The following is a 115,343-nucleotide window of genomic DNA, read 5'->3' on the forward strand; positions in this document are numbered from 1 at the left end:
GCCGCCGGTGACGCCGTCCGCGACGGCAAGGTCGAGATCCACCCGAAGGAGCTGGAGCGCCGCTACTTCGACTGGGTCGACAACATGTACGACTGGTGCATCTCGCGCCAGCTCTGGTGGGGCCACCGGATCCCGGTCTGGTACGGCCCGAACGGCGAGGTCGTCTGCGTCGGACCGGACGAGCAGCCGCCCACCGGCGAGGGCTGGGAGCAGGACCCGGACGTCCTGGACACCTGGTTCTCCTCCGGCCTGTGGCCGTTCTCCACCCTCGGCTGGCCGGAGAAGACCGCCGACCTGGAGAAGTTCTACCCGACCGACGTCCTGGTGACCGGCCACGACATCATCTTCTTCTGGGTCGCCCGGATGATGATGTTCGGCCTGTACGCGATGGACGGCGAGATCCCGTTCAAGACGGTCGCGCTGACCGGCCTGGTCCGCGACGAGTTCGGCAAGAAGATGTCGAAGTCGTCCGGCACCGCCGTCGACCCGCTGGACTGGATGGACGCCTACGGCGCCGACGCCGTCCGCTTCACGCTGGCCCGCGGTGCCAACCCCGGCGCCGACGTGCCGATCGGCGAGGACTGGGTCAAGGGCTCCCGGAACTTCTGCAACAAGATCTGGAACGCCACCCGCTTCGCGCTGATGAACGGCGCCACCGTCCAGGGCCCGCTCCCCGCGACGGAGGAGCTCACCGCGGCGGACCGCTGGATCCTGTCCCGGCTGAACGCCACCGTGGCCGAAGTGGACGCGCTGTACGAGGACTTCGAGTTCGCGAAGGTCTCGGACACGCTGTTCCACTTCGCCTGGGACGAGGTCTTCGACTGGTACGTCGAGCTGTCCAAGACCACCCTCAACAAGGGCGGCGCGCAGGCCGACCACGCCCGCCGTGTCCTCGGCGAGGTGCTGGACGTGACGCTGCGTCTGCTGCACCCGATCGTCCCGTTCGTCACCGACGCGCTGTGGACGGCGCTGACCGGCGCCGAGTCGGTCGTCGTCGCCGAGTGGCCGAAGGACTCCGGCTACCGCGACACCGACGCCGAGTCGGAGATCGCGCAGCTGCAGCAACTGGTCACCGAGGTCCGCCGGTTCCGCAACGACCAGGGCCTGCGCGACACCCAGAAGGTCCCGGCGCAGCTGGAGCTGGCCGGGCACCGGCTGGAGGTGCACGAGGCGGCGATCCGCTCGCTGCTGCGGCTGACGGCGCCGGAGGAGGGCTTCCACGCCACCGCCTCGCTGCCGGTGGCCGGCACCACCGTCTCGCTCGACCTGTCCGGCACCATCGACGTGGCGGCCGAACGCAAGCGCTTGCAGAAGGACTTGGCGGCGGCCGAGAAGGAGAAGGCGCAGACCACCGGCAAGCTCGGCAACGAGGCCTTCCTGGCCAAGGCGCCGGACGACGTGGTCGCCAAGATCCGGCTCCGGCTGGAGACCGCCGAGGCCGACATCGCCCGGATCACTGCCCAGCTCGCGGCGCTGCCGCAGGGCTGACCGCGCGTCAGGAAGGGCCGCTGCTCCCGCACTGCGGGGGCGGCGGCCCTTCGCCTTTCCCGAGTTGGGGCCGGCGGTCTGTCAATTCCCTTGGCCGCGCGTCGCGGTAACGGTTTCGCTGCGGCTATTCGTCCTGTATTCCCGGCAATTGACGCACTGCGCCAAAGGGAATACATCGGGTTGCCGCCCCCCGCGCGTTCAGCGAACTTCGCACATCGAATGTGTACGGTGGGGCGGAAGTTCCCATTCGGGCGGGGCATCGAACGGAGGGCATACGCATGGTGGCGACCAGGGAGTTGGCCGACGAACTTCCGATGGCGGAGGTGGAGGCGGCCAAGGCCCGGGCGGCAACCCTCCTGTTGGCATTCCAGCACGGAAACCAGCTCGCCTTCGACACCGAACTCGACCTGCTGCTCGCCGAGAACGCCGAGCGCGAGGCGACCACCCTGCTGGTGTGGATCGCCGCCGAGGCGGTCCGCAAGGCGTACGCGCCCGAGGTCGCCGACCGGGTGCTGCGCGGCCTGGCCCGGCGCGCCCCGTACGGCACTTGCGAGGTCGCGGTGGACGAGGAGACGGCCGGCGCGGCGCTGCTGCTGGAGGCCGTCGCCGACGGGGACGTCGCCGCGGTCCGCGCCCTGGTGGCCGGTACGCCCGACACCACCTACCTGCTGGGCGGCCTGCTCCAGGCGGTGGCGATGATGCTGCCGCTGCTGCCGGACGGCGAGGCCGAGGAGATCGCCACCGAACTGCGCCGCCGGCACGCCGCGCGACTGCCCACACCCCGCGTCACCACTTGACGGATCGTCACTGCCGGGCCCGGCGGGGAACTTCCCCCGCCGGGCCCGCTGCCGTGCTGCCGCTACGGCATGGCGTGCAGGTGGGAGCCGACGGTGCCGGCGATGCCGCCGCCCGCGAGGGCGTCCCAGTTGGTGGACCAGGTCATCGCGCCGCCGATGCCCGGCCAGGTCTTCGCGGGTTTGAAGGAACCGCAGTTGGTTCCCGCGGCCAGGCAGTCCAGCGCCGCGTTCACGGTCGCCGGGCTGGTGTAGCCGCCACCCGCCGCGCTGGTGGAGGCGGGCACCCCGAGGCCGACCTGGCTCGGGTCGAGGCCGCCCTGCAGCTGGATGCAGGCCAGGCCGGTGAGGAAGTTCTCGGTGCCCTGCGAATACACGCCGCCGTCGCAGCCGAGCATCGCACCGGAGTTGTAGTACTGCATGTTGACGATGGTCAGGACGTCCTTGGTGGCCAGCGCCAGCTTGAAGTACTCGGTGCCGGTGGACTGCATGTCGATGGTCTGCGGAGCCATGGTGAGCACGAACCCGGACCCGACCTTTGCCGCCAGGGTGTGCAACGCCTGTGCCATGTAGGTGGAGTTGACCCCGTTCTCCAGGTCGATGTCGATCCCGTCGAAGCCGTACGTCTGGATCAGGCTGTACGCGGAGTTGGCGAAGTTGGCCGCCGCGGCCGAACTCGCCACCGAGACAGTGCCGTTCTGCCCGCCGACCGAGATGATGACCTTCTTGCCGGCCGCGCGCTTGGCCGCGATGTCGGCCTTGAACTGGGCGTCGGTGTAGCCGTTCAGCTTCGAGGACAGCGTCGGGTCCAGGGTGAAACTGATCGCGCCCTGGGTGCTGGTGGCGTCCGCGAAGGCCACCGCGATGATGTCGTACGCCGCGGGGACGTCACTGATCCGTTGCGGGGTCGCGCCGTTGTAGAAGTTCTGCCAGTAGCCGGTCAGCTTGTGCTTCTGCCCGGGCGGCGGCGGAGTGGTGGAGGAACTGCTGGGTGAGGGCGACGCAGAGGCGGACGTCGACGGGGACGGCGACACCGAGGTCGGACCGGAGCTGGACGGGCTGGGCGAGCCGGTGCCCGGGCCGACCATCGAGACCTTGTCCACCAGGTACGGCGGCTGGCCGTACCACCCGTGGAACCACACCTGCACCGAGGTGGTGCCGGCCCCCGTGGTGAAGGTGCTGCTGAGCGTGTTCCACCCGGTGTTGGAGCTCCAGGTGGACGGGTCGGTGCCGCCGGTGCCGGTGGCGCCCAGGAACACGTACGAGCCCTGGACCACCGCGGACAGGGTGTACGTCGAGTTGGGCAGCACGGTGACCTGCTGGCTGCAGTTGGCGTAGTCCGACCCGGCCGGGGTGCCCTGCAGGTCCCAGCCGGTGGCGGAGTTGTTCACCGCGGTGACGGTGGGGCCGCAGGCCCACGGAGTGATGTGGTCGCCGGCCGAGAAGTCGCCGTTCCGGATCACGTCCACGTCGGCGGCGGTGGCCGTCCCGGTACCGGTCAGCACCATGCCGACCAGGGCCAGTACGGCCGCCAGCAAGCCGGCGAGCAGGGCCCGTGCGCCGCGCGGGTGTCGATGTGGTGCACGCATGCCATCTCCATGTGGGGGAGTGTCGATGGGGGTGCGGTGCGGGGGAGCCAAGGAGCTGGACGAGCGACTCACACGGTGGAGTAGACCAATTCCGGTGTCAAGAGGTCCGGAGCCGGTCCGCGGGCCACCGGGGTGGCCGTCGGGGGCGGACGTCGGGAGTCCTTAGACTGGCGGGGTGAGCGACAAGGCCGAGCCCAACCCCTACACCGTCCGTCCCGCCGACGCCGGCGGCACCGACTCCGATCTGCGCGCCGTCGAGGCCGAACTGGCCACCCGCTGGCCGGAGAACAAGCTGGAGCCCTCGCTCGACCGGATCGAGGCGCTGATGGACATCCTCGGCCAGCCGCAGCGCTCCTACCCGTCCATCCACATCACCGGCACCAACGGCAAGACCTCCACCGCCCGGATGGTCGAGCAGCTGCTGGGCGTCTTCGAACTGCGCACCGGCCGCTACACCTCGCCGCACGTGGAGTCCGTCACCGAGCGGATCAGCCTGGACGGGGCGCCGATCAGCCCGGAGAAGTTCGTCGAGACCTACCGCGACATCGAGCCCTACGTGCAGATGGTGGACGCGGCGCAACCGGTCGCGATGTCCTTCTTCGAGGTGCTGACCGGCATGGCGTACGCGGCCTTCGCGGACGCCCCGGTGGACGTCGCGGTCGTCGAGGTCGGCATGGGCGGCTCCTGGGACGCCACCAACGTGATCGACGCCCAGGTGGCGGTGATCACCCCGATCGGCCTGGACCACACCGACAAGCTCGGCGACACCACCGGCAAGATCGCGGTGGAGAAGTCCGGGATCATCAAGCCGGGCGCGCTCGCCGTGGTCGCCCAGCAGAAGCTGGACGCCGCCGAGACGATCCTGCGCCGGGCCGTCGAGGTGGACGCCACCGTGGCCCGCGAGGGCATGGAGTTCGGCGTGCTGCGCCGCGAGGTCGCCGTCGGCGGCCAGCTGGTCACCCTGCGCGGCCTCGGCGGTCACGAGTACCAGGACGTGTTCATCCCGCTGCACGGCGACCACCAGGCGCAGAACGCCGCGCTGGCGCTCGCCGCGGTGGAGGCGTTCTTCGGCATCGGCCAGGGCGGCGCCGAGCACCTGGACGAGGAGAAGGTCCGGCAGGCGCTGTTCGGCGTCTCCTCGCCGGGCCGGCTGGAGGTCGTCAGGCGCAGCCCCACCGTGATCCTGGACGCCGCGCACAACCCGCACGGTGCGCAGGCCGCCGCCGCCGCGATCGGCGAGGCGTTCGGCTTCACCAAGCTGGTCGGCGTCATCGCCACCAGCGGCGACAAGGACGTCACCGGCCTGCTGGAGGTCTTCGAGCCGATCCTCGCCGAGGTCGTCATCACCCAGAACTCCACCCACCGCGCGATGCCCGTCGACCGTCTCGCGGCCCTCGCCGTCGAGGTGTTCGGCGAGGACCGGGTGCAGGTCGAGCCCCGGCTGGACGACGCCATCGACGCCGCGGTCACCCTCGCCGAGGAGGAGGACCTCGGCGGCGCCGGCGTCCTGGTCACCGGCTCCGTCATCACGGTGGGCGAGGCGCGCCTGCTGTTCGGAAGGAAGTAGCGGTCGATGCGCACCCTGTGCTCCTCCACCCTGATCGGCGAGGCGCTGCTGATCATGTTCGCCGGCCTGGTCGCGATGAAGCTGACCGACGTCGGCACCGGCACCATCTGGGCGGTCAGCGGCGTCGCCATCCTGCTGTGCGTGCTGCTGTGCGGCGCGATCACCCGGCCCGGCGCGGTCTGGGTCGGCTGGGCGCTGCAACTCGGCGTGCTGGCCAGCGGCTTGGTGCTGCCGACGATGTTCGCCTTCGGTGTGGTGTTCGGCGGCCTGTGGTGGTGCTCGGTGCACTACGGCCGCAAGATCGACGAGCTCAAGGCGCAGCGCGCGGCGGCCGCCGGGGCGGCCGCCTGACCGGGCTGGTCGCGGGGGCGGCCACCCGGCCGGGGTAATGTCAGGTGCACACACCGCACGACCCACACCCGAGGAGCCGCCCCGTGTCCCAGCGCACTCTCGTCCTGCTCAAGCCCGACGCCGTGAAGCGCGGCCTGGCCGGCGAGATCATCAGCCGGATCGAGCGCAAGGCCGGCTGGCGCTTCGCCGCGATGGAGCTCCGCACCTTCGACCGCGGCACCCTGGAGCAGCACTACGCCGAGCACGTCGGCCGCCCGTTCTACGAGCCGCTGCTGGAGTTCATGACCTCCGGCCCGTCGATCGCGCTGATCGTCGAGGGCGAGAACGTGATCCCGGGCATCCGTGCGCTGGCCGGTGCCACCGACCCGCTGCAGGCGGGCGCGGGCACCATCCGCGGCGACTACGCGACGATCACCCGCGAGAACCTGATCCACGCCTCGGACTCCCCGGAGTCGGCCGAGCGGGAGATCAAGATCTTCTTCCCGTCCCACGTCTGAGGACTGTGGAGGGCCGTGCGGCCCCGGTGCCCCTGCCTCGGCAGGGGCACTTCGCCCAACTGGGCGTTAATCCTCAAATCACGGAACCCCAGCTTCCGACACGGCGTCCCAATGCCAGGAGAAGCCGATCCGTCCCCGGAGAATGGGCGGGACTCCGTGCCCGCCGTTCGCACCGTCCGGCGTGATTACCATGGACCCCAACTCACGGGCTCGGAGCGGCTGCTCAGCCGCCGTCAGCCCTGCGGGCCCCGGCGGCCGGCTCTCCCCCCGCCCTTGATCCACATTCGGGAAGGCACTCGACATCCCATGGCGAACAACCTGTCGTTCCTCGGCCGGGACCTGGCGATCGACCTCGGCACCGCGAACACACTGGTGTACGTCCGGGGCAAGGGCATCGTGCTGAACGAGCCGTCGGTGGTCGCGGTGAACACCAACACCGGAGGAATCCTCGCGGTGGGTGCCGAGGCCAAGCAGATGATCGGTCGCACCCCTGGCAACATCGTGGCGATCCGCCCGCTGAAGGACGGCGTGATCGCCGACTTCGAGATCACCGAGCGGATGCTGCGGTACTTCATCCTGAAGATCCACCGCCGCCGCTACCTGGCCCGCCCGCGGGTCGTGGTGTGCGTCCCCTCCGGCATCACCGGTGTCGAGCGCCGTGCCGTGGTCGAGGCCAGCATGCTGGCCGGCGCCCGCCAGGTGCACATCATCGAGGAGCCGATGGCCGCCGCGATCGGCTCCGGCCTGCCGGTGCACGAACCGACCGGCAACATGGTCGTCGACATCGGCGGCGGCACCACCGAGGTCGCGGTGATCTCGCTCGGCGGCATCGTCACCGCCCAGTCGCTGCGGGTGGCCGGTGACGAGCTGGACAACGCGATCGTCCAGCACATCAAGAAGGAGTACAGCCTGCTGCTCGGCGAGCGCAGTGCCGAGCAGATCAAGATGTCGATCGGCTCCGCGTTCGGCCTGGAGGGCGAGAAGGACGAGCACGCCGAGATCCGCGGCCGCGACCTGGTCTCCGGCCTGCCGAAGACCGTGGTGATCTCCGCCGCCGAGGTCCGCACCGCCATCGACGAGCCGGTGAACTCGATCATCGACTCGGTGAAGACCACCCTCGACCAGTGCCCGCCGGAGCTGGCCGGCGACGTGATGGACCGCGGCATCGTGCTCACCGGCGGCGGCGCCCTGCTGCGCGGCCTGGACGAGCGGCTGCGCCGGGAGACCGGCATGCCGGTGCACATCGCCGAGAACCCGCTCGACTCGGTGGCCCTGGGGGCGGGCAAGTGCGTCGAGGAGTTCGAGGCACTGCAGCAGGTACTCGACGCCCAGCCGCGTCGCTAGACAACTTTCCAACTGAACAACAGACAGAGCTGATGGGCCAGCAGATGGACACTCAGCACGAAGGGGCGGCACCAGCACCGTGAGGGACACCCGACAGAGTCGACTACTGCTGGTCCTGCTGGTCGCGCTCGCATTCGCCCTGATCACCGTCGACATCAAGGGCGGCCAGGACTCGCCGCTCGGCGCCCCGCGCCGGGCGGCCGCGTCCGTGCTCGGCCCGGTCGAGAACGCCGCGGCCGGCGCCGTCGACCCGGTCGCCGGGTACATCCGCGCGATCCGCGACGCCAGCACCCACCAGCAGCGCCTGGACCAGATCACCCGGGAGAACACCGAGCTTCGCCAGAAGCTGGCCTCCTCGGACGCCGCGTCCGGCCGCACCAAGCAGCTGGACGACATGCTGCGCACCGCCGGCACCGGCGGCTACACCATCAAGGCCGCGCAGGTGATCGCGGTCGGCGCCGCCCAGGGCTTCTCCTGGACCATCACCATCGACGCCGGCAGCGACGACGGCCTGACCCGCGACATGACCGTCATCGACGGCCAGGGCCTGGTCGGCCGGATCACCACCGTCGCCCCGACCACCGCGACCGTGCTGCTCGCCTCCGACCCCGGCTTCACCGCCGGCGTCCGGCTGGAGGGCAACAACGAGATCGGCTTCGCGGCCGGCCAGGGCGCCTCGCCGATGAAGATCGAGCTGCTGAACGGCCGCGCCCAGGTGAAGGCCGGCGACCGGCTGGTCACCTTCGGCTCGCAGAGCGGACGCCCGTTCGTCCCCGGCGTGCCGGTCGGCACCGTCAAGGAGGTGCAGGCCACCCCGGGTCAGCTCACCAAGACCATCCTGGTCGAGCCGTACGTGCAGTTCACCCGCCTCGACCTGATCGGCGTGGTGGTCGTGCCGCCGCGCACCGATCCGCGGGACGCCGTGCTGCCGCCGGTCCCCGCCCCCTCCGCCGGCGCCGCGGGCAACCCACAGGCGCCGATCGCCGCCGCACAGCCCACCACCGGGGGGAACTGATGTTTCGTCCGTCTCGGATCCTGCTGTCCGCCGTCCTGCTGGTGTTCGCCCTGGTGGTCCAGGTCAGCATCCTCGGCCGGCTCCAACTGCCCGGTGCCACCCCGGACCTGCTGATGCTCGTGGTGGTCGGCCTGGGCCTGGTGTACGGCCCGACCGGCGGCTGCCTGGCGGGCTTCTTCGCCGGCCTGCTGGCCGACCTCGCCCCGCCGTCCGACCACGCCGTCGGCCGGTACGCGCTGGTGCTCTGCCTGGTCGGCTACGGCGCCGGGCTGCTCCGCCCGGAGAACGGCCGGCAGCGCTCCGCGCTCAGCGCGATCGGCGTGGTGGCGGTCGCCGCGGTGGTCTCCACCCTGCTGTACGCCACCGTCGGCGCCCTGGTCGGCGACACCGCGGCCCGGCACGTCGGCCTGACCGGGCTGGTGTTCAGCGCCCTGCTGTACGACGTGCTGCTGGCCCCGTTCACGGTGCCGCTGGTGATGCTGCTGGCCCGCCGGTTCGACGGCGACCGGGTGGTCAACGAGACGGTGCGCGGCGCGGACGGCGGCTCCGGCCTCGGCGCGCTGGCCCGCTACAAGACCACTCGCGACCCCTCGTCCACCGCCTCCTACAAGAAGAAGCGCGCGCTCGGCCTCGCCAAGCGCCCCTGAGCCGGGACGGAGTCCGCGCACGTGACGAACATTCCTGATACCGGCCGTACCCGGCGGGTGACGATCCGGCTGGTGGTGCTGCAGATCCTGGTGCTGTCGCTGCTGGCCACCCTCGGCGGTCGGCTGTGGTACCTGCAGATCCGCAACGGCAAGGAGTTCACCGCCAAGGCCCAGGGCAACCACATCCGCGAGGTGGTGGAGCCCGCCGTCCGCGGTGAGGTCCTGGACGCCGCCGGGCGGATCCTGGCCGGCAACGAGACCAAGCTGGTGGTGTCGGTGTCCCGCACCGCGCTGATGCAGCAGAAGGACCACGGCAAGGCGGTGCTTTCCCGGCTCGCCGACGTCCTCGGCGTGCCCGCCGACGACGTCAAGAACAAGGTCCGGCTGTGCGACGCGAAGACCCCGCAGCCGTGCTGGAACGGCTCCCCGTACCAGCCGATCCCGGTCACCCAGCAGGCCACCACGCAGCAGGCGATGCAGATAATGGAACGCCGCGAGGACTTCCCCGGCGTCACCGCCCAGCCCACCGCACTGCGCCGCTACACCGGCGCGGAGGGTGCCAGCGCCGCCCAGATCCTCGGCTACCTGTCGCCGGTCACCGACGACGAGGTCACCAAGACCGCCGACAAGTCCGGCCGTGAACGCCGCCTGCCGTCCGACCAGATCGGCCGGGCCGGCCTGGAGTCGGTCTACGACGACGACCTGCGCGGCACCACCGGCGTCGACCGGCTGGAGGTCGACAACCTCGGCCGGGTGATCGGCAGCGCCGGCACCACCCCCGCCCAGCCCGGCAACAACCTGATCACCTCGATCGACGCCCGGGTGCAGAAGGTGGTCGAGGACCAGCTCAACCAGGCCATGGTCGAGGCCCGCAAGGTGTACGACAAGGAGACCAGCAAGAACTACCTCGCCGACTCCGGCGCGGCCGTGGTGATGGACGTCCACACCGGCCGGATCGTCGCGATGGCCAGCGCCCCCACCTACGACCCCAACCTGTGGGTCGGCGGCATCTCCGCCAAGGACTACGAGGCGCTGAACAGCAAGGACTCCAACTACCCGTTGATCAACCGGGCCATACAGGGTCAGTCCGCACCCGGCTCGACGTTCAAGGTGATCTCCACCACCGCCGCCGTGCAGGCCGGATACGACCTCAACGGGCACTACCCGTGCCCGAAGTCGCTGACCATCGGCGGCCGCGAGTTCAAGAACTTCGAGTCCGAGCAGTTCGGCGACATCTCGCTGGAGAAGGCGCTCGAAGTCTCCTGCGACACCGTGTTCTACGGCCTCGCCTACGACCAGTGGATGAAGGACGGCGGCCTCAAGCCCAAGAAGGACGCCCCGGACTGGTTCTTCAAGACCGCCCACGAGTTCGGCCTCGGCGCCAAGACCGGCATCGACCTGCCGGGCGAGGTGGCAGGCCGGGTCCCCGACCGGCAGTGGAAGCAGTCCTACTACGACGCGATGAAGCAGTCCTGGTGCGACCAGGCGGCCAAGGGCGGCCACGAGTACGCCGACGAGATCGCCCGCGAGAACTGCGCCGACGGCAACCAGATGCGCGCCGGTGACATGGTCAACTTCGCCATCGGCCAGGGCGACACCCTGGTCACCCCGCTGCAGATGGCCCGGATCTACTCGGCGCTCGCCAACGGCGGCACCCTGTACCGGCCCAGCATCGGCAAGGCGATCGTCAGCCCCGACGGCACCCTGGTGCGCGACATCGCCCCGCACGAGGACGGCAAGATCCCCGCGCAGGGACAGCTGCTCCAGTACATCGACCAGGCCACCGCCGGCGTCGTCACCGCCGGTACCGCCGCCTGGAAGTTCACCGGCGCCGGCTGGCCGCAGGGCAAGATCGAACTGCACGCCAAGACCGGCACCGCCGAGGTCGCCGGCAAGCAGACCACCTCCTGGCTGACCACCTACAGCAAGGACTACGCGGTGGTCATGACGATCAGCCAGGGCGGCACCGGCTCCGGCGGCTCCGGCGACTCGGTCCGTCGGATCTACCAGGCGCTGTACGGCGTCGACGACAAGGGCAACATCGACAACGCCAAGGCGCTGCTGCCGCAGCCGCAGGCCGCACTGCCCAAGTTCAACCCGGACGGCACCGCGATCATCCAGGCCTCGTACAGCTACGAGGGCGACCGGACCTTCCTGGACCCGGCCCGTCCGGCCCAGGCCGACCCCGCCACCGCGGTGGCGCTCGCCGCGCTGGAACCCAACCGGGCCGGCAGCAACGGAAGGGGCCGGTCATGACCTCCTACGGCTCGTACCGCACCGTGCGGCTCGCCCCGCGGCGCTCCTCGCTGTCCCGGGCGCTGGCCAAGGACTCCCCGCTGCGCCGGCTCGACTGGATCATGATCCTGGCGGCGCTGGGGCTGTCCCTGATGGGCTCGCTGCTGGTCTGGTCCGCCACCCGCGGCCGCGACTCGCTGACCCACGGCGACCCGCAGTACTTCCTGTACCGGCACCTGACCAACCTGGTGATCGGCATCGGCCTGAGCGTCGCGGTGATCGCGCTGGGCACCCGGCGGCTGCGCACCGCGGTGCCGTTCTTCTACCTGGCCGTGGTGCTGATGCTGTTCGCGGTGCTCAGCCCGCTCGGCTCGACGATCAACGGCGCGCACTCCTGGATCCAGCTCGGCGGCGGCTTCTCCGTCCAGCCCGCCGAGTTCGCGAAACTGGCGATCGTGCTGGGCATGGCCGTGGTGCTGTCCGCCCGGGTGGACGCCGGCGAGCGCGAGTTCCCGCCCACCCGCAGCGTGCTGCAGTCGCTGGCGGTCGCCGGCTTCCCGATGTGCGTGGTCATGCTGATGCCCGACCTCGGCTCGGTGATGGTCATGGTGGTCACCATGCTGGGCGTGCTGATGGCCTCCGGCGCCGCCAACCGCTGGGTGATCGGCCTGCTGGCCGGCGGCACCGCCGGCGCGCTCGCGGTGTGGAAGCTCGGCATCCTCAGCCAGTACCAGATCGACCGCTTCGCGGCGTTCGCCAACCCGGCGCTCGACCCGTCCGGCGTCGGTTACAACACCGCCCAGGCCCGGATCGCCATCGGCTCCGGCGGCCTTTTCGGCATGGGCCTCTTCCACGGCACCCAGACCACCGGCCAGTTCGTGCCCGAGCAGCAGACCGACTTCGTGTTCAGCGTGGCCGGCGAGGAACTCGGCTTCATCGGCGCCCTGGTGATGATCGGTCTGCTCGGCGTCATCCTGTGGCGGGCCTGCCGGATAGCGCGTCAGGCCACCGACCTGTTCGGCACGATCCTGGCGGCCGGCGCGGTCACCTGGTTCGCCTTCCAGGCCTTCGAGAACATCGGCATGAACCTCGGCATCATGCCGGTCGCGGGCATTCCGCTGCCGTTCGTCTCCTACGGCGGCTCGTCGATGTTCGCGGTGTGGATCGCGATCGGGCTGCTGCAGTCGGTGCGCTCGCAGCGGCCGATAGCGATCTGACCGCTCCACGCGTGGAAACAGTGACCCTCGGGGCTCGGCTACCCTGAAGGGTCACTGCTTTTTCTGCCGTAAAGGTCCTTGCGCATGACTGTCGAATCGGTCTTCCCACGCCTGGAGGCCCTCCTCCCGCACGTCCAGAAGCCGATCCAGTACGTCGGTGGCGAGCTCAACTCGACCGTCAAGGACTGGGACGCCTGCGATGTCCGCTGGGCACTGATGTACCCCGACGCCTACGAGGTCGGCCTGCCCAACCAGGGCACCATGATCCTCTACGAGGTGCTGAACGAGCGCGAGGGCGTCCTCGCCGAGCGCAGCTACAGCGTCTGGCCCGACCTCGAAGCCCTGATGCGCGAGCACGGCGTCCCCCAGTTCACGGTGGACGCGCACCGCCCGATCAAGGCCTTCGACGTCTTCGGTCTGTCGTTCTCCACCGAGCTCGGCTACACCAACATGCTGACCGCGCTCGACCTGGCGGGCATCCCGCTGAACGCCGCGGACCGCACCATGGACGACCCGGTCGTGCTGGCCGGCGGCCACGCCGCGTTCAACCCCGAGCCGATCGCCGACTTCATCGACGCCGCCGTCATCGGCGACGGCGAGCAGGCCGTCCTCGACATCACCGACATCGTCCGCGCCTGGAAGGCCGAGGGCCGCCCCGGCGGCCGCGACGAGCTGCTGCTGCGCCTCGCCAAGACCGGCGGCGTGTACATCCCGCGGTTCTACGACGTCGAGTACCTGCCGGACGGCCGGATCGGCCGCGTCGTCCCCAACCGCCCCGGCGTGCCGTGGCGGGTCTCCAAGCACACCGTCATGGACCTCGACGAGTGGCCCTACCCCAAGCAGCCGCTCGTCCCGCTCGCCGAGACCGTGCACGAGCGGATGTCCGTGGAGATCTTCCGCGGCTGCACCCGCGGCTGTCGTTTCTGCCAGGCCGGCATGATCACGCGCCCCGTGCGGGAGCGAAGCATCACCGGCATCGGCGAGATGGTCGAGCGCGGCCTGAAGGCCACCGGCTTCGAAGAGGTCGGCCTGCTCTCGCTCTCCTCCGCCGACCACTCCGAGATCGCCGACGTCACCAAGGGCCTCGCCGACCGGTACGCCGAGGACAAGGTCGGCCTCTCGCTGCCGTCCACCCGGGTCGACGCCTTCAACATCGACCTCGCCAACGAGCTCTCCCGCAACGGCCGCCGCTCCGGCCTCACCTTCGCCCCCGAAGGCGGCTCCGAGCGGATCCGCAAGGTCATCAACAAGATGGTGTCCGAGGAGGACCTCATCAACACGGTGGCCACCGCGTACGGCAACGGCTGGCGCCAGGTGAAGCTGTACTTCATGTGCGGCCTGCCCACCGAGACCGACGAGGACGTCCTCCAGATCGGCGCGATGGCGAAGAACGTCATCGCCAAGGGCCGCGAGGTCACCGGCACCAACGACATCCGCTGCACCGTCTCCATCGGCGGCTTCGTCCCCAAGCCGCACACCCCCTTCCAGTGGGCCCCGCAGCTGTCCGCCGAAGCCACCGACGAGCGGCTCACCAAGCTCCGCGACTCCATCCGCGGCGACCGCAAGTTCGGCAAGAACATCGGCTTCCGCTACCACGACGGCAAGCCCGGCATCGTCGAAGGCCTGCTCTCCCGCGGTGACCGCCGCATCGGCGCCGTCATCCGCGCCGTCTACGAGGACGGCGGCCGCTTCGACGGCTGGCGTGAGCACTTCTCGTACGACCGCTGGATGGCCTCCGCCGAAAAGGGCCTGGCCGGCACCGGCGTCGACGTCGACTGGTACACCACCCGCGAGCGCACCTACGAGGAAGTCCTCCCCTGGGACCACCTCGACAGCGGCCTCGACAAGGACTGGCTCTGGGAGGACTGGCAGGACGCCCTCGAAGAGGTCGAGGTCGAGGACTGCCGCTGGACCCCGTGCTTCGACTGCGGCGTCTGCCCCCAGATGGACACCCACATCCAGGTCGGCCCCACCGGCAAGAAGCTCCTGCCCCTGACTGTCGTCAACAACTGACCCTGCCGGAGCGGAAGTTCGCCCCCGTCGCACATGCTGCGGCGGGGGCTTCGGCGTAGCTGCCCGGTACGTGGGGCAGCGGTCCGAGAGGTACGCCGGGCGTCGGCGGGTCGAGGTACCGCGTACCCTTGGAACGACAGAGTCCGGCCGGAGCCGCAAGCGGTGCGAGGCCGGACGGGGACACACTGACAGAAGGACTGAGCTCCCTGGCACGCCGCACGCCCGACGGTCCGCCGCCCGCGCCGACGGTGCAGCGCATCCGTCTGCGCTACACCAAGCGCGGCCGTCTGCGCTTCACCAGCCACCGGGACTTCCAGCGGGCGTTCGAGCGCGCGCTCCGCCGCTCGGCCGTCCCGATGGCCTACTCCGCGGGCTTCACCCCGCACCCCAAGGTTTCCTACGCGAATGCCGCCCCCACCGGTACCGCCAGCGAGGCCGAGTACCTGGAGATCGGCCTTGCCGCGCCCCGCGACCCGGAGGCGCTGCGCCGGCAGCTCGACGAGTCGATGCCGTCCGGTCTGGACATCATCGACGCCGTCGAGGTGCGCACCAGCAACTTCGTCGAGCGGCTCGAGGCTTCCGAGTGGCTGCTGCGCCTGCCCGGCGTGGAGCCCACCGAGGCCGAGCGCGCCGCCGCCGCTTTCCTGGCCGCCGAGGCGGTCGAGGTGCAGCGGATGACCAAGAACGGCCTGCGCACTTTCGATGCGCGCGCCGCCGTCGCCGCCATCGAGCTGCTCCCGGAGGGCTCCGCGCAGGTCGGGATCGGTGACGACACACTCACCGAGGGTGCGGGCGATGTTCGTACGGGTGCTCCCTGTGCGATACTGCGCCTGGTAGTACGACACGCCACACCCGCCGTACGACCCGACGACGTATTGTCCGGCCTCCGTTCGACGGCCGACCTCGCGCCGCCGGTCCCCGCAGAGGTGACCAGGCTGGCGCAGGGGCCGCTCGACGAGCAGACCGGCACGGTGACCGACCCGCTGGCGCTCGACCGCGCCGCGGCCGAGGTCGGCCGGTAGGCCGCCCCGCCGCGCGCATCCGCCGTCCGCCGAGTGGGCGGGAGCGCAGGCACGGAGCTCATCTCCGGGCCTGCGGCTCCCCGGCCTCCGCGGCTCCCCAGGGGAGCGAGCGTCGTTGCGCGAAGGCCCGGCCGTCCCCGGCCCGGCCCTTGAAAACTGAGAAGACTGGTCAGACCAGAAGACTTTTCGACTCCCCGCGCCCTGCGGGGGTCGAGCGAGACTACGAGCCCCTGTGCGGCCTCGCGTCCGAACGACGGCACCGTGGGAGCCGGAACCGCCCGAAAGGTGCGGCCGGCTGGTGAATGCGGTGGCACGTCGTGCCCGGATGCGGAGCCCGGGGGCCTGACGGGAGACACACCCGCATGCTCGAAAACACCGAACCGCAGTCCGCTGCGGCCGACCACACCGACGACGGCGCCTCCGCCGCCCCGCCGCGTCGCCGTCGCCGGGCGGTCTCCCGCCCGGCCGGCTCCCCGCAGGGCGCCGCCGGCGAGAGCGCCGAGACCGTCGTCGCGGCCGCCCCGGCGAGCGCCGAGGAGCCGCCGGCCGCCGAGAAGCCCGCCCGGGCCCGGCGTACCCGCAAGCGTGCCGAGGCCCCGGCCACCACGCCGGAGACCACCCCCGCCGCCGAGCCGGTCGCCGAGGAGCCCGCCGCCGCCGAGCCGGCCGCGGAGGAGAAGCCCGTTCGCGCCCGCCGGGCGCGCAAGCGCGTCTCCGCGCCGGCCCAGAGCCCCGTGGCGGCCGAGGAGCCCGCCGCCGAGGAGCCGGTGGCCGAGCCGGCCGTCGAGGAGAAGCCGGTCCGCGCCCGCCGGGCGCGCAAGCGCGTCTCCGCGCCGGCCCAGAGCCCCGTGGTCGCCGAGGAGCCGGTCGTCGAGGTCGAGGAGGAGCCCGCGGCCGAGCCGGTCGCCGAGGAGCCCGTCGCCGAGCCGGTCGTCGAGACCTCGGCCGAGCCGCCGCGCGCCCGCCGCCGTGCCGTCCGCCCCTCCACCGCGATCTTCCAGGCGCCGGTCTTCCAGGAGCCCGCGTCCGCCCCCGCTGCCGCGCCTGCCGCCAAGGCCGCGCCCGCCGCCAAGGCCGAGCAGGCCCCGGCCGCCGCGCCGCAGGACGAGGCCGAGACCGACGACGAGTTCGAGTACAGCGGCGTCGGCCGTCGCCGCCGGGTGCGCACCCAGGTGCGCGTCCAGCAGTCCGCGAAGGGTGCCAGGGCCGCCAAGGCGGCGCAGCCCGCGAAGGCCGCCCAGCCCGCCAAGGCCGCGGAGCCGGTGAAGGCCGCCCAGCCGGTGAAGGTCGAGGCCCCGGCCGAGGTCGAGGCGCCCGCCGCCGGGCCGGAGCAGGAGTCGGAGTGGGAGGACGACCGTCCGTCCCGCCGCCGCCGTCGGGGCGGCCGTCGTCGCCGTCGCGGTGACGCCGAGGATGCGGGCGAGCCGACCGAGACCGTCGAGACCGAGGTCGAGGACACCCACGAGGAGCCCGAGGCCCAGGAAGGCCACGACGAGGACGAGGACGAGGACGACCTGGCCGCCGGCCTGTCCTCCTCGCGCCGCCGCCGTCGCCGTCGCCGCCGCAGCGGTGAGGGCGGTGCCGACGCGGGGGAGACCACCGAGGACGGCGTGCGCACCGTGGTGAAGGTCCGCGAGCCGCGCCGCCGCTCCACCGAGCCCGCGTTCGACCCGGACGAGGTGCAGTCCATCAAGGGCTCCACCCGCCTGGAGGCCAAGAAGCAGCGCCGCCGCGAGGGCCGCGAGCTGGGCCGCCGCCGGGTGCCGATCATCACCGAGGCCGAGTTCCTGGCCCGCCGCGAGTCCGTCGAGCGGGTCATGGTGGTGCGTCAGACCGGCACCCGCACCCAGATCGGCGTGCTCGAGGACGGCGTGCTGGTCGAGCACTACGTCAACAAGGAGCAGGCCACCAGCTACGTCGGCAACGTGTACCTGGGCAAGGTGCAGAACGTGCTGCCGTCGATGGAGGCCGCGTTCGTCGACATCGGCAAGGGCCGCAACGCCGTGCTGTACGCCGGCGAGGTCAACTTCGGTGCGCTGGGCGGCCACAGCGGCCCGCGCCGGATCGAGTCGGTGCTGAAGTCCGGCCAGTCCGTGCTGGTCCAGGTCTCCAAGGACCCGATCGGCCACAAGGGCGCCCGTCTGACCAGCCAGATCTCGCTGCCCGGCCGCTACCTGGTGTACGTGCCCGAGGGCTCGATGACCGGTATCTCCCGCAAGCTGCCGGAGAACGAGCGGGCCCGCCTCAAGCAGATCCTCAAGAAGATCGTCCCGGACGACGCGGGCGTGATCGTCCGCACCGCCGCCGAGGGCGCCTCCGAGGAGGAGCTGACCCGCGACGTCCAGCGCCTGCAGACGCAGTGGGAGGAGATCCAGAAGAAGGCCGCCTCCGGCAACGCCCCGGCGCTGCTCTACGGCGAGCCCGACATGACGGTGCGCGTGGTCCGCGACATCTTCAACGAGGACTTCACCAAGGTCATCGTCAGCGGTGCGGACGCCTGGAGCACCATCCACGACTACGTCTCCAACGTGGCCCCCGACCTCACCGAGCGCCTGCAGAAGTGGACCTCGGACGTCGACGTGTTCGCCACGTACCGGATCGACGAGCAGCTGATGAAGGCGCTGGACCGCAAGGTCTGGCTGCCCTCCGGCGGCTCGCTGGTGATCGACCGGACCGAGGCGATGGTCGTCGTCGACGTCAACACCGGCAAGTTCGTCGGCCAGGGCGGCAACCTCGAGGAGACCGTCACCCGCAACAACATCGAGGCGGCCGAGGAGATCGTCCGCCAGCTGCGGCTGCGCGACCTCGGCGGCATCATCGTGATCGACTTCATCGACATGGTGCTGGAGTCCAACCGCGACCTGGTGCTGCGCCGCCTGCTGGAGTGCCTGGGCCGCGACCGCACCAAGCACCAGGTGGCCGAGGTCACCTCGCTCGGCCTGGTCCAGATGACCCGCAAGCGGGTCGGCCAGGGCCTGCTGGAGTCCTTCTCCGAGCCCTGCGTGCACTGCAACGGCCGCGGCGTGATCGTGCACATGGACCAGCCGCACAGCCACGGCGGCGGCGCGGCCGCGACGGCCACCGCCACCACCGGCGCGGGCGAGGGCGGCGGCAAGCGCCGTCGCCGGGGCCGCGGCGGGGCCGGGGCGGAGACCATCGAGACGGTCGAGAGCGTCGAGCCGGTGGAGGCCGCCGCGGCGGTCGAGGCCGTCGAGGAGCTGGAGCCGATCGAGGCACCGGTCGAGGCCGAGGTCGTGGAGACCGTCGTGGCCGAGGAGCCGGTCGTCGAGGAGCCGGCCGTCGAGGAGAAGGCGAGCCTGGTGGAGATCCCGCCGACCGCTCCGCCGGCGGGCCGTACCCGCCGCCGCGCGGTGCGCAAGGCCACCGCTCCGGCCGGGGCGTCCGGCGAGGCCGAGATCGTGGTGCTGCAGGCCCGCGCCGAGGCCGCGATGGAGGCCGCGCTGAGCGCCGCGGAGAAGTCCGCCGTCGAGGAGCCGGTCACCGAGACCGCTGCCGAGGTGACGGCCGAGGCCGTCGCCGCGGTGGAGCCCGAGGCCGAGGTCGCCGTGGCGGTCGAGACCGAGGAGCCGGCGCCGAAGAAGCGGGCCGCCCGCAAGACGGCCGCCAAGACGACCGCGGCGAAGAAGACCACCACGGCCAAGAAGACCGCGGCGAAGAAGACCACCGCCACGGCCGCCAAGAAGACCACCGCCCGCAAGACCGCCACCAAGCGGACCAGCGCGGCGGCCAAGAAGGCCGCGGCCGCCGAAGGTGACGGCGCCGCAGAGTGAGCCCCGGGGCCGGGACCGCCACCACTTCGGTGGCGGTCCCGGCCTCGCGCACGGCCCGGTTTGTCTTCGGCTGGACCGGTCCGTATTCTTGACCCTCGGCGTGTTGACGCCATGCTCCTGAGCACTTCACCTCCCGGGCGAGAGCCGGTTCCGGCTCTTTTCCGGGGGAGGCAGCCTGTGTCCATACCCAGGCCGCTGGCATCGGGAGTTCCGACCGAGTTAGGAAAGTAGGTACCGCATGTACGCGATCGTTCGCGCAGGCGGCCGCCAGCACAAGGTCGCCGTGGGCGACGTGCTGGAGATCGACCGTATTGACGCCAAGCCGGGTGACTCGGTCGAGCTCTCGACCATCCTCGTCGTCGATGGTGAGTCCGTCACCTCCGACCCGTGGGTGCTCGGTGGCGTGAAGGCGCACGCCGAGGTCGTCGACCAGACCAAGGGCGACAAGATCGTCATCCTGCGCTACAAGAACAAGACCGGCTACCGCCGTCGTCAGGGCCACCGCCAGAAGCACACCGCGGTGCGCATCACCAGCATCGACTCGGTCAGCAAGTAATCACACTTACTGCGGTCTTCCTAGAAAGGGGATAGCCAGATGGCACACAAGAAGGGTGCGAGTTCCACTCGCAACGGTCGTGACTCGAACGCCCAGCGCCTCGGCGTGAAGCGCTTCGGCGGTCAGGTCGTCTCCGCCGGCGAGATCATCGTCCGCCAGCGTGGCACCCACTTCCACCCGGGCGCCAACGTCGGCCGTGGCGGCGACGACACCCTGTTCGCGCTGACCGCCGGTGCCGTCCAGTTCGGCAACCGTCGCGGCCGCAAGGTCGTCAACATCGTGGCCGTCGAGGCCTGAGTCTGCACAGACTCGCTGTGAAGGGTGGGCCGGGACTATCCGGGCCCACCCTTTGCGCTTTACCTCAGGAACACCTTTTTCTTTCGCACAGGAGGCACTCATGACCACCTTCGTGGACCGCGTCGAACTGCACGTCGCCGCGGGTAACGGAGGCCACGGCTGCGCCTCCGTGCACCGCGAGAAGTTCAAGCCGCTCGGCGGCCCCGACGGGGGCAACGGCGGCGAGGGCGGCTCGGTGACCCTGGTGGTGGACTCGCAGGTCACCACCCTGCTCGAGTACCACCACTCGCCCAAGCGCAAGGCCACCAACGGCAAGCCCGGCGCGGGCGGCCACCGCACCGGCGCCGAGGGCCAGGGCCTGGTCCTGCCCGTCCCGGACGGCACCGTCGTCCTCGACCGCCAGGGCAACGTGCTGGCCGACCTGGTCGGTCACGGCACCACCTTCGTCGCCGCCCAGGGCGGCCGCGGCGGCCTCGGCAACGCCGCGCTGGCCTCCGCCCGCCGCAAGGCCCCCGGCTTCGCGCTGCTCGGCGAGCCCGGCGAGGCCCGCGACATCGTGATGGAGCTCAAGTCCGTCGCCGACGTCGCGCTGGTCGGCTACCCGAGCGCCGGCAAGTCCTCGCTGATCTCGGTGCTCTCCGCGGCCAAGCCGAAGATCGCCGACTACCCGTTCACCACCCTCGTCCCCAACCTCGGTGTGGTGACCGCCGGCGAGACCGTCTACACGATCGCCGACGTGCCCGGCCTGATCCCCGGCGCCAGCCAGGGCAAGGGCCTCGGCCTGGAGTTCCTGCGGCACGTCGAGCGCTGCGAGGTGCTCGTCCACGTCCTCGACTGCGCCACCCTGGAGCCGGGCCGCGACCCGCTCACCGACCTCGAGACCATCGAGGACGAACTCGCCCAGTACGGCGGCCTCGAGGACCGGCCGCGGCTGGTCGCCCTCAACAAGATCGACGTCCCGGACGGCCAGGACATCGCCGACCTCACCCGCGCCTCGCTCGAGGAGCGCGGCTACCGGGTCTTCGAGGTCTCCGCGCTCGCCCACAAGGGCCTGCGCGAACTCTCCTACGCGCTGGCCGAGATCGTCTCCGCCGCGCGCGCCGCCAAGCCGGTCCAGGAGAACACCCGGATCGTCATCCGCCCGACCGCCGTGGACGACGCCGGCTTCACCATCGAGGAAGAGGACGGCGCGTTCCGCATCCGCGGCGTCAAGCCCGAACGCTGGGTCCGCCAGACCGACTTCGCCAACGACGAGGCCGTCGGCTACCTCGCCGACCGGCTCGCCCGCCTCGGCGTCGAGCAGCAGCTCTGGAAGGTCGGCGCCAAGGAGGGCGACACCGTCATCATCGGCCCCGACGAGAACGCCGTGGTCTTCGACTGGGAGCCCACCATGGCCGCCGGCGCGGAGATGCTCGGCCGCCGCGGCGAGGACCACCGCTTCGAGACCCAGCGGCCGGCGGTCGACCGCCGCCGCGAAAAGGCGCGCGGGCGGGACTCGGCGGAGCAGGAGTACCTCGACTTCGAGGCGCTCAGCTCCGGCCGGGAGCAGCTGGAGCAGTAAAGAGCGGCTGTCAGCGAGGTCGCGATCAACGGCAAGTGATTGCCGGGGTCGCGACCTTGCTGCTTGGTGCCTTCCGCCGCGCGCGGTTCTCCCCCAGCCCTAGCGGGCCGGGAGGTACCCCCACGCGCCCCTGGTGGTGCGGTTTCCGTCTCACGCCTTGCGCCGATTTCGTACCGTGTCTGCCGAATGGCTACATTGCGGGCGTACAGGACGTCGTGTCGGAAGGGTCGGACTGATGGTGGATCAGTTGCTCCGCGAGGAGGTCGTCTCGGCGCGGCGGATCGTGGTGAAGGTCGGATCGTCGTCGCTGACCACCGCTGCCGGCGGGCTGGACGCGGACCGGGTGGATGCCCTGGTGGACGCGTTGGCGAAGTCGCGGACGGGCAAGGACGCGCCGGAGATCGTGCTGGTCTCGTCGGGTGCGATCGCCGCCGGTCTGGCGCCGCTCGGGCTGGAGAAGCGGCCGAAGGACCTGGCCCGGCAGCAGGCGGCGGCCAGTGTGGGGCAGGGCCTGCTGGTGGCCCGTTACACGGCGTCGTTCGCGCGGTACGGGGTGCGGGTCGGGCAGGTGCTGCTGACCGCGGAGGACGCCAGCCGGCGGGCGCACTACCGCAACGCGTTCCGGACGCTGGAGCAGTTGCTGACGATGGGCGCGATGCCGATCGTCAACGAGAACGACACGGTGGCCACCGCCGAGATCAAGTTCGGCGACAACGACCGGCTGGCGGCGCTGGTGGCGCACCTGGTGCGGGCAGATCTGCTGGTGCTGCTGTCCGACGTGGACGGCCTGTACGACGGCGACCCGTCGAAGCCCGGCAGCAGCCGGCTCGACGTGGTGCGCGGCCCGGCGGACCTGGCCGGGGTGGAGGTCGGCAGCGCCGGCAAGGCGGGCGTCGGCACCGGCGGCATGGTGACGAAGGTGGAGGCGGCCCGGATCGCCACCGGTGCGGGCATCCCGGTGGTGCTGACGGCGGCGAGCCACGCGGCCGACGCGCTGGCCGGCCGGCCCACCGGCACGCTGTTCCTGCGTACCGGCAGCCGCTCCGCGGACCGGCTGCTGTGGCTGGAGCACGCGTCCACGCCTCGCGGCACGCTGACCCTGGACGACGGGGCGGTGGCGGCGGTGGTGCACGGCGGGAAGTCGTTGCTCCCGGCCGGAGTGACCGGGGTGGACGGGGAGTTCACCGCGGGTGATCCGGTCGACCTTCTTGGCGAAAACGGTCACATCGTCGCCCGCGGACTGGTCAACTTTGATGCGAGGGAGTTGCCCCGTCTGCTCGGCCGGTCCACGCGAGAACTGGCCCAGGAGCTCGGTGCCGCGTACGAACGCGAGGTCGTCCACCGCGACGACCTGGTCGTGCTGCGCGGCTGAGCGCGGGCGGCGGGCCCGGTACGGGGGGTGGGAGCAGCGGGCCGGGGGGCCCGCGCGACACGCTGAATGGGAGGCCGCCGGTGGTTCGCAGGCGGGAGGAAGCGCTGCCGGGGCAGAGGTCCGAGCGGCGGCTCACCAGCATCGAGGGCGGCCGGGGCGTCGAGGAGCAGGAGGGCGTGCGGGAGCCGGAGCCGGGCCGGCTGTGGCACGTGGTGCTGAGTGTGGCCGGGGCGGCGACGCCGCTGCCGGAGCTGCGGGCGGCGCTGGAGAAGCTGGCGCACGACCATTCCTTCTTCCTGACGGCCCGTTACGCCGCCGACCACGCCGAGGTCCGGTACTGGGAAGAGGCGCGGGACCTGCACGACGCGGCGGCGATCGCGCTTCGGCTGTGGGGCGAGCACAAGGCCAGCGCGAAGCTCCCGGCCTGGGAGATCGTCGGCCTGGAGGTGGTGGACCGCCCGACGTACCACAAGCGGGTCGCGGAGGGCTTCGGTGGACCGCTGCCGCAGCTGGGCGGGGTGCACCCGTACTGACGGACGGGGGCGCCGCGTCTCAGCGGGCGAAATGTCCGCCGGGGCGGGGTGGGTGTCTCGCTAGGCTTGGTGCCATGAGCGACCTCACCGCCACCTCCGACAGCCCCGTCCTCGCCGCCGCGCGCCGTGCCCGGGAGGCGGCCGCCGCCCTGGCGCCAGTGCCGCGTTCGGTGAAGGACGCCGCGCTGCTGGCGATCGCGGACGCGCTGGTCGCCCGGGCCGGTGAGATCACCGCCGCCAACGCCGAGGACGTCGACCGGGCCCGCGCGGCGGGCACCGCCGAGTCGGTGATCGACCGGCTGACGCTGAACCGGGACCGGATCGCCGCGATCGCCGCCGACGTGCGCAGCGTGGTCGGCCTGCCCGACCCGGTGGGCGAGGTGGTGCGCGGCTACACCCTGCCGAACGGGCTGGACGTGCGCCAGGTGCGGGTGCCGCTGGGCGTGGTCGGCATCATCTACGAGGCCCGGCCGAACGTCACGGTGGACGCCGCCGCGCTCTGCCTGAAGTCCGGCAACGCGGTGCTGCTGCGCGGCTCCGGCTCCGCGTACCGCTCCAACACGGCGCTGGTGCAGGTGCTGCGCGAGGCGGTCGCCGGGGCGGGCCTGCCGGCCGACGTGATCCAGCTGGTGCCGGGCGAGAGCCGCCAGTCGGTGCAGGAGCTGATGCGCGCCCGCGGCCTGGTCGACGTGCTGATCCCGCGCGGCGGCGCCTCGCTGATCCGCACCGTGGTGGAGGGCTCCACCGTCCCCGTGATCGAGACCGGCACCGGCAACTGCCACGTGTACGTGGACGCGCAGACCGACCTGGCGATGGCCGTCGGCGTGCTGCTGAACTCCAAGGCCCAGCGGGTCAGCGTCTGCAACGCCGCCGAGACCCTGCTGGTGCACCAGGACGTCGCGGACGCCTTCCTGCCGCTCGCGCTGACCGCCCTCGCCGAGGCGGGCGTCACCGTGCACGGCGACGACGCGGTGCTGAAGGCCGCCGAGGACACCGGTGTGACGGCCGTCCCGGCGACCGAGGAGGACTGGGGGACCGAGTACCTGTCGCTGGACCTGGCGGCCGCCGTGGTGTCCTCGCTGGAGGCCGCCGTGGAGCACATCCGCCGCTGGTCGTCCGGCCACACCGAGGCGATCGTCACCACCTCGCAGGCCGCCGCCCGCCGCTTCACCCAGCTCGTCGACTCCACCACGGTGGCCGTCAACGCCTCGACCCGGTTCACCGACGGCGCCGAGTTCGGCTTCGGCGCGGAGATCGGCATCTCCACCCAGAAGCTGCACGCCCGCGGCCCGATGGGCCTGCCGGAGCTGACCAGCACCAAGTACATCGTCACCGGCGACGGCCACGTGCGCGGCGAGGCCCGGCAGACCGTCGGCGGCCTCGGCAGCTGAATGCCGCGGGCGTCACATACCCGATCGGCCCGACCCACAGACAAACGCCCCGGCCGGTAATACATTGAATCCGTGGCTGAGGATGTGGGGGGCTCGCCGTACTCCGACGGCGCCGACCATGGTGATGCGGACGACGAGTTCGCCACCGTGGTCTTCGACGAGAGCTTCGTCCGCTCCGCCGCCGTGCACGAGCCGAGCGCCCGGGAGCGGCAACTCGCCGCCGCCGAGACCAGGTTCGAGCCGGATCAGGCCGGTGCGGCCCGGAGCTACGAGTTCACTTCCGGGAGCGAGGTGCTGCCGCTCGAGCTGCGCCCGCTGCCCGGCGGGCTGGACGAGGACCGCTTCTACCCCGACCCGTGGTCGGGCGGCGACCGGCAGCACCGGCGCACCCGCCGCTCGCGCCTGCGCGCGTTCGACCCGCTGCGCGGCGGGTCGGTCGCCCAGCAGCGCTGGCACCGGCCGGTGGCCTGGGTGCTGGCCCTGGTGATGGGCATCGGTGTGGTCGCGCTGGCCGTCGCCGCCGTGTACCGGGGCGTCGGCAACGCCCCCGAGTCGCCGGCCAGGCCGTCCAGCGGGACCAGCAGCCCCAGCACGACGCCCTCGGTGCAGCCGCCCGTGACGGCGGCCGTTCCGGCGGGCTGAGCGGGCCGCTCCGCCGATCACCGGTCGTGGCGGTCTCGTTACCCGCGCCCCTCTCGTCGCGCGCGGCGGGCGAGCCTACCCTGGTCTCATGGGTGACCGGCGCGAGCCTCCCGAGGGCACGCCCGAAGGTGGCTCCAACGATGACGAGTTCCGGTCCGTCGTCTTCGACGAATCGTTCGTGAAGGCTGCCCGGATCCAGGAACTGTCCGCGCAGGAACGGCTGGCCGGCGCGTTCGGCCGGGCCACCCGGACGCGCGGCTGGGGCTGGTTCGGGTCGTTGCCGCGGCAGGCGGTGATTCTGCTGCTGCTGGTGGCGATGGCGTTCGCCGCAGCCGTCTACTTCGGTGTCAGCTCCCCGCACGGCCAGGCCGTGCCGCCCAGCGGCGCCCAGCTGACGTCCGTCGTCACCCCGCTCAGCCCATCCGCCACGGTCGGTGCCGTCCCCGACCCCGCCCACCCGTTCGCCGCGCTGCCGACCGGCTACGCGGACGGCCAGGGCGGCTTCAACATGCCGCCCGCCTCGTCCACCGCGCACTTCGGCGGGACGGACGTGCAGCGCGCCCTGGACTCCGTCCAGCACTACCTGGTGGTCTCCGAGCTGACCCCCGCCACCCTGACCGCCAACGAGACCGGCCAGGTCCGCGAGCTGCTCACGACCGGCGAACTCGCCCAGTACGACGACAGCGTCAACACGCCGCGCGACGACCAGCACCACGCCGCCACCGGCTGGATGGTGCGCTTCGACCCCGGGCAGGTCGCCCTGGCCACCGACACCGTGAAGGTCAACGGCGGCGTCCAGGTCGGCGAACTCAACCCCGGCACGCTGGAGATCACCGCCGACCACACCCTGGTCTACGCGCTGCGTCCGGCCGGCACCACCAGCGACCCCTCGGTCACCCTGTACTCGGTGCGCCGGGAGGTGCGGATCGACATCGACCGGGCCGACCTGGACGCCGGACGCGTCCGGGTGGTCGATTCCATCGTCCAGGCCGGGCCCACCGGCTGCGGCACCGTGCAGAGCGACTACCTGCAGCCGATGCTGGCTACCGCGGCGGGCGTCCACCCGAGCACCCCGCCCGCCGTGAACCCGGCCGACCACAGCCGGCCGGCCTGGCAGACCTGCGGGGTGCTCGGGCCGATCACCCGCTGAGCCGCTTGTCGGACCGGTCAGTCCTGCTTCTCGCCGGTGCCCGCGCTGCTGCCGTTGCCGTTGGTGCGGCCGGCGCCGGTGAAGGTGTCGCGGAGCTTGCCGCCGACCGTGCCGACGCCGTTGGTGAGGTCGCGCAGCAGGCCCATCAGCGGGTCCTTGCTCTCCTTCACCGACTGCGAGTACGAGTCCGCGGCGGCCTTCCACTGCGCGCCGATCGAGGTGTCCGGGTCGTCACCGCGGCGCGGGTACGCGCCGGCCATGATCGAGCGGTACTCCTCGCTCTCCGCCCACTTCTTCAGCTGCGCCACCCGAACCACCGCGAACGGGTGGGTCTGCGGCAGCACCTGCAGCAGCTTCAGCACGCTGTCGCGCAGGTCGCCAGCCTTGTCGTACTCCGCGGCCTGCTCCAGGAACGCGTCCACGTTCATCTCGGCCATGTGCGCGCCGCCGGCCAGCTTCATCAGGCCGCGCATCGACGCCTGCAGGTCCTGCCCGGCCAGCAGACCGGCCCGGTCGCTGGAGAGCTCGGCCTTGCGGAACCACTCCTTGAGCGCGGTGATCACCGCGGTGATCGCCAGGTTGCCCAGCGGCAGCCAGCCGATCCGGGCCGCCAGGTTGGTGAGGATCAGCAGCATCGTCTGGTACACCGCGTGCCCCGACATCGCGTGACCGACCTCGTGGCCGATCACCGCGCGCAGCTCTTCCTCGTCCATCAGCTCGATCAGGCCGGTGGTCACCACGATCACCGGGGTGTCCATGCCGATGCAGTACGCGTTGACCTTCGGGTCCTGGGTCACATACAGGTCCGGGACCTTCTCCAGGTCCAGCACGTACGCGGCGTCCCGCACCATGTCGTACAGCTCCGGGAACTGACGCTCCGAGGTCTTGACCGCCGTGGCCAGGAACAGCAGGCGGACGCTGCGCTCCGACACCAGGCCGGCCAGCTTCTTCAGGATGTCGTCGAAACCGCTCAGCTTGCGCAGCGCCACCAGCCCCGAACGGTCCGCCGGGTGCTCCCAGGCACGGGTGGAGATCTCCGGGAACCGCTGGCGGCGGCGGCTCGGCGCGTTGCCCTTGGTCATGTCGGTCATTGAGTACCCTCCTGGATCGACGCCGGCACCGGCTCCCGTGGCCGGCCCCCGCTGCTTCCTCTTAACGTCGCTGTGTCCGCACTCGTCCCCGGGCGCCACGGTACGCCGTCCGCCCGCACCGTCCGGGCGGGGTGTGGGGGCGGGAACGGCGATAAACGGGTCTACCCTGGCTGTGCCGTACCGAAAAGGAGCCCCGTGATGTCCCCTGCCGACCTGGTCCAGCTCGCCGGACCGATCTCCAGCGAGAACGGCCCCGGCCTGTTCCTGAGGATCATCCTGATCGCCTCCTTCGTCGGAGTCGGCCTGCTGATCTGGGCGATCGCCCGGGCCGGCCGCGACGGCGCCAAGCGCGACGCCGAGCGCGAGCGGGCCCGCGCCGAGGCGGCCGAGCGGGGCTGAACCCCGACCCGGTGAGCCCCAGGTCATGAGCCCCACGACCCGGCGGTGGCCAGGGACGACTCACTGGTGGTCAGACGCGGTGGGCCGCCGCGCGGTTGCGTGTCAGGCCCCCGTACGATGAGCCCCGCGGGCCGCACGGTCCGTGACCGCCTGGTCCTCACCGAGCCGAGAAGGTCCCGCCGATCATGACCTCTGCTGCCCTGCCCGCCCTCGCCGTCCTCGCCGAGGAGGGCGGAAACCACGACAGCCTCAACCCCTTCCTGACGGGTGGCGCGGCGCTGGCCATCCTGCTGCTGCTGCTGTTCGTCACCACCCGCTTCAACCGCGACCGCTGACCCGGTCGCGCCGCCGCCCGGCGCGGCGGGTGGACACGGAGTGCCCCGGGCCCGCAACGGGCGGAATCCCCGGGACACCCGGGTCGCGTAAGGTGTGGCGCCATGAGAAAGCAGGTCGACACCTCTGGGACGGACGCCGCGCAGGGCACCCCAGCGCCGGCCAGTGCGCCGCGCGCGCGACGCCGGCTGGGAGTGATGGGCGGCACCTTCGACCCCATCCACCACGGACACCTGGTGGCCGCCAGTGAGGTGGCCAGCGCCTTCCACCTGGACGAAGTGATCTTCGTCCCGACCGGGCAACCCTGGCAGAAGTCCGACCGGCAGGTCTCGCCGGCCGAGGACCGCTACCTGATGACGGTGATCGCCACCGCCGAGAACCCGCAGTTCTCGGTCAGCCGGATCGACATCGACCGCAACGGCCCCACCTACACCGTCGACACCCTCCGCGAGCTGCAGGCCCTGCACCCCGACGCCGAACTCTTCTTCATCACCGGCGCGGACGCCCTCGCCCAGATCATCTCCTGGCGCTCCTCCGAGGAACTCTTCGACCTCGCGCACTTCATCGGCTGCACCAGGCCGGGCCATACTCTCTCCGACACCGGCCTGCCGGTCGGCGGCGTCTCGCTGGTCGAGGTGCCCGCCCTCGCCATCTCCTCCACCGACTGCCGGATGCGAGTCGCCAAGGGCGAACCCATCTGGTACCTGGTGCCGGACGGCGTGGTCCGTTACATCCACAAGCGGGCGCTGTACGCGTCGGCCCGGCCTTGATCCCCGGGAGGGACCGCATGACCGGAACGTCCGACGACGAACAGTGGTACGGCCGCCAGCCCCAACCGCCCCACCAGCAGCAGCCCGGATACCACCCCCCGCAGGGATACCAGCAGCAGCCGCCGTACGAGCAGCCGCCGTATGAGCAGCAGGCGTACGAACAACAGCCTTACGAGCAGCAGGCGTTCGAGCAGCAGCCCGGGTACGAGTCGACCGGGTACGGGTCGTCCGGCCACGGGCAGTCCGGGTACGGCGGCCAGGGCGGGTACGGGCAGCCGGGCCAGGGGCAGTCCGGGTACGGGCAGTCCGGGTACGAGCAGTCTGGGTACGAGCGGCAGCAGGGATACGGGCAGCAGGGGGACCACGGGCAGCAGGGGTACGCGCAGCAACAGCCGTACGGGCAGGCAGATCCGTACGGCGGGTACGACCCGCAGGGCGCACAGCAGGGCGGGCAGCACGGGGCGTACGTACAGGACCCGTACGGCGGCGACCAGTCCGGGCACGGGCAGCAGGCTGGGTACGCGCAGCGCGGCCAGGTGGCCCAGGGGTTCGAACAGCACGGGTACGGACAGCAGTTCGGTGGTCAGCAGGGGGCCGGGCAGCCGTCGGCTGGAGGGACGGCGGGCGACGCCTACGGGCAGCAGGCCCAGGACCCCTATTACGGACAGCAGCAGCCCGCGCAGGGGTTCTACCAGCAGCAGCCGCAGGTGCCGGGGCAGACGCTGGGTGCGCAGGCACCGGGTGGGCAGGTGCTCGACGGCCGGGTGACCGAGAGGCCGGGGGCCGCGGGGCAGGGGATCGCTGGGCAGGGGACCGCCGGGCGGGTGCCGCCGCAGGCCGGGGTGGCCGGGCGTGGGGGCTCGCCGGTGAGTCCGACCGTCGCGGGGATGTCGCCCCGGGTGCGGGCCGCGGCGTCGGCTGCGGCGCCGGAGGCCGAGGCACTGTCCGAGCCGTCCGAACTGGTCGGCGGACGGGCAGCTGCTGCGGCCGCCCGGGCCAAGAGCGCAGTCGACGACTCCTACACCACGGGCGAGTTCAACTTCGTCGACGAGCAGACGGAGGACTCCGAGGACGCCATCGACTGGCTGAAGTTCGCCGAGTCCCGCAGCGAAGTCCGGGCCGAGCGGCGGCGGCGGCTGCGCAACCGGCTGATCGCGCTGCTGGTGGTACTGGCGGTACTGGCGGCCGGAGCGGCGGGTTACCTGTGGTGGTCCGGCGCGTTCTCCGGCGCGAACGACTCGACCAATGCGGCCGGCGGACGGTACGTCAACGTGGTGCACCTCCGCGAAAAGGGGGGCAAGGTCACCACCGCGCTGCTGGTCGACGACCAGGACGGGCGGAAGGCGACCGTGCTGCTGCTCCCCGACGCCCTTCAGCTCCCCAGCAACGGCGAGACCACCACCACCACCGTCGGCCAGGCGATGGACGCCGTCGGTCTCTCCGCCACCCGCGACGGCCTGAACACCGTGCTGGGCGCCAAGGTGTCCGGCACCTGGCGGCTGGACACCCCCTACCTGCAGGTGCTCGTCACTCAGCTCGGCGGCATCAAGGTGGACACCAACGCCGAGGTGCGTGAGGAGAACAAGCCCGACGGCAAGGTGCTCGCCGCCGCCGGCAAGGACGTCCTGCTGACCGGCCCCGCCGCCGTCTACTACGCCACCCTGCAAGCGCCCGGCGAGGGCCGGGATGCTCAACTCGCCCGCTTCGGGCAGGTGATGGCGGGGGTGATCAACGCGATGCCGGTCGCCTTGGCGGACGCAACCGATGACGTGCACCGGATGATGTTCGTCCCCGACCCGTCGCTGCCGGAGAAGGCGCTCGCCGGCGTCCTGGTCAACCTCTCCAAGCAGGCGAAGGCCGGACACCTGGCCACCACCCAGCTCACCGTCAAGCCGGACGGCACCCTGGACGACGCCACCGCCGGCAAGCAGGTGAAGGACATCCTCGGCGGTGCCCTCGGCTCGACCAAGGGCACCGGTGGCGCCACCCGCGTCACTGTGATCAACGCCTCCGGCAACGACAAGGCGGCGCTGGCCGCAAAGGTGATCGTCAGCAACTCGGGCATGGAGCCGCTGCCGTCCACCGCACAGGCCTCCGCGCAGGCGACGTCCGAGATCCGGTACACCGACGACGCCAAGAAGGATGCGGCGCGCACCCTGGCCATCAGCCTGGGGCTGTCGGACTCGGTGGTGAAGAAGGTCACCGACTCGCAGAACGCGGACCTGGTGCTGATGCTCGGCAAGGACTACCAGCCGCCGCAGACGCCTGGGCAGTAGCCCGCCGGCTGCGCGGCCTGACTGGACGGCCTGGCTGGACCGCTTGGCTGCGCGGCGCGGGTGTGAGGGCCGGCTGTGCGGCCTGGGTGTGAGGGCTGGTTCAGGCGGCCCGGTTGTGCGGTCGGGGCCCCGGGGTGGAAATCACTCCGGGGCCCCGGCGCGTTCGTGAGATCCTGGGAAGGTATCCCCACAGCCGATCCGGAAGAGCATCGTGACCGTCACCGACCGAAGCCAGGAACTGATCACCGTCGCCGCGCAGGCGGCGGCCGACAAGCTGGCGCACGACATCATCGCCTTCGACGTCAGCGAGGTGCTGTCGATCACCGACGCCTTCCTGATCGCCTCCGCCGCCAACGACCGCCAGGTCCGCGCGATCGCCGAGGAGATCGAGGACCAGCTGCGCGAGAAGCTCGACACCAAGCCGGTGCGCCGCGAAGGCGAGCGCGAGGGCCGCTGGATCCTGCTCGACTACCTGGACATCGTGGTGCACGTCCAGCACTCCGAGGAGCGCTCCTTCTACTCGCTCGACCGCCTGTGGAAGGACTGCCCCGAGCTGCCGCTCCCCGAGGACGCGCTGGCGACCCGCAACCGGCCCGAGAACGCCGTTACCGACGCCGCCGGTAACGCCGTCTCCGGGGGCGACCTCTGAGCCGCTCCGCGACGTGGCCGCGCATCGTCCTGTGGCGGCACGGCCAGACGTCCTGGAATCTCGAGTCGCGGTTCCAGGGCACTACTGACGTCGATCTCACTGAGCAGGGGCTGTTCCAGGCGCAGCGGGCCGCCCGCCTGCTCGCCGCGCTCCGCCCCGACCTGCTGATCTCCTCCGACCTGACGCGGGCCCGGCGCACCGCCGCCGAGCTGGCCTCGCTCACCGGTCTGGAGGTACACCACCACGAGGGTCTCCGCGAGACCTTCGCGGGGGAGTGGCAGGGGCTCACCAACTCCGAGATCCGGCAGCGGTATCCGGAGCAGTTCGAGGCCTGGGCCCGTGGAGAGCCGGTCCGGCGCGGCGGCGGTGAACTCTCCACCGAGGTGGCCGACCGGGCCATCCCGGTGGTGCTGGACGCCGTTGACAAGCTGCCCGAGGGCGGCACCCTGGTGGTGGTCAGCCACGGTGGCACCATCCGCACCATGATCGGCCGACTGCTGGGCATGGAGCCGCAGTTGTGGGAGCGCTTCGGCGGTCTCTCGAACTGCTGCTGGTCGATGCTCGGGCAGGACGCGCGCGGCTGGCGGCTGCAGGAGCACAACGCGGGGACGCTCCCTCAGCCGGTCATCGGCGACGAGACCTGAGGCACGACCTGAGGCGGTGTCGGCGGCGGGACCTGAGGGTTTCCCGGCCCGGATTTCACAGTTCCGGCTCTGACCAGCTAGAGTCTTCCTCGTTCGCAGCGACGAGGAACGCAGACGGGAAACCGGAGGCGAGAGTCGCGGAACTGCGGGGCTATAGCTCAGTTGGTAGAGCGATTGCATGGCATGCAATAGGTCAGGAGTTCGATTCTCCTTAGCTCCACTCCGCACCGATGGTCCGTGAGTGGTCGTCAGTGTTGCGGGGCTATAGCTCAGTTGGTAGAGCGATTGCATGGCATGCAATAGGTCCGGAGTTCGATTCTCCGTAGCTCCACAGCAGTTCCGCGAGGCCGCTACCCGAAAAGGGTGGCGGCCTTCGGTGTTCCCGGGGCCGGCCGCAGTGTGCCCGGAACGGATTAGGGCCTGGACCGTCGACCGTGTACAGTTGTCGATGTCGCCAAGGGAAACCGCAAGGAAAACCGCAGGTGACAGCGGTAGAAGTAGTAACAGCATGGGGCTATAGCTCAGTTGGTAGAGCGATTGCATGGCATGCAATAGGTCCGGAGTTCGATTCTCCGTAGCTCCACAGTAGACCGAAGGCCGTCCCGCGAGGGGCGGCCTTCGGTCGTTCCGCCGCCTCCTCTGCCGCACGGAGCGCAGGGCGGCTACCGTCGTGCCATGGCCGATCTGGCGCGAAAACGGAACGACGAGCTCGCCCGGATACTCCACCAGCTGGGATGGAGCCCGGAGCGGCTGGCCCGCGAGGTGAACGCGGTGCTGCCGCCCAGCATGGCAATCAGCTCGACCGCGCCCTACAAGTGGCGCGACCGGGGCATGGTGCCGCGCTCGCCGCACGACCAGACCGTCTGCGAGGTCCTCGGCCGCAGTGTCGGCATCGCCGTCACGTACGAGCAGCTGTGGGGGCAGATGGGCTCCAACCGGGGCGCCAAGATGCTCTCGCCCCGGCTGCTGACCGACCCGTGGACGGCTGACACCGCGCAGACCGCGCTCCGCGAGGCCGGCGCGGATGGCGCACCGGTGCGGCTCACCGACCTGTTCCGTGGCGACGAGCTGGAGCAGGCGGCCCGGCACTGGGCCTCCCCGCCACCGCCCGTCACCGGCGGCGAGGGCGCCCTGCGGATCGCTCCCGAGCAACTGGCCGACCTGCGGCTCTCCTACGACTCCAAGCAGCGCCTGGAGCGCACCTACGGCGGCGGACTGATCCTTGATCTCGCGAAGGCCGAACTCGCGATGGTGGGGAAGCTGCTGGAGCTCGGCAACTACGACGAGCCGCTCGGCCGGGAGCTGTACGGGGCCGCCAGCAGGCTGGCTCGGCTGGTCGGATGGGCGAACTACGACATGGGAAACGACGCCGCAGCGCAGCGAGCCTTCGTCGCGGCCCTGCGGGCCGCCCATGTCTCCGGTGACTCCCGGCTCGGTGTCGGCGTGGTCGGCTGCCTCGCCGTCCAGGCCACCTACAACTCCGGCGGGCGGGGTCTGGACCCGGTGGCGATGCTGTCCACCGCGCTGCGGGCCGCCGACGACGTGCTGACACCTTGTGAGCGGGCGCTGCAACTCGGCCGGATCGCCCGCGCGCACGGCCGCAAGGGCGAGCAGATCAGCGCCGAGGCGGTCGCCGAGCGGGCGATCCGGGTGCTGGAGGGCCTGGACGGGCACGACCAGGAACGCGCCGACCTGGAAGGCATGATCGGCGAGGGCTACCTGCTGCTCGGCGAGCACGAGCAGGCCCGCGGCCTGCTGCAGGGCGCGATCGAGACGCTCACCGCGGAACGCGCCCGGGTCAAGGCGCTGTTGATGGTGCGCCTTGCCGACTCCTACCGCCGCACCGGCGAACGCAAGGACGCCGAGCGCATTGCCGACCGGGCCCGCCAGCTCGCCGCCGGCATGCAGTCCGCCCGTGTGGCGCGGGCCCTGCGCGACTTCGACACCGCGATGCGGGCGGAGGCGTAGCGAGGGCCTGGACGGCCAGGCTGCCGGAGCAGGTGGACGGACTGGCGGCGTGGGCGGACGGACTGCTGGTGCGGGCGGGGGAGTGGGCGCGGGCATGGGCTGGGGCATCGGGGTAGGCGGGAAGGTGGCTTCGGGAGTGGGCGGGGGAGTGCGCCGAGACGAGATTGCGGGCGTGGTTGGGGGATTGACGCGGTGACGCGAAAGGGTGTTGAAGGGGTGCGGTACCCTGAGCCCATGCGAACTGTGCGCCTGCTTCTTAGCCAGCCGCGCTGACCAGGACCGGCTTGGGTGCCGGAGTCGGCGTGGCGTCCCCTCCTGTGGAGGGGTTTTCTGCTTTCTACGGCCTGTTCGCTGACTGATGACGATGGAGCCTGAAGGACCATGAGCGAGACGACCCCCGCTTCCGGCGCGGCCGAAGCCGCCACCGAGCCTTTCCGCTACGGCGCCGCGCTGGCCGCCGAGATCGAGTCCCGCTGGCAGGACCTGTGGGAGAAGGAGGGGACGTTCAACGCCCCCAACCCGACCGGCCCGCTGGCCGACGGGTCGGCCGTCGCCGCGAAGCCCCACAGCTTCATCATGGACATGTTCCCGTACCCGTCGGGCGCCGGCCTGCACGTCGGCCACCCGCTGGGCTACATCGCCACCGACGTGTACGCCCGCTTCCAGCGGATGAACGGGCACAACGTCCTGCACACGCTGGGCTACGACGCCTTCGGCCTGCCTGCCGAGCAGTACGCGGTGCAGCACGGCGTGCACCCGCGAGTGTCCACCGAGGACAACATCGCGAACATGCGCCGGCAGCTGCGCCGACTGGGCCTGGGCCACGACTCGCGCCGCTCGATCTCCACGATCGACCCCGAGTACTACCGCTGGACCCAGTGGATCTTCCTGCAGATCTTCAACGCCTGGTACGACCAGGACGCCGACAAGGCCCGGCCGATCTCCGAGCTGGTCGCCCAGTTCGAGTCCGGCGAGCGCGAGGTGCCGGGCGGCCGCGCCTGGGCTGAGCTGACCGGTGTCGAGCGCGACGAGGTGCTGGGCGAGTACCGGCTGGCCTACTCCAAGGAGGTGCCGGTCAACTGGTGCCCCGGTCTGGGCACCGTGCTGGCCAATGAGGAGGTCACCGCGGACGGCCGCTCCGAGCGCGGCAACTTCCCGGTGTTCAAGTCCAACCTGCGCCAGTGGATGATGCGGATCACCGCCTACGCGGACCGCCTGATCAGCGACCTGGACCTGCTGGACTGGCCCGAGGCGATCAAGCAGCAGCAGCGCAACTGGATCGGCCGCTCCGAGGGCGCGCGGGTGGACTTCGGCGTCGGCGGTGACACCGTCACCGTTTTCACCACCCGCCCTGACACGCTGTTCGGTGCCACCTACATGGTGCTGGCCCCCGAGCACGCCCTGGTCGACACCATCGTTCCGGCCGAGTGGCCGACCGGTACCCGCGAGGAGTGGACCGGCGGTGCCGCGACGCCGGCCGAGGCCGTCGCCGCGTACCGCGCGGCCGCCGCCGCCAAGTCCGACGTGGAGCGCCAGGCCGACGCCAAGGTGAAGACCGGTGTGTTCACCGGCGCGTTCGCGGCCAACCCGGTCAGCGGCGAGCAGATCCCGGTGTTCATCGCCGACTACGTGCTGATGGGCTACGGCACCGGCGCGATCATGGCCGTCCCCGCGCACGACAGCCGCGACTTCGCGTTCGCGCAGGCGTTCAACCTGCCGATGCGCTGTGTCGTCCAGCCCACCGACGGGCGCGGCGAGGACCCGCACACCTGGGACGACGCCTTCGACACCTACGACTCGGTGTTGATCAACTCCGAGCGTGACGGCGTGTCGCTGAACGGCCTGCCCGTGGTCGATGCCAAGGCCCGGGTGACCGCCTGGCTGGCCGAGCAGGGCATCGGCGAAGGCACCGTCAACTTCCGTCTGCGCGACTGGCTGTTCAGCCGCCAGCGGTACTGGGGCGAGCCGTTCCCGATCGTCTACGACGAGAGCGGCGCGATGCACGCGCTGCCCGAGTCGATGCTGCCGGTCGAGGTCCCCGAGGTGGACGACTACTCGCCGCACACCTACGACCCCGACGACGCCGCGTCCTCGCCGAAGACCCCGCTGTCCCGCAACGAGGCCTGGGTCAACGTCGAGCTGGACCTGGGCGACGGCGTGAAGACCTACCGCCGCGAGACCAACACCATGCCCAACTGGGCGGGTTCCTGCTGGTACGAGCTGCGCTACGTCGACCCGGTCAACTCCAGCTCGGTCGTCGACCCCGCGAACGAGGCCTACTGGATGGGCCCGACCGCCGACAAGCCGGCCGGCGGCGTCGACCTGTACGTCGGCGGTGCCGAGCATGCTGTGCTGCACCTGCTGTACGCCCGCTTCTGGCACAAGGTGCTGCACGACCTGGGACACGTCTCCTCGGTCGAGCCCTTCCACAAGCTGTTCAACCAGGGCATGATCACCGCCGACGTGTACCGCGACGCCCGTGGCTTCCCGGTTCCCGCGGCGGAGGTCGAGGAGCGCGACGGCCAGTACTACTGGCAGGGCGAGCAGGTCCGCCGCGAGGCGGGCAAGATGGGCAAGTCGCTGAAGAACGCGGTCGCCCCCGACGAGATCTCCGACGAGTACGGTGCGGACACCCTGCGCCTGTACGAGATGGCGATGGGCCCGCTGGACGTCTCCCGCCCGTGGGACACCCGCGCCGTGATCGGCTCGTACCGCTTCCTGCAGCGGCTGTGGCGCAACATCGTCTCGGAGGTCACCGGCGAACTGGTGGTGACGGACGAGGAGCCGGACGAGGCGACGCTGCGTGCGCTGCACAAGACGATCGACGGCATCCGCGGTGACATGGCCGGTCTGCGGTTCAACACCGCCGTGGCCAAGGCCATCGAGCTGAACAACTTCCTGGTGAAGCGCGGTTCCACCCCGCGTCCGGTCGCCGAGCAGATCGTTCTGCTGATCGCACCGCTGGCGCCGCACATCGCCGAGGAGCTGTGGCGTCGACTGGGTCATGAGCAGTCGCTGGCCTTCACCGACTACCCGGTGGCCGACCCGGCCTACGTGGTCGATGAGACCGTGACCTGTGTCGTGCAGATCAAGGGCAAGGTCAAGGCCCGCCTGGAGGTCTCGCCGTCCATCTCGGACGCCGAGCTGGAGGCGCTGGCCCTGGCCGATCCCACTGTGGTCGCGGCCATCGGCGGCGCGGAGGTGCGCAAGGTCATCGCCCGCGCTCCGAAGCTGGTGAACATCGTCACCGGCTGACGCCACCTCTGCTGAGGCGTCGCCAGATCGGCAGGGCCGGTTGCCCCGGATTCGGGGTGGCCGGCCCTTCGCCGTCCACGGGGGTGGGAGAGCCGGTTCCCGGACAAGGGGGAGGGGGAGGGCGCGCCAGGCCCGTGGGATGCGTTGGGTCCCTCGGGCTCCTTGCGCTCCTCCGGTTCGTCGGACTACTCGGACGGGCTGGAAGCGGTGGAAGGCCTCGAACAAGGTGGCTCCGTTCTTCGTGAGTGGTTTGACGGGTAGCGCGTACTGGCGGTCTCCGGGTGATCGCTTGGGGGAAATCCCTGAGCTGTCCCTGATCTCAGGTCTTCAGGCGGTTGAAGGCCTGCTGTCCGTTGCCGGGCCGAGCTACGGTGGAGACCGGTGGACAGGGCGGGCCGCACTCGGCGGACCGCCGCCTGTCACGGGCGGAAGGTGGGCTCCCGGTGGAAGCGCTCGGTATCGTCGTAGCGCTGGTCGCGCTGCTCGGCGTGACGCTGTTGGTGATGGCAGTGGTCGGGACGGTCAAGGCGGTGAAGGCCGTGGCCGCCAAGGTCGATCGGCACAGCTCCAACGCCCAGCGGGCAGTGGAGAACGCCGCCCTCAGGGCGAAGAGCATCACCAAGCCGGGTGACCAGGGAAAGATCGCCGGCCTCCGGCTCTCCCTGCGCACCGCGCTGGACTCGACCCGCCAGGTCCTGCAGGGCGGCCTCCCGCAGGATGGCCAGCTCGGCGACTCGCTCCAGCTCCTTGCCCGGCTCGACTCGCACGCCGCCGAACTCGACGCGGAACTGCGTCTGCTGGAGCGTGAGCCGATGACCGGCCGGGTCACCGCCAAGCTTCCGGAACTGCGCGAGCGTGCCGAACGGATCACGCACTCCGCGGACTCCCTGCGTTGGGCCGCCCAGGACCGCATGCGCCGCTTCGCCGACGACGAGCTCGCCCGCCTCAGTAAGGAATGCCAGGACGAGGCCGGTGCGCTGCGGCACTGGACTCCTGCCGAGCCCGCCGCCGACCGTGACTCCGAGTTCGCCGCCGACTCTGTCTCCGCGGCCAGTGCCCGGAGCGCTGCCTCCGCCGATCACCCCGCTGACCGCCGGAAGGGAATCGGTACCGGACGCCAGAGCAGCGCCGAAGAACTGCTGGGGTTGGCTGCCGAGCCGCTCTCCCGCCTCGCCGACCGCCTGCGCAAGCCGAACCCGGCCGGACCCAACCACCCCTGACCCCGCGCCACGAGTGGTTGCTGTCCGTGCGGTGAGGGTTACCCGCTGCTATGGAGGTCAAACCGCCACAGGACGGGCACTGTCATCCTGGTCCGGCGGAGGGTAACCTCCGGCTCATGCTCGGCCACCTCGCACTTGTCACGGATTCCACCGCGTATCTGCCCCAAGAAGCGGTGGACCGGCACCGCATCCAGGTGGTACCGCTCAGCGTTGCGGTCGGTGACGAGGTCTTCGCGGAAGGCGTCGAGATCTCCCCGAAGGACGTCGCCGAGGCCCTACGAGCCAAGCGCCGGGTGACCACTTCCCGGCCCAGCCCCGAAACGTTCACGGCCGCCTACTTGGCGGCCGCCGAGGCCGGTGCACGGGGAATTGTCTCCATCCACCTGTCCGCCGAGCTTTCCGGTACGGCGGAGGCCGCTCAGTTGGCCGCCGCCACGGTGCCGATCCCGGTCAGGGTGGTCGACAGTCGGCTGGTCGGCATGGCACTGGGAAGTTGCGTGCTGGCCGCCGCGGAACTCGCCGATGCCCTCGATGCCGCTCGGGCAGAGACGGCAGTCGATCGCGCCGATGTCGAGGCGGACAGGGTCGAGACCGAAGTGGATCTGGACCAGGTCGTCTCCGCTGCCGAGCGGCGGGCCGACGTCACCAGCGGATTCTTCTACGTCGACACCTTGGAGCACCTGCGGCGCGGAGGCCGGATCGGAACCGCCCAGGCGCTGGTCGGCTCCGCGCTGGCCGTGAAGCCCCTGCTCCACCTGTCCGGCGGTCGGATCGAGCCGCTGGAGAAGGTCCGCACTGCCTCCCGGGCCATTGCCCGGCTCGAGGAGATTGCGGTCGAACACGCGGGTGCACAGCCAGTGGACATCACCGTCCACCATCTGGCCGCAGAGCAGCGGGCCGAGGCGCTGGCCGAGCGGCTGCGGGAGCGGGTACCGGCGGTGAACGAGCTCTACGTCAGCGAAGTAGGCGCCGTCATCGGTGCGCACGTCGGGCCTGGCCTGCTGGCCGTCGTGGTGGCGCCGCTCGTCGCATCCCCGCACTGAGCACTATGAAACTCACTCGTCCTAGCGACGAGAGTTATCCACAGGCCCGAGTTATCCACAGGGGCGGGCCAATTTCCAGACCGCACGTCAGGCCGGTCCTACTGTCCTCGCCATGAGGACCATCACCACACCCCAAGCCCGCCGCCGTCAGACCGTCGCCACTGCCCGAGCCCGCCTCGGTCTGCTCTTCCCGCCCGTCCAGCCCGCCGACCTCGGCCCGCCTGGGCCGACCGCCGAGTCGGTGCCCCAGGCTTTGGAGACCGCAGGGGCAGCCGAAGTGGACAGCGGCGAGTTGTCAGCGCTCGCGGTCCGTGCGGCGGTCAGTGCTGCTCCCGAGCCGGAGCGGGCAGTGGTACGTGCGACGTCCGCTCCCGATCCACCGTACGCACTGTCATCGCCGCAAATCCTGGCGATGTACGGAGTATCGGCGCGCTCGGCAGGTACGGCCGCTCGAAGCTTCACCGATCCGACGGTCGGGCTGCCCGCAGTTCAGCCCGGTGCGATTCCGGAGCGAGACCCGCCTGTCGCCGCATCCGACGCCGACTCGCTGCCGCCCCCTGTTCCTGACGCCCCGCTGGGGAACTGGGCCGACCTCCAGGCGGATCCGGATCCGCCGCCTCAGTCCGATGCCCCGTCAGCTCCTGAACCGGTCGGAGCGGCCCGCCGCGCTGACCAGCCGGGACTGCCGCTTCGGTTCCGGCTTCCCGGAGCCTTCGCCTTCGACCGCCGCGCTGTTATCGGCCTCTCCGTCCTCCTCGTCCTTGCCATCGGCTACGCCGCACAGCACTTCTGGTTGGGCCGGCCACACCCCGTTGCCGTCCCCGCCATTTCCATCACCGAATCCACCACCGACCGTGCGACGGAAGGAGTACCCACACACCAGCCAGCCGGACCGTCACTGGTCGTCGACATCGCCGGCAAGGTTCAGGATCCCGGCCTACGAACCCTCCCCGCAGGTTCACGGGTCGCCGATGCCCTGACCGCCGCCGGCGGCCCGATCCCCGGAACGGACACCAGCCTGCTCAACCTTGCCCGCCCACTCACTGATGGAGAACAGATCCTCGTAGGTGTCGAAAATCCGACCGGCGGAGCTCCTGCCGCTCCTGCCGGACCAGTCAGCCTCAACCACTCCAGCGCCGAGCAGCTCGACTCACTGCCCGGCGTAGGGCCGGCCCTGGCCCAGCGCATCCTCCAGTACCGCCTGACACACGGCCCCTTCCAGTCCCTCGACCAACTTCGCCACGTCTCCGGCATCGGCCCCCGAAAGTACGAGGACCTCAAACCGCTCCTGACGCTCTGACACCCAACCCTTTTCCTGCCAGGAGGTGTCCCATGAACTAGCTCCCGACTTGCTGAGCGAAGCCGCGCGTCGCTACCCGCCGAGGGAAACGTGGCCGCTCATCCGACGCTCTGTCCAGGCCCAACCCGCCGTCTCCCACCACTCGACTGTCAGACATGGGACTGCTGGTCCCTCGTACAGCCCGGTTGGTGTGGCATGGCCGTTCCGTTGCGCCACCAGCCTCTAAATCAACAAGTCGACCAACGAACATGCCGAGAGGAGGCGCCCCAATGCCGGCCCTGCCCTCCACCGTCCCCGACCGAACCGACTACCGGCTCCTCCTCCTGGCCATCACCGCCTGGCTGGTCACAGCCCTCGCCCTCGACCTGGACGCGAGACACCACCCGGCGCTACTCCTGAGCGCCTTGATGGGCGGCGTGATCGCCTCCGGCCTCCTCACTTCGAAAGGACCTCGCCGCTCGATTCACCGACTCGGAGCCGCCGTCCTGCTCACCGCCGCAACGGCGGCGACCACCACAGTCCTCCACACCGCCGACCTGCACCGGGGCCCGCTGCCTGCCCTGGCCCATCCAGCGCTGACGCCCGCCCGGGGAGAGCCGGACTCCCCGGGCGGCTTGGAGAAGCCGCCGGATGCGGACGAGCAGTCCGCGCCGCCTCGCTCCGGGGGAGGCCGAACTGCCAAGCCGGAGATCACCGTTGAGGCGACCATCACCGGTGACCCCAAGTTTCACGGGGCGCATACCAAGGGCAGCGCCCTCTCCCAACCGACCCTCACCATCTCCGCTCTCGTTACCCGCGTCCTCCCACTCGCCAGTGCCGAGCAGGCTGACGCGGTGCCCACAGTGACCAGAACGCCTGTCACGCTCCTCATCCGGACTCAGGACGCGGAGCAGTGGCAGCAACTGGTTCCGTCCACTCAATTGGGGTTCCAGGCAGAGGTGTTGCCGGAGCGGCAGGCGAGCCCGTCCACGGGCTCGGCAGCACGACCTCGGACGGATTCGGCGGCCCTGCTCGCCCCGCAAGGCCAGCCCCGGACTCTCGCACCTCCCAGCCTTCCGCAACGCCTTGCCGCCCAGCTCCGCAGGGGGCTTCGCGATGCCTGCGATCACCTGCCGCCCGACGTGCGCGGACTGCTCCCGGGACTGGTGGTGGGCGATGTGACGAGGCTTCCGGACGACCTGGCAGACGCATTCCGGTCCACCGACCTCGGGCACCTGGTGGCGGTGAGCGGGGCCAATCTGGCCATCGTCCTGGCAGTCCTGGTCGGAGGTACGCCGACCGACTCGGACACGCCCGGACGGGGCGGGCTGGCCGGGCTGCTGGGACTCTCCTTCCGTACGACAGCACTGCTCGGAACGGGGCTGACGCTGGCGTTCGTCACCATCTGCCGTCCCGACCCGAGTGTTCTCAGAGCCGCCGCCACCGGCCTGATCGGACTACTGGCCCTCGCCACCGGAAGACCGAGACGAGCCCTGCCCACGTTGGCCGGCGCCGTGCTGATCCTGGTTCTGGTGGATCCTTATCTGGCCCGCTCATTCGGGTTCCTGCTCTCCGGGCTCGCCACGGCAGGGCTGCTGATTCTCGGCCCGCGATGGACGGCCGCGCTGCGTGCGCGTCGCTGGCCGCACCACCTTGCATCGGCGGTCGGAGCCACTGCGGCGGCGCAGGCCTTCTGTTCCCCCGTCACCGTCCTGCTGGCGCCGCGGATCAGTCTGGTCGGAATTCCGTGCAACCTGCTGGCGGAGATCGCGGTCGCACCCGCCACCCTGCTCGGGTTCGGTGCGCTCGCGGTGGCACCCTTGTCGAAAGGGGCGGCGGAGTTCCTGGTGGACCTTGCCGCGCTGCCGGTCGGGTGGCTGGCCACCGTGGCGCGGAGGGGTGCGGAGCTTCCCGGTGCTGAACTCGCCTGGCCCGGCGGACTGTTCGGCTCGGCGCTGCTGGTGGTGGTCATCGTCGCGTTGGCCTGGGCACTGCCGCCGCTGCTGGGCGGGCGACGGCCTAGGCATCGGCGACCCAGGATGTGGCTCGTGGTCGCGATTGCCGTTGTGCTGCCGGTGGTTCTGCTGAGGCCGCCCGCCGTGACTCGGCTGGCGACTGGCTGGCCAGCCGAGGGCTGGCGGTTGGCGATGTGTGACATCGGGCAGGGCGACATGACTGTGCTGCCGGTCGAGCCCGGCAGTGCGGTGGTGGTGGATGCCGGGCCTGATCCCAAGTCGGCGGATGCCTGCCTTCGGGATCTCGGGGTGACCAGGGTGCCGGTCCTGATCCTCACTCACTTCCATGCGGATCACGTCGAGGGAATCCCCGGGGTTCTACGTGGCCGATCGGTCGGTGCGATCGAGGTGACCACCTCGGACGAGCCGGACGGCGAGCGGAGCAGGGTGCTGCGCTGGGCAGCCGGCGGCCGGGTGCCGGTGCTGCGCGCCCAGCGAGGCGAACGCCGAACGGCCGGTGCCGAGCTCGCCTGGCAAGTGGTGTGGCCGGCCTCGCCAATGGCCCCGGACGCGACCGGCCCAAACAACTCCAGCATCGCGATCCTCGCCACCCTCGGTCCTCCCCGCGCCCCGATCCGGGTAGCCCTGCTGGGCGACTTGGAACCCCCGGCGCAGGCGGCCCTGCTCGCCCTCGGCCTGCCGCCGGCGGTCCGGCCGGCCGAGCGGGCTCCACCGTCACCTGCGGGGACGGCGTCAACAGCGGCGCGCGACACGGGGCAGGTGCCCGAGGGTCAGACGGAGTCGGTGAGCTACGGCGGCTCGGGCGACCGCTACGGCGGCCCTGGTTCTCCCGGGCTGGGCCGGGTGGACGTCCTGAAGGTGGCGCACCACGGATCGGCGCACCAGGACTGGGCGTTGATGGCGGGGCTCCGGCCGAGGCTGGCCCTGATCTCCTGCGGTACCGGCAACCCATACGGGCATCCGGCTCCGCAGACAGTGGCCGGACTCAGAGCGCTGGGGGCGACGGTGGTCCGCACCGACAGGGTGGGGGACATCGCGGTGCTGGGGGATGCGCCCTCCCTGGCTGTGGCGTCCCACCAGCGCTCCGGCCACGGCTGACGCCAAGGCGCGCCCGGGCCCGCCGACGGCGATGGCAGCTCGAATCGATGGGCCTGGCAGGTGCGGACAGAGCGCCCGCCCGAGCGGGTGGGGTGACCTCGCTCGGGCGGGAACCAGAGGGGACCTGCGGGCCGGGGCGGGTGGGTCAGTCCTGCTCACGCCACCCGTCCTGCTCGGCGACGAGCCGGTCGAGTTCGGTCAGCAGCTGCGGTGTCCAGCCCTCGTCCTCGGGGGCCTCGACGACCACGATCCACTGGGCGTCCTCGGCGTCGTCCTCCCCGGCGAGGGCGTCCCGGACCACCTCCACGTCGCCCAGGTCGGGCCAGCGCGCACTCAACTCCTCGGCAATCTCATCCGCCGCGTCGCGGTCGGAAAGGACGAGCAATTGACGGTCATTGTTCTTGATCACGCCAACATTCTCCCCAGCCCCGTGGGCGGAACGGCGGCGGCCCCACCCCAGATTCCGCTCCGGGGGTCTGCCCTGATGGGACGTGCCGGGGCAGGCCTGTCGGTACGGCGTGCGATCCTGGTAGGCGATGGCCAGGAAGAGTGCACCCGAGGACCTGCTTGCCCCGCTGACCGTTGCGGTCGGCCAGGAAGAGCTGCTGCTGGACCGCGCGGTCGCCGCGGTGGTGGCGGCGGCGAAGGCGGCGGATCCGGAGACGGATGTGCGCGATCTCGCGCCGGGAGCGCTGCAGGCCGGGCAGTTGGCCGAACTCACCACCCCCTCGCTCTTCGCGGAGCGGAAGGTGATCGTGGTCCGGGCTGCGCAGGACCTTGCGGCCGACGCGGTCAAGGAGGTCAAGGCGTACCTGGAGACGCCGGCCGAAGAAGTGATCATGGTGCTGGTGCACGCGGGCGGCGCCAAGGGCAAGGGGCTGCTGGACGCGGCGAAGAAGGCGGGTGCGCGGGAAGTGCTGTGCGCCAAGCTCACCAAGGCGAGCGAGAAGCTGGCGTTCATCCGCAACGAGTTCCGTACCTTGGGGAGGGCCGCCAGCCCGGAGGCGTGCCAGGCGCTGCTCGACTCGCTGGGCAGCGACCTGCGCGAACTGTCGGCCGCGTGCAGCCAGTTGACGGCCGACATCGAGGGCCCGATCGACGAGACTGCGGTCGCGAAGTACTACAGCGGCCGGGCGGAGGCGACGGGCTTCGAGGTGGCCGACCTCGCCGTCACCGGTCGGGCCGCCGAAGCGCTGGAGCGGCTGCGTTGGGCGCTGGCTGTCGGCCAGCCGCCCACGGGTATCACGTACGCGCTCGCCTCTGGGGTTCGCAGCATCGGCCGACTCGCCACCGCCGGCCGGAACATGCGCCCTGGCGACCTGGCCCGCGAACTGGGCATGCCGCCGTGGAAGGTGGACCGGGTCCGCCAGCAGATGCGTGGCTGGACGGGCGACGGCGTGGCCGCGGCCCTCACTGCCGTCGCGGAGGCAGACGCGGCCGTGAAGGGCGGCTCCGACGACCCGGCGTACGCCCTGGAGCGCGCAGTGGTCGCCGTGGCCCGGGCCTCCCGGGCCGGCTCTCGCCCGTACTGAGCCTGCCCCTACTAAGCCACGTTCGTACCAGTCGCGCCCGTACTGAGCCGCGCCCGGCAACGTTTCCGAGGCGGCCCCGCCGAATCGGGTCGGGCGATCTCCCGTACCGGTCGGGCGGAGCCCCGGAGTGGGTCAGGTGGATCCGCCGAGGGTGCGCAGCAGTTCACGGGTGTCGGACAGAAGTGCGGTGCGGACCTGCTCCCGGTCGGGGGCGGTTCCTCTGCCGTCCTGGTAGGACGCGGACCAGCTGGTGTAGCAGGTCATACCGCCCTGGCGGACGTACAGGACCTGGGTGAGGTAGTGCGAGCCCGGGGCGCCGCGGTCGGGGTCGTCGAGGTAGCCGATGTAGGCCGCGTCGCCGAGGCCGGGTACCGGACTGATCTGGTAGTGGCGTTGGGCCAGTCCCTCGCGCTGTGCGTCGAACTCCGGGCGCGGGTCCACCTCGTGGTGGAGCTGCACCTGCAGGTAGAGGGTGTAGTAGTCCTGGTCGCCGCCGACCTTCTTGCGGTACTGGCCGCAGTACATCTCGTCCAGCGCCCGGTGGCGCGTCGTGTAGTGGTAGGGGGTGCCCGTCGGGACTGGGTACAGCTGGCTGAAGGTGGTGAGGCGGGCGGTGGTGCACAGGTCGTCGACCGTCCGGTAGCCGGCCACGCTTCGGGCGCTCGTTGTCGAGTCGCCGTTGATCAGTGTGGGGACTGTCAGGATGGTCGCCGCCCACACTGCCGAGGCCACCAGGGCGCCGCCGATGCCCCACCACAGTCTGTGCCGGGGACGGCCCGGGCCCGGGCCATCTGTACCGGTTCCGTTCGGGTTGTCGCTGGCGTTGGAGGGCCCGTCGGGGCCGATGGTGGTGACCGTGCCCGTTCTGACGCCTGTGGCCGGTGAGGTGCGGGGGTTGCGCGAGAAGCTGCTGGTGGAGCGGTGGCCCTGGAGCTGATGCGGCGGCGGAGTCGACATCGTTCCCCCGAGTAGTTGGTCACGCACGGGCAGTGTCAGGCACCCACGCACCCTACCTCGCTGCATCGTTCGCGCCGATCCCCTTTCTCTGCGCGGTGGTTGGACACCATGGCTGCCGGGCGGGCGGCAGTCGACCGGGCCCGGAAACGCGAACTGCCCGCCCGGTGGGGACCGGGCGGGCAGTTGGGGGAAGTGCCCTGAGCGGGTACTTTCCGTGGTTCATCTGGGTACCGCACCCGCGTGGCGAACGCAGGCCGCGTGCGGTACGGGTGGTGCAGCTCATCGGAAATCCGGGTAGAGGGCCGGATTCCCGGGAGCGGACGGTCGGCGGTGGCGGGTAGAGGGCCGCGGATTCACGCCGTCCTAGGTGGTGCCGGAGCACCGGGTCGTACGGCCGGGCCGTACGGGAAGGACCAGGATCAGGCAGCGACGTTGACGCGCTTGGTGATCGCCGACTTCTTGTTGGCGGCCTGGTTCTTGTGGATGATGCCCTTGCTGACGGCCTTGTCGAGGGCCTTGGAGGCGGCGCGAGCCAGCTCGACGGCCTTCTCGTTCTCACCGGCGGCAGCGGCCTCGCGGGCCTTGCGCAGAGCGGTCTTCAGCGAGGACTTGACGGCCTTGTTGCGCAGGCGCGCCTTCTCGTTGGTCTTGTTGCGCTTGATCTGGGACTTGATGTTCGCCACGAAAGAGCCTCAGTCTGTGTGAATCGGCAGTTCAACGGGTTGCACCGCCCGCCGCCGGTACCAGCCGAGAGGGCATGCCGAGGGCGGAGTGCAGCGGCCCACGCTACCAGGGCCGCCCCGTGCCGCCCAAACCGGACCGGCGGCGCGAACGCGACCGGTGTCCCGTCAGTCGCTGATCAGCGGCTCGCCATAGTGCTCGACCGTCGGGAACGGGTCGTAGTAGTGGTGCAGCAGCTCGCGCCAGCGTTCGTACTCGGGGGAGCGGCGGAAGCCCTCGGTGTGGTCCTCCAGGGTCTCCCATTCGACCTGCAGCAGAAAGCGCGAGGTGCGGCCGCCGTCCAGGCAGCGGCGCAGTTCGAGGGAGCGGAAACCCCGCTGGGCGGCGATCAGCGGCCGGGCCTGGACGAAGGCGGCGAGGAAGTCGTTCTCCTGGCCGGGGCGGACGTCGAGCAGGGCGCTTTCCAAGATCATGCGGAGATCGTGCCGCATGCCCGCCCGGGTGGAAAGACCGGTCGGGCCTCGGGCATGGGAGGATGGGCGGAACCATATTGATCGGATCAGAAATCGGACCAAGGTGCCCGCGACCCCCAGCAACGTGCCAGAGCCCAGCCGTACTGACCCGGCGGTGATTCGCAACTTCTGCATCATCGCCCACATCGACCACGGCAAGTCGACGCTCGCCGACCGGATGCTGCAGATCACCGGCGTGGTGGACCCCCGGCAGATGCGCGCCCAGTACCTCGACCGGATGGACATCGAGCGCGAGCGCGGCATCACCATCAAGTCGCAGGCCGTCCGCCTTCCGTGGGCGCCGCGGACCGGTGAGAACGCGGGCAAGACGCACATCCTCAACATGATCGACACCCCCGGCCACGTGGACTTCACGTACGAGGTGTCCCGCTCCCTCGCGGCCTGCGAGGGAACCATCCTTGTGGTCGACGCGGCCCAGGGCATCGAGGCGCAGACCCTCGCCAACCTGTACCTGGCGCTGGAGAACGACCTCACCATCATTCCGGTGCTCAACAAGATCGACCTGCCGGCCGCCCAGCCCGAGAAGTACGCGGCCGAGATCGCGCACATCATCGGCTGTGACCCGGCCGACGTGCTGAAGGTCTCCGCGAAGACCGGCCTCGGCGTCGAGGACCTGCTCGACCACGTGGTCGAGAAGATCCCCGCCCCGGTCGGAGTCAAGGACGCCCCGGCCCGCGCGATGATTTTCGACTCGGTGTACGACGCCTACCGCGGCGTGGTCACCTACGTGCGAGTGGTCGACGGCCAGCTCACCAAGCGTGAGCGGATCGCCATGATGTCCACCGGCGCGACCCACGAGCTGCTGGAGATCGGCGTCATCTCGCCGGAGCCGAAGGTCGCAGACGGCCTCGGTGTCGGCGAGGTGGGCTACATCATCACCGGTGTGAAGGACGTCCGGCAGTCCAAGGTCGGTGACACCATCACCTCGCAGCACAAGGGTGCCACCGAGCCGCTCGGCGGCTACAAGGACCCGCGCCCGATGGTGTTCTCCGGCCTCTACCCGCTGGACGGCTCGGACTACCCGTTGCTCCGCGACGCCCTCGACAAGCTGCGCCTGAACGACGCCGCACTGGCCTACGAGCCGGAGACCTCGGTCGCCCTCGGCTTCGGCTACCGCTGTGGCTTCCTCGGCCTGCTGCACCTGGAGATCATCCGGGAGCGCCTGGAGCGCGAGTTCAACCTCGACCTGATCTCCACCGCCCCGAACGTGATCTACCGGGTGATCATGGAGGACGGCACCGAGCACACCGTCACCAACCCGAGCGAGTTCCCGACCGGCAAGATCGCCGAGGTGTACGAGCCGGTCGTGCGCGGCACCATCCTGGCGCCCAACGAGTTCGTCGGCGCGATCATGGAGCTCTGCCAGTCCCGTCGCGGCAACCTGCAGGGCATGGACTACCTCTCCGAGGACCGGGTGGAGCTGCGCTACACCCTGCCGCTGGCCGAGATCGTCTTCGACTTCTTCGACCAGCTGAAGTCCAAGACCCGCGGTTACGCCTCGCTGGACTACGAGCCCATCGGCGAGCAGTCCGCCAACCTGGTCAAGGTCGACATCCTGCTGCACGGCGACGCGGTGGACGCGTTCTCCGCGATCGTGCACAAGGACAAGGCCTACAACTACGGCGTGATGATGGCCGGCAAGCTGCAGAAGCTGATCCCGCGCCAGCAGTTCGAGGTGCCGATCCAGGCCGCGATCGGCTCCCGGGTGATCGCCCGTGAGACGGTCCGCGCGATCCGCAAGGACGTTCTCGCCAAGTGCTACGGCGGTGACATCTCGCGTAAGCGCAAGCTGCTGGAGAAGCAGAAGGAAGGCAAGAAGCGGATGAAGATGGTCGGTCGCGTGGAGGTCCCGCAGGAGGCCTTCATTGCCGCGCTGTCGACGGACGCGGAGCCGCCGAAGGAAAAGAAGTAGTTCCCACGGTCGGCCCAGCGGGCCGGGGTCCCCACGCGGGGGCCCCGGCCCGTTGCCGTTTCCTGATGGCGAATCGACTCCGCTCCCGGGGCCGGCTGCCGGTCAGCGCAGCGTCAGCGGCAGCACGTTGACGATCACCGACTTGACCAGCCGACCAGCCGCCCCGGTCACCACCCGCGGCTTCATCGAGTCGTCGCCGTGGATCATCTGCACCAGCGCCTCGCCGCGGCCCAGGCTCAGGCACTGGGTGAGGTAGCGGAACGAGAACGGCTTGTCGGTGCGTCCGGTGAGCAGTTTGCCCAGGTAGCGGCCCTGCGGCTGGGCGGTGGCGCAGGCCATCCGCAGCTGTCCGATGCCGGGCACCTTGGTGGCGGCGGCGTCCCCGGCCACGTACACGTCGGGGTGTGACACCGAGCGCAGGTGGTCGTCCACCACGGCCTGGCCGCGTTCGGTGACGGCCAGGCCGGAGTCGGCGGCGAGCGGGTGCGGCTCCAGCGAGCCGGCCCACACCACCACGTCGGCGGGGATCGGGCCGGCCGGCGTCTCCAACCCGGCGGCGGTGACGGCCGTGACCTGGTGTGCCTCGTCCACCTGGACCCGGAGTCGGTGGAGCACCGCCAGGACGTGCGCCCGCCCACGCGCCGACAGCCAGCCGCCGACCGGGCCGGACGCCACCAGCCGGACCTGCCAGGACGGGTGGGCCTCGGCGAGTTCGGTGGCCAGCTCGATGCCGGTCGCGCCGCCGCCGACCACCGCGATCGTCCCAGGTGCCGGCGCGTCGGTGATCCGGCGGTGCAGTTCCTCGGCCTGCTCGGCCGAGTAGGCGTGCTCGGCGGCGCCGGGCACGTCGCTCCAGGCGACCCGGCTGCCGAGCGCGTACACCAGGGTGTCGTACGCGATCCGCTTGCCGTCCTCGGTGACCACCTTCCGCCCGGCCAGGTCGAGCTCGACGACCCGGGTAGCGAGGTGGTCGACCTTGCGGCCGCGCAGCACGTGGGCGATGTCGGGCCGGGAGGGCCGGCGGCCGACGGCGATCTCGTGCTGGCGGACCCGGTGGGCGAAGCGCCGCTCCGGGGCGATCAGGGTGACCCGGTCCGGCCCACGGCCGATCCCGGCGGCCGCGGACAGTCCCGCGTAGCCCGCGCCGATCACCACGATGTGCTTGCCAGTCATCTCGTCCTCCTTCACGGACCCCGCCGGGTGGCGGATACGGAAGGGGGACGGGGCACACTGCGGGAGTGTGACCGTGACCTGTGTCACGCCCCCGCGAGGTGGGTGAGCTTCTCGGGGTTCACCATCGCGTACGCGGAGGTGACCCGGCCGTCCGCGACGGTGAACGCGAGCACGCCGCCGATCACGCCCGGGCTCGAGTACCAGACCGCACCCAGCTCGCCGTTGACCAGCATCGGCACCAGCGGGCGCTCCACATCCACCGAACGCTCGGCGATCTTGCGCACCAGCCGGCCCACATGGAGCGCGCCGAGAAGCGGACGGCGGCCCGCGCTGACGATGCCACCACCGTCGGCGTGCCAGACCACCTCGGGGTCGAGCACCTCCATCAGCGTCATCAGATCGCCGCCGGTTGCCGCGGCGATGAACGCCGTCACCACCTGGCGGTGTTCGGCCGGGTCGACAATGCTGCGGCGGCCGCCGTCCCGAACCCGGCGGCGGGCCCGCGAGGCGAGCTGCCGGGTGGCCTCGGGGGAGCGGTCCAACGCCGAGGCGATCTCCTCGAAACCCACCGCGAACACGTCGTGCAGCACGAACGCCGCCCGCTCGGCCGGAGTCAGCTGCTCCATCACCGCCAGCATCGCCACCGACACCGCCTCACCGACCTCGGCCAGTTCGGCGGGGGACTCCGCGGTGCTCAGCAACGGCTCTGGCAGCCACTCGCCGAAGTACGCCTCCCGGCGCGCCCGGGCCGAACCCAGCTGGTCGTAGCAGAGCCTGGTCACCACCGTGGTCAGGTAGGCGCGCGGCTCGGCGATGCCCGACCGGTCGGCCGACTGCCAGCGCAGCCAGGCCTCCTGCAACACGTCCTCAGCATCGGCGACCGAGCCCAGCAGGCGGTAGGCCACCGCGCCCAGGTAGCGGCGCTCGGCCTGGAAGGCGTCGACGGGGCCGGAGGGCGCGGTGTCGAGGGCGGTCGGATCGGGCACCCGCCAACGGTAGCGCGCCGAACGGCCGGGGCGGCAGGCCGGTATTGATCCAGCGTCAGGCAGGTCGGTCGTGCGAACTCTGGGTGGGACGGGCGTGGGCGTTCAGCGGAACGGCCGCTCGGTGTGACGGCCGCCGTGGGTGGCGGAAGCGGGTCGTTGCGGGGTGCTAGCGGGACTCCACGCTGTGCAGCAGATCCCGGAGCAGCGTGTTCAGCTCGGACAGTCGCTGTTCGCCGAGCCGGTCGATGATCCGCTGCTGGACGGCCGTACCCGCGGCCACGGCCTGGTCGACCGTCTCCCGGCCGAAGTCAGTGAGGGTGATCCGCAGGCCGCGACGGTCGTTCGGGTCGGGGGAGCGGGTGACCAGGCCGGCCCGCTCCAGCTTGTCCAGCCGGCCGGTCATGCCGCCGGTGGTGAGCATCAGAGTCGCGGTCAGCTCGCGCGGCGACAGCGAGAACGGCTCCCCGGCGCGGCGCAGGGTGGCCAGGACGTCGAACTCGCCGAGGCCGATGCCGAACTGCGCGTAGACCTGCTCCATCAGGTCGCTGACCGCGCGGGAGACCCGGTGCACCCGGCCGAACGCGGCCATCGCCTCCGTGCGGTGGGCGAGGTCCGGGCGCTCGTGCCGCCACTGGTCGGCGATCGCGTCCACGGGGTCGTGTGCAGTGCTGCGTGGGTCAACTCGGTCCATTTCGCCAGTGTGGCACAGGGCCGCTCGGGAGTGAGTGGGTGAGCGGCGAGTTTGCTTTCGCTAATTGGCTCGACAGCAAGTAACTTGCTGCTAAGCTATCTCTCATGCGAACCGTAGCTCTCACCGCGCTCGCCCCGCTCGCGTGGGGCTCCACCTATGCCGTGACGACCGAACTGCTTCCCGCAGACCGGCCGTTGCTCACTGCGACTCTGCGCGCCCTGCCCGCCGGACTGGTGCTGCTGGCCGTCACCCGACGACTGCCCAGCGGTTCCTGGTGGTGGCGCTCGGCGGTGCTGGGCACGCTCAACATCGGCGTCTTCTTCGCCCTGCTCTTCGTCGCCGCCTACCGCCTGCCCGGCGGCGTGGCCGCCGTCCTCGGCGCGATACAGCCGCTGCTGGCCGCGGGGCTGGCCGTACCCCTGCTGGGGGAGCGGTTCGGGCGGCGGGCCCTGCTGGCCGGCACCGTCGGAGTGTTCGGCGTAGCCCTGGTGGTGCTGCGCGCCACCGCCCGGCTGGACGCCATAGGCGTGCTGGCCGGCCTCGCCGGGGCCGGGGCGATGGCCGCCGGTACGGTCCTCACCAAGCGCTGGGGGCGCCCCGAGGGCGTCGGCCCACTCGCTCTGACGGGCTGGCAGCTCACCGCCGGCGGTCTGCTGCTGCTCCCGGTGGCCGCTCTGGTCGAGGGTGCCCCGCCCGCGCTCAGCGGCACCAACCTGCTCGGGTACGGCTACCTCGCGGTGGCCAACACCGCGCTGGCGTACTGGGTCTGGTTCCGCGGTATCGGTCGTCTGCCCGCCACCTCGGTCGCCTTCCTGGGCCTGCTCAGCCCGGTGTCGGCGGCAGTGATCGGCTGGGCCGCTCTCGGCCAGTCCCTCAACGCGGTGCAGCTGCTGGGCATGGCGCTCGCCCTGAGCTCCACCCTGCTCGGTCAGCGCCCGGCCGGCCGGCCCGCCACCACCGTGGTCGCCGCCTCCACCACCGACCCGACCACCCCGGCCGCCACTGACCCGACCATCACCGACCCGACCACCACCCACCGGGCCACCGCAATCACCGCGACCATCCTGGCGCCAGTCACCACCGCCCCGGCTCTCGCCCTCGCCGCGATACGCGAGGGGGAGGCCCGCGGTGCGGACCTCCCCCAGGGCGGCGGACCGGTCGGGCCGGTCGGCCGGGCAGCGCGCTGACGTCGTGTCAGTCGACCTCGGCCACCGCCTGGGCGAACTGCGCCTGGTACAGCCGGGCGTAGGCGCCGTCGGCAGCGATCAGCTGGTCGTGGTTGCCCTGCTCGACGATCGAACCGTTCTCCATCACCAGGATCACGTCGGCGTCCCGGATGGTGGAGAGGCGGTGGGCGATCACGAAGCTGGTGCGGCCGGTGCGCAGCTCCGCCATCGCACGCTGGATCAGCACCTCGGTACGGGTGTCGACGGAGCTGGTCGCCTCGTCGAGCACCAGGATCGAGGGCTGGGCGAGGAAGGCCCGGGCGATGGTGATCAGCTGCTTCTCGCCCGCGCTGACTCCGGTGCCCTCGTCGTCCAGGACGGTGTCGTAGCCGTCGGGGAGGGTGCGCACGAAGCGGTCCACGTGCGCGGCCTTCGCCGCCGCGATCACCTGCTCGCGGGTGGCGGACTCGGCACCGTAGGCGATGTTCTCGGCGATGGTGCCGCCGAACAGCCAGGTGTCCTGGAGCACCATGCCGATGCCGGAGCGCAGCTCCTCGCGGGACATCGCGGCGATGTCCACGCCGTCGAGGGTGATCCGGCCGCTGCTGACCTCGTAGAAACGCATCAGGAGGTTGACCATGGTGGTCTTGCCGGCGCCGGTTGGGCCGACGATAGCCACGGTTTGGCCGGGTTCGACCTTCAGGGAGAGGCCCTCGATGAGCGGCTTCTCCGGGTCGTAGCGGAAGGAGACGTCCTCGAAGGCGACGCGGCCGTGCACCTCGGCGGGGCGCTCCGGGCGCTGCGGCTCGGCGGACTGCTCGTTGGCGTCGAGCAGTTCGAAGACCCGCTCGGCGGAGGCCACACCGGACTGCACCAGGTTGGCCATCGAGGCGACCTGGCTGAGCGGCTGGCTGAACTGACGGGAGTACTGGATGAACGCCTGGACGTCACCGATGGACAGCGCACCGCTGGCCACTCGCAGACCGCCGACCACCGCGACCAGCACGTAGTTGATGTTGCCGACCAGCATCATCGCGGGCTGGATGATGCCCGAGATGAACTGCGCACGGAAGGAGGCTTCGTAGAGTGCCTGGTTCTCCTGCTGGAAGAGGTCCTTGGCCTCCTGCTGGCGGCCGAAGACCTTCACCACGCTGTGCCCGGTGAACATCTCCTCGATGTGGGCGTTCAGCTTGCCGGTGGAGCCCCACTGCTTGATGAACTGAGGCTGGGCCCGCTTGCCGACCTTGGCGGCGACCACCACCGAAACGGGAACGGAGATCAGTGCGATCAGAGCCAGCAGAGGGGAGATCCAGAACATCATCATCAGCACGCCGACGATGGTCAGCAGGGAGTTGACGACCTGTCCCATGGTCTGCTGCATCGACTGCTGGATGTTGTCGATGTCGTTGGTGACCCGGCTCAGCACCTCGCCGCGCGGCTGGCGGTCGAAGTAGCTGAGCGGCAGCCGGGCCAGCTTCGCCTCGACCTCCTCGCGCAGCCGGAACACCGTGCGGTTGATCGCCAGCGCGGTCAGCCGGCCCTGGACCACACCGAACACCACGGCGGCCAGGTAGATACCCAGCACCCAGAGCAGGATGGTGCCGATGGCGCCGAAGTCCATGCCCTGGCCGGGGGTGAAGTCGATCGAGGCGAGCAGGTCGGCGATGTTGCCCTCGCCCCTGGCGCGCAGGCCATCGAGCACGGCCTGCTTGCTCGGGGCGCCGGTGAAGCGTGGTCCGGTGGCTCCGGCGACGATCAGGTCGGTCGCCTTGCCGAGCACCCAGGGGCCGGCCACCGCACAGGCGACGGAGAGCGCGCCGAATCCGAGCACGCTGAGGATCAGGTTGCGCTCGGGCTTGAGCATGCCGAGCAGGCGCTTGGCGGAGCCGCCGAGGTCCTTGGCCTTCTCGGTGCCCTGGGCGCCCGCGAAGCGCGCGGGTCCGGGCCCGCCGCGGCGGGCGGCCGCCTCCTGCGAGGTGGAGACCGGCTCCTGCTCCGCCTCGTTCGCTCCTGCTCCGGCTCCGGCTCCGGCCTTGGCCAGGTCGGGCTTGGCGGGCTCGGCGGCCTTGGCGGCCTTGGCGGGCTTCGATCCGGTCGTTCCAGCACCGGCCTTGGCCAGGTCGGGCGTGTTCGCCGCAGGCTCGGTCACGTCGGGCACGGCCACGTCGGGCTCGGTCACGTCGGGGCTGTCGGGGGTGGTCACGCCGCGGCCTCCTGCTCGGTGAGCTGGGAGAGCACGATCTCCCGGTACGTCGGGCTGTCGGCCATCAGCTCCTGGTGGGTGCCGGTGCCGACGACGGCGCCCTCGTCGAGGACGATGATCCGGTCGGCGTCGCGGATGGTGGAGACGCGCTGGGCGACGATCACCACCGTGGCGTCCGCGGTCTCCCCGGTGAGTGCGGCGCGCAGCCGGGCGTCGGTGGCGTAGTCGAGGGCCGAGAAGGAGTCGTCGAACAGGTAGATCTCGGGCTTGCGGACCAGGGCCCGGGCGATCGCCAGGCGCTGACGCTGGCCGCCGGAGAGGTTGGTGCCGCCCTGCGCGACCGGGGCGTCCAGGCCCTCGGGGAGCTTCTCCACGAAGTCCTTGGCCTGGGCGATCTCCAGGGCGTGCCAGAGCTCCTCGTCGGTGGCCTCGGGCTTGCCGTAGCGCAGGTTCGAGGCGACGGTGCCGGAGAACAGGTACGGCTTCTGCGGGACGAAGCCGATGACCTCGGACAGCTTCTGCGGGTCGATGTTGCGGACGTCCACGCCGTTGATCAGCACCTCGCCGCCGGTGGCGTCGAAGAGCCGGGGGACGAGTCCGAGCAGGGTGGTCTTGCCGGCGCCGGTGGAGCCGATCACGGCGGTGGTCTCGCCGGGCCGGGCGGTCAGGTCGATGCCGCGCAGCACGGGCACCTCGGCGCCGGGGTAGCGGAAGTCGACGCCGCGCAGTTCCAGCGTGCCGTGGGCGCGCAGTTCGGTGACGGGGGCGAGCGGCGGGACGACGCTGGAGGGAGTGCTCAGCACTTCCTGGATGCGCTCGGCGCAGACCTCGGCGCGCGGCACCATCATGAACATGAAGGTGGCCATCATGACGCTCATCAGAATCTGCATCAGGTAGGAGAGGAAAGCGGTGAGCGCGCCGATCTGCATGCTGTTGCTGTCGATGCGCTGCGCGCCGAACCAGAACACGGCGACGCTGGAGATGTTCACCACGCCCATGACGATCGGGAACATCAGCGACATCAGCCGGCCGACCCGCAGCGAGTAGTCGGCGAGTTCGCCGTTGGCGCCGGTGAAGCGCTGCTTCTCGTGGTTGTCCTTGACGAAGGCGCGGATGACCCGGATGCCGGTGATCTGCTCGCGCATGATCCGGTTGACCGTGTCGATGCGCTCCTGCATGCCGCGGAACTGCGGCCGCATCTTGCTGACCAGCACGGTGACGACGATGCCCAGCGCCGGCACCACGGCCAGCAGCAGGCCGGACAGCGGCACGTCCTGGTTGAGCGCCATGATGATGCCGCCGACACACATGATCGGCGCGGCGACCATCAGCGTGAAGGACATCATCGCCAGCATCTGGACCTGCTGGACGTCGTTGGTGGTGCGGGTGATCAGCGAGGGCGCGCCGAACTGGTTGAGCTCGCGGGCGGAGAACTCCTGCACCTGGGAGAACACCCCGGCGCGCAGGTCGCGGCCGACGGCCATCGCGGTGCGGGCGCCGTAGTAGACCGCGCCGATCGAGCAGACGGCCTGGGCGAGCGAGACGCCGACCATCACGCCGCCGACCCGCAGGATGTACCCGGTGTCGCCCTTGAGGACGCCGCTGTCGATGATGTCGGCGTTCAGCGTCGGCAGGTACAGCATGCCGATGGTGGAGATCAGCTGGAGCAGTACCAGCACTGTGATGTCGCGGGAGTAGGGGCCGAGGTGGGCCCGTAGAAGTCTGAAAAGCACCGTGACACTCTCGTCGTCGAGTGGGACGCGCGCATCCCAAATTCGGGTACTTGTGAAAAAGCTTCACCCGTTGACCGGGCCTGCACTCTGAGCCTGCGCTGTGCCTGCACTTCCGCCCCGTGAGTGTGCCAGCTCACGTCACCCCCTTACGGAACGGCTTTTCACCCCCTAGGCTGCTGAATGCCCTCTTGTTACTCACCGGTTAAGTCGGTTGCCGGCCGCCCCCACGGCCGTCGCTTACCCACTCTCGGTCCACCCGTCCCCGGAGGTCCTCGTTGAGTTCCGCGCAGTCCATGATCGAGCGGCGCCCGCCCTCCGTGGCGCACCTTCTGCTCAGCAGGGTAAAGGCCACTCCGAACGGTGAGGCCTACCGGTACCCGGTCCCGGTGGACGAGCAGGCCGCGGACAGCGCGCCGGGTGCGGAGCAGTGGCGGTCGCTGACCTGGGCGCAGGCGAACGAGCGGATCCGCGCGGTCGCGGCCGGCCTGATGGCGCTGGGCATCCGGGCCGAGGACCGGGTGGCGATCGCCTCCGCCACCCGGATCGAGTGGATCCTCGCCGACCTGGGCAACATGTGCGCCGGCGCGGCCACCACCACGGTCTACCCGAGCACCAACTCCGACGAGACCGCGTTCATCCTGGCCAACTCCGGCAGCCGCGCGCTGTTCGCCGAGAACGCCGGCCAGCTGCGCAAGGCCGTCGCGCAGAAGCCCGAGCTGCCCGCGCTGGAGTACGTGATCCTGTTCGACCCGGCGGGTGAGGACGCGCCGCAGGCCGAGGGCCTTACGGTGCTGACGCTGGCCGAGCTGGAGCAGCGCGGCGCCGCGTACCTGAAGGAGAACCCGGACGCCGTCGACAAGGCGATCGATTCACTGGACAAGGAACAGCTCGCCACCCTGATCTACACCTCCGGCACCACCGGCCGCCCCAAGGGCGTGCGCCTGGTGCACGACTGCTGGTCGTACGAGGGCGTGGCGCAGGAGGAGAGCGGGCTGCTGCGCTCGGACGACGTGCAGTTCATGTGGCTGCCGCTGTCGCACGTGTTCGGCAAGACGCTGATCTCCGGCCAGATCGCCACCGGCCACGTGATGGCGGTGGACGGCCGGGTGGACCGGATCATCCACAACCTGCCGGTGATCCGTCCGACCCTGATGGCGTCCGCGCCGCGGATCTTCGAGAAGGTCTACAACGGCATCGCCGGCAAGGCCCGGGCCGAGGGCGGCGCCAAGTACAAGATCTTCCTGTGGGCGGCGAAGGTGGCCCGCGACTACGCGCAGACCATCCAGGCCAACAAGGTCGCGCACGGCCACGAGAGCGCCCCGCTGGGCCTGCGGCTGCAGCACGCGCTGGCCGACAAGCTGGTGTACACCAAGATCAAGGCGGCGTTCGGCGGCCGGCTGCGCGGCGCGGTGTCCGGCAGCGCGGCGCTCGCCCCGGAGATCGGCTACTTCTTCAAGGGCGCGGGCGTCCCGGTGCTGGAGGGCTACGGCCTGACCGAGACCTCGGCCGGTTCCACCGTGAACCGGGCGGAGGACTTCCGGGTCGGCACGGTCGGCCTCCCGCTGCCCGGCACCGAGGTGCGGATCGCCGAGGACGGCGAGATCCTGCTGCGCGGCCCGGGCGTCATGCGCGGCTACCACGAGCTGCCCGAGCAGACCGCCGAGGTGCTGGAGTCGGACGGCTGGTTCCACACCGGCGACATCGGCGAGCTCGGCGCGGGCGGCTACCTGCGGATCACCGATCGCAAGAAGGACATGTTCAAGACCTCCGGCGGCAAGTACGTCGCGCCGAGCGAGGTCGAGGGCAAGTTCAAGGCGATCTGCCCGTTCGTCAGCAACATCCTGGTGATCGGCAACGGCCGCAACTACTGCACCGCGCTGATCGGCCTGGACGAGACGGTGATCATGCCGTGGGCGGCCGAGCACGGCATGGCCGGGAAGTCGTACGCCGAGGTGGTGGAGGCCCCGGCCACCGTGGAGCTGATCGACGGCTTCGTGAAGCGCCTCAACGGCGAGTTGCAGCGCTGGCAGACGATCAAGAAGTTCGCCCTGCTCCCGCGCGACCTGGACATCGAGCACGGCGAGCTCACCCCCAGCCTGAAGATCAAGCGCCCGGTGGTGGAGAAGACCTACGCCGACCGGGTGACCGCGATGTACGCGGGTGCCAACGAGGCCTGAGCACCCACGGTTCCGGTACGGCCTTCGGACTTTCGCGGGCCGTACCGGACAATGGGCGCATGCCCTCCGCACTTCCCGACGGCGAACCCGTGCCGTCCGACGGTTCGCTGCCCGCCCACGCCCTGGACGGACTCGGCGCCCGGCCGTTCGGTTTTTACCTGCACGTGCCGTACTGCGCCAGCCGCTGCGGCTACTGCGACTTCAACACCTACACCGCCACCGAACTGCGGTCCTCGGGCACCGTTGCCTCGCAGGACACCTACGCCGACAACGTGATCGCCGAGATCCGGCTGGCCCGGCGCATCCTCGGTGACGCCGAGCTGCCGGTGCAGACGGTGTTCCTCGGCGGCGGCACGCCCACCCTGCTGCCCGCCCGCGACCTGGTGCGGATGCTGGCCGCGCTGCGCGAGGAGTTCGGCCTCGCCGAGGGCGCGGAGGTCACCACCGAGGCCAACCCGGAGTCGGTGGACCCGGCGTACCTGGCCGAGCTGCGCGAGGGCGGCTACAACCGGATCTCCTTCGGCATGCAGAGCGCCCGCCCGCACGTGCTGCGGATCCTGGACCGCCACCACACCCCGGGCCGCCCCGAGGCGTGCGTCGCCGAGGCCCGCGAGGCCGGCTTCGAGCACGTCAACCTGGACCTGATCTACGGCACCCCCGGCGAGACCGACCAGGACTGGCAGGCCTCGCTGGACGCCGCGATCGGCGCCCGCCCCGACCACGTCTCCGCGTACTCGCTGATCGTCGAGGACGGCACCCGGCTGGCCGCCCGGGTCCGGCGCGGCGAACTGCCGATGATCGACGACGACGTGCACGCCGACCGCTACCTGATGGCCGAGCAGGCGCTCGCCGCCGCCGGGTACGCCTGGTACGAGGTCTCCAACTGGGCCACCACGCCCGAGGGCCGGTGCCGCCACAACGAGCTGTACTGGACGGGCGCCGACTGGTGGGGCGCCGGCCCGGGCGCGCACAGCCACGTCGGCGGGGTCCGCTGGTGGAACGCCAAGCACCCGGCCGCGTACGCGCAGGCGCTCGCCGAAGGCCGCACGCCCGCGCTCGGCCGCGAGGTGCTGGCCGGTGAGGACCGCCGGGTCGAGCGGATCCTGCTGGAGCTGCGCCTGGTCGAGGGCTGCCCGCTCGACCTGCTCACCGACACCGGCCGCAAGGCCGCCGACCGGGCCCTCGCCGACGGCCTCCTGGAGTTGGGCCCGTACGCGGACGGCCGGGCGGCGCTGACGCTGCGCGGCCGGCTGCTGGCCGACGCGGTGGTCCGCGACCTGGTCGACTGAGCCGCGCCACCCGGTCCCGGGCGTCAACCTGACGATCGGCGAGTCGGGCGGGCGTGAAACGCTCCGGCGGGCTGCGGCCAAGTACTCGGTGAAGGGACCCACCGGGTCCCCCGACCGAGGAGGGACGCATGCGCATCCGTGAGCATCCACGCCACGAAGCGCGGCCCGAGGGCCGTCCACCGGAGCTGACCACTCCGGACGGCTTCGGCGCGTTCTACCGCCTGCACGTCAACGCCATACTCGACTTCGTCACCCGCCGGGTCAGCGATCCGCACCTGGCGGCCGACCTCACCGCGGACATCTTCGTCGCCGCGCTGGAGGCCGCCGGCAGCTACCGGCCCGAGCGCGGTACCGCGATCGGCTGGCTGTACGGCATCGCCCGGTACGTCATCGCGGGATACCGGCGCGGCGACCACCGCGAACGCCGGGCGATCGGCCGGCTGTCCGGCCGCCGGCTGCTCGACGAGGAGGACATCCTCGCCCTGGAGGAGCGGATCGACGCCCAGCGGGCCGTCCGTGATCTCGCGCAGCGGCACGCCGGGCTCAGCGCCCCGCTGCGGGAGGTGCTCGACCTGGTCGTCATGGACGGCCTGACCACCGCCGAGACCGCGCAGGTGCTCGGCATCTCGCAGGCCACCGTCCGGGTGCGCATGCACCGCGCCCGGCGGCTGCTCGGTGCCGAACGCCGCCCCGCCCGCAAGGACCTGCCGAGGCCGGGCCCGCTGCTGCCCCGCCCCGCCGCCCCCGCCGACCCGATGATCGAGGTGACCTCGTGACCAGCTCCGACCGAACCCCGTCCACCAGCAACTTCGAGCGCAGGCTCGGTGAGGAACTGGCCGCCCTCGCCGCCGAACGCGAGCCCGCCCGCCGCCCGGGACTGCTCCGCCGCCGCCCGGGACTGCTCCGCCGCCGCCCGGTACTGGCCGCACTCGCGGTCGGCGCGGCCGCCGTGGCCACCGCGCTGGTGCTGCCCGTGGCGCTCGGCGGCGAGCACGGCGGCACCGCCGCGTACGCGGTGACCAGGGAGCCGGACGGCACCATCGCGCTGCAACTGCGCGACCCGGCGGGCCTGCCGGACATGGTCGCCACCCTGCAGCGGTACGGCGTGCCGGCGGCCGGCATCGAGGAGGCCAGGACGCCCGAGGAGTGCACGCTGCCGGAGCCGGCCGGGACCCGCGCCCAGCCCGACCTGGTGCAGCCCGGCGACGGCCCCGGCATGGTGCGGATCGACCCCAAGCTCGTCCCGCCCGGCTCGACGGTGCTGCTGACCGCGGGCCGGGCCGGATTCCCCGGCGGGGCGTTCACCACCTTCCGGGCCGTGGTGGTGGAGTCCGTGCCCGACTGCGTGCCCGCGACGCGGATCGTGGTGGGGCAGGCAGTCGACCCGTCCGCCCTGCCGAGCCCGACGCAGACCGTCCTGCCGTCGGCGGTGTCGAGCTGAGTGGCTGTCAGGCGGTGCCGGACTGAGTGACGAAGTCGATCAACTCCTCTACCCGGCCGAGCAGTTCCGGCTCCAGGTCCTTCCAGCCGTCCACCGAGGCGAGGATCCGCTTCCAGGCGGCGGGGGTGTCCACCGGCCAGCCGAGACGGCGGCAGATGCCCTCCTTCCACACCTCGCCGCGCGGCACCTCGGGCCAGGCCGCGAAGCCGAGGCCGGCCGGTTTGACGGCCTGCCAGATGTCGACGTACGGGTGGCCGACGACCAGCACGTGGTCGCCGGTCACCTGTGCGGCGATCCGGTGCTCCTTGGTGCCGGGCAGCAGGTGGTCGACCAGGACGCCCAGCCGGCGGCCCGGGCCGGGGGCGAACTCGGCGACGATCGCGGGCAGGTCGTCGACGCCCTCCAGGTACTCGACCACCACGCCCTCGATCCGCAGGTCGTCGCCCCAGACCCGTTCGACCAGTTCGGCGTCGTGCCGGCCCTCGACGTAGATCCGCGACTCGCGGGCCACCCGGGCGCGCGCCCCGGGCACCGCTATCGACCCGGACGCCGTCCGCCCCGGCCCGCGCTGCGGGGCCGGTCCGGTCGGCCGGACCAGCGTCACCACCCGTCCCTCCAGCAGGAATCCGCGCGGCACCAGCGGAAACACCCGGTGCTTGCCGAACCGGTCCTCCAGCGTGACGGTGAATCCCTCCGCGGTCCGTTCGCACCGCACCACCGCCCCGCAGAACCCGGTCGCCGCCTCCTCCACCACCAGATCCCGCTCCGCCGCCACCTCCGGCGCGGGCTGCTGCCGCTTCCACGGCGGGGTCAGATCCGGCCCGTACTCCCTGCTGCGCATGCCCCGCAGTCTACGAAACCGCCCCCGACGGTCCGTCAGCCGAGGTACGGCGCGGCCGTCGACAGCACCTCGGCGATCCGCTCCCCGACCGCCGCCCCGTGCGGCAGCGCCCGCACCTTTGCGCCGCCCCACTGCGGGCGCACGCCCCGGACCGCCAGCAGGTGCACCACCCGCAGCGTGCGCAGGGTGTTGGACACTTCGGCCGGCACCGGCCCGGGCTCTCCGCCGGCGAACACCTCGGCCACCGCGTCCAGCCAGCCGACGGCCTGGCGCTCCGTCAGCTCGGGCCGGGCCAGGGTCAACGCGAGCGCGCAGCCGAGCCGGTCGTCCTCCATCGCGTCGAAGACGTGCCCGGTCGGGGCGAGCAGCCGGGCCGTGCCGAGCGCCAGCAGCGGCTCCGGGTCGACGTCCGGGTGCTGCCCGAACGCGCCCAGCAGGTCGGCGCCGTGCGCGACGGCGTGCAGCCAGCCCAGCGCGGGGTGGTGCCCGCGCAGGTCGGTTTCGGCGGGGTACCAGCGGGCGAACGCGGCGAGCCACTCGGCGCGCAGGCTGCCGGTTCGCACGATGCGGCCCAGGACCAGCGGCGCGAACGTCCGGGCCTGGATCTCGGGGTCCCCGAAGCGGTCCGCCATCGCGTCGCCGAGCGCCAGCCGGCGTTCCTCGGCCAGCCCGGGTATCCAGTCGGCCAGCCGGGAGTACGCGCGCTCGTCGCGCTCCACCGGGTCGGGCGAGCGCAGCGCCTCGCGGACGGCGGCCAGCTCGGCCTCGGACGGATCACGGTCGGGCAGGGCGGTCCAGTCGGTCACGGACGACCACCCTGGGGCGGAGCCTCAGTCGTCCAGGCCCGGGGCGCCCCAGACCGGGAACCAGCGGGAGAGGTCGGACTCGATGCGCAGGTCGTTGCGGAGCAGGTTGGAGATCTCGATCTCCAGGGGGTTGTTGCGCTTCTCCTGGCCGGGGAGCTTGCACATCGGGTAGAAGGTGCCGCGCTTGTACAGGTAGACCAGGCCCAGCGAGCGGCCCTCGCGGTCGCGGAAGGCGACGATCGAGCAGAGCAGTTGCGGGCCGAAGCCGTTGGCCTCCAGCTCGCTGTTGACCGCGTGCAGGTCGTTGACCAGGTCGGGGAGTTCGTCGGGGGTGTGGCGGGCGAGCAGCCAGGAGTAGCCGTAGTTGTCGCGGGAGGCTTCGACGGGGGTGCCGCCGCGTTCGGTGTCCGCGTCGAGCAGGGCCCGGACCTGGGACTGGACCTCGGCGAAGGCGCCGCCCTCGACGGCGGCGAAGCACACCGAGCCGAGGCCGGTGGGGAGGAAGCCGGTGGCGGCCTGCAGGGTGAGCGCGGCCGACGGGATGCCGAACAGCTGGTCGAGGTCCGGCTTCACGGGCTTGCTGCGCCCGAACAGGGCGTCCAGGAATCCCACGGGGCGAGCTCCTTGATCAAGGGTGGAAGGCGGTCACTGCCCGGGCAAGGCGGTCACTGCCCGAGCTGGGAGGAGATCTTCGACAGCTGTGCGAGCCGCTGCTCCAGCGACGGGTGGGTGGAGAACAGCTGCGCGGCGGTCTCCTTGGCGCTCAGCGCGGGCGCGAAGTAGAAGGCGTTGTACGGCTGGGCCTTGCGCAGGTCCTCGGTCGGGATGGCGGCGATCTGCCCGGTCACCTTGGTCAGCGCGGAGGCCAGTGCGCTGGGGCGCCCGGTCAGCTGGGCGGCGGCCCGGTCGGCGGCGAGCTCGCGGTAGCGGGAGAGCAGCCGGGTGAGCAGGAAGCTGATCGCGTACACCACCATCGAGACCAGCGGGACGATGATCATCGCGATCGCGGCGTTGGAGTCGTTGCTGTTCCGGTTGCCGCCGCCCATCATTCCGCCGTACAGCGCGATCCGGGTCATCGCGCCGGCCAGCACGCCGAGGAATCCGGCCACCGTCATCACCGCGACGTCGCGGTGCGCGACGTGCGAGAGCTCGTGGGCGAGGACGCCCTCCAGTTCCTCCGGTTCCAGCCGGCGCAGCAGGCCGGTGGTCACGCAGATCACCGCGTTGTCCGGGTTGCGGCCGGTGGCGAAGGCGTTGGGCATGTCGTTGTGGGCGACCGCGACGCGCGGCTTGGGCATGTCGGCGAGCGCGCACAGCCGGTCGACCGCGCCGTGCAGCTGCGGGAACTCCTCGGGGGAGACCGGGTGGGCGCCCATCGCCCGTTCGGTGATCTTGTCGGAGAACCAGAACTGGGCGACGAACAGGCCGCCGGAGATCAGCACCACCAGGGGCCAGGCACCGCGCAGCAGCACGATCAGCAACCCGGTGAAGCCGACATAGAGCAGGCCGATCAAGAACATGGTGGTGACCATCCGGCCGGTCAGGCCGCGGTCGGGGGTGAACCGGGAGTGCTGCCGTGAGGCCGACATCGCTGCTCCTCCTTCGCCGTCTTCGCCTTCGATGCTGCCACCGGCGGGGCCCGCAGGCACCATCCGAAACGATGGGAATCCGATGGGAATGCGGTCGCGTCGGCCCGCGGGAGTCGGTCGGCGCCGGTTTTCGGTCGAGGATCACGTCGGCGGACCGTTCCTGCCATCAGGCCCGGGCCGTACACTGGCAGATACGGTTCTGGCACTCTGCCCAGTTGAGTGCCAGAGAGGATCGACCACCGGTTCAACGGACGACGACGGAGGTGCGTGCACATGCCGGACGACGGCAAGCCCGACGGCCGCCTGATCGACACGCGCCCGTCCGTGCGCCCGTTGGACGAGCGACGGCTGGCCGTGCTCCGCGCGATCGTGCAGGACTACGTGGGCACCGAGGAGCCGGTCGGCTCCAAGGCCCTGGTGGAGCGCCACAACCTGGGCGTCTCACCGGCCACGGTGCGCAACGACATGGCCGCGCTGGAGGACGACGGGTTCATCCACCAGCCGCACACCAGCGCGGGCCGGATCCCCACCGACAAGGGCTACCGGCTGTTCGTCGACCGCCTCGCCGAGGTGAAGCCGATGACGCCCCCGGAGCGCCGGGCGATCCGGCACTTCCTGGAGGGCGCGGTCGACCTGGACGACGTGGTGGCCCGTACGGTGCGGCTGCTGGCGCAGCTGACCCGGCAGGTCGCGGTGGTCCAGTACCCGTCGCTGACCCGCTCCACCGTGCGGCACATCGAACTCGTCTCGCTCACCCCGACCAAGCTGATGCTGGTGCTGATCACCAACACCGGCCGGGTCGAGCAGCGGATGGTGGACTGCCCCGGCCCGGTCGGCGAGACCGTGCTGGGAGACCTGCGGGCCAGGCTGAACGGCATGGCGGGCGGCTGTCGGCTGCCCGAGGTGCCGACTCTCCTGGAGGACCTGCCGGCCAGTTTCGAACTGGCCGACCGGCCCTCGGTCAGCACCGTGCTGACCGTGCTGTTCGAAACGCTCGCCGAACAGAACGAGGAACGGATCATGCTGGCGGGCACCGCCAACCTGACCCGGTTCAACCACGACTTCCCGCTCTCCATCCGTCCGGTGCTCGAGGCACTGGAGGAGCAGGTGGTGCTGCTGCGCCTGCTGGGTGAGACCGGGGACTCGGCGATGACGGTCCGGATCGGCCACGAGAACGCCTATGAAGGCCTGAATTCCACGTCGGTGGTCTCCGTCGGTTACGGTTCGGGCGACCAGAGCGTGGCAAAGCTGGGTGTGATCGGTCCGACCCGGATGGATTACCCGGGCACAATGGGGGCGGTGCGAGCGGTGGCGCGATACGTCGGCCAGATCCTGGACGAGTCATAACAAGGCTGCGTGAGACCGTCACGCAGTTCTCGCAAGCACTTCTAGAGGCGGAACAAACCGGAGCATTTGGTGGCCACGGACTACTACGCGGTACTCGGCGTCCGACGCGACGCGGGGCAGGACGAGATCAAGAAGGCGTTTCGGCGCCTCGCCCGTGAACTGCACCCGGACGTCAACCCGGACCCGAAGACGCAGGAGCGGTTCAAGGAGATCAACGCCGCCTACGAGGTGCTCTCCGATCCGCAGAAGCGTCAGGTGTACGACCTCGGCGGCGACCCGCTGTCGCCGAACGGCGGCGGTGCGGGCGGCTTCGGGGCCGGAGCGGCCGGCTTCGGCTTCTCCGACATCATGGACGCCTTCTTCGGCGCCGCGACCGGCCAGCGCGGCCCGCGTTCGCGCACCCGCCGCGGGCAGGACGCGATGATCCGACTGGAGATCACCCTGGAGGAGGCCGCGTTCGGCACCACCAAGGAACTCCAGGTCGACACCGCCGTCACCTGCACCACCTGTAACGGCGAGGGCGCCGCGCCGGGTACCTCCGCGCAGACCTGTGACATGTGTCGCGGCAAGGGCGAGGTCTCCCAGGTCACCCGGTCCTTCCTGGGCCAGGTCATGACCTCCCGGCCCTGCCCGCAGTGCCAGGGCTTCGGCACCGTCGTTCCGACCCCGTGCCCCGAGTGCGCGGGCGACGGCCGGGTCCGGGCCCGCCGCACCCTCACGGTGAAGATCCCCGCCGGTGTCGACAACGGCACCCGGATCCAGCTGGCCGGCGAGGGCGAGGTCGGCCCCGGCGGCGGCCCCGCCGGCGACCTGTACGTGGAGATCGCCGAGACCAGCCACGCCGTCTTCCAGCGCCGCGGCGACGACCTGCACTGCACCGTCACCATCCCGATGACGGCCGCCGCACTCGGCACCCAGGTGCCGCTGCAGACCCTGGACGGCCTGGAAGAGGTCGACATCCGGCCCGGCACCCAGTCCGGCCAGTCGATCCCGCTGCACGGCCGCGGCATCACCCACCTGCGCGGTGGCGGCCGGGGCGACCTAATAGTGCACGTCGAGGTGCAGACGCCCACCAAGCTCGACCCGGAACAGGAGGAGCTGCTGCGGCGGCTCGCCATGCTCCGCGGCGAGGAGCGGCCGTCCGGCCAGTTCGCACCCGGCCAGCAGGGCCTGTTCTCCCGGCTGAAGGACGCCTTCAACGGCCGGTGAGACCCGTTCCTTCCGGGCCGGGAGTGGTGCACGCCACCGCTTCCGGCCCGGGTTTTTTGTTGTTCTTTCCGCGAGAGGGTTCCTGTTCCGATGACCGCACCGGTGTTCGTCGTCGACGACCTGGCGGGCGCCACCCCCGGCGCCACCGTCCGCCTCGACGGCCCCGAGGGGCGGCACGCCGTCGCCGTCAAGCGCCTGGAGCCCGGCGAGGCCGTCACCCTCGCCGACGGACACGGCCGCGGCGCGGACGGCACCGTCGCCGCGGTGCACGGCAAGGACGCGCTGGACGTGCTGGTCGCCGCCGTACGCGAGGAGGCTGCGCCCGCGCCCCGGATCACCGTCGTCCAGGCGCTGCCCAAGGGCGACCGCGGCGAACTCGCCGTCGAGACGATGACCGAGGCCGGCATCGACGCGGTGGTGCCGTGGGCGGCCTCCCGGTGCATCACCCAGTGGAAGGGCGAGCGCGGCGCGAAGGCGCTCGCCAAGTGGCGGGCGACCGCGCGCGAGGCGGGCAAGCAGGCGCGACGGCTGCGCTTTCCCGAGGTGCACGACCTGATGACCACGCGGCAGTTGCTTCCGCTGCTGTCGAAGGCCTCCTTCGCCGCCGTCCTGCACGAGGAAGGTTCGCTGCCGCTGGCCACGGCGGAGCTTCCTGCCTCCGGCGAGATCGTGCTGATCGTCGGGCCGGAGGGCGGGGTGTCGCCGGAGGAGATCGCGGCTTTCGCCGAGGCCGGGGCGAAGCCTTATCGACTCGGGCCGTCCGTCCTGCGCACCTCCACTGCGGGGGTCGCGGCGGGGGCGCTGCTGCTCGGGCGTACGGGGCGCTGGGGGTAAGCGAACGGGGGCGCGTGGGGGTACCTCCCAGCCCCCAAGGGCTGGGGGAGAACTGCGCGACAAGCGCGAACCACGTCGGCGAGGTCGCGATCACGTGCGAGTCATTGTCCTGCGCCGCGATCTCGCGGTCGGGTGCCTTCCGCTTCGCGCACTTCCCCGCGCCCCTGGTCGCGCTCCCTCTACTGTGGCCGGGTGACCGATTTGACGCGCGGATACCTGCGCCACCCCCACTTGCACGGCGACGTAGTCGCTTTCGTCGCCGAGGACGATGTCTGGCTGGCCCCTGTGGAGGGCGGGCGCGCTTGGCGCTTGACCGCGGATCAGGTGCCGGTGGGGGCCGTGCGGTTCTCGCCGGACGGGCGGACGGTGGCGTGGACGTCGCACCGGGACGGGGCGCCGGAGGTGCATGTCGCGCCGGCGGCCGGTGGGCAGGCCCGGCGGCTGACGTACTGGGGGAGCCCGTTCACGGCGTTGGTGGGGTGGACCGGCGACGGCCGGCCGATCGCGATCACCACGGCGGGGCAGGAGACGATCCGTCGGACGTGGGCGTTCGCGGTGCCGCTGGACGGGGGCGAGCCGCAGCGGCTGCCGTACGGGCCGATCGGGGCGCTGGCGTTCGAGCCGGTGCCGGCGGGGGCGACGGGTGGGCGGGTGCTGCTGGGGACGCACAACCGGGAAGCCGCGCACTGGAAGCGCTACCGGGGTGGCCGGGCCGGGAAGTTGTGGATCGGGGCGGCCGGGTTCGAGCGGTTGCACGCCGAGTTGGACGGCCAGTTGGAGTGCCCGCTGTGGGTGGGTGACCGGGTGGCGTTCCTGTCCGACCACGAGGGTGTCGGGCGGCTGTACTCGAGCCTTCCGGACGGTACCGACCTGCGGGCGCACGGCCCGGCGGACACCGGGTTCTACGCCCGGCAGGCGTCCACCGACGGCACTCGGGTGATCTGGCAGAGCGCGGGTGACCTGTGGCTGCTGGACAACCTGGAGGGTGCCGAGCCGCGTCGGCTGGAGATCGACCTGGCGGGTCCGCGCAGCAGCCGCCGGCCGCATCCGACCCGGGCCGACGGGCAGGTGGAGACCGTCGCTGTCGACCGCACCGGCCGGGCCGCGGCCGTGGTGGTGAGGGGCACGGTGCACTGGGTGACCCACCGGGAGGGTCCGTCGCGGGTGCTGGACGAGACGCCGGGGGTGCGCAACCGCCTGGTGCGGGTCGTCCCCGGTGAGGACGGCGCGCAGGGCGTGGTGTGGGTGACGGACGCCGAGGGCGAGGACGCGATCGAGTACGCGCCCGCGGTGCTCGGCGCGGAGCGCCGGAGGTTGGCGGCCGGGCAGCTGGGCCGGGTGCTGTCGCTGACGGTCTCGCCGGACGGCCGGCAGCTCGCGGTGGCTTCGCACGACGGCCGGCTGCTGCTGGTGGCGCTCAGCGACGGCGCCGTGCACGAGCTGGCGCGCAGCGGCGAGGGCGAGGTCAGCGGGCCGGTGTTCAGCCCGGACTCGGGCTGGCTGGCCTGGTCGCAGCCGGTGCTCGGGCCGTGGTCGCTGCGCCAGATCATGCTGGCCGACCTGACCTCGCGGACCGTCAGCGAGGCCACCCCGCAGCGCTTCCACGACTATTCGCCGGCCTTCACCTCGGACGGCAAGCACCTGGCGTTCCTGTCGGTGCGCACCTTCGACCCGGTGTACGACGAGCACGTCTTCGACCTGTCGTTCCCCGGCGGCACCCGCCCGTACCTGCTGACGCTGGCCGCCGACACCCCGTCGCCGTTCGGACCGCAGCGGGCCGGGCGGCCGGTCGGCGGCGAGGACGAGGAGAGCAAGGACGGCGACAAGAGCGAGTCGGCGACGCCCACCACGAAGGTCGATCTGGAGGGCCTGGCCGACCGGATCGTGCCGTTCCCGGTGGCGGCCGGGCGGTTCGGGGCGCTGCGCGCGGCGAAGGACGGCGTGCTGTGGGGCCGGATCCCGTTCAGCGGTGAACTCGGCGACAGCGCCGCCTCGTTGGACGACACCCCGGCCGGCACCGCGCTCGAGCGCTACGACCTGAAGAAGCGCAAGGTGGAGGAACTGCTCACCGGCGTCGACACGTTCGCGATCTCCGCGGACGGCGCGCGGGTGGCGGTGCTGGAGGACGGCAGCGTGCGGATCGTCCCCGCCGACCAGAAGGCCGACGACGGCGAGGACACCGACGTCGATCTCGACCGGATCCGGATCACTGTCGACCCGGCCGCCGAGTGGCGGCAGATGTTCGACGAGAACGGCCGGCTGATGCGCGACAACTTCTGGCGCGCCGACCTCGGCGGCGTCGACTGGGCGGGCGCGCTGGCGCGCTACCGGCCGCTGGTCGACCGGGCCGGCTGCCACTCCGACCTGGTCGACCTGCTGTGGGAGACGGTCGCCGAGCTCGGCACCTCGCACGCCTACGTGATCCCGCCCGGCCGGGGCACCGAGGCGGCCCGCCGGCAGGGCCTGCTCGGCGCGGACCTGGTCCGCGACGGCGAGGTGTGGCGGGTGGCCCGGGTGGTGCCCGGCGAGTCCTCCGACCCGCGGGCCCGTTCCCCGCTGGCCGCGCCCGGCGCGGCGATCCGCCCCGGTGACGCGATCCTGGCCGTCAACGGCCGCCCGGTCGATCCGGTGACCGGCCCCGGCCCGCTGCTGGCCGGCACCGCCGACCAGCCGGTCGAGCTGACCGTCAGCGGCAAGGACGGCGGCGAGCGCCACCCCGTGGTGGTGCCGCTGGACGACGAGGAGGCGCTGCGCTACCACGACTGGGTGGCCGGGCGGCGGGCCGCCGTCCACGAGCTGTCCGGCGGGCGGCTCGGCTACCTGCACGTGCCCGACATGCAGAGCGCGGGCTGGGCGCAGCTCCACCGCGACCTGCGGATCGAGATGGCCCGCGAGGGCGTGGTGGTCGACCTGCGGGAGAACCGCGGCGGCCACACCTCGCAGCTGATCGTGGAGAAGCTGGCCCGCCGGATCGTCGGCTGGAACCGCGGCCGCGACCTGGACCGCCCCGAGCCCTACCCGGCGGACGCCCCGCGCGGCCCGGTGGTGGCGCTGGCCAACGAGTTCTCCGGCTCGGACGGCGACATCGTCAACGCCGCGATCCAGGCGCTCGGCATCGGCCCGGTGGTGGGCACCCGCACCTGGGGCGGCGTGATCGGCATCGACAACAAGTACGACCTGGTGGACGGTACGACGGTCACCCAGCCCAAGTACTCCAGCTGGCTGGAGGGCTACGGCTGGGGCCTGGAGAACGGCGGCGTCACGCCCGACATCGAGGTCGCGGTCGCCCCGCACGACTGGGCGGCCGGCCGGGACCCGCAGCTGGAGACCGCGGTGCGGGTCGCGCTGGAGGCGCTGGCCGTCACCCCGGCCAAGACCGCGCCGCCGATCGACTGACAGCGGGGAGGGGGCGTCCGCGCCCCCTCCCTGTAGGGTCGTCGTCACCAGTGACGGATGTTCAGAAGGAGTGCGGGAGATGGCCGGCGAGCCGCAGACGGACTGTGTGTTCTGCAAGATCGTGTCGGGGGACATCCCGGCGACGGTGGTGCGCAGGAGCGCCCGGACGCTGGCGTTCCGCGACATAAACCCGCAGGCTCCCACCCACCTGCTGGTGATCCCGCACGTGCACTACGCCAACGTGGCCGAACTGGCCGTCGCGGAGCCGGAGATCGCCGCCGAGCTGCTCGCCGAGGCCGGCGAGGCCGCCAAGGGCGAGGGCCTGGAGTCGTACCGGCTGATCTTCAACACCGGTGCGGACTCCGGCCAGACGGTGTTCCACGCGCACGTGCACGTGCTGGGCGGGCGCACGCTCGCCGAGGGGCTGGTCTGAGCGTTGTCGCAGCGTGAACTCGTCGTCCTCGGCACGGCCAGCCAGGTGCCGACCCGGCACCGGAACCACAACGGATACCTGCTGCGCTGGGACGGCGAGGGGCTGCTGTTCGACCCGGGGGAGGGCACCCAGCGGCAGATGCTGCAGGCGGGTGTGACCGCCACCGGGATCACCCGGATCGCGGTGTCGCACTTCCACGGCGACCACTGCCTGGGCCTGCCGGGCGTGCTGCAGCGGATCAACCTGGACCGGGTGCCGCACCCGGTGGACGCCTACTACCCGGCGTCCGGTCAGGTGTTCTTCGACCGGCTGCGGCACGCCAGCGTCTACCACGCCACCGCCGACCTGCGGGAGCGCCCGGTCGCCGGGCCCGGCCCGCTGGAGGCGCCGGGCGCGCCGTTCGAGCTGACGGCGGTGCGGCTGTCGCACCCGGTGGAGTCGTTCGGCTACCGGCTGACCGAGCCGGACGGCGTCCGGCTGCGCCCCGAGCGGCTGCGCGAACTCGGTCTGCGCGGACCGGCGGTGGGGCAGCTGCAGCGCGACGGCCGGGTCGAGGTGGACGGGCGGACGGTGCTGCTGGCGGAGGTCGCGGAGAAGCGGCCCGGGCAGCGGTTCGCCTTCGTGATGGACACCCGGCTGTGCGACGGGGTCGCCGAACTCGCCGAGGGCGCCGACCTGTTGGTGATCGAGGCGACCTTCCTGGAGGCGGACGCCGCACTCGCCGAGGAGCACGGCCACCTGACCGCCGCGCAGGCCGCGCGGGTGGCCGCCGAGGCGGGGGTGCGCCGGCTGGTGCTGACCCACTTCTCGCAGCGCTACCCGGACCTGCAGGCGCACCGCGCGGAGGCCGAGAAGCACTTCGACGGCGAGGTCGTGATCGCCGAGGATCTGGCCAGGATCCCCGTCCCACCGCGCCGTTGAGCGCCCCCCGGGGCGCGCGTTGACGAAAAACCGCTCGCACATCGGGGCGACAGACCCCACCATCGAAGCCGCCGTGCCGCTCCGGCGAACATCTGCGCGGCGTACCCTGGTGGCCTGGAGAGCCCTGGCCACACGACACGACGGATTGGGATGAGGCAGGCCGTAGCGCCGACCCATGACTGACTCACCGCAGACCCGAACCGACGGACAGCGGCCCGCCGACGCGGCAGCCGCCAGCACCCGGATAGTCATTCCGGAGAAGCACCCGATGGTCACCCTGCTGGGTGCGGCCGACTCGCTCCTGCGAGTGATCGAGGGCGGCTTCCCGGACGCCGACATCCACGTCCGAGGAAACGAGGTGACGGCCACCGGCTCTCCGGCCGAGGTCGCGCTCGTCAAGCAGCTCTTCACCGAGATGATGCTGGTGCTGCGCACCGGCCAGCCACTGACGGAGGACGCCGTGGAGCGCTCCATCACCATGCTCAGGAGCGCCGCGGAGGACCCGGCCCACCCGGCCCCGTCCGAGGTGTTCACGGCGAACATCCTGTCCAACCGGGGCCGCACCATCCGCCCCAAGACGCTCAACCAGCAGCGCTACGTCGACGCGATCGACAAGCACACCATCGTCTTCGGCCTCGGCCCGGCCGGCACCGGCAAGACCTACCTGGCGATGGCCAAGGCCGTGCAGGCGCTGCAGGCCAAGGAGGTCAACCGGATCATCCTGACCCGGCCGGCCGTCGAGGCGGGGGAGCGGCTGGGCTTCCTGCCCGGCACCCTCTACGAGAAGATCGACCCCTACCTGCGGCCGCTGTACGACGCGCTGCACGACATGATGGACCCGGACTCGATCCCGCGGCTGATGGCCGCCGGCACGATCGAGGTGGCTCCGCTGGCGTACATGCGAGGCCGCACCCTGAACGACGCGTTCATCATCCTCGACGAGGCGCAGAACACCTCGCCCGAGCAGATGAAGATGTTCCTGACCCGCCTCGGTTTCAACTCCCGGGTGGTGGTCACCGGCGACACCAGCCAGATCGACCTGCCGGGCGGTACCCGCAGCGGTCTGAAGGTGGTCCAGGAGATCCTGGTCGACGTGCCCGACATCCACTTCTCGGTGCTGACCAGCACCGACGTGGTGCGGCACAAGCTGGTCGGCCGCATCGTTGACGCGTACGAACGCTGGGACGCCCGGCAGGAGGCCGAGGAGTCCGGCGACCGCAAACCCGTTCAACGTCGGGGCGCCCGGGCGCCCCGGCAGTCCCATCGCACCGAAAGCTGAGTACTGAGCCCTCCATGTCGATCGACATCGCCAACGAGTCCGGGTGGGACGTCGACGAGGATTCCATCCTCGACGTCGCCCGCTACGCCCTCGAAAAGATGCGGATTCACCCGCAGTCCGAGCTCTCCGTGATCATCTACGACAGCGAGTCGATGGCGGAGCTGCACGTCCAGTGGATGGACCTGCCCGGTCCGACCGACGTGATGTCCTTCCCCATGGACGAACTGCGGCCCGGCAAGGAGGGCGAGGACCTGCCGGAGGGCCTGCTCGGCGACATCGTGCTCTGCCCCGAGGTGGCGAAGCAGCAGGGCCTGGCCGCTCCGACCAAGCACTCGATGGACGAGGAGCTGCAGCTGCTCACCGTCCACGGGGTGCTGCACGTGCTCGGCTACGACCACGAGGAGCCCGACGAGGAGCGCGAGATGTTCGCGCTGCAGAAGCGGATCCTGGACGACTGGCGGGCCGGTCGCGGGCTGACCGGGCTGTCTCCCGCGCCGACCGTCCACTGAGGGCCGGCCGTCTGTGAGTGGTGAGAGTACGAGCTTCCTGGTCGGGGCGCTGCTGCTGGTGGTGTTCGGCTGGCTGGCCGCGTGCGCCGAGGCGGGGATCTCCCGGATGTCCCGGTTCCGCGCCGAGGAGGCGGTCCGCTCGGGCCGCCGCGGTTCGGACCGGCTGCTGACGCTGGCCTCGGACAACATCCGCTACCTGAACCTGGCGATGCTGATCCGGGTGGCCGCCGAGATGGCCGCCGCGGTGCTGGTCACCGTGGTGTGCGTGCGCAGCTTCCAGCAGACCTGGCTGGCCGTGCTGGTGGCGGTCGGCGTGATGGTGCTGGTGTCGTTCGTGGCGGTCGGGGTCTCCCCGCGCACGATCGGCCGCCAGCACCCGCTGAGCACCGTCACCGCGGCGTCCTACGTGCTGCTGCCGCTGGCCCGGATCCTCGGTCCGATCCCGCGGCTGCTGATCCTGCTCGGCAACGCGCTGACGCCCGGCAAGGGCTACCGGGAGGGCCCGTTCGCCTCCGAGGCGGAGCTGCGGGCGCTGGTGGACCTCGCGGAGAAGGACGACCTGATCGAGGACGAGGAGCGCCGGATGGTGCACTCGGTCTTCGAGCTGGGCGACACCATCGTCCGCGAGGTGATGGTGCCGCGCACCGACCTGGTGATGATCGAGCGGCACAAGACCGTTCGGCAGACGCTGACGCTGGCGCTGCGCTCGGGCTTCTCGCGGATCCCGGTGGTCGGCGACAACGAGGACGACGTGGTCGGCATCGTCTACCTGAAGGACCTGGTGCGGCGCACCCACATCAACCGGGACGCCGAGTCGGAGCAGGTGGACTCGGTGATGCGCCCGGCGGTGTTCGTGCCGGACTCCAAGCCGGCCGCGGACCTGCTGCGCGAGATGCAGCAGATGCGCTCGCACGTGGCGATCGTGATCGACGAGTACGGCGGCACCGCCGGACTGGTCACCATCGAGGACATCCTGGAGGAGATCGTCGGCGAGATCACCGACGAGTACGACCGGGAGATCGCCCCGGTCGAGGACCTCGGCGACGGCTCGTTCCGGATCACCGCCCGGCTCACCGTCGAGGACCTCGGCGAACTGTTCGGCATCGAGCTGGACGACGAGGACGTGGAGACCGTCGGCGGCCTGCTGGCCAAGTGCCTGGGCCGGGTGCCGATCCCCGGATCGTCCTGCGAGGTGCCGGTGCCGGAGGGCAGCGGGCTGGCCGCGATCAGCCTGACCGCGGAGAGCTCCGCGGGCCGCCGCAACCGGATCGGCACCGTGGTGGCCGCGCCGGTGCGCGCCGAGGAGTACGCGAAGCACGCCGAGGAACCGGCCGAGGAGCACGCTCCGTAGTTCGTCGTACCCGCAGCGGGCCCTGGACGGGCCGTCCCAACCGGCTTTGCCGGGTCGGACGGTTCGGCCCAGGGCCCGTTTGCCTGACCGCCCTTGGCGTGCCGACCATGGGAGACATGGCACATCTACTGCGCGCGGAATACGGCCCCACCGGGCCGGCCGGCGGGGTGGCCAGGTGGCATGTGGTCCGTGACACCGACCTCTCGTCCGGCATGTGCGGCGCCGAGATCGCCTCGGACGCCGAGAGCAAGCCGGAGGAGGCCTGGGGCACCGGGCTGCACTGCTGCCAGCAGTGCGGGTCGCTGTACCTGCACGAAGTGCCGTTCCTCCGGTCCGACCATGCGGGGAGGACCCGATGAGACTCCACGACGAACTCCCGGTCGACCACCGGCTGGGCCAGGTGTACCGCTACGGCGCCGGGCTGGGCGGAGTGTTCCTGGTGGTGTTCGGCATCCTCGGGCTCACCGGCGGCACCCCCGGCTTCATCGACACCACCGGCAAGCAGGTGCTGGGCATGTCCAGCAACGGTGCGCTGAGCGTGCTGTCGCTGGTGGCCGGCGGAATCCTGATCCTGGGTGCGATCATCGGCGGAAACTTCGCCTCCGACCTCAACATGATCATGGGCGTGCTGTTCGTGCTGGCCGGCTTCGTCGGCCTGATGGTGCTGGACTCCAGCGCCAACCGGCTCGCCTTCCACATCGGCAACGTCGTCTTCAGCTTCGTCTTCGGCTTCGTGATCCTGACCTTCGGCATGTACGGCCGGGTCAGCAGCCACCTGCCGCAGGACAACCCGTACTGGAAGCGGCGGCACGAGCACGACGCCGAGCGGCCCGACGGCCCGCCGGTGCTGGTGAAGGTTCTGCGTCCGGGGCCGCCGAATCCGACCGGGCACTGATCGTTCCGCCGTAGAGTGAACTGCACTTGGCCCGACGGATCGTCAGATCCGTTGGGCCGCAGTCGGCTTGGAGGGGGAGAGGCACATGACGGAGCGCATGCTCGGGGCGCTGGCCAGTTCGCCGATCGGGTTCGGGGCGATGGTGCTCTCACCCGGCGTGTACGGCGAGATCGACGAGGCGCGCGGCCAGGGCGCGCTGCACGCCGCGATCGACGCCGGCGCCCGGCTCATCGACACCGCGGACGGCTACGGCCGCGGACACAACGAGGAACTGATCGGCCGGGCCCTGCGCGGCCGGCGCGACGAGGTGGTGCTGGCCACCAAGTTCGGCTTCCGGATCCCGGAGGGCGCCGAGGCGCATCGCTTCCCGGTGCACTTCGCGTTCGAGGAACTGGCGGTGAACTGCGAGCCCAAGTACGTGCGCGGCTACGCGGAGCAGTCGCTGCGCAACCTCGGCACCGATGTGATCGACCTGTACTACCCGCACTTCCCGGACCCGCAGGTGCCGTTCGAGGACACCGTCGGCGCGGTCGCCGAACTGATCGCCGACGGCAAGGTGCGGCACCTCGGGCTCTCCAACGTGACGGCCGCGCAGCTGCGCGCCGCGCACGCGGTGCACCCGGTGGCGGCGGTGCAGGTGCAGTGGTCGATGTGGCAGCCGATCGACCCGGAGCTGCTGGCCGTCACCCGTGAACTGGGCGTCGGCGTGGTGGCCTGGAGCCCGCTCGGTGGCGGCTTCCTGACCGGCACCGTGCAGCAGGTCTCCGAGGGTGACTTCCGGCAGAACATCGCCAGGTTCTCCGCCGAGAACCTGGCCGCGAACAACGACCGGTACGCCCCGGTGCGCGCGATCGCCGCCGAACTGGGCGTCACCCCTGGCCAGTTGGCGCTGGCCTGGCTGCTGCGGCAGGACGAGCACGTGGTGCCGATCCCGGGTAGCCGCACCCCCGCGCACATCGCGGAGAACCAGGCCGCCGCCGAACTGGTGCTGGACGAGGCCGTGCTGGCCCGGATCGACGCCGCGCTGGCGGAGTTCGTGCCGGCGGGGGAGGGTGCGCTGCTCAAGGACTGAGTCTCCGGCGAGGGGCGGCTGTTCGGAGGGTCCTGTTCAAGGGTTGAGCCGGTGAATGGCCGAGGGTCGGAGGGGTCCTGTTCAAGGGTTGAGCCGGTGAATGGCCGAGGGTCGGACGCCCGGGCCGGTGCGCCGGTGGGCGACCTATGCTCGGGCCATGACCGAGATTTCCGAGCTGGACCCCGAGGACAAGAAGATCATCACGCTGGCCCGCTCGGCCCGCGCCCGCAACGGCGTGGCCGAGGGCGCCGCGGTCCGCGACGAGACCGGCCGCACCTACGTGGCCGGGACGGTCGCGCTGGAGTCGCTGAAGCTGAGCGCCCTGCAGACGGCGGTGGCGATGGCGGTGGCCAGCGGGGCGAAGAGCCTGGAGGCGGCGGCCGTGGTCTCCGCGGCGGACGAGCCGGCGGCGGACGACCTGGCGGCGGTGCGGGACCTGGGCGGGGCCGGCACGCCGGTGCTGCTGGCCGGGCCGGACGGGACGCTGAAGGTGGCCGCCGAGGCGCGGTGAGGCGCTGAGTACGCCCCTCGACAATCCCTCGGCCGGTGCGATAATCGCCCCGGCCGAGGGATTTCCCGGCGGGGGAGGGGTCATGGGGATCGCCGCGTTCTTCTGCGGACTGCTGCTGTGCGTCATGGGCTTCGGCCGCTGGCACGAGACCGGCTCCGTGTGGTGGCTGGCCGGCACCCTGGTGCTGCTGGCACTGGTTCTGGTCGGCGGCATCATGGGCGGCGGGAAGAAGAAGGCGGGCTGAAACCCCCACTGGCCGGGTCGGCCCGGCCGATCGGGGACAATGGGTGCCATGAATGCCCCTTCCTCCCCGTACCGCTCCGGGTTCGCGTGCTTCGTCGGCCGTCCCAACGCGGGCAAGTCGACCCTGACCAACGCCCTGGTCGGGACGAAGGTCGCGATCACCTCCGACCGTCCCCAGACCACCCGGCACACCGTGCGCGGCATCGTGCACCGCCCCGACGCCCAGCTCGTGCTGGTGGACACCCCCGGGCTGCACAAGCCCCGCACGTTGCTCGGCGAGCGCCTCAACGACCTGGTCCGCACCACCTGGGCGGAGGTCGACGTGATCGGCTTCTGCCTGCCCGCCGACCAGAAGCTCGGCCCCGGCGACAAGTTCATCGCCAAGGAACTCGCCGAGATCAAGAAGTCCACCCCGAAGGTGGCACTGGTCACCAAGACCGACCTGGTGGACTCCAAGCGGCTCGCCGAGCAGCTGATCGCCGTCCACCAGCTGGGCGCCGAACTCGGCATCGAGTGGGCCGAGATCATTCCCGTCTCGGCGGTCGGTGACAAGCAGGTGGAGCTGGTCGCGGACCTGCTGACCAAGCTGCTGCCCGAGGGCATGCCGCTCTACCCGGACGGCGACCTCACCGACGAGCCCGAGCAGATCATGGTCGCCGAGCTGATCCGCGAGGCCGCGCTGGAAGGCGTGCGCGACGAACTGCCGCACTCGCTGGCCGTGGTGGTCGAGGAGATGATCCCGCGCGAGGACCGGCCCGCCGACCGTCCGCTGCTGGACATCCACGCCAACGTGTACATCGAGCGGCAGAGCCAGAAGGCCATCGTGATCGGTGCCAAGGGCTCCCGGCTCAAGCACGTCGGCACCACCGCCCGCAAGCAGATCGAGGCGCTGCTCGGCACCCCGGTCTACCTCGACCTGCACGTCAAGGTCGCCAAGGACTGGCAGCGCGACCCCAAGCAGCTGCGTAAGCTCGGCTTCTGACGGAGCATCGAACAGGCGGACAGGGGCGGGCCGGTCGTGAAACTGCACACCCACGAGTGGGGCGGGGGCGACCGGACCGCCCTGCTGATCCACGGCCTCCAGTCCAACCACCACACCTGGCGGGTGATCGGCCCCGCCCTCGCCGAGCGCGGCTACCGGGTGATCGGCGCGGACCTGCGCGGCCACGGCGCCTCACCGGCGGGTGAGGGCGCCACCCCCGCCGACCGGTACGGCCCCGAGCAGTTCGCCGAGGACCTCGTCGACACGCTGCCCTCCGGGGCCGCGCTGGCCATCGGCCACTCGATGGGCGCGCTCGCGCTGTGGCGCGCCCTGGACCGGCTCAAGCCCGACCGGGCCGTCTACAGCGACCCCGCGTTCGTCTACGACCGGCCCGGGATCGGCCCGGAGCCGTTCGTCGACTTCAAGCGCTTCGGCACCCGGAAGTTCATCACCACCATGCACCCCGACTGGGCCGACGAGGACGTGGACGCCGAGCTGGCCGGCCTCGCCGCCTGGGACAGCGACACCGCGATCGGCCTGTGGGCGCACCCCGAACTCTCCGTGCTGCCGGGGCCCCCGGCCGTCCCCTCGCTGGTCCAACTCGCCGACCCGAGCGTCCTGGTGTCGCCCGAGGAGGCCGCCGAGCTGCGCCGCCGCGGCTTCGAGGTGCGCACCGTCCCGGGCGCCGGGCACTGTATCCACCGGGACGACCCGGCCGGGTTCCTGGCCTCGCTGGACGGCTGGATCTGAGCGGCCCGGGCGGTGGCCGTCAGGCGCCTTCGCGGAGCACCAGACTGACCAACTCGCGCTGGGAGTCGGACAGTTTGGGGTCGGCGCAGTGCACGGTGCGGCCGTCGACGGTGATCTCGTAGTGGAAGCCGTCGGGCACGCCGTACGCGGGCGCGCGCAGCCCGCCGGCCATCGCCTCGCGGGCCAGCGCGTGCACGTGCGGGGCGTCCGGGCGCTCCTCGGTGTCCATCTCGGCATACCGGAGCAGGCCGGCGAACCCGCCGGTGCGGGTGACCTGGATACGCATGGATGCCAGTGTGCAGGGCGGCGAACGGGTTTGCCGGGGCTTTTGCCAACTTGCCGCACCCGCCCGGCGGCCGGACCGTCTCACTGGTTGGGATCGTGGCGGGGCTCACTGCGGCCGGGTCGCCGCCCGGGTTACAGTGACGGCATCATGCGTATCCGGCTGCTTCTTCTTAGCTGCCGCGGCGAGGGCCTGTAGTCCAGTGAAGGCCGGCCCCCTCGCCGCGGGGAGTCGTGTTGCGCCCAGCGTGATCCGCGGCGGTGCATCCAGTCGGCCGAGTCGGGTGTGTGTCCCCCGACCGCAGACCGCCTTCGACAAGGGAAGCCGAGAGCCCCAGCCATGACCGAACAGTCCTCCGTCGCCCGCGCGTTCGTCGACCGTCCCACCCCGATCACCGCCGCCAGCGTTCAGCAGAAGACCTCGGGGATGCCCTTCCACCGGTACGTACCCTTCGGCACCGTGGACCTGCCGGACCGCACCTGGCCGAGCAAGGTGATCACCCAGGCCCCGCGCTGGCTGTCCACCGACCTGCGCGACGGCAACCAGGCGCTGATCGACCCGATGTCGCCGGCCCGCAAGCGCAAGATGTTCGACCTGCTGGTGCAGCTGGGCTACAAGGAGATCGAGGTCGGCTTCCCGTCCTCCGGCGCCACCGACTTCAACTTCGTCCGCTCGCTGATCGAAGAGAACGCGATCCCCGAGGACGTCACCATCTCGGTGCTGACCCAGGCCCGCGAGGACCTGATCGAGCGGACCGTCGAGTCGCTGAAGGGCGCGCCGCGGGCCACCGTCCACCTGTACAATGCCACCTCGCCGATGTTCCGCCGGGTGGTGTTCAAGGCGAGCAAGGACGAGATCAAGGCCATCGCGACGGACGGCACCCGGCTGGTGATGGAGTACGCCGAGAAGATCCTGAGCGACGAGACCGTATTCGGCTACGAGTACTCGCCGGAGATCTTCATCGACACCGAGCTGGACTACGCGCTGGAGGTCTGCGAGGCGGTGATGGACGTCTGGCAGCCCGGCGAGGGCCGCGAGATCATCCTGAACCTGCCGACCACCGTCGAGCGGTCCACCCCGAACGTCTACGCCGACAAGATCGAGTGGATGTCGCGCAACCTGTCGCGCCGCGAGTTCGTCTGCGTGTCCGCGCACCCGCACAACGACCGCGGCACCGGCGTCGCCTCCGCCGAACTGGCCATCATGGCCGGCGCCGACCGGGTCGAGGGCTGCCTGTTCGGCCAGGGCGAGCGCACCGGCAACCTGGACCTGGTCAACGTCGGGATGAACCTGTTCTCCCAGGGCGTCGACCCGATGATCGACTTCTCCGACATCGACGAGATCCGCCGCACCGCCGAGTACTGCAACCAGATGCCGGTGCCCGAGCGCCACCCCTACGCCGGTGACCTGGTCTTCACCTCCTTCTCCGGCTCGCACCAGGACGCCATCAAGAAGGGCTTCGACGCCCTGGAGGCCGACGCCGCCGCAGCCGGCGTCCCGGTCGGTGACTACACCTGGGGTGTGCCCTACCTGCCGATCGACCCCAAGGACGTCGGCCGCAGCTACGAGGCGGTCATCCGGGTCAACTCGCAGTCCGGCAAGGGCGGCATCGCCTACGTGCTGAAGAACGACCACAAGCTGGACCTGCCGCGCCGGATGCAGATCGAGTTCTCGAAGATCATCCAGGCCAAGACCGACGCCGAGGGCGGCGAGGTCACCCCCGGCGACATCTGGGCGGTCTTCCAGGACGAGTACCTGCCCACCCCCGCCAACCCGTGGGGCCGGATCTCGCTGAGCGGCTCGCGCAGCCTGACCACCGAGGACGGCCGCGACGCGCTGACCACCGAGGCGGTCGTCGACGGCACCCCCGCCACGCTGACCGGCACCGGCAACGGCCCGGTCTCCGCCTTCGTCAACGCGCTGGGCTCGATCGGCATCGACGTACGCGTGCTGGACTACGCCGAGCACGCGCTGAGCGAGGGCGGCGACGCGCAGGCCGCCGCGTACGTCGAGTGCGCCGTGGGCGACAAGGTGCTGTGGGGCGTGGGCATCGACGGCAACACCGTGCTGGCCTCGCTGAAGGCGCTGGTCAGCGCCGTCAACCGGGCCGCGCAGCGCGGCTGACGCGGGACGGCGGGCCGCTCTCCGGCGGCCCGCCTGGCCGGTGCCCGACGTACCGTCAAGTAACGTGCGGGGCCATGCCTTTGGCGTGTGTCCCCGGTCACAAATTTTCCCCTCGGCACCCGTTCAGGGTGCTGACACGAGCCGGTAACCGTGGCAACATCGACGGACCGGAACCGGGGTCGGTGGGACGGCCGTGGCGTCCGGTCGCGTGACCTGCCCATTGATGTGCAGGCCGCCTGCCATGTCTGGGGAGTGGCGCCGTGACAGGGTTGTGGGGTGTCCGCCCTCGTTGGCGGACGGACGTTCTCGGTGAATTCTTCTGCCCGGGCTGCGGTGGGGACCGCAACTACCGTCGGCAGCACGGCCGGCGGTGGCTGCGGTTGTTCGGCACCCCGGTCCTGCCGCTCGGCGGCGTGGTCCGCAGCGTCCAGTGCACCTCCTGCCGCGGCCGCCACAGCACCGACACGCTGGAGGAGCTGACCTCGGTCCGGCTCGGCGCGATGCTCCGCGACGCCCAGTACACCATCGCCCTGGCCGCGCTCGCCGCCGGCGGCACCGGCAGCCGCAGCGGACGCGAAGCCGCCTGCACCGTCATCAAGGAAGCCGGCTTCGAGGACTGCGGCGAGGCCCAGGTACTGGCCGCGCTCGCCGCACTCTCCGGACACAGCGGCGGCGAACCCCTCGACGTGGACGTCGAAGGCGGCGGACTGGCCGTCGAACTGCACGCCGCACTCGAACCGCTCGCCCCGCACCTGCTCGTCCAGGGCCGCGAACGCCTGGTCACCCTCGGTGCCATGGTCGCCCTCGCCGACGGCCGCTACCTCCCGCAGGAGCGGGCCGCGCTCGGTGTGGTGGGCCACTGCCTCGACCTCACCACCGCGCAGGTCGACCGGCTGCTGGAGGCCGCCACCCGCGCCCCGCACTGACGTTTTTCGCCGTTCTTCCCGAGCCGGGCCCGAACTCCCCCCTCCCGGGCCCGCCGTGTCCCGCACCGCACGGGTGAAAGCCCCACCGCCCCGGTGCGGGTTCACGGCTGCGCGCCGCCCGCTGCCGTCGTCCGCCGCTGTTCACGGCTGTTTACGGCTGTTCACCGCTATTCGCCGCTGTTCGCCGCCGCCGGGCTGTCGGTGGGGTACGGGACAATGGGAACCACCATGAGTCTCTTCCGCGACGACGGCATCGTGCTGCGCACCCAGAAGCTCGGCGAGGCCGATCGGATCATCACCTTCCTGACCCGCCAGCACGGCAAGGTCCGGGCGGTGGCGCGCGGCGTACGCCGGACCAAGTCGAAGTTCGGCGCGCGCCTTGAGCCGTTCTCGCACGTCGACATCCAGTTCTTCAGCCGCGGCAGCGACCTGGTCGGCCGCACCCTGCCGCTGTGCACCCAGGTGGAGACGCTCGCCCCCTACGGCGCCCGGATCGTCGACGACTACACCCGCTACACCGCCGGCACCGCGATGCTGGAGACCGCCGAACGCTTCGCCGAGAACGAGGGCCAACCCGCCGTCCAGCAGTACCTGCTGCTGGTCGGCGGCCTGCGCACACTGGCCGGCGGCACCCACCAGTCGCACCTGGTGCTGGACGCCTTCCTGCTGCGCTCGCTCGCCGTCAACGGCTACGGGGCGAGCTTCACCGACTGCGCCCGCTGCGGACTCCCCGGCCCCAACCGGTTCTTCTCCCTCCAGGCCGGCGGAGTGCTGTGCGGCGACTGCCGGGTACCCGGAAGTGCCGTACCCTCCCCTGAGACACTGGTACTGCTCGGCGCGCTGCTGTCCGGGGACTGGCAGACCGCCGACGCCTGCGAGCCGCGGTACTGGCGCGAGGGCAGCGGGCTTGTGGCCGCCTACCTGCAGTGGCACCTGGAGCGGGGCATCCGCTCGATGAGATACGTGGAGAAGTGAACATGGTCGCGCGACGCCTGTTCGGCAGCAAGCAGCGGACGTACGAAGTCCCGGCCCCGCACCCCAGCGGCGCCAAGCCGCCGAAGATCCCGGCCGAGCTGGTCCCCAACCACGTTGCCTGCGTCATGGACGGCAACGGCCGCTGGGCCAAGGAGCGCGGCCTGCCCCGCACCGAGGGCCACAAGGTCGGCGAGGGCGTCGTCCTCGACGTGCTGCGCGGCTGCCTGGAGATCGGCGTCAAGAACCTCTCGCTGTACGCCTTCTCCACCGAGAACTGGAAGCGCTCCCCGGACGAGGTGAAGTTCCTGATGAACTTCAACCGGGACGTGATCCGCCGCCGCCGCGACGAGATGGACGCCATGGGCATCCGGATCCGCTGGGTCGGCCGGATGCCGAAGATGTGGAAGAGCGTCGTCCAGGAACTCCAGGTCGCCCAGGAGCAGACCAAGAACAACGACGCCATGACGCTGTACTTCTGCGTCAACTACGGCGGCCGGGCCGAGATCGCCGACGCCGCCCTCGCCATCGCCCGCGACGTGGCCGCCGGGAAGCTCAACCCGGAGAAGGTCAACGAGAAGCTGTTCGCGAAGTACCTGTACTACCCCGACATGCCGGACGTGGACCTGTTCCTGCGCCCCAGCGGCGAGCAGCGCACCTCCAACTTCCTGGCCTGGCAGTCCGCGTACGCCGAGCTGGTGTTCCAGGACGTGCTCTGGCCCGACTTCGACCGCCGCGACCTGTGGCGCGCCTGCGAGCAGTACGCCCGCCGCGACCGCCGCTTCGGCGGGGCCATCCCCAACGACCCCGCCGGCGGGGCCGAGGTGCCGCCGCAGCGGTGACGCGAGGTTGACGCTGACGCCGAGGCCCGGATCGGACGGTTCCGATCCGGGCCTCGTGCGTGCGGCGGGCCTGGTGGCCCGAAGTGCTGCTGGGGGAGCTGCTGTTACGGGAGTTGCTGCTTCGCGGCGCATTCGCCGCAGGTGCCGAAGATCTCCAGGGTGTGCGCGATGTCGCTGAACCCGTGCTCGGCGGCGACCGAGTTGGCCCAGCGCTCGACCGCCGGACCCTCGACCTCGACGGTCGCCCCGCAGTGCCGGCACACCAGGTGGTGGTGGTGCCCGCTGCTGCACCGGCGGTAGACGGCCTCGCCCTCGGCGGTGCGCAGCACGTCCACCTCACCGGCCTCGGCGAGGGACTGGAGCGTCCGGTAGACGGTGGTCAGACCCACCGAGTCGCCCCGGTGCTTGAGCATGTCGTGCAGTTCCTGCGCGCTGCGGAAATCCTCGACCTCGTCCAGGACCGCTGAGACGGCGGTGCGCTGCCGAGTCGATCGCGCGCGCGGCGACGGGCCTGCGGTGGTCACCGGGGTCCTCCTGCTGATCGGCTGGGTTTCGCACATCATTGTGCCAGCCCCCGACTTGACAGCGTCTCCCCCGACAGCGGGGCCTTCGGCAGCGGGGCTTCCGCCGCGTCGTCCCCGTTCGGGCCCTGGGCGTGCGGGCCCAGGGCGTTCAGGTCCTGGGCGTTCGGGTCGTGGCCGTTCGGGTTTTGGCCGGGCAGGACGACGTCGCAGACCGCCGGGCCGTGTTCGGTGGCGGCCCGGTGGCGGCGCTTGGCCAACGGCGCGGCGATCGCGCTGAACAGGGCGAAGGCCAGGATCGCCAGGATCACGATGGTGGGGCCGGACGGCAGGTCGGCCTGGTACGAGGTACCGACGCCGAGCAGGGCCGTCACCACGCCGACGCTCACCGCGGCGGCCTGGGTGGCCGCGAAGGAGCGGGTCAGCTGCTGGGCCGCCGCGACCGGGACCACCATCAGCGCGCTGACCAGCAGCAGGCCGACCACCCGCATGGCGACCGTCACGGTGACCGCGGCCATCACTGCCAGCAGCAGGTTGAGCACCCGCACCGGCAGGCCGGTGACCCGGGCGAACTCCTCGTCCTGGCAGACCGCGAACAGCTGACGGCGCAGACCGGCGGTGACCGCGACGACGACCGCCGCCAGCCCGCCGATCACCGCCAGGTCGCCGGGGGAGACGGTGAGGATCGAGCCCCACAGGTAGCTCTCCAGGCTGCCGGAACCGGCCTGGCTGCTCATCGAGACCAGCAGCTTGCCGCCGGCCATGCCGCCGTAGAACAGCATCGCCAGCGCGATGTCACCGCGCTGGTTGCCGCGCGCGCGGACCAGTTCCATCACGATCGCGCCGAGGACGCAGACCAGCACGGCCATCCAGATCGGGTTGGCCTGGAACAGGAAGCCGAGACCGACACCGGTCAGCGCGACGTGTCCGATGCCGTCGCCCATCAGCGCCTGGCGCCGCTGCACCAGGTAGATGCCGACCGAGGGGGCGGTGATGCCGACCAGCACGGCGGCGAGGAACGCCCGCTGCATGAAGTCGGGTTGGAACATCTCGATCATGCCAGCAGCCCCTGGGTGGTGCGGTGGTGGTGGTCGTCGGCGTGCGGGTGGACGTGGTCGTGGCCGGGCAGGGCGTGCTGGCCGACGCCGCGGGGCGGCGGCCCGTCGTGCGCGACGCAGCCGTCGCGCAGCACCACGGCCCGGTCGATCAGCGGCTCCAGCGGCCCGAGTTCGTGCAGCACCAGGAGCACCGCGCAGCCGCGCTCCACCTCGCTGCGCAGGATGTCGGCGAGCACCTGCTGGCTGTCCACGTCGACGCCGGCCATCGGCTCATCCATGATCAGCAGGTCGGGCAGGCCGACCAGGGCGCGGGCGATCAGCACCCGCTGGTGCTGCCCGCCGGACAGGTTGGTCACCCCGTCACCGGCCCGGTCCAGCATGCCGACGGAGGTCAGCGCCCGGTCCACTGCGGCGCGGTCCTTGCGGCGGAACGGCAGCAGCCCGTGCTGCGGCAGCCGCCCGGTGGAGACCACCTCGCGCACCGTGGCCGGAACGCCGCCGGCCGCGGTGGTGCGCTGCGGCACGTACCCGATCCGGTGCCAGGCCCGGAACTTGCGCAGCGGCCGCCCGAACAGCTCCAGGCTGCCCTGCTCCAGCGGCACCGACCCGATGACGCTCTTCACGGTGGTGGACTTGCCGGACCCGTTCGCGCCCAGCAGCGCCACCACCTCGCCCGGCCGGACGGTGAGATCGACACCGCGCAGCACCGGCCGTCCACCGACAGTGGCGACCGCGCCCCGGAGGCTGACGACCGCCGGCCCGGAGTCCTCACCGGAGGACGGCCGCAGCCGGTCGGAGTCTGCCGTGGAGATGACAGTACTCATGGTGTTCCTCGCTCGGCTCGCGCCGGTTGGTTCGGGTCGGGTGGGTGGTTTGGGTGGGTGGGTGGATCCGGTCGGGTGGGTGGATCCGGTCGGCCTGAGTGGTCGGGCCTGGTGGTCGGGGCGGGCTGATCAGCTCGCGCCGAGGGCGGCCTTCAGGTTGTCGAGGTTCTGCCGCATGACGGAGAAGTAGTCGTTCTTGGCCTGATCCTTGACCCCCTCCAGAGGGTCGAGCACGGCGGTCTTCAGCCCGAGGTCGGAGGCCACGGTGTTGGCCAGCTTGGGACTGACCAGGGCCTCGAAGAACACGGTGGTCGCGCCGTTGTCCTTTGCGGCACGCTGGATCGCGGCCAGCCGGGACGGGGTGGGCTCGGCCTCCGGGTCGACGCCGTTGATCGCCACCTGGTTCAGGCCGTAGTGGTCGGCGAGGTAGCCGAACGCGGCGTGGCTGGTGATGAAGGTCTTGGTCTTGACGTTCTGCAGACCGTCCCGGAACTCCTGGTCCAGGGTGGCCAGTTGGGCGACCAGAGTGTCGGTGTTGCGCTGGTACTCGGCGGCGTTCGCCGGGTCGACCTCGGCGAGTTCGGCGCCGACGCTCTTCGCGACCGCCGCGTACCGGGTCGGGTCCAGCCAGATGTGCGGGTCGCCGGCGGCATCGGCGTGCTCGTGGTCGTGCTCGGCGCCGTGGCCGTCGGGCTCGGTGGTGCCCTCGTCCAGGTGGTGGTCCACCAGGGGGGAGGCGGCGGTGGCGTCCACCACGTGCTTGGGGTGGGTCTGCGCCACCGCCTTGTCCACGGTCGGCTGCAGGCCCTTGAGGTAGATCACCGTGTCGGCCCGCTGCACTGCCGCGACCTGCTTGGCCGTGAGCTCCAGGTCGTGCGGCTCGACGCCGGCGGCGGTCAGGTCGGTGACCTTGACGTGCTCGCCGCCGATCTGCCGGGCCAGGAATTCCATCGGGTAGAAGGACGCCACCACGTTCAGCTTTCCGCCGTCCTTGCCGGCCGCGCTGCTGGTGCCACCGCAGGCGGAGAGCAGGAGCGCGCCGACCGTGGCCGTGGCGGCGAAGGCTATCGAGGTCGACAGGTGGCGAATCTTCATGACAACCATTCTCATCTTATGTGGAAATGATTGTCAACTTGCTTTCGGGGGGATCGGGGTCACACTGCGGCCCCGGCGACCTCCCGCGAGCGGGTGTCGGCAGCCCCGCGCGCCGCTGTCCGCCGGCCGTGCGCCGGGCGTCGGGCCGGGCGCCAACACGCCGGGACGTGTACGGCCGTTCACTCCGGCAGGGCCGCCCGGCCGCCCGTCCTTGCCACTATCGAGTTGAATCCCGCCCCTGCATCCCCGGTACTCTGAGTTTCTTCGGGCGCGCGCAACCAGCCGTGCCCTGACCGCGCCGTCGTACTGAAGAGAGCACTGTGGCCGCCGACAAGATCGACACGATCGTCAGCCTGAGCAAGCGCCGTGGCTTCGTCTACCCCTGCAGCGAGATCTACGGCGGTACTCGCGCCGCCTGGGACTACGGTCCGCTGGGAGTCGAGCTGAAGGAGAACATCAAGCGCCAGTGGTGGCGTGCGATGGTCACCGCTCGGGAGGACGTCGTCGGTATCGACTCCTCGGTGATCCTCGCCCGCGAGGTCTGGGAGGCCTCCGGCCACGTCGCGACCTTCAACGACCCGCTGACCGAGTGCCTCTCCTGCCACAAGCGCTTCCGCGCCGACCACCTGGAAGAGGCCTACGAGGCCAAGCACAAGAAGCTCCCGGCCAACGGCCTCGCCGACATCAACTGCCCGAACTGCGGCAACAAGGGCGCCTTCACGGAGCCCAAGGAGTTCTCGGGCATGCTGAAGACGCATCTCGGTGTCACCGAGGACGCGTCCGGCCTGGCCTACCTCCGCCCGGAGACCGCGCAGGGCATCTTCACCAACTTCCGCGCCGTGCAGACCACTTCGCGCAAGAAGCCGCCGTTCGGCATCGCCCAGGTCGGCAAGAGCTTCCGCAACGAGATCACGCCCGGCAACTTCATCTTCCGCACCCGCGAGTTCGAGCAGATGGAGATGGAGTTCTTCGTCAAGCCTGGCGAGGACGAGACCTGGCACGAGTACTGGCTCGAGCAGCGCTGGAACTGGTACGTGGACCTCGGCCTGCGCACCGAGAACATGCGCTTCTTCGAGCACCCCAAGGAGAAGCTGTCCCACTACGCCAAGCGCACGGTGGATATCGAGTACCGCTTCAACTTCGGTGGCAGCGAGTTCTCCGAGCTCGAGGGCGTCGCCAACCGCACCGACTACGACCTGACGGTGCACAGCGAGGCCTCCGGCCAGGACCTGAAGTACTTCGACCAGGACGCGAACGAGCGGTACTACCCGTACGTCATCGAGCCCGCCGCCGGCCTCAACCGCGCCATGCTGGCCTTCCTGATCGACGCCTACTTCGAGGACGAGGCGCCGAACGCCAAGGGCGTCATGGAGAAGCGCGTCGGCATGCGGCTCGACCCGCGCCTGGCCCCGGTCAAGGTCGCGGTGCTCCCGCTGTCCCGCAACGCCGACCTCTCCCCGAAGGCCCGCGGCCTGGCCGCCGACCTGCGCTCCGCCTGGAACGTCGAGTTCGACGACGCCGGTGCGATCGGCAAGCGCTACCGCCGCCAGGACGAGATCGGCACGCCGTTCTGCGTCACCGTCGACTTCGACACCCTCGAGGACAACGCGGTGACCGTCCGCGAGCGTGACACCATGGCGCAGGAGCGAGTGTCGCTCGACCAGGTGAAGTCCTACCTGGGCGCCCGCCTGATCGGCTGCTGACGCCGCAACACCCGGTGAAGCCCCACTGGCTGAGTCTCACCGGCTGAGCATCAACCCCGGCTCCCGGCCCGCGAATTCGAGTTCGCAGGCCGGGAGCCGCGGTTTTGCGGCGGGCGGTGGTTCTGCTGGCGGCGTTCGGGTTCGGTGTTCGCCTGCGCGCGGCCGGCCCGCAGGGGAGTCAGCGGCGCTGCCGGGACCGGGACCGGGGGCGTGGTGTCAGCTCGGTCGGCAGTCCGCCGGTGCGCAGCGCCGTGAACACGCTGCGGGCCCGGCTCTCCTCCAGATCGTCGGCGGCGAACAGCAGGGTGTCGTACAGCTCGCTCGACCCCTGGATCGCGGCACCGAACCGGCTGATGTCGCTCGCGGACCGAATCCGTGCCAGTTCGCCGATCAGCTCCGCGGCGGTCTCCTCGCTCAACGCGCCCACGATCGCGGCGACTTCGTTGATCGGCCGCCCGGCGGCCTGCCGCAGCAGGTGGCGTACGTCGGCGGTCCGTCCGGCGGCCTTCAAGTGCTGCGCCAGCTCGGCGAGTTCCTCGGCCGGTGCGGAGGCGCGTTCCCACAGCAGGGTCTGGCCGTCGGCCGACTGGCCGGACTGCTCCAGGGCGGCCAGCAGCGCCGGCAGGGCCGCCGAACTCGCCGACCACAGGGTGTGGAAGAGGTCGGCCGCCTCGTTGATCATCCCGTCGCGGCGCAGCACCGCGAGGGTGGCCGCCGCGTGCTCCGGTGCCCCGGTGGAGGCCGAGCGGGCCAGGTAGGTGGAGGAGCCCGCCGGACCGTTCTGCTGCAGCATCGCGGCCAGCCGGGCCACGTCCTCCGGTGTGATCATCACGGCCACCTGGCGCACGATGGCCGCCGACTCGTGTGTCGCGCCCTGCTGGTGCAGCCCGCTGATGCGCTGCACCAGGGCCACCAGCTCCACCGTCGTCCGCGCCCGTATCTGGCCGGGCGCCTGCGTGGCGTCCTCGACACCGTGGGCCCCGCCCCGGTGCGGTGTGGCGGGGCCGCGCCCCGAAGCGGCCGAGCGGAAGCGCTCGCCGTTGGGGCCGCCGACCTGCGGGGTTTGCGGGGCTTGCCGGGCCTGCTGGGCCTGTGCGGTCGGGGCTGATGCCCTGTCGGCTGGGGCGGTGCCCGGTGCGGCAGTGCCGGGCCGGGTGTTCCATGCGCTGGTTGTGCCCTGGTGCGGACCAGGGCGTTCTGTGCTGGGGCGTTCCGCGTGCGGGAGCCCTGGACCGGGGCGCCCTGCACTGGTGGGCCGGGGGCCGTCGGCGGCCTGGCCCGGTATGCCTGTCCTGGCCCAGGAGGCCTGTCCCGGTGCGGTTTCGGGACGGCCGGCGCCGGAGCGGGTGCGGATCGGCAAGGGGCCGGCGGTCGAATCGGTGGGCGCCGGGCCCGGTCGTCCTGCGGGCATGCCGCGGCCCGGGGGAGTGCCGTGTCCGATGGGCGTTCCGTGCTGGCTCGCGTCGAAGCCGGACGTGGGCGAACGCGGCCGCTGCGGGGGGATCGGGGCGGCGTCCCAGCCGACCGGGGGTTCCGTGCGGGCTGTCCCTGCGAAGCCCGCCGGGGCGTGGCCCTGGTGGCGGGGCGGCTCGGCGGCCGAGCGACTGGGCAGCAGACGGTCTTCGGCGGCCAGCAGTCGGTCGCTCAGTTCGAGGCAGCGTGCGCCGAGGCCTTCGCGCAGGTTCTGGGCCTGGGCGAGTTGCCGGAGCAGTTCGGGGTCGGGCTGTCGGGTCGGGCGGCCGGGGCCTGGGGCATGGTCGGCCCGAAGTTCTTCGCTGAGTCGGCGCTCGCGTTGTGCGGCGAACTGCCGGGCCCGGAGCAGTTCGTCCAACTCCGCTCTGAGTGTTTGGACATCGGCCGACTCCGGCCCCCGATCGCGTACGGTCATCGCGCCCCGCCCTGGTTTCTCCACGGGGTCCCCCGATTGGCCCCCGACACTACGACTGGTGGCCATCCTGGTGCTGCCATACGGCGGCCACGTTACGGGAGTAAGTCATAACGTTTTCGAGACGGAAATGCGAGTGGCGACGCGGCGGGAGATCGACGGGTTTTTCGAGCGCGGGCCAATTCCCGTCCGACTCGCCCTACTTGTGAGGGTACGGGGTGTTCGTTCCCGGTGGATGCGGGCTGATGGAGCGTCAATCTGCCAGTTGGGCCCGCGCTTCCATCAGCGCGAAGCCGAGCAGGTTCAGCCCGCGCCACCGCGTCGGCGAGTTCGCCAATTCGTTGTCGGCTGCCAGGCCGATGCCCCAGACCCGGTCGAGCGGGCTGGCCTCCACCAGGACGCGCTTCCCGGTGCGGAGCAAATAGTCGCGAAGCCGCTTGTCCTGCCCGAACTTGGCGACGTTGCCCGCCACTACCAGTTCGAAGCGGTGCGCCACCCAGGTGTCCTGGTCGAAGTCTTTGACCAGGCGGCCCAACTTCTTTGCCTCGGCGGGCGTTCGGGCCCGGAGGATGCGCGGGACGATCTCCTCGTCGCCGAACAGTCGCGCCTTGCCGGCCATCATCCAGTGCTCGGCGGTGGCGTACTCGACCCCGTCGACGGTGAACGGCGATGGCCACCACTGGCTGAGCGAGCCGGACCCGATCCGCCCGTCCCGTTCGGGCCGGTGGCCCCAGAAGTACAGGTACTTGGGGCTGCTCCCGGACGCGATTGCGGCCACCAGCTGCTCGCGGGAGCGGGTGTCGCTCGGAAGGATGGTCGGATTCGTCATGACGCCATCCTGGCAGTGTCCCTGGAGGCCGTGCCCGTCATTTTCCGCAGGCCGCGGCCTCCTCCGTTGCGGAGCTGTGTTTGCTCCGGCCCTGGTCGGCGGGTGTGGCCGTCATCCGACCGAGCGCGGCAGCCGGATGCTCAACCAGCAGATGATCAGGGAACCGAGCGCCTGGATGCCGAGCACCAGAGCCAGCGCGTTCGCCATTCCCAGGGTGGGGACGAGCCCGATGAAGAGGGTGCCGAGCGTGGCCACTCCCAGGGCCAGGCTGGACTGTTGGGTGGTCGCCAGCACGCCGCTGCCGACCCCCGCGCGTTCGGCGGGAACCCGGGAGAGCACCACCCGGAACAGGGGCATGCCCACCAGCCCCTGTCCGATGCCGGCGAGCGCGACGCCAGGAAGCATTCGGAGCAGGGAGAAGTGCGACCAGTCGCCCAGTGCGGTGGCGATCAAAGTGATCAGGCCGGCTCCCTGGACCACTGCGCCGGCCGTGATGACCTGGCTGCCGAAGAGGCCCACCAGCCGCGGCCCGGCCAGTGAGGCACCGAAGTAACCGACTGCCATCGGCACCAGGGCCCAACCTGCGGCGACCGGCCCCTGGTGCAGCCCGTTCTGCAGCAGCAGGGCGATCACGAACATGAATCCGCCGAATCCGGTGAAGTAGGGCACCGCCACGCCGAGGCCGCGCCGCATCTCGGGAATCCGCAGGAGCGAGAGCGGGACGAGGGGGACTCGCCCTTCCCGCTCGGCCCGTCGTTCCACCGCCACGAACGCCGCCGCGAGGGCGGGAAATGTTGCCAGGGACACCCAGGTCCAGAGCGGCCAGTCGACCGCCCGGCCCTCCATCAGGGGAACGAACAGGGCCAGCAGTGTCGCCGTGAGCAGCAGGGTGCCGGGCAGGTCCACGCCCGCGGCCCGCTCCGCCCGGCTCTCCGGGACATGACGTGCTGCCAGGACTGCGGTGAGCAGCGCGAAGGGGACGTTCAGCAGGAAGACGGCGCGCCAGCCGGTGCCGAAGAGGTCCGCCGAGACCAGGAGTCCACCGAGTACCTGGCCGATCACCACCGAGATGCCGCCGACGGCTCCGTAGATGCCGAGGGCTCGGGCGCGCTGCTGAACGCTGGTGGTGGCGGTGATGGTGGCGAGGACCTGGGGGAGCAGCAGAGCGGCGGAGGCTCCCTGGGCGACCCGGGCGGCGACCAGGGTCCAGGCGGTGGGGGCGGCACCGCAGGCGAGTGAGGTGAGGGTGAAGGCGACGGCTCCGGCGATGAACAGCCGCCGTCGGCCGAAGGCATCGCCCAGCCGCCCGCCCAGGACGAGCAGGACGGCGAAGGCGATGCCGTAGCCCGCCGCCACGAGTTCCAGGACGGCGGGCCCGGCGACCAGATCGTGGTCGATGGTCGGCAGCGCGACATTCACTATGAAGAAGTCAAGCATCGGAAGGAAGGCGCCCAGAAGGACGGTGATCAGGCCGGCGGCACCCAGTTCGGGAGCCGCGGGCCGGACCGGCGACGAGATCTGCGGTAGCACTGTCTGCTGAGTCACGGGTACTACGATGAGGCTCCTCTCAGCCTGGTACCAGGCGGTCTTTATCCAGGTATAAGGAGTACCTGGCAACAGGATCTGCGGTGGTACACCCTGGTGCTATGGCTACCTCCACGGACCTTCACACCCCCGCCGACGATCGGCGGCGCGAACTGGCCACGTTCTTGCGCAGCCGCCGGGAGCGCATCTCTCCCGAACAGGTCGGCCTGCCTGCCGTCGGACGCCGCCGTACCCCGGGGCTGCGCCGCGAGGAGGTCGCCGGCCTCGCCGCGGTCGGAATCACCTGGTACACGTGGCTGGAGCAGGGACGGGACATCCAGGTCTCGGCCCAAGTCCTGGACGCGGTGGCCCGGGCCCTGCTGCTCGATCGCAACGAGCGGTCGCACCTGTTCACGCTGGCCGGTTCCGAGGACCCGGCGCCGGTGAAGGAGTGCCCCACCGTCTCCCCGGCGATCGCGGCCATGGTGGACCAGCTCGACCCGTTTCCGGCCGTGGTGATCAGCAGCCGGTTCGACATCCTTGCGTACAACCGGGCATACACCTGGCTGGCCGGGGACTTGGACACGATCCCCGAAGAGGACCGCAACGTCATGTGGATGATCTTCACTGACACTCCAATCGCGAGGAACCTGGCGGACCTGGCGGCCGCCAGAGCAGGGGTGGTGGCGCGCTTCCGGACCGTGATGGCCGACCATGCGGCGGAACCCGGGTGGAAGGCGTTGGTCGCCCGGCTGCGCAAGGCCTCTCCGGACTTCGAGGAGGCTTGGGAAAGGCACGAGGTGTCGGGGATGGTCAACGGGTTCAAACAGTTCGTGCTGCCCGAAGTCGGCCTGCTGCGCTTCGAGTACACGAACATGTGGCTGGGCCCTAGGAGCGGCACCCGACTGGTCGGATACGTGCCCCACGGCCGGGAGACCCTGGACCGGCTCCACCAACTGGCCGGCGCCGCCTGACCGCTGACCGGGCGCCGACGCGCGGACGGCGATCCGGCCGGACCAGGGCCGGATCGTCCGAGCACTATCGACCAGCACAGGGCGGCGAGCGGAAGCTCCGCGCAGAGGGCCATCAGCAGGGCCACCACCAGCTCGGGCCCGCGCGCCGCCGTCGCCACGTCGCACCCGGCATCGACGACCAGCAGCACGGCAGCCGGCCCGGCCGTCCAGCGCGGACTCCTGCCCTGCCGCAGCAGCACGGCACTTGCCGACAGCGCAGCGGACTCGACCACATCGAGTACGGCCCAGGTCGTCCCGCCGGGCAGCGTGGCTAGCAGCGCCGCCCAGGGCAGCAGGATCAGCCCGCAGCCCAGGAACAGCAACTCCACCGGCACCGGCCCGACCCGCAGGCCGACCCGCCCGGACCGGACCGGACGCACCCCGCCGCCCACCCGGACGAGGGGCGAAGCGAGCACACTCATGCCGCCCTCCCCGACTCCGGGTGCTCCGTGCAGCCCGACGACCAGCACACCTGCGCCCAGCGGAACTCCCCGGCCACCGAGGCGAACCAGAAGCTGCCCGTCGTCCGCACCGCATCGGCCGGCACTGTGCGGCGGCGCAGTCCGCCCGGGCGGAACAGCACCGGCCGGGGTGCGGTGCCTGGTGGCCACCGGCCCCACGCGCAGGAGACCGGCCCTTCTCCCGGCCCACCGGCCCGGCCGCGCCGCGCACCGCGCAACCGGGTATCAGCTAGCGAGGACTCGACCACCACATCGAGCAACTCGCCGTACTCGTACACCTCCATGGCCGGGCGGCGGCCGGCGCGCAGGCGCACCGACCAAGGGCCGACCGAGGCGAGCAGGCCCACCATGCCCACGCCGTCGAGGAGTTCGGACCCGGCCATCGGGAACTCCAGGGCGGCGCCAGGGGTGGCAACGAGCGGGCTGCGGCCACAACGCATCAGGTTCGTATTCGTCATGCCGTCAAGAATCGTCAGAGGCAAGGATCTTGTCGGTAGCGCGCGGCTCCGTCTTTGGGGTGTAGCCAGCTACACCCCAAAGACGGAGGCTCACGCCATGGAAGCCGAGATCGGCGCGGCCCTACGCTGTGCCGCATGCTCCAGTCGAAGATCCAGTCGCGCCCCGTTCGGGCGGCCGGCCCCGCAGCGGCCCGCCGCGCAGCGCTCCGTGCTGCGCTGGCGCATGCGCCGTGGTCGGCGGGCACTCGACGGGATTCGCTGTTCCTGGCAGCCGGCCTCCCGCTCGGCTTGCCCTGCATCATCGTGCTCAGCATTCCGGGCAAGTCGTTGATGGTCTGGCTGCTCTTGCTGGTGGTCCTGTTCGACCTGCTGACCACTGTCCAGCGCAGCCGGGTCCGCAGCCTGCGCGGCCTGGAGATCCCGAGCCGACTGGCGTCGGACGCAGCCTGGCTGCCCCGTCTCCGCGCCGGGCTGACGTGGCGTCAGGCCGTGTACCACCTCGTCATCGCCCCGATCCAGACCTTCTGCGCCGCCCTGGTCCTCAGTCTCTGGGGCACCGCCCTGGTGTTGTTCACCTTCTTCGGCTGGGTCTGGCTGCTTCCGATGGACAACCCCCTGCGTTCCGGCTTCGGTTGGACGGTAGACGGCACGGTGGCCACCCTCGGCGGCCTGCTCCTGCTGTTCCTCACCCCATGGCTGGTCGCCCTGCTCGCCGCGCTCGACCTCTGGACGGTCCGCGCCCTGCTCGGCCCCAACCGCGCGGAGGTGCTGGAGCGCCGCGTCGAGCACCTCACCCAGAGCCGGGTGGACGTGGTGGACGCCGCCGACGCCGAACGTCGCCGGATCGAACGGGACTTGCACGACGGCGCACAGCAGCGCCTGGTCTCGCTCGCGATGAACCTGGGCCTCGCCCGGCGCACCCTGAAGCACATTCCGCCCGAGGCGATGGAGGTCATCGTCACCGCGCACGAGGAGGCCCAGGCCGCCATCAAGGAACTCCACGACCTGGTCCGAGGCCTGCACCCCGCCGTACTGGAGGACCGCGGGCTCGACGCGGCGCTCTCCGGCATCGCCGCGCGCAGTCCCGTCCCCGTGCACCTCGCGGTCGACCTGCCGGGCCGGATAGCCCCCACCGTGGAGGCGGTCGCGTACTTCACGGTCTCCGAGGCACTGGCCAACGCTGCCAAGCACGCCAAGGCATCCCGGGTCGATCTCGCCCTGCGTCGGGTCTCCGACCGGCTACTCATCACCATCACCGACGACGGCATCGGCGGAGCGGACGCCACCCGCGGCAGCGGGCTCACCGGCCTGCGCAAACGGGCCGCGTCCGTGGACGGATCACTTGCCATCACCAGCCCCCGCGGGGGCCCCACCACTATCACCATGGAGCTGCCATGCGAGCTGTGATCGCCGAGGACTCCGTCCTGCTGCGGATCGGCATTGTCAAGGTCCTGGAGAGCGAAGGCTACGAGGTGGCCGCCGCCGTGGAGGACGCCGAGGCGCTGCTCGCCGCCGTGGAGGAGCACCGTCCCCAGATCGTCGTCGCGGACGTCCGGATGCCACCCGGCTTCACCGACGAGGGAGTCCGCGCCGCCCTGATGATCCGCCAGCAGTGGCCGGGCACCGCGGTCGTGCTGCTCTCCCAGTTCGTCGAGGAGCGCTACGCAGCCGATCTGCTGGCCAAGAACACCAGCGGTGTCGGCTACCTGCTCAAACAGCGGGTCGCCAACGTCGACGAATTCGTGGAGGCGCTCCAGCGAGTCGCCGAGGGCGGCACCGCCCTAGACCCCGAAGTGGTCGCGCAACTGCTGCTGCGCCGTGACAAGGATCCGCTGCACCGGTTGACGCCCCGCGAGCGGGACGTGCTGGCGCTGATGGCCGAAGGACGCTCCAACACCGCGATCGCCGAATCCCTGGTGGTCAGCGACAGCGCGGTCTCCAAGCACATCAACTCGATCCTCACCAAGCTCGACCTTCCACCCGCCGAGGACACCCACCGGCGCGTACTCGCGGTACTTCGCTTCCTGGAGGTCAGCCAATGACACGACGATCGACCACAGGGGCGGAGCCGGAGCTGCGGCCCGCCGGCAAGGGCCGGTACGCCCGATGGCTGCCGAAACCCGGCCCGGACGTCCCGGCCGGCGAGCTGCGCACGGGAGAGCGCCGCATCTGGCGGGTCATCGGAGTGCTGGCACTCGCCTGCGCCATGGTGGGCGGAGCGGCAACCACCGGCGCTTCCCTGGTCCAGCGCGACAGTGTCCGTGAGAAGACGTTCTTCGAGGCGATCGACCGGCTCGACATCAACTCCGGTCCGGCCATGGTCACCGTGCGGGCCGGTGGCACCGATCGGGTGATCGTCACCGAACGCGTTGGCTGGGCCGTGCGCATGCCCGTTGTGAGCAAGCAGGTCGAAGCGGACACACTGTCGATATCCGTCGACTGCCCGGAAGCGAGCGTGCTGTTCGGCTGCGCCGTCGCCCTGGAGATACAGGTCCCGCCAGCGACCGCGATCAAGTCCCGCAGCGGTTCCGGCTGGACGGAGATCCTCGACATGTCCGGGGCCACCTCGGCGGAGACCGGTTCCGGGCAGATCGAGCTGAGCCGGGTCAGCGGCGCCATCTGGGCCAAGGCCGGCTCCGGTCAGATCGTCGGCACCGGGCTGACGTCGGCGGAGGCCAGAGTGGTCTCCTCCTCGGGCCAGATCACCCTTCAGTACGACCGGCCGCCGACCTCGGTGACGGCCCGATTGGCCTCCGGCAATTTCGTGCTGAAAGTCCCCGACGACGGCAGTCAGTACCGGATCGACCTCAGCGCCGCAGCTGCTGGCCTGGTGATGGATCCGTCCCTGCAGAACTCAGCCTCCTCGCGGGTGCTGGACATCCTCACTGCCTCCGGCGACGTCAACATCAATCGGACCGGCAGCCACCACTGACCGAGCGCCGCGCCGCCGCGCATCCGGCCGGCCCGCGCCGCAGTCGCTCCCGACCGCCAGCGCGCGACCGCTGGCGCGACTGCCCGGCGCCCGACCAGCGCCCGACCGGGGCTGTCCCGCAGCGCGGGGCGGCCTGCCCGGTCGGTGGGGGAGAATGGAGAATCCGGAACTCCCGCCGTTGGGGCCCTACCCGTTTGAGGATCTGCCGCGCATGACCATCACGCCCGACTTCGCCCAGGCAACCCCGGCAGCGCCCGAAGCGCCCGAGTTCGCCCCGCTGAACATCGGGCCGATGCAGGTGTGGCCGCCGGTGGTGCTGGCCCCGATGGCCGGTATCACCAATGCCCCGTTCCGCACCCTGTGCCGGGAGCAGAGCGGCGGCCGCGGCCTGTACGTCTCCGAGATGATCACGACCCGGGCCTTGGTCGAGCGCAATGCCAAGACCATGCAGTTGATCAAGTTCGACGCAAGTGAGAAGCCTCGCTCGATCCAGCTGTACGGCGTGGACCCGGAGACCGTCGGCAAGGCGGCGCGGATGATCTCCGAGGAGGGCCTTGCCGATCACATCGACCTCAACTTCGGTTGCCCCGTCCCCAAGGTGACCCGCAAGGGCGGCGGCTCCGCGCTGCCGTACAAGCGCAACTTGCTGCGAGACATCCTGCGGCAGGCGGTCGGGAACGCGGGCGACCTCCCGGTCACCATGAAGATGCGCAAGGGCATCAACGACGACCACCTCACCTATCTCGACGCCGGCCGGATCGGCGCCGAGGAGGGCGTGGCCGCGATCGCCCTGCACGGTCGTACCGCCGCCCAGCACTACGGCGGCACCGCCGACTGGTCGGCCATCGCCCGGCTGCGTGAGTCCGTCCCGACCGAGATCCCGGTGCTCGGCAACGGCGACATCTGGTCCGCGGACGACGCGGTCCGGATGATGCGCGAGACCGGCTGTGACGGCGTGGTTGTCGGCCGTGGCTGCCTCGGCCGGCCGTGGCTGTTCAAGGACCTGGTGTCGATCTTCGAGGGCGACGTCGACTACGCCCGCCCCACCTTCGCTTACGTGGCCCGCGCCATGGTCCGGCACGCCCAACTGCTGGGGGAGTGGCTCGGGGACGAGGCCCGCGGCGTCATTGACTTCCGCAAGCACGTCGCCTGGTACACCAAGGGATTCTCGGTCGGCTCCGAGCTGCGGGTGAAGCTCGCCAACTCCAGCTCGCTCACCGAACTCGCCGAAACCCTCGCGCTGGTCGACCAGGAACAGAGCTGGCCGATCGGCGCCGACGGTCCGCGCGGCCGAACCAGCGGCAACAACCGGGTGGTCCTGCCCGAAGGCTGGTTGGACGATCCGTACGAGTGCGCCCGACTCGGCGAAGATGCCGAATCGGACACCTCTGGCGGATGATCTGTACGGTTCGGTAGAAATGGCCTCTACTGGCAGCTGGCCGAACTGGACCAGGCTAGTTATCCAAAGTGGACAACAGGGCTCCTCAAAGGCGAAATTCCGCCACTCGGAGTAACCAATCGCTCAACAGAAAGCGACGCGCGACGTAGAGTTCCCGGGCTCGACAGTTGAGATGCGCTCGTGACGCTGGCCACATATCGTGGCGGATGACGGCCAGTCAGTGGACTTCGCCAAGGTGTACAAGTCCGGATCGCTTCCCGAACGGGCTCCGGGGTGGATGGCTGCGGCTGGTTGCAGGAAATCAAGCCGGGGAAACGCGGCGGGGTAAATGCCGTCACTGTGTGTCCGGTTCGCATGAGCTTCACGTGGCGATGCCTTCACTTCTTGAAGGCTCGCTAGCGTCACCCGGACGATTTCAGCAACGCAGGCAAACGCCCATTCAGGCATTCGATCTGCTGGTCAATGACCCGCCTCGCAGCTCGTACGACCTATTCGCTCCCCTAAACAGCCTTCGAAATGGGTATGTTCTCCGGCGTCAGGGCAACCGTGTGCGAGGAGAACGACCCGTGGCGGCGCAGCAGAAGTTTGTTTACTCCTTCACCGAAGGAAACAAGGACCTCAAGGATCTTCTCGGCGGGAAGGGTGCGAACCTCGCCGAGATGACCAACCTGGGCCTCCCCGTCCCTCCGGGGTTCACCATCACCACCGACGCCTGCAAGGTGTTCCTCGAGACCGGCTCCGAGCCGGCCTCGCTGAACGAGGAGATCACCGGCCACCTGGTCGCCCTCGAGGCCCGGATGGGCAAGCAGCTCGGCCAGGCGGACAACCCGCTGCTGGTCTCGGTGCGGTCCGGTGCCAAGTTCTCCATGCCCGGCATGATGGACACCGTCCTGAACATCGGCCTCTCCGACGCCTCGGTGACCGGGCTCGTCGCCCAGTCCGGCAACGAGCGCTTCGCCTGGGACTCCTACCGTCGCCTGGTCCAGATGTTCGGCAAGACCGTGCTGGGCGTCGATGGCGAGCTGTTCGAAGAGGCGCTGGACGAGGCCAAGCACGCCAAGGGCACCGTCAACGACCTTGACCTCACCGCCGAGGACCTCAAGATCCTGGTCGAGACCTTCAAGGCGATCGTGCTCCGGGAGACCGGCCGCGAGTTCCCGCAGGAGCCGCGCGAGCAGCTGGACCTGGCGATCCACGCGGTCTTCCACTCCTGGAACGGCGACCGGGCCCGCCTGTACCGTCGCCAGGAGCGCATCCCGAACGACCTGGGCACCGCCGTCAACGTCTGCACCATGGTCTTCGGCAACCTCGGCGAGGACTCGGGCACCGGTGTCGCCTTCACCCGCGACCCCTCCACCGGTACCCAGGGCGTCTACGGCGACTACCTGCAGAACGCCCAGGGCGAGGACGTGGTGGCGGGCATCCGCAACACCCTCCAGCTGGCCGACCTCGAACAGCTCGACAAGAAGTCGTACGACGAGCTGATGTCCATCATGCAGACCCTGGAGAACCACTACCGGGACCTGTGCGACATCGAGTTCACCATCGAGCGCGGCAAGCTCTGGATGCTGCAGACCCGCGTCGGCAAGCGCACCGCCGCCGCCGCATTCCGAATCGCCGTCCAGCTGGTCGACCAGGGCCTGATCGACCTGGACGAGGCGCTTCACCGGGTCACCGGCGGCCAGCTCGCCCAGCTGATGTTCCCGCGCTTCGCCCCCACCTCCGAGACCCGGCCGGTCGCCTACGGCATCGCGGCCTCGCCCGGCGCCGCGGTCGGCAAGGTGGTCTTCGACTCCTACACCGCTGTGAAGTGGTCGCGCTCCGGCGAGAAGGTCATCCTGGTCCGCCGTGAGACCAACCCGGACGACCTCGAAGGCATGATCGCCGCCGAGGGCATCCTCACCTCGCGTGGTGGCAAGACCTCGCACGCGGCCGTGGTCGCCCGCGGCATGGGCAAGACCTGTGTCTGCGGCGCTGAGGAGCTGGAGGTCGACACCAAGAACCGCAAGTTCACCACCGCCGACGGCCAGGTCGTCCAGGAGGGTGACCTGGTGTCCATCGACGGCGCCAACGGCAAGGTGTACCTGGGCGAGGTCCCGGTGCTGCCGTCCCCGGTGGTCGAGTACTTCGAGGGCACCCTGCACGCCGGCGCCGACGTCCAGGGCGGGCTGGTCCAGGCCGTGCACCGGCTGATGTCGCACGCCGACGGCCGCCGCCGCCTCGCGGTCCGCGCCAACGCCGACAACGCCGAGGACGCGAACCGCGCCCGCCGGTACGGCGCCCAGGGCATCGGCCTGTGCCGCACCGAGCACATGTTCCTCGGGGAGGAGCGCCGCAAGGAGGTCGAGCACCTGATCCTGGCGGACAACGACAAGGACCGCGAGGCCGCGCTGTCCAGCCTGCTGCCGCTGCAGAAGGGCGACTTCCTGGAGCTCTTCCAGTCGATGGACGGGCTTCCGGTCACGGTCCGCCTGCTCGACCCGCCGCTGCACGAGTTCCTGCCCGACTTCACCGAACTGTCGGTGCGCGTCGCCCTCGCCGAGGCCCGCAAGGACCCGAACGAGAACGACCTGCGCCTGCTCCAGGCCGTCCACCGCCTGCACGAGGCCAACCCGATGCTGGGCCTGCGCGGCGTCCGCCTCGGCCTGGTCATTCCCGGCCTGTTCGGGATGCAGGTCCGGGCGATCGCCGAGGCCGCGGCCGAGCGCAAGCTGGCCGGCGGCGACCCGCGCCCCGAGGTGATGATCCCGCTGGTCGGCACCGTCCAGGAGCTGGAGCTGGTCCGCGACGAGTGTGAGCGAGTGCTCGCCGAGGTCGCCGCCTCCACCGGCGTCAACCTCGACATCAAGCTCGGCACCATGATCGAGTTGCCGCGCGCCGCCGTGACGGCCGGGCAGATCGCCGAGGCCGCCGACTTCTTCTCCTTCGGCACCAACGACCTGACCCAGACCGTGTGGGGCTTCTCCCGCGACGACGTCGAGGCCTCGTTCTTCACCGCCTACCTGGAGAAGGGCATCTTCGGCGTCAGCCCGTTCGAGACCATCGACCGCGACGGCGTCGGCTCGCTGGTTCGGAGCGCCGCGCAGGCCGGCCGGGCCACCCGCCCCGACCTCAAGCTCGGCGTCTGCGGCGAGCACGGCGGCGACCCCGACTCGGTCCACTTCTTCCACGAGGTGGGGCTGGACTACGTATCCTGCTCCCCCTTCCGGATTCCGGTGGCGCGCCTGGAGGCAGGCCGCGCCGCCATCGAGACGGCGGGAAGCGACTCGCGCTGACACGAAGCAGCGCGGATCACTGACCGCACCCCTCCGTAAGAAGAGGGGCGTACGGCGGAGCTCGGCGCAGGAGAGCCGCCGTACGGAGCAGCCGGGGCGGGAACGGACAATGGCGTCCGCTCCCGCCCCGGCGACGTTTGCCCGGTCCGACCTCGCGGTGCTCCGGCGCCCCTCGGCCCACCGCTGTCGGCGCGACCCTCGCCCGGTACGCGCTGGTTGCGCCGTCCGGGTGAGTCGGTACGGCAAGCTAGACGTCATGACCAGCCGCAATCGCCTGATCAGCCTCGCCGTCCTGATCGTCGCGGGCCTTATCGCCGCAGTGACCGCCCTGCTGAACGGCGGGGGCGACACCGGCAGCCCGAGCGCCGACAAGTCCCCTTCCGCGCCCGCCGCCACGGCTGCCCGGAACGGCACCACGAGCGCCCCCAAGCCGTCCGCCCCGGCAAAGTCGCCCGCCGACCAGCCCGCCTGGGTGCCCACCAACACCGCGCTGGCCGACGTCTGCCGCAGCAAACTGCCCTCGCAGGCCCTCGACACCCTCGGGCTGATCGCCAAGGGCGGCCCCTACCCGTACCGCTCGGACGGCATCGTCTTCGAGAACCGGGAGAGCCGCCTGCCGCGCCAGAACAACGGCTACTACCACGAGTTCACCGTGGTCACCCCGGGCTCGGACGACCGCGGAACCCGGCGGGTGGTGACCGGAAACGCCGGTGAGCAGTACTGGACCGCCGACCACTACGCCTCCTTCCAGGAGATCGACTCGCGCTGCTGACAACACTGCCGGCGACACGCCGGTAAATTACTTTCCATCGCGGAAAGTATGTGCCAGGGTGGCAGTACGTGATCCGGCAGAAGGCTGGATCGATGTCGCGCTGCCCGGGGGTTCGATGGCCGAGGAGAAGCAGTTCACGTACGGAGAGGCCGAAGGGTTGCCGCCCGGAGACACTCTGACCCCCGCCGAGGCACTCGCCCTCGCCGGGCGGGCCGAGGCCGCCGCGCGGCGGCCACAGCCGCTGCCCTGGTGGTACGGGCCAGGTGTGGGCCTCTCGTTCGCTGCCTACGGGGCGGCGATCGGGAAGTCCTTCGGGCAGCAGGCGCAGTGGCTGATACTGCTGTGCCCGCTCGGGCTGGTGCTGGTGCAGGCCGCGATAGTGCGGGCAGCCGTCCGCGCCCGCGGCGTTGCCGGGCTCGTCGAACGCGGGCTCCCGCCGCACGCCCTGCGGGCGTTCGGCGCCGTCGTCCTGGCGGCCGTGCTGTCCGGCCTCGTCGCCTGGCTGGCCACCGGAGATCCGGGCTGGGCCAGTGCGGCCGCCGGTGTCGGTGGCGGACTGGCGATGTGGGCCGGCATCGCCCTGATCAACCGTCACGTCAAGGAGCAGAGCATGAGCAGCGCGCAGTGAACGGGCTTGACCCAGCCCTCCATCAACCGACCAGGCTCACCGTCCTGGCCTTCCTCAGTGGATGCCAGGAGGCGGAGTTCTCCGTGGTCCGCGACTACTGCCAGGTCTCGGACTCGGTGCTCAGCAAAACCGCGGCGAGCCTGGAATCGACCGGCTACCTGCGGGCCCGCAAGGGCTACGTGGGCAAGCGGCCGCGCACCTGGCTCTCCGCGACCCGGCAGGGCCGGGCCGCGCTGGCCGCCCACCTTGCCGCACTCCAGCAGTTGGCCGCCGCCGCCGAGGCGGCCGGCTCGGAGTCCGACACCGGGGGCGGTTCGAGCGAGGGCTGAGTCGGAGGGGCGGGTCGGACCTGGCGCAGTATCAGAAGGATCACACCCAGGAGCGGAGGTGGAGCCAACGCACGTGAGGCCCACGCTCCTTGACAACTCGACAGAGTGTCGCAGCCCCACGACGGCAGAAAGCCGTCCGGGGAGGGCGTTCGGGGGCCGACCCCGCCGCACGCCCGCCCCGGACGGGCCGGCTCCCGCCGGAACGGGAGCCGGAAGGCCGTCTCAGGCGGCCGGGAGCAGCGAACTGCCGATCACAGGCTCGCCGACCAGGGAGCCGCCGTGTCTAAGGCACTCCTGGTTGAGCGGCGCCGGATCCGGTGCGCTGGGCGAGGTCGCGGCGGCGATCCGCAGCTCGATGATGTCGCGGACGGCCGGCCACTCCTCGTCCAGGATCGAGTAGAACGCGGTCGACCTGACTACGCCGTCCAGGCCGCGCGAGTGCGCCCGGCGGACTCCCTCGGAGGTGGCACCCAGCCGCTCGATGGCAATCCGGGAACGGGCGTTGCGGGCGTCGGCCCGCAGCGAGATCCGCTGCACGCCCCAGACCTCGAAGGCGTGCCGCAGCATCAGCAGCTTCGCCTCCGTGTTGATGCCGGTGCCCTGCGCCCGCGGGGACAGCCAGGTGTTCCCGATCTCCGCGGCGTCCGGCACGGCTTCCAGCGGATCGCCGTACGGGATCCCGGGCACGGGCGGCCAGACCAGCGGCCCCTGCCAGTAGTCCAGTTCCAGGAATCGGGTCGAGCCCACGACGCGATTGTCGGCCGTACTCACGGTGGCGTACGGCATTGACCGGCCCGCCGCCTGGTCGGCGAGGGCACGCGCGATGTACTCCCGGGCGGCTTCAAGTCCGTGCGGGACAGGGGTGAAGGCGTAGGTCGTACGGTCCTCGGCGCCGGCCTCGGCAAGGGCCGCGGCGTGGTGCTCGGCGAGGGGCTCCAGCCGCACGGTGCGGCCGTAGAGGGTGACGGGTACGGGCACGGATCCTTCGGTCCTTCGGCTCGTCGGGGTCCCGCGTGCCGGGTTCGCGGCGCGTGGGCAGTGGTCGTTCGCCCCGGCCCCGGACAAGCGGCCGCCCGGGTGCGCTACGCCAGAGGCTCGGGCGTGCGGCGGGTCGGCAGCCCGGAGGCGGGCAGCGCGGTGCCGGTACGGACACGGGTCGACGGACCGATCCGGCGGGATGAGCGACGGGACAGTGTGCGTCCGCGAGATGGCCGAGGGAGAAACGAGATCACGAAGCGAAGCAGGCGGCCAGGTGAAGGCAAGGTGCGCAATGGATGGCTGGCATCACAACGGACCGGGGCGTGGCCCACGACGTGACAGACGGCGTGGCGCGACGACGCGACGATGCGAGGCAGCGAGAGGACGATACCCGCCAGAAGGCGGTGCGTCACTTCGCGGCGCGCCAACGAGGACGCGCGGGTCCTTTCGGCACGCCGAGACGCTCCGTCATATTAGCGCTCGGCCCGCTCGCCACGTCCACCACCAGCGGCTTTGCCGGGAGGTGAGAGGATTCCCGAGACGGAGTGAAGACTCGCGCGCGGACGGGAATTCCGGCGAGCCGTCGCACGCTGGACAGATCAGATCCGAAAACATTCCGAGACGACGAGACGGAACGGGGTTGGGTGCGCTGTGCGTGATCCCAAGGAGCTGTACGAGCTGGAACCGCAGGGCGTGACCGCCCTGGCGGCGGCCCGCGCCGCCGCGGAGGCCGGTGCCGGCCTGGTGCTGCTGTACCACTTCGAGGGCTTCATGGACGCCGGCGAGGCCGGAGGCCAGGTGGTGGCGCACCTGCTGGAGCACGGTTCCCCGCAGGTGGTCGCCAGGTTCGACCACGACCGGCTGGTCGATTACCGGGCCCGCCGTCCCGCGATGACCTTCGACCAGGAGAGCTGGACGGCCTACGACCCGCCGGAAATCCTCCTCCAATTGGTGCGTGACTCCGTTGGCGCGCCGTTCCTGGTGCTCACCGGCCCCGAGCCGGACACCGAGTGGGAGCTGTTCGCCGCCGCCGTACGGGATTTGGTGGAGCGGTTCGAGATCCGTCTGGCCGTCTCCTTCCACGGCATCCCGATGGGTGTGCCGCACACCCGGCCGGTCAGCCTCACCCCACACGGCAACCGCGTCGACCTGGCGGCGGGGCACCCCAAGTGGTTCGACCAGGCGCAGGTCCCCGGCAGCGCTCAGGCGCTGGTCGAGTACCGGCTCGCCGAGTCCGGCCACGACGTGCTGGGCTTCGCCGCGCACGTCCCCCACTACATCGCCCGCTCCGCGTACCCGGCTGCCGCAGTGGTGATCCTGGAGGCAGTGCAGTCCGCGACCGGCCTGGTCATGCCCGGCAGTGAACTGCGCGTGCGGGTCAACGAGGTCTACGCCGAGATCGAGGACCAACTCTCCCAGGGCGACGGCGAGCTGCGCTCCGCGATCCAGGGCATGGAGAGCCAGTACGACGCGGTCTCCGGCGCCGCCGATCGCGAGAGCCTGCTGGCCGAGACCACCGACCTGCCCTCGGCCGACGAGCTCGGCCGACGCTTCGAGGAGTTCCTCGCCGAGCACGAGCGCGGCGCGGAGTAGGTGCGCCGCCGCCTGCTGGCCGCCACCACGGCGGTGCTGATCAGCACCGCAGCGTGCAGTGCCGCCGAGACTTCCCCGAAGCCCGGCCCCGACCGGGCAGCGTCCCCCAGCCCCTCCGCGACGCCCATCACCGGGCCGTACGTGGCTCTCGGGGACAGCTATACCTCCGGCCTGCGGATCCCGCCGCAGAGCGGCTCACCGCTGGGCTGTGGCAGGTCCGGCGTCAACTACCCCTCCCTGGTGGCCCGGCAGCTCGGCCTGCAGGACTTCACCGACGTCAGCTGCAGCGGCGCACGGACCGGAGACCTGACGGCCGCGCAGAAGACCGACAACGGGGTCAACCCGCCCCAGCTGGACGCCATTGGCCAGGCGACCCGCCTGGTCACACTCGGCGTGGGCGGGAACGACGCCGGATTCCTCGACGTCCTGGGCCGCTGCGCGCTGGAGAACGTCCGGCACAGCCTGATCGGCGGTGGCAGCGACGCGCCCTGCCGCAGTTACTACACCACCGGTGGTGGGCGCGGTGAGGTCCAGCGGAAGGTGCAGGACACCGGCGAGCGGCTCACGACCGCCCTCGGCGAGGTCAAGCGGCGGGCGCCGCAGGCCAAGGTCCTGCTGATCGGCTACCCGGCGCTGCTGCCGCAGGACCCGGCCCGGTGCTCCAAGACCCTGGGGGACGGCATCGCGGCAGCCGACATCGGATTCGTCATCGAGCAGGAGCAGCAGCTGAATGCCATGCTCCGCCAACGGGCCGAAACAGCCGGGGTGACCTTCGTCGACACCTATGCCTCGTCCACCGGCCACGACATGTGCGAGGCGGAGGGCACTCGCTGGATCGAACCCCTCGGTGCGGCGGGTGGTCTGGCCCCGATCCATCCGAACGCCCAGGGCCAGCAGGGCATGGCCGACGCCGTCCTGACGGCTCTGCGGCAGCGGCACTGACCCGGTCGCCCGGCGGTCCGACCGGGCGCGCGTTTCTTGCGCGCGCCCACACTCACCGAGTCGTGGGGCGGTCCGCGGGTCCCATAGCAGGTCACGGGCCTGGATGAGGGCAGGATCGCCGATCCCGCAGGTGATTCCCGGAGAACTCGGTACGACGGGGTGCCGGAATGCGTACCCTGCACGCAGAGGGACGGATTCGAAGATCCGCCCCGAGTCCGGCCGGGGAGCTGGCATGGCAGTTGACGTGCGGATGAGGGGACGTGCCGCCCACTCCGCGGTGCTGCGCGAACTGCTCCTGCTCTGGGAGGCGGCCCGCCGGTCCGGAGGCCGGACGATCACTCAGAAAAGCCTGGCCCGGCTGGGCGGGATCGGCCTGTCCACCCTCAACGGGTGGCTGTCCGGGCGCTCCGTGCCCCGCGAGATCGACCGGCTGGCCATCGTGGCAGGGGAGTTGGCCCGTGTCGCCGGCCGCCCGGTGCGACGGGCCCGCTACTGGGCCGCCCTGAGGGACGCCGACCGGGCCCACCACGGCACTGGCGCGACGAGGCCGGGCCGATCCGGGCGGAAGTCGGCACCGGACACCCGGTCGGCTGCCGAGACCCCGACCGACGGCGACGCCCAGCCCACCGGACGTCGTCGCACCCGCGACGGAGCCGAACCGGCCGGCCCTCAGCTGGTGCACCGTTACCGATCGGGGCCGCCCGCCGCCAGGGCGCTGGTCGATGCCGCACTGGACACACTGCGCCTCGGCCACCGTTCCACCCTGCCTGCCGCCCTGCTGACGGCCGCCGCCCCGCACTACCTGACGGAGTGCGAGCGGGGCGCCCTCGGAGCAGGTTGGGCGGCCGAAGCATGGGCGTACCTGCGCGTCGATGGCTTGGAGACGGGCGGCGCGCTGGTGACGGCCGGCCGGATATCGGGCGGTCCGGCGTTGACCGGAGAAAGCGACGAAGACGCCGAGGTACGCCTGGTCGAGGCGCTGGTGCGGGAGTTGCGGCCGGAACGGGAGAGCCGCGCCGTGCCGCCCGGCCTCTGGGAGTGCCTGACGCGGCATGCCCACCCCGCCGACCAGCCCGTCCTCGCCCGCGCCGCAGCGCTGCGCGGGCACGCACAGGAAGCACTCGGCCTCCTCGCCTCGGCCGCAGCAGCGGGCCACCACACCGCGCTGCTGGAGGCCGCCGCCCTGCTCGCCGATTCCGGCCGGACGGCGGAGGCCGTCGACCGGTGCGGCGCGGCAGCCGAAGTCGGCGTGCCGGGGGCACTGGTGACAGCAGCCGAACTGCTGGAACGCGACGGGCAGCACGAACGGGCCGTCGGCTGGTACGAACGGGCCGCCCGGGCCGGGGACACCGAAGCACTCTGCCGGAGTGCCGAACTCCTCGGCCGCACCGGCGAGATCGACGCGGCACTGGAGCGGTTCGACACCGCCGCCGGAGCCGGCCATCCGGCCGCCCACTACCGGGCCGGGCGGCTACTCCTCGGGCTCGACCGCACGGACGAGGCCCTGGGCCGGTTCGAGCGGGCAGCGGCCGACGGACATCCCGAGGCGCCCGCCGCCTGCGCCAGGATCTGCGCGGCGGCCGGGAGAACGGACCAGGCAATGGTCTGGTGGGAACGCGCGTGGGAACAGGGGGTCACCACGGTGCATGAGGCAGCAGACGTGTGGGAGACGGTGGGACGGATCAACGAGGCCGCCGCCTGGTACGAACGGGCCGCGGCCACCGGCGACGAGACGGCCTGGTACGAGGCCGCCGCGCTGTTCGCCAGAGACGGCCAGTACGGCAATCTGCCCTGGTACGCGCACATCGGCGACCATCACGCGCTGCGCGAGCGCGGCGAGCAGTGCGAACGGGACGGTGACCTGGCCGGGGCGCTGAGCTGGTACCGCAGGTCGGCCGAGGCCGGTGGCGAGGCGGCACTGTTCCAGGCGGCCGACATGCTGGAACGGAACGGCGACCGCGACCGGGCGGTGCACTGGTACACGCTCGCCGCCAACCGGGGCGACACCTACGCGATGCGTGAACTCGGCCGGCTGCTGGGCGAACTCGGTCGGTCGAGGGAGTCCGTCACCTGGCACCGCGCCGCCGCCAGGGTCGGCGGGCGTCGCGTACTGCCGGAGGCGGTCCGCGTGGTGGAGCAGCTCGACCGGCGGTCGGCCACGGTCTCCGACCGGCCCCGCTCCCGTCCCCATCCGCTCCCCGGACCGGCCGTAGCAGCCGCACCGGCCGCACCCGCCGAAGACGCCGAGGCCACCGCCGCGTTCTTGCTCGATGCGGTGGAACTGCTGAAGGCCGGCGGCCGGTACTTCGAAGCGAACCTGCTGCTGAGCTCGGCGGACCGGCCCGGTCAGGCCAGTCTGCGCGAGGCGTCCCGGATGCTGTCCGGCTCGGTGAGTACGGACGCGGCCATCGAGTGGGTGCAGCGGTTCGCCGACTCCGGAGACCGGCAGGCGGTGTCGGAAGCGGCCGAGATGCTGGAGGACCGGGGCCGGATCGACGAGGCGCTCGACTGGTACGCGAAGGCCGCCGAGGTCGGCGAGCGGGACGCCCTGCTGGCGGCCGCCCGCATGCTGGCCGATCGACGACAGACCGAGCGCGCCCTGGACTGGTACCGGCGGGCCGCGGAGGCGGGTGTGCCGTTGGCGCACGACGAGGCGGTGCTGCTGCGTCAGCAGGCAGACGGGGCCGAAGCGGAAGCCGTCCGGCGCCGCACCGGCCGAAAACTGCAGGCCCTGCCTGGCACGCCTGGAGCGACGGTGGTGCCCGTCCAGCGGGTGCAGGTTCCGGCGGAGACCGGCAGCCCCCGTCCCGAAGCCGTGCCGGTCGTACCCCCTGTACCCGCGCCGGCCACCCGCCGGGCACGTATCCCCCGCCAGTCGGCGGCCTCCGGTCGGGCCAGGAACTGACCGGCCGGAGGTGGCCGGTCAGTCAGGTCGTTGCGGGGCGGTGAGGGGAAGTCAGCCTGCGCAGACGAGAGTTGCGGGCTGGCCGGCGGTGTCCAGCGGCCGGCGTTCGGTGGGCAGCTCGCGGACGCGGCGCATCGGGGAACACCAGAGGATCAGCGCAGCCAGCGGTACTCCGATGGTCATCAGCCACATCGCGGGGCGCACGCCCAGTTCGGTGCCGAGGAAGCCGGCCAGCACGGCGCCGAGCGGGATGGAGCCGAAGTTGAGCACCGCGCTGCTCGCGGAGAGCCGACCGAGCAGTTCCGGCGGGCAGTAGCGCTGCTGGAAGGTCGACTTGATGACGTTACCGGCGACCACGCCGGCGGAGGCGCCGAAGCCGCCGATCAGGTACCAGGCCAGCCCGAGGCCGCGGCCGGTGAGCGGGATGAGGACGGTCAGGGCAGGCAGGAAGAGTTCGAGCATCAGCATGGCGCGGGAGGTGCCGAGCCGGGCGGCGATCCGGCGGGCGAAGGCCGCGCCGGCGATGCCGCCGGTGGAGGCCAGGCCGACCAGTAGAC

Annotated in this window: 99 protein-coding genes and 3 tRNA genes (2 of these 102 only partly in view); 76 read left to right on the forward strand and 26 right to left on the reverse strand. The window is 71.2% G+C overall.

The features are described 5' to 3' along the window. Together ACFYS8_RS21400 and ACFYS8_RS21405 are read left to right on the forward strand one after the other, a co-directional pair. Positions 1 to 1,488: the 3' portion of a valine--tRNA ligase gene (locus ACFYS8_RS21400; protein WP_387643090.1), read on the forward strand. Its footprint begins 1,149 nt before the window's first position; the window shows 1,488 of its 2,637 coding nt (coding positions 1,150-2,637); its start codon lies off the left edge, out of view; the stop codon is at positions 1,486 to 1,488. 278 nt (positions 1,489 to 1,766) lie between these two features. Continuing rightward, the gene (locus ACFYS8_RS21405) at positions 1,767 to 2,285 is read left to right on the forward strand and encodes a hypothetical protein (protein WP_387643091.1); all 519 of its coding nucleotides are present in this window, start codon (positions 1,767 to 1,769) and stop codon (positions 2,283 to 2,285) included. Positions 2,286 to 2,347: 62 nt separating this feature from the next. Here the strand turns inward: ACFYS8_RS21405 and ACFYS8_RS21410 are convergent, their stop codons facing one another. Then, positions 2,348 to 3,871, reverse strand: a complete 1,524-nt coding sequence (locus tag ACFYS8_RS21410) for a chitinase (RefSeq protein WP_387643092.1) — start codon at positions 3,869 to 3,871, stop codon at positions 2,348 to 2,350. A gap of 175 nt (positions 3,872 to 4,046) precedes the next feature. Here ACFYS8_RS21410 and ACFYS8_RS21415 point away from each other — a divergent pair, with 175 nt between their 5' ends. The 19 genes from ACFYS8_RS21415 to ACFYS8_RS21505 all read left to right on the forward strand — a co-directional run bounded on the left by ACFYS8_RS21415 (position 4,047) and on the right by ACFYS8_RS21505 (position 27,072). Then, positions 4,047 to 5,438: a bifunctional folylpolyglutamate synthase/dihydrofolate synthase gene (locus ACFYS8_RS21415; RefSeq protein ID WP_387643093.1), complete on the forward strand. Its 1,392-nt coding sequence runs from the start codon at positions 4,047 to 4,049 to the stop codon at positions 5,436 to 5,438. Between the two features lie 6 nt (positions 5,439 to 5,444). Continuing rightward, positions 5,445 to 5,789 carry a DUF4233 domain-containing protein gene (locus ACFYS8_RS21420; protein WP_387643094.1) on the forward strand — a complete coding sequence of 115 codons (345 nt, stop codon included), beginning with the start codon at positions 5,445 to 5,447 and terminating at the stop codon, positions 5,787 to 5,789. Positions 5,790 to 5,872: 83 nt separating this feature from the next. Then, complete coding sequence (ndk, locus tag ACFYS8_RS21425) at positions 5,873 to 6,286, forward strand: nucleoside-diphosphate kinase (RefSeq protein ID WP_387643095.1); 414 nt, start codon at positions 5,873 to 5,875, stop codon at positions 6,284 to 6,286. A 318-nt stretch (positions 6,287 to 6,604) separates the two neighbouring features. Beyond that, positions 6,605 to 7,630, forward strand: coding sequence for a rod shape-determining protein (locus ACFYS8_RS21430; protein ID WP_387643832.1), 1,026 nt, complete (start codon positions 6,605 to 6,607; stop codon positions 7,628 to 7,630). A gap of 79 nt (positions 7,631 to 7,709) precedes the next feature. Next, positions 7,710 to 8,645 carry a rod shape-determining protein MreC gene (mreC, locus tag ACFYS8_RS21435; protein ID WP_387643096.1) on the forward strand — a complete coding sequence of 312 codons (936 nt, stop codon included), beginning with the start codon at positions 7,710 to 7,712 and terminating at the stop codon, positions 8,643 to 8,645. Beyond that, the gene (gene mreD / locus ACFYS8_RS21440; RefSeq protein ID WP_387643097.1) at positions 8,645 to 9,292 is read left to right on the forward strand and encodes a rod shape-determining protein MreD; all 648 of its coding nucleotides are present in this window, start codon (positions 8,645 to 8,647) and stop codon (positions 9,290 to 9,292) included. Before mreC ends, mreD begins: the two co-directional genes overlap by 1 nt. Before the next feature lie 21 nt (positions 9,293 to 9,313). Beyond that, positions 9,314 to 11,548: a penicillin-binding protein 2 gene (gene mrdA, locus ACFYS8_RS21445; RefSeq protein ID WP_387643098.1), complete on the forward strand. Its 2,235-nt coding sequence runs from the start codon at positions 9,314 to 9,316 to the stop codon at positions 11,546 to 11,548. Then, positions 11,545 to 12,744: a rod shape-determining protein RodA gene (rodA, locus tag ACFYS8_RS21450; protein ID WP_387643099.1), complete on the forward strand. Its 1,200-nt coding sequence runs from the start codon at positions 11,545 to 11,547 to the stop codon at positions 12,742 to 12,744. Before mrdA ends, rodA begins: the two co-directional genes overlap by 4 nt. Before the next feature lie 84 nt (positions 12,745 to 12,828). Beyond that, positions 12,829 to 14,757 (forward strand): TIGR03960 family B12-binding radical SAM protein, encoded by a 1,929-nt coding sequence (locus ACFYS8_RS21455; RefSeq protein ID WP_387643100.1) that lies wholly within the window; start codon positions 12,829 to 12,831, stop codon positions 14,755 to 14,757. A 248-nt stretch (positions 14,758 to 15,005) separates the two neighbouring features. Continuing rightward, complete coding sequence (locus ACFYS8_RS21460) at positions 15,006 to 15,779, forward strand: TIGR03936 family radical SAM-associated protein (protein ID WP_387643101.1); 774 nt, start codon at positions 15,006 to 15,008, stop codon at positions 15,777 to 15,779. Positions 15,780 to 16,141: 362 nt separating this feature from the next. Then, a complete protein-coding gene (locus ACFYS8_RS21465; RefSeq protein WP_387643102.1) occupies positions 16,142 to 19,570 on the forward strand; it encodes a ribonuclease E/G in 3,429 nt (1,142 codons plus the stop codon). Between the two features lie 238 nt (positions 19,571 to 19,808). Continuing rightward, positions 19,809 to 20,126, forward strand: coding sequence for a 50S ribosomal protein L21 (gene rplU / locus ACFYS8_RS21470; protein ID WP_099899174.1), 318 nt, complete (start codon positions 19,809 to 19,811; stop codon positions 20,124 to 20,126). A gap of 39 nt (positions 20,127 to 20,165) precedes the next feature. Continuing rightward, positions 20,166 to 20,423: a 50S ribosomal protein L27 gene (rpmA, locus tag ACFYS8_RS21475; RefSeq protein WP_014135732.1), complete on the forward strand. Its 258-nt coding sequence runs from the start codon at positions 20,166 to 20,168 to the stop codon at positions 20,421 to 20,423. A gap of 100 nt (positions 20,424 to 20,523) precedes the next feature. Then, positions 20,524 to 21,984, forward strand: a complete 1,461-nt coding sequence (gene obgE / locus ACFYS8_RS21480; protein ID WP_387643103.1) for a GTPase ObgE — start codon at positions 20,524 to 20,526, stop codon at positions 21,982 to 21,984. Between the two features lie 235 nt (positions 21,985 to 22,219). Beyond that, positions 22,220 to 23,356, forward strand: coding sequence for a glutamate 5-kinase (gene proB, locus ACFYS8_RS21485; protein ID WP_387643104.1), 1,137 nt, complete (start codon positions 22,220 to 22,222; stop codon positions 23,354 to 23,356). Positions 23,357 to 23,436: 80 nt separating this feature from the next. Next, a complete protein-coding gene (locus tag ACFYS8_RS21490; RefSeq protein WP_387643105.1) occupies positions 23,437 to 23,889 on the forward strand; it encodes a hypothetical protein in 453 nt (150 codons plus the stop codon). Positions 23,890 to 23,963: 74 nt separating this feature from the next. Next, entirely contained in the window at positions 23,964 to 25,280 is a 1,317-nt protein-coding gene (locus tag ACFYS8_RS21495; RefSeq protein WP_387643106.1) for a glutamate-5-semialdehyde dehydrogenase, read from the forward strand. 72 nt (positions 25,281 to 25,352) lie between these two features. After that, a complete protein-coding gene (locus tag ACFYS8_RS21500) occupies positions 25,353 to 25,922 on the forward strand; it encodes a hypothetical protein (RefSeq protein ID WP_387643107.1) in 570 nt (189 codons plus the stop codon). An 88-nt stretch (positions 25,923 to 26,010) separates the two neighbouring features. Continuing rightward, a complete protein-coding gene (locus ACFYS8_RS21505; RefSeq protein WP_387643108.1) occupies positions 26,011 to 27,072 on the forward strand; it encodes a hypothetical protein in 1,062 nt (353 codons plus the stop codon). 17 nt (positions 27,073 to 27,089) lie between these two features. Here the strand turns inward: ACFYS8_RS21505 and ACFYS8_RS21510 are convergent, their stop codons facing one another. Then, entirely contained in the window at positions 27,090 to 28,163 is a 1,074-nt protein-coding gene (locus ACFYS8_RS21510) for a M48 family metallopeptidase (RefSeq protein ID WP_387643109.1), read from the reverse strand. 198 nt (positions 28,164 to 28,361) lie between these two features. Between ACFYS8_RS21510 and ACFYS8_RS21515 the strand changes: the two genes are divergently transcribed. The 15 genes from ACFYS8_RS21515 to ACFYS8_RS21585 all read left to right on the forward strand — a co-directional run bounded on the left by ACFYS8_RS21515 (position 28,362) and on the right by ACFYS8_RS21585 (position 45,073). Next, positions 28,362 to 28,562 carry a hypothetical protein gene (locus ACFYS8_RS21515; protein WP_387643110.1) on the forward strand — a complete coding sequence of 67 codons (201 nt, stop codon included), beginning with the start codon at positions 28,362 to 28,364 and terminating at the stop codon, positions 28,560 to 28,562. A 185-nt stretch (positions 28,563 to 28,747) separates the two neighbouring features. Continuing rightward, complete coding sequence (locus ACFYS8_RS21520) at positions 28,748 to 28,897, forward strand: hypothetical protein (RefSeq protein ID WP_387643111.1); 150 nt, start codon at positions 28,748 to 28,750, stop codon at positions 28,895 to 28,897. A gap of 102 nt (positions 28,898 to 28,999) precedes the next feature. After that, the gene (gene nadD / locus ACFYS8_RS21525) at positions 29,000 to 29,665 is read left to right on the forward strand and encodes a nicotinate-nucleotide adenylyltransferase (protein WP_387643112.1); all 666 of its coding nucleotides are present in this window, start codon (positions 29,000 to 29,002) and stop codon (positions 29,663 to 29,665) included. A gap of 17 nt (positions 29,666 to 29,682) precedes the next feature. Next, positions 29,683 to 31,941 carry a LytR C-terminal domain-containing protein gene (locus tag ACFYS8_RS21530; RefSeq protein ID WP_387643113.1) on the forward strand — a complete coding sequence of 753 codons (2,259 nt, stop codon included), beginning with the start codon at positions 29,683 to 29,685 and terminating at the stop codon, positions 31,939 to 31,941. A gap of 211 nt (positions 31,942 to 32,152) precedes the next feature. After that, the gene (gene rsfS / locus ACFYS8_RS21535) at positions 32,153 to 32,590 is read left to right on the forward strand and encodes a ribosome silencing factor (RefSeq protein WP_387643114.1); all 438 of its coding nucleotides are present in this window, start codon (positions 32,153 to 32,155) and stop codon (positions 32,588 to 32,590) included. Continuing rightward, a complete protein-coding gene (locus ACFYS8_RS21540) occupies positions 32,587 to 33,234 on the forward strand; it encodes a histidine phosphatase family protein (RefSeq protein ID WP_387643834.1) in 648 nt (215 codons plus the stop codon). Before rsfS ends, ACFYS8_RS21540 begins: the two co-directional genes overlap by 4 nt. Positions 33,235 to 33,381: 147 nt before the next feature. Then, positions 33,382 to 33,454, forward strand: a tRNA-Ala gene (locus ACFYS8_RS21545). A 38-nt stretch (positions 33,455 to 33,492) separates the two neighbouring features. Continuing rightward, positions 33,493 to 33,565 (forward strand) — tRNA-Ala (locus ACFYS8_RS21550). A 179-nt stretch (positions 33,566 to 33,744) separates the two neighbouring features. Further along, positions 33,745 to 33,817: transfer RNA gene (locus ACFYS8_RS21555), tRNA-Ala, on the forward strand. A gap of 92 nt (positions 33,818 to 33,909) precedes the next feature. After that, a complete protein-coding gene (locus tag ACFYS8_RS21560; RefSeq protein ID WP_387643115.1) occupies positions 33,910 to 35,202 on the forward strand; it encodes a tetratricopeptide repeat protein in 1,293 nt (430 codons plus the stop codon). Between the two features lie 381 nt (positions 35,203 to 35,583). Further along, entirely contained in the window at positions 35,584 to 38,457 is a 2,874-nt protein-coding gene (gene leuS / locus ACFYS8_RS21565) for a leucine--tRNA ligase (RefSeq protein WP_387643116.1), read from the forward strand. 443 nt (positions 38,458 to 38,900) lie between these two features. Beyond that, positions 38,901 to 39,677: a hypothetical protein gene (locus tag ACFYS8_RS21570; RefSeq protein ID WP_387643117.1), complete on the forward strand. Its 777-nt coding sequence runs from the start codon at positions 38,901 to 38,903 to the stop codon at positions 39,675 to 39,677. A gap of 116 nt (positions 39,678 to 39,793) precedes the next feature. Then, positions 39,794 to 40,720, forward strand: coding sequence for a DegV family protein (locus ACFYS8_RS21575; RefSeq protein WP_387643118.1), 927 nt, complete (start codon positions 39,794 to 39,796; stop codon positions 40,718 to 40,720). Between the two features lie 112 nt (positions 40,721 to 40,832). Further along, positions 40,833 to 42,020 carry a helix-hairpin-helix domain-containing protein gene (locus tag ACFYS8_RS21580; protein ID WP_387643119.1) on the forward strand — a complete coding sequence of 396 codons (1,188 nt, stop codon included), beginning with the start codon at positions 40,833 to 40,835 and terminating at the stop codon, positions 42,018 to 42,020. A gap of 269 nt (positions 42,021 to 42,289) precedes the next feature. Beyond that, positions 42,290 to 45,073, forward strand: a complete 2,784-nt coding sequence (locus tag ACFYS8_RS21585; protein ID WP_387643120.1) for a ComEC/Rec2 family competence protein — start codon at positions 42,290 to 42,292, stop codon at positions 45,071 to 45,073. 145 nt (positions 45,074 to 45,218) lie between these two features. Here ACFYS8_RS21585 and ACFYS8_RS21590 read toward each other — a convergent pair whose 3' ends face one another. Continuing rightward, entirely contained in the window at positions 45,219 to 45,482 is a 264-nt protein-coding gene (locus tag ACFYS8_RS21590; protein ID WP_387643121.1) for a hypothetical protein, read from the reverse strand. A 127-nt stretch (positions 45,483 to 45,609) separates the two neighbouring features. Between ACFYS8_RS21590 and holA the strand changes: the two genes are divergently transcribed. Next, positions 45,610 to 46,605: a DNA polymerase III subunit delta gene (holA, locus tag ACFYS8_RS21595; RefSeq protein ID WP_387643122.1), complete on the forward strand. Its 996-nt coding sequence runs from the start codon at positions 45,610 to 45,612 to the stop codon at positions 46,603 to 46,605. Between the two features lie 132 nt (positions 46,606 to 46,737). On the opposite strand, the gene ACFYS8_RS21600 is transcribed toward holA, so the two are convergent. The 3 genes from ACFYS8_RS21600 to ACFYS8_RS21610 form a co-directional block, all read right to left on the reverse strand. Continuing rightward, on the reverse strand, positions 46,738 to 47,562 hold the full coding sequence (locus ACFYS8_RS21600; RefSeq protein ID WP_387643123.1) for a hypothetical protein: 825 nt from the start codon (positions 47,560 to 47,562) through the stop codon (positions 46,738 to 46,740). A gap of 419 nt (positions 47,563 to 47,981) precedes the next feature. Beyond that, complete coding sequence (gene rpsT / locus ACFYS8_RS21605) at positions 47,982 to 48,245, reverse strand: 30S ribosomal protein S20 (RefSeq protein ID WP_035862702.1); 264 nt, start codon at positions 48,243 to 48,245, stop codon at positions 47,982 to 47,984. A 165-nt stretch (positions 48,246 to 48,410) separates the two neighbouring features. After that, positions 48,411 to 48,716 (reverse strand): antibiotic biosynthesis monooxygenase family protein, encoded by a 306-nt coding sequence (locus ACFYS8_RS21610; RefSeq protein WP_387643124.1) that lies wholly within the window; start codon positions 48,714 to 48,716, stop codon positions 48,411 to 48,413. A gap of 103 nt (positions 48,717 to 48,819) precedes the next feature. On the opposite strand from ACFYS8_RS21610, the gene lepA reads away from it, so the two are divergent. Further along, a complete protein-coding gene (lepA, locus tag ACFYS8_RS21615; protein WP_387643125.1) occupies positions 48,820 to 50,688 on the forward strand; it encodes a translation elongation factor 4 in 1,869 nt (622 codons plus the stop codon). A gap of 102 nt (positions 50,689 to 50,790) precedes the next feature. Here the strand turns inward: lepA and ACFYS8_RS21620 are convergent, their stop codons facing one another. From ACFYS8_RS21620 to ACFYS8_RS21630, 3 genes are all read right to left on the reverse strand, one after another. Continuing rightward, positions 50,791 to 51,861 carry an NAD(P)/FAD-dependent oxidoreductase gene (locus ACFYS8_RS21620; protein WP_387643126.1) on the reverse strand — a complete coding sequence of 357 codons (1,071 nt, stop codon included), beginning with the start codon at positions 51,859 to 51,861 and terminating at the stop codon, positions 50,791 to 50,793. Between the two features lie 83 nt (positions 51,862 to 51,944). After that, positions 51,945 to 52,847 carry an RNA polymerase sigma factor SigJ gene (gene sigJ / locus ACFYS8_RS21625; RefSeq protein WP_387643127.1) on the reverse strand — a complete coding sequence of 301 codons (903 nt, stop codon included), beginning with the start codon at positions 52,845 to 52,847 and terminating at the stop codon, positions 51,945 to 51,947. A gap of 166 nt (positions 52,848 to 53,013) precedes the next feature. Then, positions 53,014 to 53,538: a MarR family winged helix-turn-helix transcriptional regulator gene (locus ACFYS8_RS21630; protein ID WP_387643128.1), complete on the reverse strand. Its 525-nt coding sequence runs from the start codon at positions 53,536 to 53,538 to the stop codon at positions 53,014 to 53,016. Positions 53,539 to 53,642: 104 nt separating this feature from the next. Here ACFYS8_RS21630 and ACFYS8_RS21635 point away from each other — a divergent pair, with 104 nt between their 5' ends. After that, the gene (locus ACFYS8_RS21635; RefSeq protein ID WP_387643129.1) at positions 53,643 to 54,725 is read left to right on the forward strand and encodes an EamA family transporter; all 1,083 of its coding nucleotides are present in this window, start codon (positions 53,643 to 53,645) and stop codon (positions 54,723 to 54,725) included. Positions 54,726 to 54,732: 7 nt separating this feature from the next. On the opposite strand, the gene ACFYS8_RS21640 is transcribed toward ACFYS8_RS21635, so the two are convergent. Then, positions 54,733 to 56,745 (reverse strand): ABC transporter ATP-binding protein, encoded by a 2,013-nt coding sequence (locus ACFYS8_RS21640; RefSeq protein WP_387643836.1) that lies wholly within the window; start codon positions 56,743 to 56,745, stop codon positions 54,733 to 54,735. 158 nt (positions 56,746 to 56,903) lie between these two features. Continuing rightward, positions 56,904 to 58,640: an ABC transporter ATP-binding protein gene (locus tag ACFYS8_RS21645; protein ID WP_387643130.1), complete on the reverse strand. Its 1,737-nt coding sequence runs from the start codon at positions 58,638 to 58,640 to the stop codon at positions 56,904 to 56,906. Between the two features lie 275 nt (positions 58,641 to 58,915). Here ACFYS8_RS21645 and ACFYS8_RS21650 point away from each other — a divergent pair, with 275 nt between their 5' ends. From ACFYS8_RS21650 to ACFYS8_RS21665, 4 genes are all read left to right on the forward strand, one after another. Continuing rightward, positions 58,916 to 60,817 carry an AMP-dependent synthetase/ligase gene (locus ACFYS8_RS21650; protein WP_387643131.1) on the forward strand — a complete coding sequence of 634 codons (1,902 nt, stop codon included), beginning with the start codon at positions 58,916 to 58,918 and terminating at the stop codon, positions 60,815 to 60,817. Between the two features lie 59 nt (positions 60,818 to 60,876). Continuing rightward, positions 60,877 to 62,106: a radical SAM family heme chaperone HemW gene (gene hemW / locus ACFYS8_RS21655; protein WP_387643132.1), complete on the forward strand. Its 1,230-nt coding sequence runs from the start codon at positions 60,877 to 60,879 to the stop codon at positions 62,104 to 62,106. Between the two features lie 128 nt (positions 62,107 to 62,234). Further along, positions 62,235 to 62,882 (forward strand): RNA polymerase sigma factor, encoded by a 648-nt coding sequence (locus ACFYS8_RS21660; protein WP_387643133.1) that lies wholly within the window; start codon positions 62,235 to 62,237, stop codon positions 62,880 to 62,882. After that, on the forward strand, positions 62,879 to 63,547 hold the full coding sequence (locus tag ACFYS8_RS21665; protein WP_387643134.1) for a hypothetical protein: 669 nt from the start codon (positions 62,879 to 62,881) through the stop codon (positions 63,545 to 63,547). The genes ACFYS8_RS21660 and ACFYS8_RS21665 overlap by 4 nt, the downstream gene beginning before the upstream one ends. A 7-nt stretch (positions 63,548 to 63,554) precedes the next feature. On the opposite strand, the gene ACFYS8_RS21670 is transcribed toward ACFYS8_RS21665, so the two are convergent. The 4 genes from ACFYS8_RS21670 to htpX are packed head-to-tail and all read right to left on the reverse strand — an operon-like array spanning position 63,555 to position 66,783. Beyond that, complete coding sequence (locus ACFYS8_RS21670) at positions 63,555 to 64,388, reverse strand: DUF3097 domain-containing protein (RefSeq protein ID WP_387643135.1); 834 nt, start codon at positions 64,386 to 64,388, stop codon at positions 63,555 to 63,557. Positions 64,389 to 64,423: 35 nt separating this feature from the next. Further along, the gene (locus ACFYS8_RS21675) at positions 64,424 to 65,194 is read right to left on the reverse strand and encodes a DUF2785 domain-containing protein (protein ID WP_387643136.1); all 771 of its coding nucleotides are present in this window, start codon (positions 65,192 to 65,194) and stop codon (positions 64,424 to 64,426) included. 24 nt (positions 65,195 to 65,218) lie between these two features. Beyond that, on the reverse strand, positions 65,219 to 65,806 hold the full coding sequence (locus ACFYS8_RS21680; RefSeq protein WP_387643137.1) for a hypothetical protein: 588 nt from the start codon (positions 65,804 to 65,806) through the stop codon (positions 65,219 to 65,221). 53 nt (positions 65,807 to 65,859) lie between these two features. Beyond that, positions 65,860 to 66,783 carry a zinc metalloprotease HtpX gene (gene htpX, locus ACFYS8_RS21685; protein WP_387643138.1) on the reverse strand — a complete coding sequence of 308 codons (924 nt, stop codon included), beginning with the start codon at positions 66,781 to 66,783 and terminating at the stop codon, positions 65,860 to 65,862. A gap of 273 nt (positions 66,784 to 67,056) precedes the next feature. On the opposite strand from htpX, the gene hrcA reads away from it, so the two are divergent. The 16 genes from hrcA to ACFYS8_RS21765 all read left to right on the forward strand — a co-directional run bounded on the left by hrcA (position 67,057) and on the right by ACFYS8_RS21765 (position 82,515). Next, the gene (gene hrcA, locus ACFYS8_RS21690) at positions 67,057 to 68,130 is read left to right on the forward strand and encodes a heat-inducible transcriptional repressor HrcA (RefSeq protein ID WP_387643139.1); all 1,074 of its coding nucleotides are present in this window, start codon (positions 67,057 to 67,059) and stop codon (positions 68,128 to 68,130) included. A gap of 69 nt (positions 68,131 to 68,199) precedes the next feature. After that, positions 68,200 to 69,339, forward strand: coding sequence for a molecular chaperone DnaJ (dnaJ, locus tag ACFYS8_RS21695; RefSeq protein ID WP_387643140.1), 1,140 nt, complete (start codon positions 68,200 to 68,202; stop codon positions 69,337 to 69,339). 90 nt (positions 69,340 to 69,429) lie between these two features. Continuing rightward, complete coding sequence (locus ACFYS8_RS21700; protein ID WP_387643141.1) at positions 69,430 to 70,173, forward strand: 16S rRNA (uracil(1498)-N(3))-methyltransferase; 744 nt, start codon at positions 69,430 to 69,432, stop codon at positions 70,171 to 70,173. Between the two features lie 192 nt (positions 70,174 to 70,365). Beyond that, positions 70,366 to 73,569 carry a PDZ domain-containing protein gene (locus tag ACFYS8_RS21705; RefSeq protein ID WP_387643142.1) on the forward strand — a complete coding sequence of 1,068 codons (3,204 nt, stop codon included), beginning with the start codon at positions 70,366 to 70,368 and terminating at the stop codon, positions 73,567 to 73,569. Positions 73,570 to 73,648: 79 nt separating this feature from the next. After that, positions 73,649 to 74,002, forward strand: coding sequence for a histidine triad nucleotide-binding protein (locus ACFYS8_RS21710; protein WP_387643143.1), 354 nt, complete (start codon positions 73,649 to 73,651; stop codon positions 74,000 to 74,002). Between the two features lie 3 nt (positions 74,003 to 74,005). Beyond that, positions 74,006 to 74,923, forward strand: a complete 918-nt coding sequence (locus ACFYS8_RS21715) for a ribonuclease Z (protein WP_387643144.1) — start codon at positions 74,006 to 74,008, stop codon at positions 74,921 to 74,923. Positions 74,924 to 75,098: 175 nt separating this feature from the next. Continuing rightward, positions 75,099 to 76,202: a PhoH family protein gene (locus ACFYS8_RS21720; protein ID WP_387643145.1), complete on the forward strand. Its 1,104-nt coding sequence runs from the start codon at positions 75,099 to 75,101 to the stop codon at positions 76,200 to 76,202. 14 nt (positions 76,203 to 76,216) lie between these two features. After that, the gene (gene ybeY, locus ACFYS8_RS21725) at positions 76,217 to 76,711 is read left to right on the forward strand and encodes an rRNA maturation RNase YbeY (RefSeq protein ID WP_387643146.1); all 495 of its coding nucleotides are present in this window, start codon (positions 76,217 to 76,219) and stop codon (positions 76,709 to 76,711) included. Between the two features lie 13 nt (positions 76,712 to 76,724). Further along, positions 76,725 to 78,062, forward strand: a complete 1,338-nt coding sequence (locus ACFYS8_RS21730; protein WP_387643147.1) for a hemolysin family protein — start codon at positions 76,725 to 76,727, stop codon at positions 78,060 to 78,062. Positions 78,063 to 78,178: 116 nt separating this feature from the next. Beyond that, entirely contained in the window at positions 78,179 to 78,421 is a 243-nt protein-coding gene (locus ACFYS8_RS21735; protein WP_387643148.1) for a hypothetical protein, read from the forward strand. After that, complete coding sequence (locus ACFYS8_RS21740) at positions 78,418 to 78,957, forward strand: DUF4383 domain-containing protein (protein ID WP_387643149.1); 540 nt, start codon at positions 78,418 to 78,420, stop codon at positions 78,955 to 78,957. The genes ACFYS8_RS21735 and ACFYS8_RS21740 overlap by 4 nt, the downstream gene beginning before the upstream one ends. A gap of 85 nt (positions 78,958 to 79,042) precedes the next feature. After that, the gene (locus ACFYS8_RS21745; protein ID WP_387643150.1) at positions 79,043 to 80,029 is read left to right on the forward strand and encodes an aldo/keto reductase; all 987 of its coding nucleotides are present in this window, start codon (positions 79,043 to 79,045) and stop codon (positions 80,027 to 80,029) included. Positions 80,030 to 80,186: 157 nt separating this feature from the next. Next, on the forward strand, positions 80,187 to 80,540 hold the full coding sequence (locus tag ACFYS8_RS21750; RefSeq protein ID WP_387643151.1) for a cytidine deaminase: 354 nt from the start codon (positions 80,187 to 80,189) through the stop codon (positions 80,538 to 80,540). A gap of 82 nt (positions 80,541 to 80,622) precedes the next feature. Beyond that, on the forward strand, positions 80,623 to 80,784 hold the full coding sequence (locus ACFYS8_RS21755; protein WP_387643152.1) for a hypothetical protein: 162 nt from the start codon (positions 80,623 to 80,625) through the stop codon (positions 80,782 to 80,784). A gap of 48 nt (positions 80,785 to 80,832) precedes the next feature. Beyond that, on the forward strand, positions 80,833 to 81,765 hold the full coding sequence (era, locus tag ACFYS8_RS21760) for a GTPase Era (protein ID WP_387643153.1): 933 nt from the start codon (positions 80,833 to 80,835) through the stop codon (positions 81,763 to 81,765). A 36-nt stretch (positions 81,766 to 81,801) separates the two neighbouring features. Further along, on the forward strand, positions 81,802 to 82,515 hold the full coding sequence (locus tag ACFYS8_RS21765; protein WP_387643154.1) for an alpha/beta fold hydrolase: 714 nt from the start codon (positions 81,802 to 81,804) through the stop codon (positions 82,513 to 82,515). 19 nt (positions 82,516 to 82,534) lie between these two features. On the opposite strand, the gene ACFYS8_RS21770 is transcribed toward ACFYS8_RS21765, so the two are convergent. Further along, a complete protein-coding gene (locus ACFYS8_RS21770; RefSeq protein ID WP_387643155.1) occupies positions 82,535 to 82,801 on the reverse strand; it encodes a protealysin inhibitor emfourin in 267 nt (88 codons plus the stop codon). Positions 82,802 to 83,137: 336 nt separating this feature from the next. Here ACFYS8_RS21770 and leuA point away from each other — a divergent pair, with 336 nt between their 5' ends. The 4 genes from leuA (at position 83,138) to ACFYS8_RS21790 (ending at position 87,662) form a co-directional block, all read left to right on the forward strand. Further along, on the forward strand, positions 83,138 to 84,922 hold the full coding sequence (gene leuA, locus ACFYS8_RS21775; protein ID WP_387643156.1) for a 2-isopropylmalate synthase: 1,785 nt from the start codon (positions 83,138 to 83,140) through the stop codon (positions 84,920 to 84,922). Positions 84,923 to 85,302: 380 nt separating this feature from the next. After that, the gene (locus tag ACFYS8_RS21780; RefSeq protein ID WP_387643157.1) at positions 85,303 to 85,848 is read left to right on the forward strand and encodes a TerB family tellurite resistance protein; all 546 of its coding nucleotides are present in this window, start codon (positions 85,303 to 85,305) and stop codon (positions 85,846 to 85,848) included. Between the two features lie 228 nt (positions 85,849 to 86,076). Further along, positions 86,077 to 86,823, forward strand: coding sequence for a DNA repair protein RecO (gene recO / locus ACFYS8_RS21785; protein WP_387643158.1), 747 nt, complete (start codon positions 86,077 to 86,079; stop codon positions 86,821 to 86,823). A 2-nt stretch (positions 86,824 to 86,825) separates the two neighbouring features. Continuing rightward, entirely contained in the window at positions 86,826 to 87,662 is an 837-nt protein-coding gene (locus ACFYS8_RS21790) for an isoprenyl transferase (RefSeq protein WP_387643159.1), read from the forward strand. A 104-nt stretch (positions 87,663 to 87,766) separates the two neighbouring features. Here ACFYS8_RS21790 and ACFYS8_RS21795 read toward each other — a convergent pair whose 3' ends face one another. From ACFYS8_RS21795 to ACFYS8_RS21810, 4 genes are all read right to left on the reverse strand, one after another. Beyond that, positions 87,767 to 88,186: a Fur family transcriptional regulator gene (locus ACFYS8_RS21795; RefSeq protein ID WP_387643160.1), complete on the reverse strand. Its 420-nt coding sequence runs from the start codon at positions 88,184 to 88,186 to the stop codon at positions 87,767 to 87,769. Between the two features lie 35 nt (positions 88,187 to 88,221). Further along, on the reverse strand, positions 88,222 to 89,238 hold the full coding sequence (locus ACFYS8_RS21800; RefSeq protein WP_387643839.1) for a metal ABC transporter permease: 1,017 nt from the start codon (positions 89,236 to 89,238) through the stop codon (positions 88,222 to 88,224). Beyond that, positions 89,238 to 90,065 carry a metal ABC transporter ATP-binding protein gene (locus ACFYS8_RS21805; protein WP_387643161.1) on the reverse strand — a complete coding sequence of 276 codons (828 nt, stop codon included), beginning with the start codon at positions 90,063 to 90,065 and terminating at the stop codon, positions 89,238 to 89,240. The genes ACFYS8_RS21800 and ACFYS8_RS21805 overlap by 1 nt, the downstream gene beginning before the upstream one ends. A gap of 129 nt (positions 90,066 to 90,194) precedes the next feature. Next, entirely contained in the window at positions 90,195 to 91,160 is a 966-nt protein-coding gene (locus ACFYS8_RS21810) for a metal ABC transporter substrate-binding protein (protein WP_387643162.1), read from the reverse strand. A gap of 320 nt (positions 91,161 to 91,480) precedes the next feature. Between ACFYS8_RS21810 and ACFYS8_RS21815 the strand changes: the two genes are divergently transcribed. Continuing rightward, positions 91,481 to 92,863, forward strand: a complete 1,383-nt coding sequence (locus ACFYS8_RS21815) for a glycine--tRNA ligase (RefSeq protein ID WP_380483249.1) — start codon at positions 91,481 to 91,483, stop codon at positions 92,861 to 92,863. Positions 92,864 to 93,041: 178 nt separating this feature from the next. On the opposite strand, the gene ACFYS8_RS21820 is transcribed toward ACFYS8_RS21815, so the two are convergent. From ACFYS8_RS21820 to ACFYS8_RS21830, 3 genes are all read right to left on the reverse strand, one after another. Next, positions 93,042 to 93,776, reverse strand: coding sequence for a hypothetical protein (locus ACFYS8_RS21820; RefSeq protein ID WP_387643163.1), 735 nt, complete (start codon positions 93,774 to 93,776; stop codon positions 93,042 to 93,044). A gap of 1,225 nt (positions 93,777 to 95,001) precedes the next feature. After that, the gene (locus tag ACFYS8_RS21825; RefSeq protein WP_387643164.1) at positions 95,002 to 95,577 is read right to left on the reverse strand and encodes an NADAR family protein; all 576 of its coding nucleotides are present in this window, start codon (positions 95,575 to 95,577) and stop codon (positions 95,002 to 95,004) included. A 111-nt stretch (positions 95,578 to 95,688) separates the two neighbouring features. Continuing rightward, the gene (locus tag ACFYS8_RS21830; protein WP_387643165.1) at positions 95,689 to 97,122 is read right to left on the reverse strand and encodes an MFS transporter; all 1,434 of its coding nucleotides are present in this window, start codon (positions 97,120 to 97,122) and stop codon (positions 95,689 to 95,691) included. Between the two features lie 101 nt (positions 97,123 to 97,223). On the opposite strand from ACFYS8_RS21830, the gene ACFYS8_RS21835 reads away from it, so the two are divergent. Continuing rightward, positions 97,224 to 98,075: a helix-turn-helix transcriptional regulator gene (locus ACFYS8_RS21835; RefSeq protein ID WP_387643166.1), complete on the forward strand. Its 852-nt coding sequence runs from the start codon at positions 97,224 to 97,226 to the stop codon at positions 98,073 to 98,075. A gap of 457 nt (positions 98,076 to 98,532) precedes the next feature. On the opposite strand, the gene ACFYS8_RS21840 is transcribed toward ACFYS8_RS21835, so the two are convergent. After that, entirely contained in the window at positions 98,533 to 99,033 is a 501-nt protein-coding gene (locus ACFYS8_RS21840; protein ID WP_387643167.1) for a hypothetical protein, read from the reverse strand. Between the two features lie 135 nt (positions 99,034 to 99,168). On the opposite strand from ACFYS8_RS21840, the gene ACFYS8_RS21845 reads away from it, so the two are divergent. The 8 genes from ACFYS8_RS21845 (at position 99,169) to ACFYS8_RS21880 (ending at position 108,368) form a co-directional block, all read left to right on the forward strand. Continuing rightward, on the forward strand, positions 99,169 to 100,440 hold the full coding sequence (locus tag ACFYS8_RS21845) for a histidine kinase (protein ID WP_387643168.1): 1,272 nt from the start codon (positions 99,169 to 99,171) through the stop codon (positions 100,438 to 100,440). Beyond that, on the forward strand, positions 100,428 to 101,075 hold the full coding sequence (locus tag ACFYS8_RS21850; protein ID WP_387643169.1) for a response regulator: 648 nt from the start codon (positions 100,428 to 100,430) through the stop codon (positions 101,073 to 101,075). Before ACFYS8_RS21845 ends, ACFYS8_RS21850 begins: the two co-directional genes overlap by 13 nt. Further along, on the forward strand, positions 101,072 to 101,965 hold the full coding sequence (locus ACFYS8_RS21855) for a DUF4097 family beta strand repeat-containing protein (protein WP_387643170.1): 894 nt from the start codon (positions 101,072 to 101,074) through the stop codon (positions 101,963 to 101,965). The genes ACFYS8_RS21850 and ACFYS8_RS21855 overlap by 4 nt, the downstream gene beginning before the upstream one ends. A 292-nt stretch (positions 101,966 to 102,257) precedes the next feature. Continuing rightward, entirely contained in the window at positions 102,258 to 103,364 is a 1,107-nt protein-coding gene (gene dusB / locus ACFYS8_RS21860) for a tRNA dihydrouridine synthase DusB (RefSeq protein ID WP_387643841.1), read from the forward strand. A gap of 371 nt (positions 103,365 to 103,735) precedes the next feature. Beyond that, positions 103,736 to 106,639 carry a pyruvate, phosphate dikinase gene (gene ppdK, locus ACFYS8_RS21865; RefSeq protein ID WP_387643844.1) on the forward strand — a complete coding sequence of 968 codons (2,904 nt, stop codon included), beginning with the start codon at positions 103,736 to 103,738 and terminating at the stop codon, positions 106,637 to 106,639. 256 nt (positions 106,640 to 106,895) lie between these two features. Further along, positions 106,896 to 107,411, forward strand: coding sequence for a ribonuclease (locus ACFYS8_RS21870; RefSeq protein WP_387643171.1), 516 nt, complete (start codon positions 106,896 to 106,898; stop codon positions 107,409 to 107,411). Between the two features lie 58 nt (positions 107,412 to 107,469). Continuing rightward, a complete protein-coding gene (locus ACFYS8_RS21875; RefSeq protein WP_387643172.1) occupies positions 107,470 to 108,039 on the forward strand; it encodes a hypothetical protein in 570 nt (189 codons plus the stop codon). Continuing rightward, positions 108,036 to 108,368, forward strand: a complete 333-nt coding sequence (locus tag ACFYS8_RS21880) for a transcriptional regulator (RefSeq protein WP_387643173.1) — start codon at positions 108,036 to 108,038, stop codon at positions 108,366 to 108,368. Before ACFYS8_RS21875 ends, ACFYS8_RS21880 begins: the two co-directional genes overlap by 4 nt. A 222-nt stretch (positions 108,369 to 108,590) precedes the next feature. Here ACFYS8_RS21880 and ACFYS8_RS21885 read toward each other — a convergent pair whose 3' ends face one another. Beyond that, on the reverse strand, positions 108,591 to 109,346 hold the full coding sequence (locus ACFYS8_RS21885; RefSeq protein ID WP_387643174.1) for a GNAT family N-acetyltransferase: 756 nt from the start codon (positions 109,344 to 109,346) through the stop codon (positions 108,591 to 108,593). A 651-nt stretch (positions 109,347 to 109,997) separates the two neighbouring features. Between ACFYS8_RS21885 and ACFYS8_RS21890 the strand changes: the two genes are divergently transcribed. The 3 genes from ACFYS8_RS21890 to ACFYS8_RS21900 all read left to right on the forward strand — a co-directional run bounded on the left by ACFYS8_RS21890 (position 109,998) and on the right by ACFYS8_RS21900 (position 114,786). Continuing rightward, positions 109,998 to 110,939: a PAC2 family protein gene (locus ACFYS8_RS21890; protein ID WP_387643175.1), complete on the forward strand. Its 942-nt coding sequence runs from the start codon at positions 109,998 to 110,000 to the stop codon at positions 110,937 to 110,939. After that, positions 110,940 to 111,881: an SGNH/GDSL hydrolase family protein gene (locus ACFYS8_RS21895; RefSeq protein ID WP_387643176.1), complete on the forward strand. Its 942-nt coding sequence runs from the start codon at positions 110,940 to 110,942 to the stop codon at positions 111,879 to 111,881. A gap of 232 nt (positions 111,882 to 112,113) precedes the next feature. Further along, complete coding sequence (locus tag ACFYS8_RS21900; RefSeq protein WP_387643177.1) at positions 112,114 to 114,786, forward strand: hypothetical protein; 2,673 nt, start codon at positions 112,114 to 112,116, stop codon at positions 114,784 to 114,786. A gap of 51 nt (positions 114,787 to 114,837) precedes the next feature. On the opposite strand, the gene ACFYS8_RS21905 is transcribed toward ACFYS8_RS21900, so the two are convergent. Continuing rightward, a protein-coding gene (locus ACFYS8_RS21905) for an MFS transporter (protein WP_387643178.1) crosses the window boundary here: on the reverse strand, positions 114,838 to 115,343 show its final stretch. The gene runs 979 nt beyond the window's last position; 506 of the gene's 1,485 nt are visible here — the last part of the coding sequence; the start codon falls outside the window, past its right edge — the gene reads right to left on this strand; its stop codon occupies positions 114,838 to 114,840.

The organism is Kitasatospora sp. NPDC004615, from assembly GCF_042873545.1.
In the GTDB taxonomy this organism is placed as follows: domain Bacteria; phylum Actinomycetota; class Actinomycetes; order Streptomycetales; family Streptomycetaceae; genus Kitasatospora.

Excerpts from the sequence above, each read along its gene's own strand:
- ACFYS8_RS21405 (WP_387643091.1), top strand. The coding sequence starts at position 1,767 with ATGGTGGCGACCAGGGAGTTGGCCGACGAACTTCCGATGGCGGAGGTG.
- ACFYS8_RS21410 (WP_387643092.1), bottom strand. The coding sequence starts at position 3,871 with ATGCGTGCACCACATCGACACCCGCGCGGCGCACGGGCCCTGCTCGCC.
- ACFYS8_RS21420 (WP_387643094.1), top strand. The coding sequence starts at position 5,445 with ATGCGCACCCTGTGCTCCTCCACCCTGATCGGCGAGGCGCTGCTGATC.
- mreD (WP_387643097.1), top strand. The coding sequence starts at position 8,645 with ATGTTTCGTCCGTCTCGGATCCTGCTGTCCGCCGTCCTGCTGGTGTTC.
- rodA (WP_387643099.1), top strand. The coding sequence starts at position 11,545 with ATGACCTCCTACGGCTCGTACCGCACCGTGCGGCTCGCCCCGCGGCGC.
- ACFYS8_RS21455 (WP_387643100.1), top strand. The coding sequence starts at position 12,829 with ATGACTGTCGAATCGGTCTTCCCACGCCTGGAGGCCCTCCTCCCGCAC.
- ACFYS8_RS21465 (WP_387643102.1), top strand. The coding sequence starts at position 16,142 with ATGCTCGAAAACACCGAACCGCAGTCCGCTGCGGCCGACCACACCGAC.
- rplU (WP_099899174.1), top strand. The coding sequence starts at position 19,809 with ATGTACGCGATCGTTCGCGCAGGCGGCCGCCAGCACAAGGTCGCCGTG.
- rpmA (WP_014135732.1), top strand. The coding sequence starts at position 20,166 with ATGGCACACAAGAAGGGTGCGAGTTCCACTCGCAACGGTCGTGACTCG.
- obgE (WP_387643103.1), top strand. The coding sequence starts at position 20,524 with ATGACCACCTTCGTGGACCGCGTCGAACTGCACGTCGCCGCGGGTAAC.
- proB (WP_387643104.1), top strand. The coding sequence starts at position 22,220 with ATGGTGGATCAGTTGCTCCGCGAGGAGGTCGTCTCGGCGCGGCGGATC.
- ACFYS8_RS21495 (WP_387643106.1), top strand. The coding sequence starts at position 23,964 with ATGAGCGACCTCACCGCCACCTCCGACAGCCCCGTCCTCGCCGCCGCG.
- ACFYS8_RS21505 (WP_387643108.1), top strand. The coding sequence starts at position 26,011 with ATGGGTGACCGGCGCGAGCCTCCCGAGGGCACGCCCGAAGGTGGCTCC.
- ACFYS8_RS21510 (WP_387643109.1), bottom strand. The coding sequence starts at position 28,163 with ATGACCGACATGACCAAGGGCAACGCGCCGAGCCGCCGCCGCCAGCGG.
- ACFYS8_RS21515 (WP_387643110.1), top strand. The coding sequence starts at position 28,362 with ATGTCCCCTGCCGACCTGGTCCAGCTCGCCGGACCGATCTCCAGCGAG.
- ACFYS8_RS21520 (WP_387643111.1), top strand. The coding sequence starts at position 28,748 with ATGACCTCTGCTGCCCTGCCCGCCCTCGCCGTCCTCGCCGAGGAGGGC.
- nadD (WP_387643112.1), top strand. The coding sequence starts at position 29,000 with ATGAGAAAGCAGGTCGACACCTCTGGGACGGACGCCGCGCAGGGCACC.
- ACFYS8_RS21530 (WP_387643113.1), top strand. The coding sequence starts at position 29,683 with ATGACCGGAACGTCCGACGACGAACAGTGGTACGGCCGCCAGCCCCAA.
- ACFYS8_RS21560 (WP_387643115.1), top strand. The coding sequence starts at position 33,910 with ATGGCCGATCTGGCGCGAAAACGGAACGACGAGCTCGCCCGGATACTC.
- leuS (WP_387643116.1), top strand. The coding sequence starts at position 35,584 with ATGAGCGAGACGACCCCCGCTTCCGGCGCGGCCGAAGCCGCCACCGAG.
- ACFYS8_RS21575 (WP_387643118.1), top strand. The coding sequence starts at position 39,794 with ATGCTCGGCCACCTCGCACTTGTCACGGATTCCACCGCGTATCTGCCC.
- ACFYS8_RS21580 (WP_387643119.1), top strand. The coding sequence starts at position 40,833 with ATGAGGACCATCACCACACCCCAAGCCCGCCGCCGTCAGACCGTCGCC.
- ACFYS8_RS21585 (WP_387643120.1), top strand. The coding sequence starts at position 42,290 with ATGCCGGCCCTGCCCTCCACCGTCCCCGACCGAACCGACTACCGGCTC.
- holA (WP_387643122.1), top strand. The coding sequence starts at position 45,610 with ATGGCCAGGAAGAGTGCACCCGAGGACCTGCTTGCCCCGCTGACCGTT.
- ACFYS8_RS21600 (WP_387643123.1), bottom strand. The coding sequence starts at position 47,562 with ATGTCGACTCCGCCGCCGCATCAGCTCCAGGGCCACCGCTCCACCAGC.
- ACFYS8_RS21610 (WP_387643124.1), bottom strand. The coding sequence starts at position 48,716 with ATGATCTTGGAAAGCGCCCTGCTCGACGTCCGCCCCGGCCAGGAGAAC.
- ACFYS8_RS21620 (WP_387643126.1), bottom strand. The coding sequence starts at position 51,861 with ATGACTGGCAAGCACATCGTGGTGATCGGCGCGGGCTACGCGGGACTG.
- ACFYS8_RS21630 (WP_387643128.1), bottom strand. The coding sequence starts at position 53,538 with ATGGACCGAGTTGACCCACGCAGCACTGCACACGACCCCGTGGACGCG.
- ACFYS8_RS21635 (WP_387643129.1), top strand. The coding sequence starts at position 53,643 with ATGCGAACCGTAGCTCTCACCGCGCTCGCCCCGCTCGCGTGGGGCTCC.
- hemW (WP_387643132.1), top strand. The coding sequence starts at position 60,877 with ATGCCCTCCGCACTTCCCGACGGCGAACCCGTGCCGTCCGACGGTTCG.
- ACFYS8_RS21660 (WP_387643133.1), top strand. The coding sequence starts at position 62,235 with ATGCGCATCCGTGAGCATCCACGCCACGAAGCGCGGCCCGAGGGCCGT.
- ACFYS8_RS21670 (WP_387643135.1), bottom strand. The coding sequence starts at position 64,388 with ATGCGCAGCAGGGAGTACGGGCCGGATCTGACCCCGCCGTGGAAGCGG.
- htpX (WP_387643138.1), bottom strand. The coding sequence starts at position 66,783 with ATGTCGGCCTCACGGCAGCACTCCCGGTTCACCCCCGACCGCGGCCTG.
- hrcA (WP_387643139.1), top strand. The coding sequence starts at position 67,057 with ATGCCGGACGACGGCAAGCCCGACGGCCGCCTGATCGACACGCGCCCG.
- ACFYS8_RS21700 (WP_387643141.1), top strand. The coding sequence starts at position 69,430 with ATGACCGCACCGGTGTTCGTCGTCGACGACCTGGCGGGCGCCACCCCC.
- ACFYS8_RS21710 (WP_387643143.1), top strand. The coding sequence starts at position 73,649 with ATGGCCGGCGAGCCGCAGACGGACTGTGTGTTCTGCAAGATCGTGTCG.
- ACFYS8_RS21720 (WP_387643145.1), top strand. The coding sequence starts at position 75,099 with ATGACTGACTCACCGCAGACCCGAACCGACGGACAGCGGCCCGCCGAC.
- ybeY (WP_387643146.1), top strand. The coding sequence starts at position 76,217 with ATGTCGATCGACATCGCCAACGAGTCCGGGTGGGACGTCGACGAGGAT.
- ACFYS8_RS21735 (WP_387643148.1), top strand. The coding sequence starts at position 78,179 with ATGGCACATCTACTGCGCGCGGAATACGGCCCCACCGGGCCGGCCGGC.
- ACFYS8_RS21740 (WP_387643149.1), top strand. The coding sequence starts at position 78,418 with ATGAGACTCCACGACGAACTCCCGGTCGACCACCGGCTGGGCCAGGTG.
- ACFYS8_RS21745 (WP_387643150.1), top strand. The coding sequence starts at position 79,043 with ATGACGGAGCGCATGCTCGGGGCGCTGGCCAGTTCGCCGATCGGGTTC.
- ACFYS8_RS21750 (WP_387643151.1), top strand. The coding sequence starts at position 80,187 with ATGACCGAGATTTCCGAGCTGGACCCCGAGGACAAGAAGATCATCACG.
- ACFYS8_RS21755 (WP_387643152.1), top strand. The coding sequence starts at position 80,623 with ATGGGGATCGCCGCGTTCTTCTGCGGACTGCTGCTGTGCGTCATGGGC.
- era (WP_387643153.1), top strand. The coding sequence starts at position 80,833 with ATGAATGCCCCTTCCTCCCCGTACCGCTCCGGGTTCGCGTGCTTCGTC.
- ACFYS8_RS21770 (WP_387643155.1), bottom strand. The coding sequence starts at position 82,801 with ATGCGTATCCAGGTCACCCGCACCGGCGGGTTCGCCGGCCTGCTCCGG.
- leuA (WP_387643156.1), top strand. The coding sequence starts at position 83,138 with ATGACCGAACAGTCCTCCGTCGCCCGCGCGTTCGTCGACCGTCCCACC.
- recO (WP_387643158.1), top strand. The coding sequence starts at position 86,077 with ATGAGTCTCTTCCGCGACGACGGCATCGTGCTGCGCACCCAGAAGCTC.
- ACFYS8_RS21790 (WP_387643159.1), top strand. The coding sequence starts at position 86,826 with ATGGTCGCGCGACGCCTGTTCGGCAGCAAGCAGCGGACGTACGAAGTC.
- ACFYS8_RS21805 (WP_387643161.1), bottom strand. The coding sequence starts at position 90,065 with ATGAGTACTGTCATCTCCACGGCAGACTCCGACCGGCTGCGGCCGTCC.
- ACFYS8_RS21810 (WP_387643162.1), bottom strand. The coding sequence starts at position 91,160 with ATGAAGATTCGCCACCTGTCGACCTCGATAGCCTTCGCCGCCACGGCC.
- ACFYS8_RS21825 (WP_387643164.1), bottom strand. The coding sequence starts at position 95,577 with ATGACGAATCCGACCATCCTTCCGAGCGACACCCGCTCCCGCGAGCAG.
- ACFYS8_RS21835 (WP_387643166.1), top strand. The coding sequence starts at position 97,224 with ATGGCTACCTCCACGGACCTTCACACCCCCGCCGACGATCGGCGGCGC.
- ACFYS8_RS21840 (WP_387643167.1), bottom strand. The coding sequence starts at position 99,033 with ATGACGAATACGAACCTGATGCGTTGTGGCCGCAGCCCGCTCGTTGCC.
- ACFYS8_RS21845 (WP_387643168.1), top strand. The coding sequence starts at position 99,169 with ATGCTCCAGTCGAAGATCCAGTCGCGCCCCGTTCGGGCGGCCGGCCCC.
- ACFYS8_RS21850 (WP_387643169.1), top strand. The coding sequence starts at position 100,428 with ATGCGAGCTGTGATCGCCGAGGACTCCGTCCTGCTGCGGATCGGCATT.
- ACFYS8_RS21855 (WP_387643170.1), top strand. The coding sequence starts at position 101,072 with ATGACACGACGATCGACCACAGGGGCGGAGCCGGAGCTGCGGCCCGCC.
- dusB (WP_387643841.1), top strand. The coding sequence starts at position 102,258 with ATGCAGGTGTGGCCGCCGGTGGTGCTGGCCCCGATGGCCGGTATCACC.
- ppdK (WP_387643844.1), top strand. The coding sequence starts at position 103,736 with ATGCCTTCACTTCTTGAAGGCTCGCTAGCGTCACCCGGACGATTTCAG.
- ACFYS8_RS21870 (WP_387643171.1), top strand. The coding sequence starts at position 106,896 with ATGACCAGCCGCAATCGCCTGATCAGCCTCGCCGTCCTGATCGTCGCG.
- ACFYS8_RS21900 (WP_387643177.1), top strand. The coding sequence starts at position 112,114 with ATGGCAGTTGACGTGCGGATGAGGGGACGTGCCGCCCACTCCGCGGTG.